Source organism: uncultured Clostridium sp. (assembly GCF_910588715.1).
Lineage (GTDB): Bacteria > Bacillota > Clostridia > Clostridiales > Clostridiaceae > Clostridium.
The window spans coordinates 230,686-318,272 of record NZ_CAJURG010000003.1 but is presented as its reverse complement, the minus strand read 5'-3'; the positions used below and the strand labels follow the sequence as shown (position 1 = coordinate 318,272).

Below are 87,587 nucleotides of genomic sequence, written 5' to 3'. Positions count from 1 at the left end.
GAGGACTGAAAATCCTCGTGTCCCTGGTTCGATTCCTGGTCGAGCCACCAGGAAAATCACTAACGTAAGTTAGTGATTTTTTTATTGTATAAAATGATAATTATTGATATGTAATGTAAGATTAATTTAGAGGTTAATATACAAAAAGGCTTCCTTCATCTATTTAAATTTACTATAAAACTTTAAATGGATGAAGAAAGCAATTAAAATAATTAAAATATATTAATTTTTTTAATTATTTTAATGTTTATTATAATTTATTTAAATCGTCAAGAAGTGTATTTATATGTTCTTTAACTTTAACTTTTCTATATTCTTTAACAAGAATACCTTCTTCATTTATTATAAAGGTACTTCTTTCTATTCCCATGACCTTTTTACCATACATATTTTTTTCTTTTATAACGTTAAATAAGTTACAAACTTCTTCATTTTCATCACTTAAAAGTATAAAAGGAAGATTAAATTTTTCAGTAAATTTAGCATGAGATTTTAATGAATCTCTACTTATACCAATAATAATAGCATTTTTATCATTAAAGCTTACATTATTATCTCTAAAGTCACATGCTTCGGTTGAACATCCTGGAGTATTATCTCGTGGATAAAAATAAAGTATGACTTTTTTACCTCTATATTGACTTAATTTATGCTCATTATTATCAGAACCCATTAATGAAAAATCAGGAACTAAGGAATTAATTTCTACCATATTGACCCTCCTAAAGCTATATAATAATAATTATTATATAATAGTTAAAAAATATAATCAATAAGATAATTGGAACTGTATACATTGGTAAAAATCTGTTATAATTATATATATTATATATATTATATATAAAAAAGGAGAAATTTATATGGAAAATAAAGTTTTAGCAACAGTGTCAGGAATTGAAATAACAGAAAATGATTTAAATGCAATAATAATGAGATATCCAGCAGATAAAAGAGGAATGTTTAATTCTGAAATGGGAAGAAAGCAACTATTAGAGCAAATGATTTCATTTGATTTAATGTATAAATTAGGAACTGAAATGAAAATAAATGAGACAGAAGAATATAAAGCTAATTTAGCTCAAGTTGAAAAAGATTTACTTACTCAATTAACAATTAATAAAGTATTAGCTGAAGTAACAGTTACAGACGATGATGCTAAAAAGTATTATGATGAACATAAAAATGAATTTGATCAGCCAGCTACAGTATCTGCAAAGCATATATTAGTTGATAATGAAGAATTATGTAATGATGTTAAAAATAAGATTGTAAATGGTGAGTTAACTTTTGAAGAGGCTGCAAAACAATATTCAACATGTCCTTCTAAGGAACAAGGAGGAAATCTTGGAGTGTTTGGTAGAGGAATGATGGTTCCAGAATTTGAAGAAGCTGCTTTTGGATTGGAATTAGAAAAGGTAAGTGAACCAGTTCAAACTCAATTTGGATATCATTTAATTAAAGTTGATGCAAAAAATGAACAAAAACCTTCAGAATTTAATGAGGTTAAAGGACAAATTGTTCAAAGATTAATTCAAGAAAACCAGGAGAAGAAATATTTAGATTTAATGAAAGAACTTGAAGCTAAATATGACGTTAAAAGATTTTAATTTAAACATATAGATACTTATAATTTAAAAATCACATGTACAAATAATTTATTTGTACATGTGATTTTTTGGCTAGCATAAAATCTAAATTATAGTAATTCTTCATAACTATATATGTAATTATCGCATTCTTTTTTTAATATATCTACTTGATGTTTAGAATGTTCATCATAAACACCAGTAACTTTCATGCCTGCTAGTTTTACACCTTTAACAGCAGCTATTATGTCTTCATATACCATGCATTCAGAAGGCCTAACACCAAGTTTTTTCGCTGCTAATAAATATATATCTGGATTGCTTTTACTTTTTTTTACTTCATCAGTTACTGTTATAGCGTCAAATAAATCAAAAGCATTATTATTTATTAATGTTGCAGTTAATAATGAAGTAGAACTACTAGTAGCTAGTCCTAATTTTATTCTAGAGTTTTTTAGTTTTTTTAAGTAATTAAGAGCATTTGGTTTTAGTTTTACATTATTTTTGTAATGATTATATGCCATGGTATCCCAAGTATTCATTATATCTTCAATTGAATCTTCTATTGAGAATCTTTTTTTAAAATATTCTGCTGTTTGAGAAAAGCTTAAATGTGTAATTTCATCATTTAAGTTATTTGGAACATCATGTCCCTTTGATGATAAATAATCAATGTCTATTTGTTTCCATACCCACATTGAATCAACAAGAGTTCCATCTAAATCAAATATAGCAGCTTTTATGTTATTCAAATAATCATCTCCTAAATTATATTTTGCATAACAAAAAAGAGATAGATAATAACCTATCTCTTTGGTCGGGGTGACAGGGATCGAACCTGCGACCTCATGGTCCCAAACCACGCGCGCTCCCATCTGCGCCACACCCCGAAGTACATTTAATATTATATTAATAACTTAAGGATATGTCAATACTTTTATTTAAATATATTTTATTTATTTGTTGTATAAGATACTTTTTTAATTATTGTGTTATAATTTTGTTGTTATAAATATTTTGTGAGGTGATTCTATATGAATATTACATTTTTAATAATGTTTCTAGGAAGTTTAGGGTTTATATTATTGGGAACATTTTTATTAAATAATAAGTATATAAAAAATATTGATACTAATGACAAGGAGTTATACAGAGAGGTTAAAGCAATGAAAATTAGTGGATACACTAATATAGCAATTGGCGCAGTAGGATTAATTTGTTCTATTATTGCTTTTGTTTTAGGAGCACTTAGCAAAACTATAGTTATTGTATTTGTTATGTGTATAGCTATATTATCTACAACTCAGTACATATTAAATAAGAAAATTAGAAAGTAAATTTTGAAACAAAATATTTAAATTATAAAAGTAAACTATAAATTTATATTAAAAAATTAATTTTTTAATATAAATTTATAGTTTTTTTAATTGCATAGAATTTTACTATATGTATAAAAAGTGATTATTTATAAATAAACGTATAATAAATATAGGTTTAATTTTAATGAAGTAGTGGTTTTTAAAATTTACCATTGTCCAAACTTTCCATAAGTGTTATAATGTTAAGGAATACAAAGGAGAGGGGGAAGGTCAAAAGACCTTACGGATAACATGAAGAAAAGTATGATATCAGCTGTATTAGCTGCAACTCTAGTTGTTACTTCAGCAATGCCTGCCTTTGCTACACCAAATCAAGAAGTAATAGAAAATCAGCAGAAATACGATGAATTAACACAAAAGATAGAGGATATAAATAATCAGATATACGTTTTAAATGGAGAAATAGAACCTTTAGTTCAAACAATTGAATCAAACAATGCTCAAATGGAACAAATAAAGGTTGAAGTAGAAAATACACAAAAGGAAATACAAACAGCTAAAGAAGAAATTGAAAAGACTGAAGAAGTTTTAGGAAAAAGAATTAGAGAATTATACAAGTCAGGTGGACAAAGTAGTTACATAATGTTATTATTTAGTGCTGATAGTTTTAATGATTTAATTAGCAAAATTGAATCAACTAATAGATTAGTAAGCATAGATAAAAAAATAGTTAAAGAATTAGAAGACAAGCAGCAGTCCCTTAATGAAAAAATCGAATCTTTAGATGAAAAGGAAAAAGAACTTACAAGAGTTAATGAAGAAACTAAAAAATCTTTAGATGAATTTGAATCTAAGAAGGCTCAACAAGAAAGTTTGGTTGCTGAGGTTAAAGCTGAACAAGCTAAATTTGAAGTTGAATTTTTAGCAGTTTCAGAAAGAAAATTAGTTGAACCACAGTTTTCTGTTATAGGAAATTCTTCAAGTTCAATTGATGAATTAAATAGTGCTATTAGTCAATTAAGAAATATAAGAGATAACCAAATTAAGAGTGGAATAGTTAAGGAAGAGATAAATAATAAAATTGAAGCTGCGAAAGAAAAAGTTTCTCAACTTCAAGCAGCAATAGAAGCAGCGAATTCTGCTAGTAAACCAAATAGAGGAGATGCAGTAGTATCTGTAACTGGCAATGCAATTGTGGATTATGCATATAAATTCCTTGGAACTCCTTATGTATGGGGTGGAACAAGCCCTTCGGGATTTGATTGTTCTGGATTCACTCAATATGTATTTAGAAATGCAGCAGGAGTAAATTTACCAAGAACAACATATGATCAAATAAATGTGGGAGTACCTGTATCTTACAATAATTTGCAACCAGGAGACTTAGTTTTCCCTCATACTGGACATGTTGGAATATATGTTGGTAATGGACAAATGATACATGCACCAAGCACTGGTGATGTAATTAAGGTTTCAAGTGTATATAAATTCTATACAGCAAGAAGAGTAGTATAGTTTATAATTAAAGACTAGGATTTTATTAATCCTAGTCTTTTTTGTATATAATATGTATAATGAAATTACTTAATTTATAATTTAGTGAGGAGTGTTTTATGAACGTTAATATAAATATTGATGAAGGTATTGATGACCTACAATTAAATGAATTAAAATTAATCCAAAAGAAACAAGGATTTAGGTTTGGAGTAGATGCAGTTTTATTATCTCATTTTGCAAATATAAAAAATAAGCATAGAGTTATTGATTTATGTACAGGTACAGGTATAATTCCATTTTTAGCTTATGGAAAATATTCACCTAAGGAAATTATAGGACTTGAGATACAAGAGGATATGGTTGAAATGGCTAATAGAAGTTCCATACTTAATAATACTATTGATATAGTAAAATTTGTTCATGGTGATTTAAAGAATATAGAATTGTTAGATTCTTTAGGTAAGTTTGATGTACTTACAGTTAATCCACCATATAAATTAAATAATGCTGGAATAGTTAATCCTAATGATAAATTAGCAATAGCTAGACATGAAGTTATGTGTACATTAGAGGATGTAATTTTAGCTGCTAGAAGATTACTTAAAGATAATGGAAGAATGTTTATAGTACATAGACCAGAGAGATTGGCCGATATTTTTGGGCTTATGAGAAAATATAAGATAGAGCCTAAGAGAGTTAGAATGGTTCAACCTAATACTAAAAAAGCACCTAATATAGTTTTAGTAGAAGGTCAAAGAGATGGTGGAGCGTTTTTAAAATGGGAAGAAACACTATATGTATATGATGATAATGGAAATTATAGTGAAGAAATAGATCGTATTTATGGAAGGAAGTAATTATATGGAATATGGAAAGATATATTTAGTGCCTACACCAATAGGTAATTTAAAGGATATAACTTTAAGAGCATTAGAAGTATTAGAAAATGTAGATGAAATTGCAGCTGAAGATACAAGACAAAGTTTAAAATTATTAAATCATTTTAATATAAAAAAGCCTCTTTTTAGTTATCATCAACATAATGAGCAAGGGAAAAGTGATGAAATATTATCTAAAGTGGAAGCGGGAAAGAATATAGCAATAGTTACTGATGCAGGTACACCAGGAATATCAGATCCGGGAAGTGTAGTTGTTAGAAAGTGTATAGAAAATAATATACAATTTGAAGTTTTACCAGGAGCAACAGCTATTACAACAGCTTTAGTTTATTCCGGATTAGATACTACAAAATTTATTTTTAGAGGATTTATTCCAAGAGAAACTAAAGAAAGAAAAATATTAGCTGAGGAAATTAAGGATAAAAAAGAAACACTAATTTTTTATGAATCACCACATAGGCTTATAGATACTTTAGATTACTTAAAACAAACATTAGGGGATAGGAATATAGCTGTTTGTAGAGAATTAACAAAGTTACATGAAGATATTTATAGGGGAACTATTAAAGAAGCTTATAATTGGTTTTTAGATAATAAACCAAGAGGTGAGTTTGTATTAGTTATTTCAGGTAAGAGTGAAGAGGAGTTTAGAGCTGAAAAGGAGCAAGAACTTAGCGGAATAACAATTGAGCAACACTTAATTAATTTAATAAATAATGGAATTGATAAGAAAGAAGCAATAAAGATAGTTGCTAAGGAAAGAGATCTTCCTAAAAAGGAAGTTTATAAAATAGCGATTAATTTATAAATTAAAGTAATTTATTTATAAAATATATAAATAAAAGGAGTTGTACTCATATTAGACTAAAAGTTTTAGATATGATACAGCTCCTTATTTATTTAATAAAATTATGTATAGTAATAATTAACTACTTACCAACTTTTAATTCTTCCATACAGTTTTTGCAGATGTTTTTACCTTTGTAATTAACAACATCTCTAGCATCACCGCAGAATATACAAGCTGGTTCATATTTCTTTAGTATGATTTGTTCACCATCTACATATATTTCTAAAGCATCTTTTTCAGCAATATCTAAAGTTCTTCTTAATTCTATTGGAATAACTATTCTTCCTAGTTCATCTACTCTTCTTACAACTCCAGTTGATTTCATTTTAAATTCCTCCTTAAAACAAGTTTCGACATTTAGCAGATTAATATTACCAGATATGTAATTAAAAGTCAATAATAAACTTTAAAAAAAAGTTTTAATTACAAAATTCTCGTTAAATTAATTCATAATTAAACTATACTACCATATTTTTGAAAAGTCAATAAAATTTTATAAAATAAATGACAAAATAAACATAATAAGACACGGCTTGTGCACTTATATTGTAGAATTGCAATGGACAAGTTTAAAAAAATTAAATATATAAAAATAAAATAAGAAAAAAAAGTAAAAAACTATATTTTGAAGAATAGTTTTTATAATATATGTTAAGAATTAGGGTTATAATAAAAAAATAACGTATAAAATAGAAAAAAGTAACTTGTAACGAGTTTATAGTTACTATATAATATAACTATTGAATTATACAAGAATGAGGTGAAATAATATGGTTAATAAGATTGATAATAATTATATAAAAAAAATTGAAGAAGAAATATCAAATACATCAATGATACCTTATGAAGATTTACCTAAATATGATCTTTTTTTATCTCAAGTAATAGATTTTTTAAATGATAAGTTTGTTGAAGATAAATATACTAATAATATAGTTCAAAATTATATAAAAAGTGAAGTTATTAGTAAGCCAGAGGATGGTAAAAAGAGAGGGTATACAAAGATACATTTAGTTCAACTTGTATTATTAAGTTATATGAGGCCAATACTTACAACAGAAGAAATTAAAAAGGTTTTTAGTTTAGCTTTTAATGAAATAAATGATAGATCAGATGATATCATAGATTGGGAAACAGCATATAAGTTATTTTTTGAAACTCAAGAAGAAAGTTTAGATAAAAATTTAAATGCTACATTGATAAATGATGAAAAGTTGGATTCTATAATTAAAGAATTAGAGTTAGATGAAAAAGATGAAAATAGTATTAGAACTTTTGTTATAGTATTGTCATTAATAGCTCAAGCTAGTGCTATTAAAAAATTAGTTCAAAAAATAGTAAAGGAATATCATTCTTAGTTTTAAGCTACCGATTTAATTGGTAGCTTTTTTGTTATAATAAAATAATATAAGAGAGGAAAGATTTATGAATGAAAAATTAATGTTTAAAGAATCAGTTAGGGGAATAATAGAATATGTTTTAAAATCAGGAAGTTTGGATGATAGATTTTTATCTAAGGGGAGAGCTATAGAAGGAACAGTTGCACATGGAAAACTTCAAAAAAATAATGAGCTAATATATGAATTTTATGAAAAAGAAGTAAAGATGCAGCATGAGTTTAAAAAAGATAATATAACATTATTAGTTGAAGGAAGAGCTGATGGAATTATAAAAGAAAAAGAAAATATAATTATAGAAGAAATAAAATCAACACATACTGACTTAAGCTATTTATATGAAGATTATAATTTATTACATTGGGCACAGGTAAAGTTTTATGGATATATTTATTGTGTAGATAATGATTTAAAGGACATAACTATAAGACTTAGCTACTTTAATATAAATACAGATGAGGTTAGGTCATTTGATAAAGTATATGATTTAAATGAATTAGAGAGTTTTGTAAACGAAATAGTTAATAAATACTTAAGTATATTAATATTAAATAAAGAACTTAAAATAGAGATAAATAAAAGTATAAAAGAATTACAATTTCCATTTAAGTCATATAGAAAGGGACAAAGAAATTTTGCTATAAGTTGCTATAGTAATATAAGAAAAAAAGGTGTATTATTTGCACAAGCTCCTACAGGGATAGGAAAGACAATTTCAACTATTTTCCCAGCAATAAAGGCATTAGGAGAAGGAATGGGAGAAAAAGTAATATACTTAACTGCTAAAACAATAACTAGAACTGTAGTAGAAGAGGCATATACAATATTATTAAAAAATAACTTAAAGTTTAAGGTAGTAACTATAACTGCAAAAGAAAAAATATGCCTTAATAATGAAGTAAAATGTAATCCTGATGATTGTATTTATGCAAAAGACTATTTTACAAAAATAAATGCTGTAATAATAAAATTGATAAAGAGTAATAGTATATTTTTAAGAAATGAAATAATTAAATATGCTAATAAATATAAAGTATGTCCATTTGAACTTTCATTGGATTTAAGCAATTGGTGCGATGGCATTATTTGTGATTATAACTATGTATTTGATCCAAGAGTTAGTTTAAAAAGGATATTTGAAGATAGAAATGAAGATAATATATTGCTGATAGATGAGGCACATAATCTTGTTAATAGAGCAAGAGAAATGTATAGTTGTACTTTACAAAAAAGTAAAGTAATGTCTGTTAATAAGATTATAAAAGGAAGGGTTCCTAACTTGTATAAGATTTCTAATTCTATAAATAAAGAGATGATACATATAAGACGAGAATTAGAAGAGATAAATAAAAATTTTAAATATGATAATGAAAAGTATAAAGATTTAATAAAGTTATTAAGGAGTTTTATTAGAGAAGCAGATAGTTATTTATTAAAAAGTAAGGGAACAGAGGGATACGAAGAAGTATTGGATTTTTATTATGAAGTAAGAAATTTTATTTCAGCAAGTGAATTATATAATGAAGGATATACAACTATATTAAAAAAAGATAAAAATGAATTTATTATAAAAATATTTTGTATTAATCCTGCTGAAAATTTAAGGAAGGTTATTAAAAGCTCTTATTCAAGTATTATATTTTCGGCAACGTTGTCTCCTGTAAAATATTATGTGGATTTAATAGGGGGAGATGATGAAAGCGTAAAATTGAAATTTGATTCACCATTTAATAAGGAAAATTTATTAACATATTTATATCCATTAGATATGAGATATGTTAATAGAGAAAATAATATTGATATATTGTGTAATGTTATAAATAAATTTATTAATGAAGCAAAAGGTAATTATATGGCATTTTTACCTTCATTTGATTACTTATATAAGGTGTATTTAAGATACATAGAGCTATACGGAAAAGAAAAAACTATAATACAAGAAGAAAACTTATCAGAAGATAGGAAAGAGGAATTTTTAAAATATTTTAATGATCATAATAACATTATTGGTTTTACAGTTGTAGGTGGAATGTTTTCAGAAGGTATAGATTTACCGGGAAATAAATTAATAGGAGCTATTATAGTGGGAGTAGGTTTTCCAATGGTTTCTATTGAAAATAATATAATAGCAGAATATTTTAGTTCAAATGGATTTGATTATTCATATACTTATCCTGGAATAAATAAAGTCATTCAATCAGCAGGAAGAGTAATAAGAACGGAGAATGATAAAGGTAGGATATTATTAGTGGATAAAAGGTATGATAATTTAAAATATAAATATCTTTTACCTAGTGAATGGAATATAAAAAAATTTATATTTAATATTAATAAAGAATAATTATAATGTTAGTGGTTTATATGTTAATAAACCGGAAAGGAAATATGGTGATATAATGTCTAAAAAAGAGACTAATATTAAAAAAAGTTTCTTTAAGTTTATAATATATTTTATAGTTAAAATAAAAAATGATGATATTTTTGCATTAGCCGCACAGCTAGCATATTATTTAATATTATCATTTTTTCCTTTTTTAATTTTTTTATTAACTTTAATTGGATTTAGTAATTTAGATTCTATGGAGGTATTAGGTGCATTAAGGGCTATGTTACCTACTAGTGCATTTGAACTTATTTATAATGTAATTATAGAAGTTATTGAAAAACAAAATACTGGATTATTAGGAGCTTCTTTGTTATTAGTGGTTTGGTCTGCTTCTTCAGCTTTTAGAGCAGTAATTAAGGGGATAAATAAGGCTTATGGATTAAATGAAAATAGATCTTTTATAAAGAGAGCTTTTATAGCTATAATTTGTACTTTTTCATTAGCATTTGTAATATTGTTGACTTTAATATTATTAGTATTTGGAGGTTTAATAGGAAATTTAATAGCATCCTATCTACCACATCCTATAATTGTATATAGGATATGGAATTTTTTAAGATATATATTAGTCATATTTATGATGATATTAATTTTTGCAAGTATATATAGATATACTCCATCAAAAAGACTTAAATGGAAAGAAGTTTTTCCAGGAGCTATTGCTTGTACAGTAGGTTGGCTAGTTGTTTCTTTAGGATTTTCATTTTATATAAATAATTTTAGTAATTATTCCAAAATATATGGAGGATTAGGAGCTGTTATTATACTAATAACATGGTTATATTTAACTTCCATAATTTTAATTACAGGTGGGGAAATTAATTCTATTATTGTTATAAGAAAAATTGAGTCAGTAAAATAATTTTAAATAAATATTGAATCTAATAATATTTTAGAAATATCATTATAATTATAAATTTCCAATGAATAGAAAAAAATGAAGTGGTTATACTCAAAGATGAAGTATTCAGGAGGTGTAATTAAATGAATAAAATAGTATTATTAGGAAAACTTATAAAGGACCCTGAACTAAAAACTATAGATAATGGTGAAAAAGTTTTTACAAGGTTCATAATTGCGGTAGATAGAAATTTTAAATCTGCTGATGGAACTAGAAAAGCTGATTTAATTCCTGTAACTATATGGGGAAGAAAAGCTGAAGTAGTATGTAAATACATGACTAAAGGAAGCTATATTAGTTTAAGTGGAAGACTAAAAACAGGAAGTTATGAAGATAAACAAGGAAATAAAAAATATATAGCAGAAGTTGTTGCCGAAGATTTTAAATTTGTTGGAAACAAAAGAGAAGTTAGAGAAAATAATGAAGTTATTGGTGAAGAATAAATTATAAAAATAAAGATTGCTTTTAGCAATCTTTATTTTTATATTATATAATAAGTTTTTTTCTGCGATTATAGTTTTCGACAATTATTTTAACCTTTTAAATAACATGATTAATAAGTAAATTTATAATATTCAATAAAAAAAGTGTAATAAATTACAATTATGTTGAATAGTAAGGAAAATTTTATTTTTAGCGACTCCACCATTTGACATAATTTTAATTTAATTTATGTTATTGTTTAATTATTAATTAATTATTAATAATATGTGGAGGGATAAGGCAGTATGAAGATAAATAAAACATTAAGCGAGATTGTTAATATTGATGAGAGAGAAGTTAAATATATTTATAGAATGACTGAAAAAATGATAAGAAATAGACAAGCTTTTGGTATAGAAATTGAAAGACAAGACTTTAATGATGGGGAAGTAATTAACTTAGAAAGAGATTATGTAAGTTTAGTTGCTATTGAAGAAAAAAAAGCAAACGATATATTAGTATTATTATTTAATAATTTAGTTTCTCCTATTCACTTAGTTGATATAGTTGGTGAATATTCGGATTTATGTGCGGCTGAATTTTAATTTCTAAGATTATATTTACATAAGGTAACAATACAAAAGATAATTAAATTATCCTTATGGATGTATAGTTTAACAAAAGAGGTGATTTAATGATATTGGGAATTGGAACAGACATAATAGAAATAGACAGAATAGAGAAGGCGATAAACAATACACCAATGTTTTTAGAAAAAATATTTACTAAGAGAGAACTTAAAGAATTAGCTAAAATAAATTTTAGAGCAGAGAGTATTGCAGGTAATTTTGCAGTAAAAGAATCAGTGAGCAAGGCTATAGGAACTGGTGTAAGGGGATTTTCTTTAAGTGATATAGAAGTATTTAGAGATGAATTAGGTAAACCTTTTGTAGAGGTATCTAATAAGGTAAAAGAATTAATAAAATCTAATAATTATAAATTTAATGTTTCTATTTCTCATAATAGAAGTTGTGCAATTGCATTTGTAGTACTAGAGTCACATCAACCTACATAATATTTATATAGTAAAAATTAACATAAATAATATTTTTTTAAGCAGCTTAATGATAAATTAAGAATAAAATATATAGTTATTTAATATTAGTAATAATGAAATAGTGGTTATTGGAGGATCTATGAAGAAAAAAATTATTATAACATTATTACTAATCATACCTTTTATATCTATTTTTCTTGTTGTTATATTTAGAGGAATGGTTTCGCCAAACAATGAGGATATAATTAGAGATTTAAAAAATATTAAATGTTATGAAACAAAAGTTGAGTACATAGTTAAGAATAGCAAAGGAGAAGAGAGAGAAGATACATTTCAATATTATTCAAAAGATAAAGGGGTAAGGGTTGAGTTTAATGATAAAGTTAAAATTTATAAAGCTGATGGAATTTATGTAAAAGATAATTCATCTACTGGTGAATATGTAATTGAAAGCAACATGGACATACTTCACTCGATAGCATTTATGAATAACATATTATCTTATCCATTAATAAGTGACTCAGTAAAAGAGGGACAAGAAGAGTGGGGAGATAAAATATATATACAAGTAGATACAGAATTGTTTTTAAATAATGAGCATTTTAATAGTGCAAGAATTTTTATTAATAAAAAGCTTAGAACTCCTATTGGAATTATAATTTATGATAAAGATGGAAATGATTCTGTAAGAATAGTTTATGAAGATTTTAAAATAGTTAAAGATATTGATGAAAATTTATTTAACTAGTTTTTTTAAAAATAAAATATGGATACTGAATATAAATTCAGTATTCGTTATACAAAGTTTAAATAAGATAAGAACATAAGAAACAAATGATTAAATAGAGATAAATAGTACAAAGAAAATTTAGCCAGTGTAGTATTTAGTTAAATCAAGTTGTATTAATTGTGGTGATAATCTAAGTACATATTAATTATTTTAGAAATAATAATTAAAAATATACTCATAAAAGATTAGTTTTTTGTAAAAAAATATAAATTTTATACAGATAGTGACATTTCTATTTGCAAAATGACATATTTTGAAATATAATTTTCTTATTACATTCCAAATAGAACTCCTAGGAGGTCAAATATGTCAAAAAAAATAGATAATACAATAATCTGTAAATTTAAAAATGATTTTGAAAAAAGTAGTAAATTTATTAAAGATAGTTTAATAGTATATAGTGAGGAGAATGAAGCAAGTAAGTTTTTTGAATTAATGAAAAATGGCTATAAAGAAATGTCGAAAATTAATTTAGAACTTTCATACGATGCTAATTCATCACAAAGGTCACTTAAATACAAATTTGATGATATAAATGAATATGAGAAATGGCTTTGCGGAGTGTGATATTTTTAATGACGACTATGGTTGTAAAAAGAGGGGATATTTTTTATGCAGATTTAAGTCCTGTTATAGGCTCTGAGCAAGGTGGAATTAGGCCAGTAATTATTATACAAAATGATATAGGGAATAAGTATAGTCCTACAGTAATAGTAGCTGCTATAACTTCTCAAATTAATAAAGCCAAGCTTCCAACACATGTAGAGATTTCATCAGAGGAATATGGGTTAAATAGAGATTCTGTTGTTTTATTAGAGCAAATAAGAACTCTAGATAAAAAAAGACTTAAAGAAAAAATAGGTCATATGACAGAAGCGGATATGAAAAAAGTAGATAAATCATTACTTATAAGTATAAGTCTAGCTTAAATATTGTATTTAATAGATGAAAAGACAAAGTAGAATTGCTTTGTCTTTTTATTTTTTATTTGATACTTATAATAATCATAAATGTGATATACAATTAAAAATAAATAAAGTATACTTTAATAAAAAATAGTGTATACAAATGAAATCTATTATGTTAAAATGGAGTTGGTTAATTTACATATTAAAATAAATTTGATTAATTTACATAATTCAAGAGTATAATAGAATATATTAATATAAATTATTAAAATGGAGGCTTTTAAATGATTAATAATATAGAAGAATTAAAATCAATATCTAAATTAATAAGAAAAGATATAGTTTCAATGTTAACAGAATCAGCATCAGGACATCCAGGTGGATCTTTATCAGCAACTGATATTGTAACTACTCTTTTCTTTAAAGAAATGAATATAGATGCAAGCAATCCAAAAAATCCGGATAGAGATAGATTTGTATTATCAAAAGGTCATGCTGCCCCAGTTTTATATAGTGCATTAGCAAGAAAAGGATTTTTTCCAGTAGAAGAGCTAAATACTTTAAGAAAGCTTGGATCAAGATTACAAGGTCATCCAAGTATGAAATGTTTACCTGGAATAGATATGTCAACTGGTTCTTTAGGTCAGGGGATTTCTTCAGCTGTAGGAATGGCATTAGCAGGAAAAATAGATAATAAGTCATATAGAGTTTATACTATTTTAGGTGATGGTGAATTAGAAGAAGGTCAAGTATGGGAAGCTTCTATGTGCGCAGCTCATTATAAATTAGATAATTTAACTGCCTTTGTAGATTTTAATGGATTACAAATAGATGGAAATATAGAAGAGGTTATGAATCCATCACCAATAGATAAAAAGTTTGAAGCATTTGGATGGAATACTTTGGTTATTGATGGACATAATTATGATGAAATAATAGATGCTATAGAAAAGGCAAAATCATGTAAGGGTATGCCAACGGTTATTATATGTAAAACTGTTAAAGGAAAAGGTGTATCATTTATGGAAAATGAAGCAGGATGGCATGGTACAGCACCAAGTAAAGAGCAATGTGAAAAAGCTTTAGCTGAGATTGGAGGAGACAGATAATGAGTAAGAAAATCGCTACAAGAGAAGCATATGGAAAAGCATTAGCAGAATTAGCAAGAGAAAATGAAAATGTAGTAGTATTAGATGCAGATTTATCTAAATCTACTAAAACAGCAGATTTTAAAGCAGTTTCTCCAGAAAGATTCTTTAACATGGGTATTGCTGAAGGAAATATGATGGGAGTTGCAGCAGGATTATCAACTTGTGGAAAAATTCCTTTTGTAAGTACATTTGCAATGTTTGCTGCAGGTAGAGCATTTGAGCAAATAAGAAATTCAATTTGTTATCCAAAATTAAATGTTAAAGTTTGTGCCACTCATGCAGGTTTAACAGTTGGAGAAGATGGTGCATCTCATCAAACTGTTGAAGATTTATCATTAATGAGAAGCATACCAAACATGGTAGTTATTTCACCAGCAGATGCAGTTGAAACTATGGCTGCAATCAAGGCTATAGCTAAGTATGATGGACCTTGCTATGTAAGATTAGGAAGAGCTGCTGTTAATGTTATAAATGATGAAAGCACTTACAAATTCGAATTAGGAAAAGGTGTTGTAGTATCAGAAGGTAGAGACGTTACTATAATTGCAACAGGAATAATGGTTGATGCTGCAATAGAAGCAAAAGATATTTTAGCAAAAGAAGGAATTGATGCTAAGATTGTAAATATACATACAATAAAGCCTTTAGACACTGAATTAATTATAAAGTCTGCTAAAGAAACAGGTGTTATAGTAACTGCTGAAGAGCATAGCATTATTGGTGGATTAGGTTCAGCAGTTTCAGAAGTTATTACTGAAAATTATCCAGTACCAGTTTTAAAGGTTGGAATTAACGATACTTTTGGTGAAAGTGGAAAGCCAGATGAATTATTAAAGGCATATAACTTAACATCAAAAGATATAGTAAATAAAGTTAAACAAGCAATTACCCTAAAAAAATAGATTATTATATACCACAAAACAGCTATTTACCACTAAAACTGCGATTTTAAGTCGCAGTTTTTTTATGCTAAAAAATCATACTTGATTAAAGTTGAATATAATGATTAAGGATATTAAATCAACTAGGATAAAAAATATGGAGTGAGGAAAAATAATACAAGTAGTTTAAAATTGTAAGGAGTATTTTTATGAATAAAAATTTAAAAGATTTTTTATTAATAACTATTGGAATACTTTTAGTTGCAATATCCGTAGTGTATTTTTTTGATCCTAATAATATTGCAGCAGGAGGAATAACAGGATTAGCAATTGTTATAAATCATTACATACCATTTATATCAATTGGACCGCTTGTTTTAATTATGGATGCTGTTTTATTTGTAATTGCATTAATAGTAATAGGAGCTAAGTTTGGGGCTAAGAGTATATATTGTAGTCTTTTATTATCAACATCTATGTGGATAATGCAAACTTTTTTTCACTTTACAGTAACAAGTGATTTAATGCTTGCAACTATATTTGGAACTCTAATATCAGCTGGAGGAATGGCGATAGTATTTAATGCTAATGCTTCAAGTGGTGGAACAGATATAATAGCTAAGATTTTAAATAAATTTTTCCATGTTGATATAGGTAAATCATTGCTTATGGTTGATTTTTTAGTTACTCTATTAGGAGCTATAACTTTTGGTATTGATATTGGATTATATGGATTATTAGCTGTTATAATAAATGGAGTTGTTATAGACAAAATAATAGCTGGATTTAAGGTTAAAAGTGAAATTACAATAATAAGCCCTAAAAATAAAGAAATAAGTAATTATATATTAAATGATTTGGAAAGGGGGTGTACTTTTATAAAAGGAGTTGGTGCTTTTACTGGAAATGATACATCTTTATTATATACAGTTTTAGATAGAAGTGAATTTATAAAATTAAAAAACCACATTAGTGGTATTGATAAAAATGCTTTTATAACGGTTGGAGAAGTTCATGAAGTTATGGGAGAAGGATTCAAGGGTATAGATGATGATTAAAATTAAAAAACGATAGGAGATAATTATGCAAAAGATTAAAGAATATTTACTTACAACTATAGGAATAGCATTAACTGCCTTAGCATTAGAATATTTTTTCTTTCCTAGTGATATAGCAGCAGGTGGAGTGTCAGGTATAGGATTAGTAATAAATAAATTAGTAGGTTTAGATACTAGTATAGTTGTATTTGTGCTTAATATTTTTCTTTTTATTTTAGCTTTTCTTGTTTTGGGAAAATCTTTTGGAGGAAAGAGTATTTATGCAACAGTAATGCTTTCGGTATTTATGTGGGTAATTGAGAAATTTTTTACTCCAGGAATTTTAACTGAAAATATGTTTTTAGCTAGTTTTTTTGGATCAATAATTTTAGGAATGGGTGCAGCAATTGTTTTTCATCAAGGAGCATCTACTGGTGGAACTAGTATTATAGCTGCAATTATTAGTAAGTTTACACCTATTGGTATAGGGATATCTGTACTTATTACAGATTCACTTGTTTGTATAATGGCTATTAGTGTATTTGGTGTAGATAAAGGATTGTTTGGATTTTTTAGTGTAATATTAATTGGATTAGTTATAGATAAATTTATAGATGGATTTAATAGATGTAAGCAAGTATTTATAATAACATCAAAAGAAAAGGCCATAGTTAATCATATAATTAAAAAAATTGATAGAGGATGTACAGTTCTTAATGGAAATGGTGGATATACAGGAAGTGATGTAAAAATAATATACACAGTTTTAAGCTCAAATGAATTTATATCTTTAAAAAAGGATGTCAAAGAAATAGATCCAGAAGCCTTTTTAACTGTTAATGAATCAATAGAAGTTTTAGGAAAAGGATTTGCAGATTTTCAATAAAAATGTAGCAAAATTAGGAAAATAGGCCTTTAATGTTGGTATTATGACTTTTTGTATGATATAATGTCTGTATAGTTTTTAAAGTTAAAGTTGTAAGAGGTGTTATTTATGATAGAATTTAAGGACGTGTCCAAGATATATGAGAATAATGTTAAAGCATTATCAAATGTAAATATAAAAATAAATTCAGGAGATTTTGTTTTCTTAGTTGGACCATCTGGTGCTGGTAAATCTACTTTTATAAAAATGTTATTAAAAGAAGTAGATCCAACAATGGGAGAAATTATAGTTTCTGGTAAAGATTTATCTACTGTTACTAGAAAACAAATACCATATTATAGAAGAAAAATAGGAATGGTGTTTCAAGATTTTAGATTAATACCTACTTTAAATGTATATGAAAATGTTGCATTTGCAATGAGAGTAGTAGAAGCTTCACAAAAGGAAATTAGAAGAAGAGTACCAATGGTGCTATCTTTAGTTGGATTATCTCATAAATATAAAATGTTTCCTAATGAATTATCTGGAGGAGAACAACAAAGAGTATCTTTAGCAAGAGCAATAGTTAATAATCCAGATGTTTTAATAGCTGACGAACCTACAGGTAACTTAGACCCAGAAACAGCAAATGAAATAATGGGATTATTAGAAGATATAAATAAATCTGGAACAACTATACTAATGGCAACTCACGCAAAAGACATAGTAGATAATATGAAAAAGAGAGTTATAGCTATTGACAGAGGAATTGTTGTAAGAGATGATAGGAAGGGGATGTACGAAAATGAAAATTAGCACGTTAAATTACTTTATAGTTGATGCCTTAAAAAGCATAAAAAGAAATAGGACAATCAGTATTGCTGCTATGATAACTGTATTAATAACTTTTTTTGTTTTTGGTACATTTACTTTATTAGCATTAAATTTTAATAAAAGTATAGAAGATGTAGCATCTAAAATTCAAATCCAAGTATATTTAAAAGATGATATAAAATTAGTTGATCAAAAAGAAATAGAAATTAAGTTAATGGAAAACCCACAGGTTAGTGAAGTTAAATATGAATCTAAAGATGAAGCATTTTTAAGCTTAAAAGAAAATTTAGGTAATAATGCTGGATTATTAGAAGGATATGATTTAACTAATAATCCATTACCAAGTTCGTTTGTTGTTAATTTAAATGATCCTTCATTTGCAGAAGAGGTTGCTAAATCAGTTGAAAGTATGACTGGTGTTGAAGGAATAGGAAATCAACAAGATGTAATTAATACAATAAGTAAGTTTGTTGATGTAGTACAAATAGTAGGTATAGGATTATTTATAGTATTTGTTGGAGTATCAGTATTCTTAATAATGAATACAATAAAACTTACAGTATACTCAAGAAGAAGAGAAGTTGGAATAATGAAGTTTGTTGGTGCAACAGACTGGTTTATTAGATGGCCTTTTGTTATTGAAGGTATAATAATTGGTGCAATAGGTTCTTTAGCATCAAGCTTAGTATTATACTTTGCATATAATGGTGTATTTAAGTGGATTGTTTCATCTATGTTTATAGTAAACTTAGTACAGCCACAATTTGTTTTAACAACTTTATTAGCATCTTTTGTTGGTGGTGGTATAGTAGTTGGAGCAATAGGAAGTATATTTGCATTAAGAAAATTCTTAGTTGTTTAGTATATAGAATTTGTTAATTAGGTAAAAATAAATAAATATAGAAATTATTTTAAAACTACAACTCATTACTTAGGTTATGGGTTGTAGTTTTAAGTGAATAAGGGGGAATTTATAATAATATAAATTTTATTTTATGCAGAAAGGAAAGAGAATTTATGCAGAATTATAAAATGCAAGAGGAAAATTCGAACAATAGAAAAAGAGGAGTAGTTAAATATTTAGTTCTGATAGTTATAATACTTGTAACCTATGTAGGGGTATTTTACTTAGGAAATATTCTAGCTACTAAAGGGATTGTTATTGGTTCTATACCATCAAAGGCAGTCAGTGATTTAGAGGATATTAAAGATACAGAAAAGTATTCAAATTTATTTAATTTGAGAAGTATGTTATTTTCAATGTATAATGGTGAAATTGATGATGAGAAACTTTTAGAAGGTGCTATGAAGGGAATGGCTGATGCTATAGGAGATCCATATACTGTTTATATGGATAGAGATGAATTTAAATCATTTATGGAATCAAGCCAAGGAAGCTTTTATGGAATAGGAGCTCAATTAGGTGTTAGAGATAATAATGTAAAAATAATATCTCCAATTAAAGGTTCACCAGCAGAAAAAGCAGGATTAAAAGATGGAGACATAATACTAAAAGTTGATGATTATGAAGTAAAGGATTTAAATGTAGAAGCAGTTGTTTCTAGAGTAAGAGGAGAAAAAGGTGAGCCAGTTACATTAAAGGTTAAACGTGAAGGTATAGAAGAACCTTTTGATATTAATATAGTCAGAGATGAGATTAAAACAGAGTCAGTAAAGGGAGAAATTTTAGAAGATGGAATTGGTTATATGCAAATAACAACCTTTAGTGATGAGGAATTAAGTGATAAGTTTAATGAAAAATTAAATGAATTAAAACAACAAGGAATGAAAAAACTAATATTAGATTTAAGAGGAAATCCAGGTGGATACTTAAATGAGTGTGTTGAGATGGTTTCTAATTTTATTCCAAGTGGGGAAGTAATTACTTACACAATTGATAAGTATGATAAGAAAGTAACATCAAACTCAATAGGAGGAAATGCTATTGGAATGCCGTTAGTTGTACTTGTAAATGGTGGAAGTGCTAGTGCTTCAGAAGTTGTAACTGGGGCTTTAAGAGATTATAAAGCTGCAACAATTATAGGTACAAAAACATTTGGTAAGGGTATAGTTCAACAACTTAAAGTTTTACCTAATGATATGGGAGGACTTAAAGTTACAGTATCAAAGTATTACACACCAAATGGTGAAAATATCCATGGCATAGGAATAGAACCAGATATATTAGTAGAAATACCACAAGAGGTATTAAAAATGGATTATGATAGAAATATTGATCCACAATTTCAAAAAGCATTAGAGGTAATAAGAGAGAAGAATTAGTTTAGGAGGCTTGAATGGATTTAGTAATTCATAGTTTAAAGTCTATAGCAGTAGCAATAATTGAGCCAGTACATTTAATTATGCTTGTAGTATTTGGGATAATATTTTATTTAAAAAATATTAAGATAGTATCCATTCAAAAGATGACATTAGGAGAGGGGTTAAATACCCCTCTAGAACTTACATTGTCTCAAATTGTATTAGGAATATTAGCAGGTACAATTGGAAGTGTAGTATTATCTGTTCTTGGCGTTACATTTAGTGAAAATTCAGGAATAGAATTTATATTTATGATATCTATATTATTTTTATTTTATAAAAAGAGGTATATATCATATGCATATTCGAGTGCCATATTAGGTATTGTAGGAGTTTTATTAAATATTTTTAGTAATCTTACAGGAATGAAGCTGCTTTTAAATGTAGATATAGTATCATTAATGACATTTATAGGTATAATTTATATTTTGGAAGGTTTGCTAATTATAATTGATGGAAATAGAGGAGCAATACCTGTATTTACAAAAAGAGATGATAAAATAGCGGGAGGATTTTCGTTTAGTAGATATTGGCCAATACCAATTGCTATACTTATGATTTTTAATGATAGTGTAGCAAACCATGATTCAATTTATTCAAACTTAGCAAGTTGGTGGCCAATTATAAATAATAAAGTTTTAACTTCTTTAGTAACTACTGTAATGATAGCTAGTATTCCTTTATACGGAATAGTAGGATATAGTAATGTTACATTTACTCAAGAAAAGAAAAAAAAATCACTAAGATGCGGTATTACTATTTTAATATACGGATTAACAGTTAGTTTAGTGGCCCAATTAGGTAGCATTAATATATTAGGAGAAATAATAGCTATAATATATGCTCCATTAGTTCTTGAATTAATTATGAAATATGAGTATAGAGTAGAGAAAAATGGAAAATGTTTATATGTAAGTGATGATGAAGGAATAATGATTCTTGAAGTTACCCCTAATTCACCGGCTTATGAAGTTGGGTTAAAGCGTGGAGATAAAATAATAGAAGTTAATGGACAAAATATAAAATCAGAAGGAGATATTTTTAAGGCAGCTAGAGAAAACTTATTTAAAGTTTCACTTAAAATTAAAAATAATTCGGGACAAGTTTTCAAATATGATATAAAACCTAGAAATAAAAGATTAGGACTTTTATTAGTTCCTAAAATGGTTAAAAAAGAAGAGATGTTTGAAATAAGGCCAGATGAGATAAAGAATATAATAAATGAACTTAAAAATAAGAAATAAAACTTAAATTGGAGGTGAATATATGGGAGAATTTAAGATTCATTCTAAATTTAACCCCACAGGAGATCAACCAACAGCAATTGAAAGTTTAGCAAATGGTATAAAAAACAATGAGAAGTATCAAACTCTTTTAGGTGTAACTGGTTCAGGAAAAACTTATACCATGGCAAATATAATTGAAAAGGTCCAAAAGCCAACTATAGTTTTAGCACATAATAAAACTTTAGCCGCACAGTTATGTTCAGAATTTAGAGAGTTTTTTCCTAATAATATAGTTGAATATTTTGTTTCATATTATGATTACTATCAACCAGAAGCATATGTACCTCAAACAGATACATTTATTGAAAAAGATGCAGCAATAAATGATGAAATAGATAAGTTAAGACACTCAGCTACATCGGCATTATTTGAAAGAAAAGATGTAATAATAGTAGCTTCTGTTTCTTGTATATATGGTTTAGGAAATCCAGATGAATACAAGAAGCTTACAATTTCTTTAAGGGTTGGAATGGAAAAAGAAAGAGATGAAATAATAAAGAATCTAATAGAAATTCAATATGAAAGAAATGATATTGACTTTTCAAGAGGTACTTTTAGAGTAAGAGGAGATTCCTTAGATATTATTCCAGCCTCTTCTTCTACAAAAGGAATTAGAATTGAGTTTTTTGGTGATGAGATAGAAAGAATAAGAGAATTTGATGTTTTAACAGGAAAAATATTAGGTGAAAGAGAGCATGTTGCTATATTCCCAGCATCTCACTTTGCTGCATCACAAGAAGTTTTAGATAAAGCAATAAAAGAAATAGAAGATGAACTTGAAGATAGATTAAAAGAATTAATCTCTCAAGATAAATTACTAGAGGCACAAAGATTAAGGCAAAGAACTAATTACGATATAGAAATGATTAAAGAAATGGGATATTGTAGCGGAATAGAAAATTATTCAAGGATATTAGATGGAAGAAAGGCTGGTACTCCACCAAAAACATTATTAGATTATTTTCCAGATGATTATTTAATGTTTATAGATGAAAGTCATGTTACTTTACCACAATGTAGAGCAATGTATGCTGGTGATAAATCAAGAAAAGATACACTAGTTGAATATGGATTTAGGCTTCCATGTGCTTATGATAATAGACCATTAAAATTTACCGAGTTTGAAAGTAAAATTAATCAAATCATATTTGTATCTGCAACACCTGCCCAATATGAATTAGATCATTCAACTAATATAGCTGAACAAATAATTAGACCTACAGGATTATTAGACCCTGTGGTTGAAATAAGACCAGTAACAGGGCAAATAGATGACCTTTATGCTGAAATTTTAAAAACTACTGAAAGAGGATTTAGAACATTAGTAACAACTTTAACTAAAAAAATGGCTGAAGATTTAACTAAGTATTTAAGTGAACTTGGAATTAAAACTACTTATATGCATTCAGATATAAAAACTATTGAAAGAATGGAGATAATAAGAGATTTAAGATTAGGAAAGTTCGATGTTCTTGTTGGAATAAATTTACTTAGAGAGGGATTAGATATTCCAGAGGTTGCACTTGTTGCAATTTTAGATGCAGATAAGGAAGGATTTTTACGTTCTGAAACTTCAATGATTCAAACTATAGGTAGGGCAGCTAGAAATTCAGAAAGTAAAGTTATAATGTATGCAGATAAAATTACAGGTTCTATGGATAGAGCAATTAAAGAAACTAATAGAAGAAGGGAAATTCAAATGCAATACAATGAAGAACATGGAATTATACCTAAAACTATTATTAAAGATGTGAGGGCTGTAATTGAAGCAACAAAAGTTGCTGAAGAGGAAGCTGACTATATTGTAGACGAAGCAGTTGAATTAACTCCTAAGGAGAAAAATAAGTTAATTAAACAATATACAGAAGAAATGAAAGATGCAGCTAAAAATCTTCAATTTGAGAGAGCGGCAGAACTTAGAGATATGATTAATAAACTTAAAGAAGAATAATTTCCTTGGAAATGATATTAAATATTTTTATATATATCATTTATAACTCTCATAATTAAATTGTAATTAGTTATGTTATAATAAAGGCGAATAGTTTTGAAATCTATATAAAAATTAAATATCGAAAATTTTACTCTCATATATAAAAACTGATTCCTATATTAAATTATAGGAATCAGTTTTTTTTATAAAATTTTAAATTAAAGTATCTAATGTTTGGTATAATTTACATAATACTTTGTTTTTGAGGTGAATGTTAACATGATATTAAATAAAAAAATATTAGTAGTTGAAGATGATTCAGATATTAACGGACTTTTATGTAAAATATTAATTCAAAATGGATATGATGTTAGAGGAACTTATTCTGGTTCTGAGGCAAAGATGTGTATAGAACAATTTGAATATGATCTTATAATTTTGGATTTGATGTTACCGGGAGTATCAGGAGAAGAGTTAATAAAAGAAATAAGAAAAAATTATTTTATGCCAATAATAGTTTCTTCAGCTAAAACAAGCACTGAGGATAAAATATCCGTACTTAAATTAGGAGCAGATGATTTTATAATAAAGCCATTTGATATCAACGAATTATTAGCTAGAGTTGAAGCTCAGTTAAGAAGATATACAAAATTTTTTACTAAAAATAATATTAATAATAAGATAATTCATAAAAATTTGGAGTTAGATATTGATAGCAGACAAGTTTTTGTTAATAAAAAAGAAGTAAATTTAACAGTTATAGAATTTGATATACTAAATTTATTGATTACCAATCCTAATAAGGTTTTTACTAGATCAAATCTCTTTGAGTCTGTTTGGAATGATGAGTTTATGGGATATGATAATACTGTCAATGTTCATGTAAGTAATTTAAGAAATAAGCTTTCAAAGTTTGATAAAGATAATGAATACATACAAACAGTATGGGGAATTGGATTTAAGCTTAAAGATTAATTAAACTTAATACTTTCTTAATATTTGCTTTAAGTTATCTTATAACTATAAATATAAAATAAAGTTAATCAATTAAACAATAATAATTAGGTTTATTAGGAGAGCAAATAAAATGAAAGATGTTATATTAAAAACTTATAATATTACTAAAAAATATGGAAATCAAATAGCAGTAAATAATGTTAATATGACAATTAAAAAAGGTGAGATATATGGCTTTATAGGTCAAAATGGTGCAGGTAAAACAACATTAATAAGACTTATTACAGGGCTAATTCACAAAACTAATGGAGATATTGAACTCTTAGGTGCAAGTTCAGAAAATGAATTAAATAAAGCAAGAACAATGGTTGGAAGTTTAATTGAAACACCTTCATTTTATAATAATATGACAGCACGAGAAAACTTAGAGGTGTCTAGAAGAATAAGAAATATTCCGGGAAATAAATGTGTTGATGAAGTATTAGAGTTAGTTGGATTAAAGAATATTGAAAAGAAAAAGGTTAAAAATTTTTCTTTAGGAATGAAACAAAGGTTAGGTATTGCAAATGCTATAATGGGAAATCCAAGGATTCTTATTTTAGATGAGCCTATAAATGGACTTGACCCTATGGGGATAATTGAAATAAGAGAGTTATTAAAGAAAATAAATAAGGAAAAAGATATGACAATACTAATATCAAGTCATATATTAAGTGAATTATCAGAACTTGCAACAACTTATGGAATAATATCAAATGGAAAATTGATTGAAGAAATAACATCGCAAGAATTAAAAGAAAAGTGTAGAAAGTATATAGATTTAAAAGTTGATGATACATCTAGAACAGTAATTATTCTTGAAAGAAAGTTAGGAATAAATGATTATCAAGTTTTATCTAATAAAAAGATAAAAGTATTTTCTAATTTAGATAACGTTGGAGAAGTTAATTCAATTCTTTCGAATTCAGGCATAATTGTTGAAAGTATAGGGGTAAAGGGTGAGAATTTAGAAGAATACTTTATGAATGTAATTGGAGGTGTATTAAATGATTAAGTCTATACAAGCAGAGCTATATAAATTATTTAAGAATAGAGCATTTAAAGTATTAATGATTATTGCAATTTTATTAGCAGTATTAACAATATTTATGGGTTCAAAATTTTTCAATCAAATTATTATGGATAGTTTAGGAAGTTTGCCAGAAGCTCAAAAGGAAATGATTATGAAACAAATGACATCATTATCAAATAATGATGAAGTAGTAATGTTAAATCAAATAGGTATCCATTTACAAGCTAAGGATATAATGAATCCAACTGCAATAGAGATATTTCATGCTTCTTTTGGGTCAGGAGTAATAGAAATATTAATAGGAATATTAGTAGGTGCATTATTGGCAAAGGAATATTCACAAGGAACAATTAAAAATTTTTTAGCTTACGGTAAAAGAAGAGAAGAATTTTATTTGTCAAAGTTTATATCCATTGTTATAGCAATTACTATAATTTTAATGATTATAACTATAACACCAACAATAATATTTACTTTATTTAATGGATGGGGTCAAAGTTTTGAGATTTCTCAAGTTTTAGGAATGATAAAAACATTTATAGTATCGCTTATGGCTAGTTCAGCTGTAGCTTCTTTAATTATGGTTATAGCAATATTAGTAAAAAGTAATGGAGCGACAATTGGAATATCAGTAGCAATATTTACGGTTATACCATTATTAGTGGGATTTTTATATGGAATATATCCTTGGTTTGATAGAATTTATGAAGTTTTACCATTTTATAATTCTGCATTAGCGACTTCTATTAAAGCAGGTAATGTAGATTTAATTAAATCTACAGTAATTTCCTTGATAACAATAATAATTTCATTATTTACAGGAATAAAGTTATTTAAGTTTCAAGATATTAAATAGTTTTATAATTAACTAAATATTATATTAAAATTAAGCTTTAATATTTAAAGTGGGGGTTTTTATGTTATATATAAAAAATTTTTCAAAAGAATATTCAAAAGGTAAAAGAGTTGTAGACAATATATCATTAAAAGTAAACAAGGGAGAAATATTTGGATTTATAGGTCATAATGGAGCAGGTAAAACAACTACTATTAAATCTATAATTGGAATTTTAGAATTTAATGAGGGTGATATTTTAATAGATAATAAATCTATTAAAAAGAATCCAATAGAATGCAAAAAGGTAATGGCATATATTCCAGATAATCCTGATCTTTATGATGCTTTAACAGGAATACAATATTTAAGTTTTATAGCTGATATTTATAAAGTAAGCAAAGAGCAAAGGGAAAACTTAATTAGATATTATGGAGATAAATTTGAACTAACCAAATATTTAGGAGATTTAATATCATCATATTCTCATGGAATGAAACAAAAATTAGCAATTATTTCAGCATTAATTCATAAGCCTAAACTATTAATATTAGATGAGCCATTTGTTGGATTAGACCCTAAAGCATCACATACTCTTAAAGAAATAATGAGAGAAGTTTGTAATGAAGGTAGTGCAATATTCTTTTCAACTCATGTTTTAGAGGTTGCAGAAAAACTATGTGACAAAATTGCAATTATTAAGGATGGAAGGATAGTTACAGTAGGAACTATGGAAGAGGTTAAAGGAAATAATTCATTAGAAGATGTATTTATGGAGTTGATTGATAATGAGTAACTTATTTGTTTTATTGAAAAATTCATTTATAAATAGTACAGGTATTAATTCTTTAACTAAAAATATAGATAGCTCTAAAGAAAAAAAGAAATTAACTATTACAAGTCTAACTTTAATATTAATAGCTATAGTAATTTGGTTTATGTCTACATCATATTCAATTGCATTAGCAACAGTATTAAAACCAATGGGATATTTAGATTTAATATTAATAATTGCTGTATTAGTTTCTAGCATTTTAAGTTTTATTACATCAATTTATAAGGCACAAGGTACATTATTTAGTTCTAAGGATTATGATTTGTTAATGTCTCTTCCTATAAAAAATAGTACAATATTAACTAGCAAAATATTAAGCTTAATGAGTATAAATTATATAGAAACAGCACTTATAATAATACCAGCATCAATAGTATATTTTATTTATAATGGAAATTTATCTTGGAGCTTTTTTTGTGTATTATTGATTGGTTTAATTTTTGTACCAATGATTCCAATAATAGCATCAGCAATAATAGCAGTAATTATAACTTTTATTTCATCAAGATTTAAACATAAAAATACGCTAACTATAGTGGTCGGAATGATAGCTACTTTATTAATTATGGTAGTTTTAATTAATATGCAAAATTATATTAATAAATTTATTGCAAACAGTGAATTTATAGTAAATGGATTATCTAATATATATCTGCCGGCTTTATATTTAAAAAATGCTTTGGTAAACTTTGATTTAGTTAGTTTAGCAAAACTTATAGCAGTTTCAATAATTCCATTTATAATATTTATTTTTGTGTTTAGTAAAACATTTAAAGTAATAAATGGAAAACTTTCAGAAAGCTATAAAAGAGCAAATTATAAAATTAAAAAATTAGAAACAAGTAGTATAACTAAATCTTTAGTTAATCAAGAAATAAAAAGATATTTTGCAACACCTATTTATGTAATGAATACTGCAATTGGTATGGTATTATTAGTTGCAGGTTCAATAGCCACTTTATTTATAAGTAAAGAAACATTGGCAGAATTATTTAAATATACTGAAATAGTAAATATAATTCCAATAGCAATATTAGTTGTTTTAATATTTACTATTGGTTTATCTTGTACAACTAATTCGTCTATATCATTAGAAGGAAATAGACTATGGATATTAAAGGTTTTGCCAATAGAACCTAAAGAAATATTTAAGGGAAAGATAATAACTAACTTAATAATAACAATACCAGCTGTAATTATAGCGAATATTATATTTTATATAGGTTTAAAATATAATTTTAAATATTTAATGTTAAATTTATCAATAAGTATAGTATTTTGTGTCTTATCATCAGTAATAGGATTAATAGTTAATTTATATTTTCCTAAAATGGAATGGACAAATCCTACAACAGTAGTAAAGCAAAGTGCAAGTGTAATGATTACTATTTTAAGTATATTCTTATTAATATTAGGGGTAGTGGGGATAACAATTTTATTAACTTATGTATTTAATATTAATAACATGGATATTATTTTAATTATAGTATTAGCAGTATTTTTAATTATGTTATTTATTTCAATTAAAACATTAAATAATATTGGAAGTGAAAAATTTAATAAATTATAAATAAAATATCTCTGAGGTTTATAAAGTATTAAATTAAATCTCAGAGATATTTTTTATATAATTTAGTCTTTAGATATGTTTAATTTATAATAAAAAGAAAAAGAGAGGAATTAAATTATAAAAATATGATAGTAATATTTTTAATAGTTATAATAGGAATTTTAAGTGCTATTATTTTAGGATATAAAAGAGAGTTTAGAAGAATAAATAAAGAAATTATTAATAATTTAGATGAATATATAAACTTAAAAACAACATCTATAGATAAAGATGTTGAAAATCTAATTCAAAGTATAAATTTAATTTTTGATTCAAAACAAAAGATAGTAGCAGAAAAGAAGGAAAATGAAGAAAAACTAAGAGCAAGTATAACAAATATGTCTCACGATTTAAGAACACCATTAACATCTATAATTGGTTATTTGCAAATGATAAAATCAGAAAAACAATCTGAAGGTGATAAAAAAGAATATATAGAAATTGTAGAGAGAAGAACAAAATCTCTGCAACAACTTATAAATAGTTTTTATGATTTATCAAGAATAGAAGGAAATGAATATAAGTTTAATTATAAAAAAGTTAATTTAAGTAATGTATTATGTGAAAACATTGCTGTATTTTATAATGATTTTATAAATAACAATATTGAACCAATTATTGAAGTTGAAGAAAACATTAAAGAAATTATATCTGATAATGTAGCTATTTCTAGGATTTTTTCAAACTTAATAGGAAATATGATTAAGCATGGTGGAAATTTTGTAAAGATAACTTTAAAGCAAGAAGATAATTTAATAGTTACAGAGTTTATTAATAATGTAACAGAAGTAACAGAAGAAAATTTAGATAAATTATTTGATAGATTTTATACTGTAGGTAATTCTAGGAGCGATAAAAATACTGGATTAGGATTATATATAACAAAGATATTAGTAGAAAGATTAGGATACTTTATAGATGCAAAAATAGAAGAAGAAAACTTAATAATAAGAATAGTGTGGGAATAAGGAAGTAATTGAATAAATATTTTCATTTTAAATAATTAATTTCAGGAGAATATCCGGATTTGTTAATTAAGCAAGTCTGGATATTTTTTTATTTTTATAAGATTATTTCTAAATTATTATATATAAAATTATAAAGTTTACTTTTTGAATATTATTTACTTTATATATTATGAAGGGGGAATGATTTAAGTGGATACTGAATTATTTAAAATTTTAACAACAGAGGGAATTTTCACTTTATTATTTGTATATCTTCTATTTTATACTTTAAAACAAAATCAAATTAGAGAAGAAAATTATCAAAAAATAATTCAACAGGTAAATGAAATTCTTTTAACAATAAAAGATGATTTAGAAGATATAAAAAATGGATTACACAAGGATAATGCTTAAATTATTTTAATAAAAAAATATTTTAGGTGTTTACAAATCAACTATGGTTTTCTTTTAAATATATGACTAGTCAATTAAGAGAATTTAAATTAATAAGGGATTAACTTTTAAAATATTACGTTAATGAAAAGGAGAAGTTATTATGTTATTACAATTAGGGGATATAGGAGATAATGTTAAATATCTTCAATATGGCTTACATATTTTATGTTGTTCACCAAATGGATTTGATGGAGAGTTTGGAGAAGGAACACGAATTGCTGTAACAAAATTTCAAACAAAGTATGGATTAGTTAGTGATGGAATAGTAGGTGATTTTACTTGGGATACATTAAGAAATGAAATATCTACAATTCAATCTCAATTAAATAAAAAAGGATATAATGTTGGAGTTGTTGATGGATTAGCTGGAGAGGCTACATATAATGCTATTATTTCATTTCAAACAAAACATGGATTAACTGCTGATGGTCAAGTTGGACCTACTACTTGGGATGTATTATTTGATAGTGTATCTGGTGGAAATAGTTATAGTAGAATACTAAAACTTACTTCACCTTTGATGTATGGAGAAGATGTTAGAGCAGTTCAAAATAAATTAAACTCTTTAGGTTATGTTGCAGGTACTGCTGATGGTTACTTTGGCAATATGATTAGAGAAGCAGTTATTAACTTTCAATTAGCTAAGGGACTTAGCGCTGATGGAGAAGTGGGGCCTAATACTTGGAATATTTTATTTAATACATCTACTTCTGGTGGTAGTGGATATAATAGAATATTAAAGCTTACAGCACCTTTAATGTATGGTGAAGATATTATAAATGTTCAAAACAAACTAAATTCTTTAGGTTATAATGTGGGCATAGCTGATGGTTATTATGGTGAAGCCACTAGAATTGCTGTTATGAATTTTCAATCTGCAAGGGGACTTGATGTTGATGGAGAAGTAGGCCCTACAACATGGAATACTTTATTTAGTACTTCAAGCTCAGGGGGAAATGGAGTAACAAGTAATATGAAGAAAATATTTATTGATCCAGGTCATGGTGGAAGTGACCCCGGAGCATCTGGAAATGGATTAGATGAAAAAAATGTTGTATTATCAATATCTAAAAAGATTGGAAATATATTAGTTTCAAAAGGATTTGAAGTTAGATTTAGTAGAAGTACAGATATAGCAGTATCTTTATCAGATAGATCTGCACAGGCTAACGCTTGGGGTGCTGACCTTTTTGTATCTATACATTGTAATTCAGCAACTGCTTCTTCAGCTAATGGAACTGAATGTTATACACATCCAACTGCTAATTCATCAACAAAATTATTATCAAAGAACATGGCATCAGCATTAGCAAACAGGTTAGGACTTACTAATAGAGGTCATAAAGAAGCAAATTTTGCAGTTTTAAGATTATCTAATATGCCATCTATTCTTATAGAAACTGCATTTATTAATAATTCTGGTGATGCAAATAAATTAAAAACTAGAGAAGATGAATTTGCTTCTGTAATAGCAAATCAAATTGCTAATACTTCTATAGATGGTTCTACAGGTGGATCATCTAATGGTAATACTAGCTCTGAATATAGTAGAGATTTAGAAGTTACATCGCCTTTAATGTATGGTGAGGATGTTAGAGCTGTTCAAAATAAATTAAATTCTTTAGGATTTAATTGTGGAACTCCTGACGGTTATTATGGAAATGATACAAAAAATGCAGTAATAAAGTTACAAATGGCATTTGGAATTACTGCTGATGGAATTGTTGGGCCTACAACTTGGAAGTTTATTTTTAATTCATCACCAATAAATGAAATAATTAAAGAAGTCAATAAAATTGGATTATTTGAAGGGGCTAATTTAGAAATTGAAGCTTTTAATACAAAAACGCCACCACAAATAATAAATTTTGATCCAATAGTAAGGGTACAATTTGAAGCTTCATTTACAAACAAATTAGGAAATAGTCCAAATAATTTTATAAACATAGCTTATTCTAAAGACACTATTGCAACAAACTTATTCAATAGTTTAAATACAGCTGGTGTTGAGCATTCTCTTACTAAAGGAATGATAGCTTCATCAATTTCTAAATTAGTAGCAGCTCGTAATATAAATGATATTATAAAATATTATATTGCTTTAGAAAATGATGGAACCTTAATGATTATTCTTGAAGGCTCTGTAACCTCAAAAACATATTCAAATTTAAAATTAGCTTCAACTCTTTACCAAAGAGTTATTATTACAGTAACTCCTAGCTTGTTTAAGAGACCGGGGCTTAGACCACAAGCAGTATTAACTACGCCAGTTGGAATGAAATTATCAGATGTACCAGCTGGATCAAATATAGATTATTCAAAAGTATTTGACTTAGGTGCTTCAATAGCATTTACTGCTTTGATAGTAGCATCATATTATTTAGGAGTTGCAGAAATAGCTGGTGGTTATAAAATAGTTCAGTCTGTATTAAAATTTATAATTTGGGCAATTGCTTAATTAAAAAAAGAGGATTAGTTAAAGTAATCCTCTTTTCTTATTTATAATTATAATATATTTTATTATTTTAAAAAGTATGTTTAAATAGAATTATAATTGTATTTATGGAGAAAAATTATGAAATTAAGCTATACAAATACTTCTAAAGAGTATGACGAATTGCTAAAGTTTAATCTTTTAGCAACAGAAAGAAGAAAATATATTTTTTTATACATATGTGCCCCAATTGCCATAGTTGCTTTATATTTTTGGAGTAGATATTTCTTAACAACCAAAGAATTACTAATACTTTTTTCTTATATGATTGTTTTATCGATTTTATTTATATTTATTCCAACGTTTTTTTTCTTAGTAAATAAAAAACTTGTTAAAGTGTTCTCAAAGATTTTTAATTTATCTGATAAAAAAGAAGTTTTAATTGATGAAGAGAAAGAAGAAATTATTTATATTCAATTTGGTAAACTACCACCTTGCAATTTTAAGTTTAAAGATATAAAAAAGATTATACAAGGTGAAAATAGTATATTTATATTTAGAAAAGATGAAACAATTCCTAATTTTACTTTAATTATACCTAATTATGTATTTGAAGATGAAAAAGAAAGAATTGAATTTATAAATATGCTTTCTAAAGGTAAGGGTAATAAGAAGAAACAAAAATAGAATTCAAAATTTGAATCTTATTCTAGTTAATATCATCTTTATTAAGATGTGTAGAAATGTTATTACTATTTATTTTTATTTAGTGATATAAAAGGTCTTATAAAAAATGATAAGTATATTTATATTTTTATAAAATATAGATTAGTATCTATATTAGCTTTAATTATGCCAAATAGTGCATTTAAAAGTGAAAATTTAAATTACCCTTAATAAATAAAAGTAAACATATATAAACTTAATATATTGAGATTATTACAAATTGATTAAAATAGATCATTGGAAATATTTAATATTATAATTATTGTAAAAAATATGTTTAAATAAAATTATAATGATATTTGTATGGGGGAGATAAATTATGAAATTAAGTTATACAAATACTTCTAAAGAGTATGATGAATTACTAAAGTTTAATCTTTTAACAACAGAAAAAAGAAAATATATTTTTTTATACGTATGTGCTCCAATTGCAATATTTGTTTTATATTTTTGGAGCAAATATTTCTTAACAAGCAAAAAAGTATTAATACTTTTTTCTTATATGATTGTTTTATCAATTTTAGGCATACTTGCTCCAAAGATTTTTTTCTTAATAAATAGAAAAGTCTTTAAAAGATTAGGAAAGTTATTTAAGTTATCAGATAAAAAAGAAGTTTTAATTGACAAAGATAAAGAAGAAATTATTTATAATCAATTTTGTAAAATGCCACCATGTAATTTTAAGTTTAAGGATATTAAAAGAATTGTACAAAATGAAGATAATATATTTATATTTAGGAAGGATATGCAAGCTTCTAATTTTACTTTAATTATACCTAATTATGTATTTGAAGATGAAAAAGAAAGAATTGAATTTATAAATATGCTTTCTAAAGGTAAGGGTAATAAGAAGAAACAAAAATAGAATTCAAAATTTGAATCTTATTCTAGTTAATATCATCTTTATTAAGATGTGTAGAAATGTTATTACTATTTATTTTTATTTAGTGATATAAAAGGTACTATAAAAAATGATAAGTATATTTATATGGGGGAGATAAATTATGAAATTAAGTTATACAAATACTTCTAAAGAGTATGACGAATTATTGAAGTTTAACATTTTAAGAGTAGAAAAAGCAAAATATATTTTTTTGTATATTTTTGCTCCGATGTTAATACTTTTTATATATTTTTGGAGTAGATATTTGTTAACTACTAATGAATTAATAAAGCTTTTTTCTTACATGATTATTCCATCAATTTTAGGGATATTTGCTCCAAAGCTTTTTTTATTAATAAATAGAAAGATGTTTAATTGGATTGCAAATGCTTATAATTTATCGGATAAAAAAGAAGTTTTAATTGAGGAAGATAAAGAAGAAATTAAGTATAATCAATTTAGTAAGATGCCACCATGCAATTTTAAGTTTAAAGATATAACAAAGATTATACAAAATGATGATAATATATTTATATTTAGAAGGGATGAAAAACTTCCTAATTTTACTTTAATTATACCTAATTATGTATTTGAAAATGAGGAAGCAAAAATTGAATTTATAAATATGCTTTCTAAAGTTAAGAGTGATAAGAAGAAACAAAAATAGGATTCAAAATTTGAATCCTATTTTTATTAAGTTAGATAAAATTTTTTAACTTATTTAATGCTCTAATTTTTGCTTGATTTATTGCCTGCCTTGATTTCCCCATTTTTTTAGCAATTTCTGCGGGACTATAGCCGTTAATTATAATTAGTTTTATTATATTCTTTTCATAATCGTTTAAGGTATCAATAATATCTAAAGTTTCTATATTACTTTCTATAAGATTAAATCCTAATTCTTTATCTTCACAATTGTAATATTCATTATTTTTTTGCTTATCATTTTTCTTTGATAACCTTATATATTCATTTTTTAAAGATTTAGATAAATAGGATAACAATTGTTTATCTTCATAAGTATTTAAGATTTCTAGTATATCTTTGCTATTCTTATTATTTTGTATATTCCTAATTTTAAAAATTAAATCTTTACTCATTGCATTCCATCCTTCTTTTTAAAAAGAAAGAAGTTTTGCAAACGTAAACGTAAACTTTATTAAATATATAAAAAGTAATTATATTAAAATTCGTTTAAAATAAAAAATTGTAAAAAAATATAAAAACATCTTTTGATTATCTCTCTATATTTGTAAAAATTTACAAATATAGAGAAGAGAGTGTATTTACATATATAAGATGAAAAAATGAAAAGTATTTTTAAATGTATTAAATTTATTTAAAATTAAATATAATTGACAATTAAAATTAACAAATCTAAAATTAAATAAAGAATGTTTGTTCGAGAGTAAAAGATAATATTTCTGACAAAAATAAAATAATCAAGTTTATTAAAGAGGTAATAAATATGAAAGATAAGATTATAGTAAAAGGTGCTAGAGTACATAATTTAAAGAATGTATCATTAGAAATACCAAGAGATAAATTAATAGTATTTACAGGATTATCAGGTTCAGGTAAATCCTCATTAGCTTTTGATACATTATATGCAGAAGGTCAAAGAAGATATGTTGAATCTTTATCATCATATGCAAGACAATTTTTAGGGCAAATGAATAAGCCCGATGTTGATTATATTGAAGGTTTATCACCAGCAATATCAATAGACCAAAAAACAACTAGTAAAAATCCAAGGTCTACAGTAGGAACAATAACTGAAATATATGATTATTTAAGATTATTGTATGCAAGAGTTGGAATTCCACATTGTCCTAAGTGTGGCAAAGTAATAAGTAAGCAATCTGTGGATCAAATTGTGGATCAAATAATGAGTATTGGGGATAAAACTAAAATTCAGGTTTTAGCACCAATTATAAGAGGAAAAAAGGGAACTCACGAAAAGGTATTAGATGGAATTAAAAAGAATGGATATGTAAGAGCTAGGATTGATGGTGAAATATATGAACTAGCAGAAGAGGAAGTAAAGTTAGAAAAAAATAAAAAGCACAATATAGAAGCTGTTGTAGACAGACTTGTTATCAAAGAAGGAATTGAAAGAAGATTAAGTGATTCTTTAGAATCTGCATTAAAATTGGGTGAAGGTCTAGTAATAATAAATGTAATTGGAGATAAGGATATTTTATTTAGTGAAAATTTTGCCTGTCCGGATTGCGGAATTAATATACAAGAATTTGAACCAAGAATGTTTTCTTTTAATGCTCCTTTTGGAAAGTGTGAAAAATGTGATGGCTTAGGAACATTAATGGAAATAGATGAGGACTTAGTTATTCCAAATAAAAACCTAAGTGTAATGGAAGGAGCTATTGCAACTTGGGGTGAAGGAAGATTAAAGGAGGATTCATGGACTTATGCTATCTTAAAGGCATTAAGTGAGGAATATGATTTAGATTTAAATAGACCTATAAAAGAATTATCAAAGGAGCATTTAGACTTATTATTATATGGAACAAATGGTCATAAGTTAATAGTTACTTATACTAAAGATGGAGTTGAAGGAAAGTATTCTTATGCATATGATGGAGAGATAAATTCACTTGTAAGAAGATATAAAGAAACAAATTCTGATTTTATTAAAGGTGAAATTGAACAATACATGAGTAATAAGTATTGTCCAAAATGTAAAGGTGCTAGGCTTAATAAAGAAGTTTTAGCAGTTACAGTTGGAGATAAAAACATATATGAGTTTACACAACTGCCTATTAAGGAAGAATTAGATTTTATTAATTCATTAAGCTTTACTGAAAAGGAACAAATAATAAGTGATCAAATAGTTAAAGAAATAAAAAATAGATTGAAATTTTTAGTAGACGTTGGATTGGATTATTTAAATTTATCAAGAAGTTCAGGAACGCTTTCTGGGGGAGAGGCTCAAAGAATTAGACTTGCAACTCAAATTGGTTCTGCATTAATGGGTGTTTTATATATTTTAGATGAACCTAGTATTGGATTACATCAAAGAGATAATGATAAGTTAATTCAAACTTTAAAAAATTTAAGAGATGTTGGTAATACTGTTATAGTTGTTGAACATGATGAAGATACCATGAGAGAAGCAGATTTTATAGTAGATATTGGTCCAAGAGCAGGAGAACATGGAGGACAAATTGTTGCAGCAGGAACTGTAGATGAAATTAAGCAATGCAAAGAATCTATAACAGGTCAATATTTAACAGGAGAAAAAGAAGTTAAGGTTCCAGAAGAAAGAAGAGAAGGTAATGGACAGTTTATTACAGTTGTTGGGGCTAAGGAAAATAATCTTAAAAATTTAACAGTTAAATTCCCCTTAGGTGTATTAACAATGGTTACTGGTGTTTCTGGTTCTGGTAAAAGTACATTAGTAAATGAAATTCTTTATAAAGGATTAAACAAAACAATAAATAAGAGTAAAAATCCAACAGGAACTTATAAAGAAATAACTGGATATGAAAGTATAGATAAAATTATTGATATAGATCAAAGTCCTATAGGAAGAACACCACGTTCAAATCCAGCAACTTATACAGGAACTTTTGATATAATAAGAGAATTATTTGCACAAACACCAGAAGCTAAAATGAGAGGTTATAAACCGGGAAGATTTAGTTTTAATGTAAAAGGCGGAAGATGCGAAGCTTGTTCAGGTGATGGAATTATAAAAATAGAAATGCAATTTTTATCTGATGTTTATGTTCCTTGTGAAGTTTGTAAGGGTAAGAGATATAATAGAGAAACTCTTGAGGTTAAATATAAGGGAAAAAATATTGATGATATTTTAAATATGACTGTAGAAGAGGCTTTAGAATTCTTTGAGAATATACCAAGAATAAAAAATAAAATTCAAACACTAAAGGATGTAGGATTAGGATATATAAGATTAGGGCAACCATCAACTCAATTATCAGGAGGGGAAGCTCAAAGAATTAAACTTGCTTTTGAATTATCAAAGAGAAGCACAGGAAAGACATTATATATTTTAGATGAACCAACAACAGGGCTTCATGTTGATGATGTTAATAGATTAGTATATATATTACAAAGGTTAGTGGATGCAGGAAATACTGTTATAGTTATTGAGCATAATTTAGATATGATTAAGTGTGCTGATTATATAATAGACTTAGGACCTGAAGGTGGAGATAAGGGTGGTACTTTAGTAGCTCAAGGTAAACCAGAAGAAATAGTAAAAAAAGATGAATCATATACGGGAAAATATCTTAAAAAGTTATTAAGATAATATTAGATGACTTGTTATTTTTTACAATAACATTTAATATATAATGGTAAACATACATTAATTTGAGGTGAAAATATGAGTTTTAGGAATGCAACCACATTTATAGCTGGAATATTTTTTGTGATTTTACTATATGTCATTATATATTATGCGTTAAAAATAATGTATAAGGATGTTAAGACTGGTAAAAGAAAAAATAACAATTCAGGTATAAGATATGGTATAGAGCTTATTCAAACGGGTGTTAACTCTAGCTTAGAACAAGGTTCAGTAATACCTATAAGGGGAGTAACAACATTAGGAAGAAAGCAAGAAAATACAATTGTATTAACTGAACCTTTTGTCTCTGGCAATCATGCAAAGATATATACTAAAAATAATAATTTATATGTTGAGGATTTAAACAGTACAAATGGTGTATATGTTAATGGGGAAAAGGTAGAAGAAAAGTTTAAACTTATTTCAGGAGATGAAATTAAAATAGGAAGTGCTATTTTTAAAGTGTTAAAGTCAGGTAATTAAAATTAAAAATCTAAGATTTAAGTTTATTTGATTTTACACATGTTTAATATAGGGAAAATGTTTTATTTAAAGAGTAGGGGTGGATTTATGAAATCATTAAAGCGTGAAAAAAGATTACTTAGGTTAGTGTATCTTTTATGCTTACTACTTTTTACAACCTTAGGTTTTTTACAAAAACCTTTTGATACATTTGCAGTAGTAATAGGAGTAGTTTTATGTGTTTTAATAGGCTATTCCCACTTTGTAATTAGAAGATTTTATCCAGATGGAGATAAGTTTATACTAATTTTTTCAAGTGTATTATCGGTAGTAGGAGTAGCAACATTATATAGAATAGATAGATTAACTTCCATTAAGCAATTGGTTTGGATTGCTATTGGTATTGTTGCATATATTTTAATTGTGGTAATTTTACCTGATTTAAGAAGTTTTGCAAAATATAAAAATGTATATCTGATAATAACGTTAATATTAATGCCATTAGCATTAATTTTTGGTACAGAACAATATGGAGCAAAAAACTGGATTATAATAGGAAATGTTATTTCTTTTCAACCATCTGAGTTTGGTAAGATAGCGCTTGTATTGTATTTAGCATCAGCTTTAGCTAATTATCAAGTTAAGGATAGATTTATAGATGAATTTAAACAACTTTGGCAACCTGCATTAGTAGCAGGATTTTCTATGGGATGTATGGTGCTTCAAAGAGATTTAGGAAGTGCTCTTATATTCTTTGGTATTTCTATAACATTATTATATGTTTCAACGTCTAGAAAAAGATATGTCTTTACAGCACTAGGATTAGCTGCTGTTGGATCAGTTGCGGGATATTCTATGTTTGGACATGTAAGGGAAAGAGTTAAGATTTGGCTTGATCCTTGGAAGTATGCTTTAAATGAATCATACCAAATAGTTGAAGGAATGTATTCAATTGCAGCTGGTGGATTATTTGGAGTTGGTTTAGGTGAAGGTCATTTTCAAAACTTACCAGTTAAAGAAAGTGATATGATTTATGCAATTATCTGTGAAGAGTTTGGAATAATATTTGCAATTGGACTTATGATAGTATATTTCTTATTATTTTATAGAGGAATAAGAGCTGCATTTGTTACAGACGATAAATACTCGCAATTAATAGCTGTTGGATTTAGTACAATGATAGCATGTCAAACCTTAGTTATAATCGGTGGAATTTTTTCTGTTATACCATTAACAGGAATAACTTTACCTATTATAAGCTATGGTGGGTCGTCAGTATTGACAATATTCTTTGCTTTAGGAATATTGCAAAAAATATCAGAGGAGGCATAAAAGGATATGAATGATTTAGCAAAAAGCGTTAAAAATGTAATGACAGTATTTTTAGTATTCTTTATAGCATTAATATCCTATATTGCTTATTTCCAATTGATTAAAAGTCCTAAGATTAATGAGATGCCAGGAAATACAAGGGTTATTGCTACTAAAAATGAAGTTTTAATAGGAACTATATATGATAGAAATGGTACTCCTTTAACAACTAGTGAAAAACTAAATCAAACTTCTCAAAAGAGAAATTATTTATATGATGATTTATTTGTTCATGCATTAGGGTATACTAGCGTTGTTTATGGTACTACTGGCTTAGAAGAGGAGTATGAAAAAGAATTAACTACTTATAGTCCTATTGGAAATAATTTTAGAGAGTTTTTAGATACTATTCATTTAAAAGAGCTTATAGAAAATATAAAAACTGATAAAGAAGATACAGGAAGTTTTAACTTTTCAGAAAATATTAAAAAGTTTATAGATGATATTGATTTTGAAGGATTAACAAAAGAAGCTGATAAAGTTGGTAATGGTGTTATAACAAGTTTAGATATGACTCTGCAAAAATTAGCTTCAGATGAATTAGGATATAATAAGGGTGCTGTTGTTGCATTAAATCCTAAAACAGGAGAGATACTAGCTATGGTTTCAAAACCTACTTTTAATCCTAATAATTTAGCAGAGGAAATGAATAAAGCTAATAGTGGTAGTGCAGATTATTCTCCATTAATTAATAGAGCTTTAAATGGTCTTTATCCTCCAGGTTCTGTATTTAAAACTGTTACATTAACAAGTGCTTTAGAAAATATGCCATCAGTAACAAGTAGAATATTTAATGATAATGGTAAGATAAAATTTAAAGATGGAAGAACAATGAGTAATTTTGCAAATATTGCAAATGGTTCAATAAACTTAAAAGATGCATTTAGGTTATCTAGTAATGTTGTATTTGGTACATTAGCAATGGAATTAGGAAATGAAACTTTAAAGTCTACAGCTGAAAAATTTGGATTTAATTCGGTAATAACTGGACCAGGAGTTTCTGTAACAGCAAGTAATTTCCCAACATTAAATAGTTCAGAGCTTGGTAATATAGCTCAAAGTGGAATAGGTCAAGGAAGTGTTTTATCTACACCTATGCAAATGGCTCTAGTAGCAGCTACAGTTGCTAATGATGGAGTTATGATGCAGCCTAAGCTGGTTAATTCAATTGTTGACAAAGATCAAAATACAATAAAATCTATAGATAGTAAGGAATTAAGACAAGTTATGTCTTCAGATGTTGCAGGAACAGTACAGGATTACATGACTAATTTAATTAATAAAAATTTAAATAGATGGCCAGAATTTAAGGGAACTAATGCTGGTGGAAAAACTGGTACAGCAGATTATACTTTACCAGATGGAACAGAAGCTATACCACATAGTTGGTTTATTGCAGCAGCTCCAATGGATGACCCACAAATTGCAGTAGCAGTAATTGTTGAGAATGGTGGTAGTGGTTCAGGGGTAGCTGCAAAGATAGCTGGTAAAATTGTTAGACAATCAGTTTTAGGTTATTAGTTTTAATATTTAAAAACAAGAAAATTATATACTAAATAATTTTAAAGAGTTAATAGTTAAGAGTGAAAATTTAAGGGATTAATTTAGCAAAGGTTAAATTTAAAATAAGGTGTAGAAACTTTATCCTTAAACTAGTAGCTCTTAATTTTTAACTCTTAATTTTTTACAAAGGAAGCGAGAAGGATATGTTTGATTTTGAATACCATTTAAAAAACTTACCTGATAAACCAGGGGTTTATTTAATGAAAAACTCATTAGGGGAAGTTATTTATGTTGGAAAAGCAAAAATTTTAAAAAATAGGGTAAAGAGTTATTTTCAAAATTCAAAGAACCATTCTGAAAAAGTAAAAGTTTTGGTGAAAAATATTGCTGAATTTGAATATATAGTTACAGATTCAGAAATGGAAGCTCTTATTTTAGAATGTAATTTAATAAAAAAATATAGTCCTAAATATAATATCTTGTTAAAAGATGATAAGTTTTATCCTTTTATAAAAATAACTATTAAAGATGATTTTCCTAGAGTTTTTGTAACAAGAAATTTCTCAAGAGATGGGAGTAAATATTTTGGACCATATACTAATGGAACAGCAGTATATGAAACTATAGATTTAATATATAAAATATTTCCTTTAAGAACATGTAAATTATCAATAAAAGAAAATGGAGAGTCAATAAGACCTTGTTTAAATTATCATATAAAAAAATGTCTTGGACCTTGTGGCGGACATATCAGTAAAGATGAATATGGAAAAATGATAAATGAAATAATTGATATTTTAAGTGGAAAAGATACTTATGTTACTAAAATGCTTAAAACTGAAATGGAAAATGCAGCAGAAAATTTGGAGTTTGAAAAAGCCGCGTCATTAAGAGATAAGATATTATCAATAGAAGCTATAGTTGAAAAGCAAAAGATATTTAAAACTATGGAGGGTGATGAAGATTTTATTAATATAGATCAAGATGAAAAGGATAGTTGTATTCAAGTATTTTTCTCTAGGGATGGAAAGATACTTGGACGAGAACATTTTATATTTGAAAATACTGCAAATGAAAGTATAGCAGAGATTTTAGAAGAATTTATAGCTTCTTTTTATGGAGGAACAGCTAAAATTCCGAAAACAATATTTGTGCCTGAAATTAATGAAGTTGACTTAATGGAAGAATATTTAACTATAAAAAGAGGTTCTAAGGTATGGATTAAGGTCCCTAAGAAGGGACAAAAGAAAGATATGTTAGAAATGGTTAAAAATAATGCCAGAATTACTTTAGAAAAATTCAAAGATAAATATTTAAAGGATAAAGAAATAAATAAAATATCATTACAAGAACTTCAAAACTTATTAGAGCTTGATGAATGCCCAAGTAGAATAGAATCTTATGATATATCAAATATTCAAGGGGTTGATTCTGTTGGTACTATGGTTGTATTTGAAGAAGGCAGGGCAAAAAATAGTGATTATAGGAGATTTAAAATAAAAACTGTAAAGGGTGCTAATGATTATGATAGCATGAGAGAAATATTAACTAGGAGATTTAACCATGGATTAGAAGAAATAAAAGCAATACAAGAAAGAAATCTTAAGCTATCAGCAGGAAAGTTCTCTAATTTTCCAGATTTGATAATGATGGATGGTGGCAAGGGCCAAGTAAATGTTGCTTTAGAAGTATTAGAAAGTTTAAATATAAATATTCCAGTATGTGGGTTAGTTAAAGATGATAAACACCAAACTAGAGGTATAGTTTATAATAATGATGAATTGATTATTAATAGAAGCTCAAATTTAATGCAACTAATAAGAAGAATACAAGATGAAGTTCATAGATTTGCAATAACGTATCATAGAAGTTTAAGAGATAAAAGGACATTACATTCTATTTTAGATGACATACCTAATATAGGGGAAAAAAGGAGAAGAGCTTTATTAATGAAGTTTGTTAGTGTGGAAAATATTAAAAAAGCAAAAATAGAAGAGCTATTAGAAGTTCCATCTATTGATAAAAAATCAGCAGAAAGTATTTATAGTTACTTTAATGGCAATAATTAATTGGAAATTACTTGTTTAATTTTACAATATACTTTATACTATTGAAATGTAAATATTTTATATTTTAAAGGAGCTTATCATGAACAAATACGGTAAATTTGTAGGGCTATTTAGAGAATTTTACAATGAAGAGAATGTTAAGATTGATGAAAATTTAAGCAGTTATGTTAATTTTAAAGTTGGAGGACCTGCTGATATATTATTAATTCCAGAATCAAAAGAACAAATAAAAAAGAGTATTTGCCTTTGTAAGGAAAATAATATTCCAGTATATGTTATAGGAAATGGTTCTAACATATTAGTTAGGGATGGTGGCTTTAGAGGGGTTGTTATATCTTTAAAAGCTGTTAATAACATATCTGTAAATGATGAAAGAATTGAAGCTGAGTGTGGAGCAATGTTAAAGGCAGTTTCTGATAAGGCTATGGAAAATTCATTAACTGGATTTGAATTTGCATGTGGAATACCAGGAACTATTGGTGGAGCAGTATTTATGAATGCTGGTGCTTATGATGGAGAAATTGCACATGTTATTGAAAGTGCAGATGTAATTGATGAAAATTGTAATGTAATAACTCTTACAAATGATGAGTTAGATTTCGGATATAGGTCTTCTTTAGTTATGAAAAAAGGGTATACAGTATTATCAGCTGTATTTAAGTTAGAAAAAGGTCATGTAAAGACTATTAAAGAATTAGTTGATGATTTAACTAATAAAAGGGAATCTAAACAACCCCTTGAATATCCATCTGCTGGAAGTACATTTAAGAGACCAACAGGTTATTTTGCTGGTAAATTAATTCAAGATGCAGGTTTAAAGGGATATTCTATAGGTGGAGCAGCAGTTTCAGAAAAGCATTCTGGATTTGTAATTAATAAGGGAAATGCTACAGCTAAGGATATTACTGATTTAATAAAACATATTCAAAATGAGGTTAAAAAACAATTTGGAGTTGATCTTCATACAGAAGTAAGAATAATAGGTGAAGAGTAAGGATATTTATGGAAGTAATTCCTTGAATATATTTTTAATAAAAATTTTATATAATAAAAGAGAGATGTACTTATGTTAAATTAAATATTTTAATGTAAGTACATTTTTTAGTTTTTAAATTATAATTAAATAATTTTTAACTTTATATTGTCATAGTTAAAGTTTTCTTATATGTGATATAATAAAAATATGTCAAATTAGAAAAAAATTATAAAATTTAATTTTATGAATTTACTTTTTACATTTGAAATGAAAATAAAATATATTTATTATATAAAGCAAAGATTTTAGGAGGTATATTATAATGAGATTTATTATAGTTACAGGATTATCAGGAGCAGGTAAATCAGAAGCAACAAAAAGCTTAGAAGACATGGGATATTTTTGTGTAGATAATCTTCCACCAACATTAATAACAAAGTTTGCAGAAGCTTGCAAACAAAGTGATGGAAAAATAGATAAAGTCGCATTAGTTATAGATATAAGAGGTGGAATATTCTTTAATGATTTATTTCAAAGTTTAAAGGATTTAGAAAAAGAACAATTTAAGTATGAGATATTATTCCTAGATGCAGCTGATGAAGTTCTTGTAAAAAGATTTAAAGAAAAAAGAAGAAGCCATCCATTATCAGGAGGTGGTAGAGTTATAACTGGAATAACACTAGAAAGAAAAAAACTAAGAGAAGTTAAAGACAAGGCTGATATTATAATAGATACTTCAAAGTATAAAATTGGTGATTTAAGAGAGGAGATGAATAAGTATTTTGGTGATGAAACATTACCTGAAAAGCAATTATCAATTACGATATTAAGCTTTGGATTTAAGTATGGTATACCAGTAGATTCTGATTTGGTGTTTGATGTTAGATTTATACCAAATCCATTTTATATACCAGAATTAAAGCCATTTTCAGGTTTAGATACTCCAGTTAAGGATTATGTGTTAAAGCAATATGAGACTAAATCATTTTTGGAAAAAATAAACGATATGCTAGAGTTTTTAATTCCTAATTATCAAAAGGAAGGTAAAAGACAGCTTATTATTTCAATAGGATGTACTGGTGGAAGACACAGATCAGTAGCAATAGCAAATGAAATTTATGAGAATTTATATAATAAAAATTATAATGTGTATAGTGAGCATAGAGATATAAAAGAGGATGTTCATAAAGGGGATAAGAAACTATGATAATGGAATTTTTAATGAAACCAGGAGTAAAAATGAAGAGATGGATATTTACTGGTTTTGTTGGGATGGTTATATTGGTATTAGGAATTGTAGAGATTTTTTCAAATAAGAATTATAATGATTCTATAAAAATTTTATATTTTATTTTAAGTTTAATTGGGATTGGAATTATGTATTTTGCATTTTCAGGCTTTATTAAATCTTTTAGTACTTTAATAAATTCTGAAAAGGTTAAAATAACGATAGATGATAAAAGCATACAACAACTTGTAGATGAGGAAAGAGTTAAATTAGGAGGTCCTAAGGTAGTTGTAATTGGTGGGGGAACTGGATTATCTACAATGCTTAGGGGATTAAAGTTATATACAAATAATATAACTGCAATTGTAACTGTAGCAGATGATGGGGGAGGTTCAGGTAAGCTTAGAGCTGACCTTGGAATGCTTCCACCTGGGGATATACGTAATTGTATTTTAGCATTAGCAGATACTGAACCAATTATGGAAGAATTACTTCAATATAGGTTTACAGAAGGTTCATTGAAGGGACAAAATTTTGGTAATTTATTTTTAGCAGCAATGACTGGAATAAGTGGTAATTTTGAAGAAGCAGTACAAAAAATGAGTTCAGTACTTGCAGTAACAGGAAAAGTATTACCAGTTACACTTGATGATATAAAGCTTGTAGCTGAGCTTGAAAATGGAAATTTAATAAATGGTGAATCTATTATTCCAGAAGAAGTTATAAATCAAAAAAGTAAAATAAAGCAATTAAAAATTAATCCAAAGAAGGCCAAGCCTTTAAATGATGCGCTTATAGCTATTAAGGAAGCTGATGCTATTATTATGGGTCCAGGAAGTCTTTACACTAGCATAATTCCTAATTTATTAGTTGAAAATATAGTTGAATCAATAAATAAGAGTAATGCAATAAAAATATATATATCTAATGTAATGACTCAACCAGGTGAAACTGATAACTTTCATGTATCAGACCATATTGAAACTTTAATGAAGTATTGTGGTAAAAATAGTATTCAATATGTTATTGCAAATAATGGGATAATTCCTGATGATGTAGAAGAAAGATATTCAAAGGAAGGCTCTAAATTAGTAAAATTAGATTATGAAAATATAGAAAAATTAAATGTAGAAGTTATTGAGACTGACTTAGTTAAAATATCAAAGGGATATGTAAAGCATGATGCAGAAAATTTAGCTCAAGTTTTAATGGCAACTATTTTAGATAAAAAGTTGCTTTATGATAAAAAGAAAATTATAGAGTATATGTATTTATCAAAAAAGATACAAAATAAAAAATAAAGTTATTATAGACTATATCTAAATTTTGATATGGTCTTTTATTTTCCAATATTATATTATGACACATACGGAACAGTTTATGATATAATGAAGCATATATTTATAGTTAGTTAGGAGAATAATTTATGTCGTTTTCAGCGAAAGTAAAGGGAGAAATATGTAGGTATATAGATATATCTAAAGAGGAAGCATTAGCAGAGCTTTCGGCAATAATGAAAGGGAGTGGAACAATAGGATTTAGTGGAAAAGGTCTTAGCTTTAGAATTACAACAGAAAATCCAGCTTCAGCAAGGCATATATTCACTATACTAAAGGAACACTTTAATATACATTCTAAATTAATGGTTAAAAAAAGTAATTCTTTAAAGAAAAACAATATATATATGGTTTTAATTGAAGAAGATATGGGGGTTAGGGATTTACTTCAAGAGACAGGTATTTTTAGGGAAATAGATGGGGTACTAACTATTGATTACAAAATAGATCCTGAAATGGTAAAGACTGAAGAATATAAAAAAGCATATATAAGAGGAGCTTTTATTGGTGGGGGAAGTGTAACTAATCCTGAAAAGACATATCATTTAGAATTTGTAACTCATAGTGAAGAATATGCAATAGATTTATCTAAGCTTATTAATTCTTTTGGATTAAACTCAAAGGTTATTCAAAGAAAAAATAGTTTTATAATATATATAAAAGAGGGTGAACAAATAGTTGACCTTTTAAATATTGTTGGGGCTCATACTTCATTGCTTGAACTTGAAAATATAAGAATAATGAAGGAAATGAGAAACAATGTAAATAGGCTTGTTAATTGTGAAACAGCTAATTTAAGCAAAACAGTAAATGCAGCAGTAAGACAAGTTGAAAGTATAAAGCTTATACAAAATAGTATAGGACTTAAAAGATTACCTAAGAACCTTCAAGAGGTTGCAGAGCTTAGATTAAGTTATCCTGATGAATCTCTTAAAGAGTTAGGTGAAATGTTAGATCCACCGGTTGGTAAGTCAGGAATAAATCATAGATTAAGAAAAATAGAAAAAATAGCTGAAGAAATTAGAAGTGGAAATTATTAATTTGTTTAATAATTATAATATAATATTTTAAGAAAAAGTCTGCTGTTAAGGCAGACTTTAAAGTTATATAATCAATATTGTTATTGTTTATATGTTAGTTTAAAATTTTGTGTAAATAATTATAATGAGGAGGTGCTTTAAATGGAAAACAAAAAGTTTTGCCATCTCCACTTACATACTGAATATAGTTTACTTGATAGTTCTGCAAAAATTAAAAAAGTTATTAATAAAGCAAAAGAACTTGGAATGGAAAGTATAGCTATAACAGACCATGGGGTTATGTATGGATGTGTTGCATTTTACAAAGAAGCTATAGCACAAGGCATTAAACCTATACTTGGTTGCGAAGTATATGTTGCAAGTAAGTCTATGAATATTAAAATTAATGATAAGGATAATAGTACTAATCATTTAGTTTTGTTAGTAAAAAATGAAGTTGGTTATGAAAATTTAATGGAAATAGTATCAGCAGCATCTATTGATGGATTTTACTATAAGCCAAGAGTTGACCATGATTTTTTAAAAAAACATAGCGAGGGATTAATTGCATTAAGTGCTTGTCTTGGTGGAGAAGTACAAAAAAATTTATTAAGGGAAAATTATGAAAAGGCAAAAGAAGTTGCATTAATCTATAAGGATATATTTAATGATGGATTTTATTTAGAAATTCAAGATCATGGAATGGAAGAACAAAGAAAAGTTATAGAATATAATATTAAGTTATCTAAAGAAACTGGAATTCCATTAGTTGCAACTAATGATGTTCATTATATTAATAAAGAGGATTCAAAAGCACATGATATTTTAATGTGTATTCAAACTGGAAAAACTTTAGAGGATAAAAATAGAAGAAGATATCCTTCGGATGAGTTTTATTTAAAATCCCCTCAAGAAATGTGGGATATGTTCTCTTATATTCCTGAAGCATTAGAAAATACATTAAAAATTGCGGAGGAATGTAATTTTGATTATGAGTTCCATGTTTCTAAATTACCTAATTTCCCAGTTCCACAAGGATATAAAACACATTTTGATTATCTTGAGGAAGTATGTTTTGAAGGACTTGTAGAAAGATATGATGTGTTTGAGGAATTTAGAAATAAGTTAATTAATGTTCAAGATATAAAAAGCTTTGCAGAAGATAATGAAGAGGCAAGGGAATATGTTGATAGATTAAGTTATGAGCTTGATGTAATTAATCAAATGGGATATGTTGATTACTTCCTCATTACTTGGGATTTTATTAAGTATTCAAATGATAATGGAATACCAACTGGACCAGGAAGGGGTTCGGCAGCAGGTTCAATTGTTGCATATACTCTTGGAATAACAAAAATAAACCCAATAAAATATAACTTACTGTTCGAGAGATTTTTAAATCCTGAAAGAGTAAGTATGCCAGATTATAAATAAGTTTGTTGTAATATTTTTTTAGATAGAAAATACTAAAAGTATAAATCGTTAAAATAATACGCTTTAAATTTAATAGTCGTGTATATTAGAAATAATGTGCTTAAAGAGCCTCGAATTGCTTGAAAGCCCTTAGAGATATTAATGCTACAACGTAAAGATGAAATAGACTTAGGCGTGAATGCTAAAAAATTAATATATTGGGTAATAAGCAGCGAAGTCCTGAATAGGGAAACGTTCAACGACTAGTCCAAAGGGACGTAGCTATCTTTAAGTGAAATTCCAAATCTTAATTTGGTAAATTAAACTTACTCAGTGACTGAAATGAGTTGAGTTTCATTATAAATGGTAGCGAAGTGGGGCAGCCCAAACCGTATAAAGGTCGGTGGGTGAAGATATAGTCTATACCCACTACTAAAGTAGTGTTTAAGTATCTCGAAAGAGAGGGTAGTAATAGATAGATTCTGATTTTTGTTATGAAAGAAGACAGGAAGTAATTGATTATGTTGTTGAGAAATATGGAGCTAAAAATGTATCGCAAATAATTACATTTGGTACTATGGCAGCAAGATTGTGCTTGAGAGACGTAGGAAGAGCTATGAATTATTCATATGCAGAAGTTGATAGAATAGCTAAAATGATTCCTACGATGCTTGGGATAACCATAGAAAAGGCGTTAGAACTAAATCCAGAGCTTAAATTAGCATATGATAGTGAAGATAGGGTAAAGACATTAATAGATGTTAGTAAAACATTAGAAGGTTTACCAAGGCATTCATCAACCCATGCCGCTGGTGTAGTTATTGCATCAAAACCATTAGTTGAGTATGTACCACTTCAAAAAAATGAAGATATGATAGTAACTCAATTTGATATGACAACATTAGAAGAACTTGGTCTATTAAAAATGGATTTCCTTGGATTAAGAACTTTAACAGTTATGAGTGAGGCTGTTAAGATGATTAAGGAAAATAGAAATATAGACCTTGATTTAGATAAAATAGATTTTGAAGATAAAAATGTTTATAACATGATTGGTGAAGGAAAAACAGCAGGTGTATTTCAACTAGAATCTCCTGGAATGACATCATTTATGAAAGAACTTAAGCCAGATTGTTTAGAAGATATTATAGCCGGAATATCGTTATATAGACCAGGTCCAATGGCAGAAATTCCAAGATATATAGAAGGAAAGAGAAATAAAGATAGTGTACATTATGAAACACCAGAGCTTGAAAGTATATTAGATGTTACTTATGGAGTAATGGTGTATCAAGAGCAAGTTATGCAAATAGTTAGAGATCTAGGGGGATACTCTTTAGGTAGAAGTGATATGGTTAGAAGAGCTATGTCAAAGAAAAAGCATAGCGTTATGGAACAAGAGAGAAAAAACTTTATATATGGAATAGTAGATGAAAGTGGCAATGTAGAAGTGCCAGGCTGTTTGAGAAATGGTATAAGCGAAAAAGCAGCAAATGAAATTTTCGATCAGATGATGGATTTTGCTTCGTATGCTTTTAATAAATCTCATGCAGCAGCCTATGCAGTAATAGGCTATCAAACAGCATATTTAATGCATTACTATCCAGTAGAAACCATAGCAGCTATGGTAAACTCTGTTATGGGAATAAGTGAAAAAGTAGCACACTATATTAAATTTGCAGAAGGATTAGGTATACAGGTTTTACCGCCTAATATAAATGAAAGTTACTCAAAGTTTACTGTTAAAGGAAATAGTATAAGATTTGGTTTAGCAGCAATAAAAAATGTTGGATTGAATGTTGTTGAAGGAATAGTTAGTGCTAGAGAAAGCAAAGGAAGGTTTGAGTCATTAATTGATTTTATAAATAAAATTGAATTATCAACAATAAACAAAAGAGCAGTAGAAAGCTTAATAAAAGCAGGGGCATTTGATGAATTTAAAACATTTAGGTCAAAGCTTTTAAATGTTTATGAAAAATTAATGGAAAGTGTTTTTTACGATAAAAAAAGAAATATAGATGGTCAACTTAATCTTTTTAATCTTTCAGATGAAGAAATAAAAGTACCAGAAATAAAATATCCAGATATAAATGAATTTTCAAAAAATAACTTATTATCAATGGAAAAAGAAATGACTGGACTTTATATATCAGGTCATCCTTTAGATGAGTATGAAAAAAGTTTAAAAATGATGACTTCAACTACAATAGAAAAGATATTCCAATCTTATGAAAGTATTATGGATGGATTAAATGAGGATGAAAATTTAATTCAAGATAATCAAAGAGTAATAATTGGTGGGATATTAGCAGAAGTAAACCAAAAAGTAACTAGAAATAATTCAATAATGGCATTTTTAAAGTTAGAAGATTTAACAGGGGTCATTGAAGTAGTAGTTTTTCCTAAGACATTAGACAAAGTAAGAAATTTAATAAACTTAGATTCAATGGTTATTATTAAAGGAAGAGTTAATATAAAAGAAGATGAGGAACCAAAGCTTATTTGTGAAAGCATTGAGCCATTAGAAAAGATAAATAGCAATAAGTTATATATAAGAGTTGATGATTTGCAAAAGGCTAAAGAAATGAAACCTAAATTAATACAGATTGCAAATGAATATAAAGGTGATTCTGCAATTTATATATTTACTTCAAATGATAGAAAAAGTTATAGAGTGCCAAGGGAAATATGGGTAGATTTAAACACAGATATTGTTTTTGAATTAAAAAATATTTTTGGAGAAAATAATGTAAAAATAGTGGATTAAAATTAAATAAAATGTTTAAATATCTTCACAAATTATTCTTTTGTGAAGATATTTTTCTTCTAAAAAAATTTTTATAAGATTTCACAAAAAAAGTAAATTGAATAACTCGAATTTAAAATAAAGATATTTTTAAAATAAAAAAAATAATTAATATCAATGTTAATTAAATAACAATAAGGTAAAAAAATATTGAAATTTACATATTTTTCATATAAAATATAATAGAATAATAAATGTAAAAAAATGCAAGGAAATAAAATTATAATTAAAATACACCTATATTTTCGATAAAATTAGGGTAAAATAGTCATGTAAACCTATAAGAAAACGATAATTTTAGACATAAGCACATTTATTTTTAGTTGCATTACAATCATTTTACAAGTAAAATATATAAGGTGGTAAAAAGTTTAACAATAAACAAAATAGTGATATGATGACAAATATTTCAGAGTGAGTGGACAGGCAGAGTCGTTAGTAGTATCGAGGAGGAATATTTATATGAAGAAAATAGCTGTTTTAACAAGTGGTGGAGATGCTCCAGGAATGAATGCTGCAATAAGAGCAGTAGTAAGAACTGCAATACACAATGGTATTGAAGTTATGGGAGTTCAAAGAGGATATGCTGGATTAATTAATGGTGAATTATTCCCAATGAATAGATCATCAGTTTCAGATATAATTCAAAGAGGCGGTACAATTTTAAGAACTGCTAGATGTTTAGAATTCAAACAAGAAGAAGTAAGAAAAGAAGCTGCACAAATTCTTGCAGATAATGGTGTAGATGCTTTAGTAGTTATTGGTGGAGATGGATCTTTCACTGGTGCTAAATTATTATCTAAGTTAGGAGTAAAAACAATAGGTTTACCAGGAACTATCGATAATGATTTAACTTACACTGATTACACAATAGGATTTGATACAGCATTAAATACTGTAGTTGATGCTATAGATAAAATTAGAGATACTTCAACTTCACACGAAAGAGTATCTATTGTAGAAGTTATGGGTAGAAATTGTGGAGATATTGCTCTTCATACTGGTATAGCTTGTGGAGCTGAATATATAATTGCACCAGAAAAAGGTTACGATAAAGAAGAATTATGTAAAGTTATTTTAGAAGGTAAGAAAGCTGGAAAAATGCATAATTTAGTATTACTTGCTGAAGGTGTTGGTGGAGCTTCAGAATTAGCTAAGTATATAGAAGCTCAAACAGGAATCGAAACTAGAGCAACAGTTTTAGGACACATTCAAAGAGGTGGAGCTCCAAGTGCTTTTGATAGAGTATTAGCTTCAAGAATGGGTGCAAAAGCAATTGAACTATTAATGGAAGGTAAAACTTCAAGAGTAATTGGTATAAAAGATAATGAAATATTTGACCAAGATATAGATGAAGCTTTAGCTTTACCTAGAACTTTTGATGAAAAATTATACGAAATTTCAGAGCAAATTTCTAAATAATATGATGCGCTAATAATTTATTTTAAATACATTAAATCTAGAGATTAAAGGAGAGTTTTAGATGAGAAAGACTAAAATCATTTGCACTATCGGTCCAGCTAGTGAAAATCCAGAAATATTATCACAAATAATTGAAGCAGGAATGAATGTTTCAAGACACAACTTCTCTCATGGAGATCATGAAGAACATGCAGCAAGAATCAACTTAGTTAAAGAATTAGCTAAGAAGCACAATAAAGAAATCGCTGTTATGTTAGATACAAAAGGACCAGAAATCAGAACTGGTAAATTTGATCCAAAGAAAGTTGAATTACAAGAGGGTGCTAAATTCACAGTACACGCTGGTGGAGATGTTGTAGGTAATACTGAAGAATGTTCAGTAACTTATGCTGGATTAGCTAACGATGTTAAGCCAGGAGACACTATCCTTATAGATGATGGTTTAGTAGGATTAACTGTTGAATCAATTGAAGGAAACAAAATCCACTGTAAAGTTCAAAACACAGGATTTGTTGCAACTCACAAAGGAGTTAACGTTCCAGGAGTTTCAATCCAATTACCAGCTTTAACTGAAAAAGATATAGCTGACTTAAAATTTGGTTGTGAAATTGGAGTTAATGCTGTAGCTGCTTCATTTATAAGAAAAGCTTCAGACGTTGAAGCAATCAGAGAAATATTAAATGCAAATGGTGGAGAACACATCCAAATAATTTCTAAAATCGAAAATCAAGAAGGTGTTGATAACATAGATTCAATATTAGCAGCTTCTGATGGTTTAATGGTTGCTAGAGGAGATCTAGGAGTTGAAATTCCATTTGAAAAATTACCAGCTGTTCAAAAGATGATGATTGAAAAATGTAATGCTGCTGGAAAGCCAGTTGTAACTGCAACTCAAATGTTAGACTCAATGATGAGAAATCCAAGACCAACAAGAGCAGAAGTTTCTGACGTAGCTAATGCTATATTAGATGGTACAGATGCAATCATGTTATCAGGAGAATCAGCTAATGGAGATTGGCCAGTAGAATCAGTTCAAACAATGGCTAGAATAGCTATTGAAACTGAAAAGAAATTAAATTATGAAACTGCAGTTTCTAAGGCTAAATCTCATACTCCAGCTGTATCAGGAGTTATATCAAGAGCTGCTTGTAATGCTGCCAATGAATTAAAAGCTGCTGCTATAGTTTCTTCAACTAAGAGTGGATCAACTGCAAGAAGAATTTCTCAATGCAGACCAGACTGTGCAATAGTAGCTGTAACTCCATGTGAAAAAGTTGCTAAGAGCTTAGCGTTCTGCTTTGGAGTATATCCAGTAGTTGCTGAAGACCAAAATTCAACAGACGCTATGATGGCAAATGCTACTAAGTTAGCTGTTGAAAATGGATTTGCTAAATCTGGAGATACAGTTATAATAGCTGCTGGATTAGATCAAGTTGGATCAACTAACCTTTTAAAAGTAAGTGTAGTAGAATAATTTGAGATAAAAAAAGAAGTGTAATTTTTACACTTCTTTTTTTATACTCATAAAAGTTTCTTAAAATAAGTAAGATATTAGCTTTAATAAATTATGACTAATATACGTTTATATTTATGGCTAATATACTTTAAGAAAAGAACTAATATATTTTTAACAAATTTTAAGACATATAAATGAATAAAATTATTCATTAGTACTTTAAAATTTGTTTAAAAATGAAGGATAAACCATCAAAAAATAATAAAAAACAAAAAGTTAACAAAAAGTTAACAATTTAAATTAAAAAATTAGGTTATAATTGATATTATCATAAAAGTTCGAAAGAATTAAGATGGTACAGTATGGCAACTGATTCTATTAAAAAATACACCGTAAGGTGTATTTTTTTTTTGAAAAAAGTGTTAACTACCTCTATGATAAAGACTAATATAAGAATAATTTTTCTATTTCACTTATATCTAATCCTGTTATACTAGAAATAGTATTTATATCTAATCCTGCTTCTAAAGATTTTCTAGCCACTTCTATAGCCTTGTTTTTTCCCCCTTCCTTTTTCCAATTTCTTTGCCTTTTTCTTCTGCATTTTCTAAGGCACTTATCTTATCCAATAATGCTGCTCTTCTATCTTCATACTTCATTCTCTCTTTATCATTGGCACTTAGTCTAAATAATTCATCTTTTGCTTCTTTTATTTCTTGTATTGTCATTTCTGCTTTTTCAAGCTTATTGCTAATAGGATTTTCTATAAATTCCATCCATGCATCAAAAACATCTTTTATTTCTTCATTCTTAGGTAATTTAGGTAGCTCTATAAAGTGTAATTCTTGAATATCTGTTAATTCCTCATTTGTATTAATTTCTTTTAATCTATAAACCGAATGAGCTTCTTTAGTATTTAAGCATTTAAAGTTTAATATATTTATACAAATAGTTTTAGTTAATTTATCATATTTTTGTCCTTCTGTGAGCTGACTTTCAAACATTTTATTCCAATAATAAAGGCTTCTTTTAACCATATTATGTTCATCTTTTATTTTTATTTCAATATTAATTAATTCACCTTTATTGGTTTTTGCCTTTATATCTAATCTACTAAATTTATCTTCTATAGATTCTTTTTCTATATCAGTATTCATTATTTGAACTGATTTTATTGGGTCTTTTGGCTTTATTACTGCATTTAAAAATGAAATTAGTATCTTAGGATTTCTTTCATTTCCAAAGATTCTTTTGAAAACAAAATCTACTTTAGGACTTAATATCTCTAATCTAGTCAAATATCTCAACTCCTTCCATGTTATTAAACATCTTATCTTAATTATACTATAGAAAAAATAATTAAATAAATAATTTATTAAATTAGTATACTTGTAAATGAATATTCCTTATAATTTAATAATCATAATTTCCATATTCACTTTAAAATATTTCAATACTTATACTATGTTTATAAACAAGTTGAAATAATATATAATATTATTAGTTTATCATATTAAAAACTAGGTACATAATAATTAATATAAGTATAATAATACAATAATGATTGATAGGTGATAATTTTGGTAGAAAAAAATAAAGAGTACATATTAGATATAATTTCTCAAGGATATGAGGGAGAAGGGATAGCAAAGATTAATGATACTTTTCCTATATTTATAGAAGGTGCATTAAAAGGTGAAAAAGTTAATGCAAAAATAGTTAAATCTAAAAAGAATTTTGCTTATGCTAAGTTAATTAATGTTATAGAGCCATCAAAAGAAAGATGCGAACCAATATGCAAAATAAATAAAAGATGTGGGGGATGTAAATTACAACATTCTAATTATAGTGAACAATTAAACTTTAAATTTGAAAGGGTAAAGGACTGTATAAGCAAGATAGGTAAGTTAGATGATAGTATAGTTAAATTTCCGTTAGGAATGAAAGAACCTTGGAGATATAGAAATAAAGTTCAATTACCTATAGGTATGGTAAATGGAGAATTAAAAATAGGATTTTTTGCACCAAGAAGCCACGAAATAATAGATATGGAAAGTTGTTTAATTCAAGATGAAATAGCTGATAAGATAGTTGAATTAACAAGAGAATGGATAAAAAGGAATAATATAAAACCTTATAATGTTGATGGAAAATATGATGAAGCTGGAATTATTAGGCATATAATGATTAGACGTGGATTTACAACTAATGAGGTAATGATTGTTTTAGTTACTAATGGAAAGAAGTTGCCTCATAAAGATGAATTTATAAAAGTAATGGCTGATAATATAGTTGGATTGAAGAGTATAGTACAAAATATTAATTCTAAACCTACAAATGTAATATTAGGTGATGAATGTATAACATTATGGGGGGAGTCTACTATAAGTGATTATATAGGTAATTTTAAATTTAATATATCTCCATTATCTTTTTTTCAAGTTAATCCTATTCAAACAGAAGTATTATATGGTAAGGCTTTAGAATATGCCAAATTAACAGGTAATGAAACTGTGTTTGATGCTTATTGTGGAACTGGAACAATAACATTATTTTTATCGCAAAAGGCAAAGAAAGTTTATGGAGTTGAAATAATTCCACAAGCTATTGAAAACGCAAATATAAATGCTAAAGAAAATAATGTTGATAATGTTGAATTTTTTGTTGGAGAGTCAGAAGTTATTATACCAGATTTAATAAATAAAGGTGTAAAAGCTGATGTAGTTGTTGTTGATCCACCAAGAAAGGGCTGTGATGTTAAATTATTAAATGCTATAACTAATATAAATGCTGAAAGAATAGTATATGTAAGCTGTGATCCAAGTACATTAGCTAGAGATTTAGCTATTTTAGAGAAAAATGGATATAAAACAATTGAAGTTCAGCCAGTAGATATGTTCCCGCAAACTACACACATTGAAAATGTAGCTATGATTGTTAAGTTATAGAACTACAAAGTGGATAAAAATTAAGTATATGTATTATTGAATAAATTTTATTAAAAGTGGAATAATTTAATATATAGCTAAGAAGCTTTTAAACCATTGTTATTATAATGTATTTATATTTATTAAATTCTCATATAGCGCCATAAATATATTTTTAATAACAATGGTTAATTTATTTTAAAATTGATGAGAGGTGCTTATTTAGATGGACATAGAGAAAAGCTTTTTTAAAGCCTTCTTAAAAAATTTTGATGAAATTTCTTTTAAGTTAAGGTTTGGGGATGGCGAAGAAATTAAAGTAGGTTTTGATGATCCTAAGTTTAAAATAATTTTAAAAACACCTTTAAAAAGAAAGGATTTATTAGCAAGTACTTCATTAGCATTTGGTGAAGCTTATATGAATGGAGACTTAGAAATAGAAGGAGACATATTTACTGTATTTAATGAATTATTAAAATGTATAGATAAGTTTTCTACTAACTTTAAAAGTTTAAATAAGATATTTTGTGGATCGACTTGTATGAAGAAACAAAAAGAAGAAGTTTCATCACACTATGATATAGGTAATGATTTTTATAAAATATGGTTAGATGATACTTTAAGTTATTCCTGTGCATATTTTAAAGATGAAAATGATTCGTTGCATGATGCACAAATTAATAAGATTAATCACATATTAAAAAAACTTAATTTAAGTGAAGGATTAAATTTACTTGATATTGGTTGTGGATGGGGTGGATTATTAATAGAAGCAGCTAAAAAATATAAAGTAAAAGGACTAGGTATAACATTAAGCAATGAACAGTATAAAAAGTTTAAAGAAAGAATAAAAGAAAATAATCTTGAAGATTTATTAGATGTAAGACTAATGGATTATAGAGAACTTAAAAAAAGCGGACTTTCATTTGATAGAGTTGTAAGTGTTGGGATGTTAGAACATGTAGGTAGACCAAATTATGATTTGTTCTTTGAAAATGTTAATGCGGTATTGAAAAAAGGCGGATTATTTTTATTACATTACATAAGTGGACTGAAAGAATCTGAAGGTGATGCATGGATAAAAAAATACATATTTCCAGGTGGTGTAATACCTAGTTTTAGAGAGATAATAGAAATATCAGCTGATTATAATTACCATACTATAGATGTAGAAAGTTTAAGATTACATTATACAAAAACATTGTTAGAATGGGCGAAGAATTTTGATAATAATATAGACGAAGTTAGAAAAATGTTTGATGAGAAATTTATAAGAATGTGGAGAATGTATTTATATTCTTGTGCAGCTTCTTTTAATAATGGAGTAATAGATTTACACCAAATATTATTTGTAAAAGGTGTTAATAATAATTTACCAATGACAAGAGAATATATATATAAATAAATTTAAACTAAAAAAAGTGGCATAAAAGCCACTTTTTTTAACTCTAATATTTTAAATACATCAAATTTTTGTTTTAAGATTATTCACCAAGAATTTCGTTTATAGCATTTTTATAAGCATCAGCTTTTGCTCCGAATATTGCTTGAACTCCGTTACCAACTTCAACAACACCAGCAGCACCAAGATTTTTTAATTCTTCTTTGTTTACATTTGCTTTGCTCTTTACTTCAACTCTTAATCTTGTGATACAAGCATCAACAGATACTATGTTTTCTTCTCCACCTAAAGCAGCTAATACTAAAGGTGCTTTTTCAGCTATTTCACCTTTACCAGCTGTCTTTGGAGCAGCAGTTTCTGTAGCTCCACCCTTAGAGTTTTGGAAATCAGCTTTAGTGTAAAGTTTAGTTTCACCTTCGTTTTCATCTCTACCTGGAGTTTTTAAGTTCATCTTAGTGATTAAGAAGTAGAATACTAAGTAATAAACTACTGCATAAACGGCACCAACTATTAATACCCAGTACCAATTAGTTGGAACTCCTGCACCAGCTGGAAGTAAACCGAATAATGAGAAGTCAATTACACCACCAGAGAATGTCATTCCGATAAATACATTGAATATATCCATTAACATGAATGATAAACCTGCAAGTACACAGTGAACAACATATAAAACTGGAGCAACAAATAAGAATGTGAATTCTAATGGTTCAGTTATACCAGTTAAGAATGAAGTTACACCAGCAGCTAATAATAATGATCCAACAACTTTTTTCTTGCTTGGAAGAGCAGCTTTATACATTGCAAATGCAGCAGCTGGAAGACCAAACATCATGAATGGGAATTTACCAGCCATGAATCTTGTTGTTCCACTAACGATATCGCTCATAGTTGAGGCAGATGCACCAACTAAGTCAGTCATGCTTGATAATTGAACGAAGTAAGCTGTATTAGCACCAGCAACAGTTTGAACAGATCCGTTAACTAAAACGTTAGCTTCAACGAATGATCCAAACCAGAATGGAGTGTAGAATACATGATGTAATCCAAATGGAATTAATGCTCTTTCAATTAATCCATAGAAGAAAGTACCGATTGTACCAGCTTCTCTAACTAAGTTAGCTATAACAGAAATACCATCTTGTACAACTGGCCATGCAAATGCAAGTACTGCACCAACTAAAGCCATTGTAAGTGAAGTTATTATTGGAACAAATCTAGCGCCTGAGAAGAATCCAATAACTGGTGGTAATTGGATTGTGCAGAATCTGTTGTGTAATAATGCAGTAACTATACCAGTTATAATACCACCAAATACAGACATATTTAATGTAAATATACCTAAGTTTGTAGTTACATATGTTCCGTATTCACCAACTGAATCTGGAGTAAGAACTCCTAATTGAGTTACACCTAAAGCTAAAAGTGTAGAAACAACTTGGTTCATTACGATAAATCCAAATACTGAAGCTAAAGCAGCAGTACCTTTATCTTTTTTAGCTAAACCAACAGCAACACCAACTGTAAATAATAAAGGTAAGTTACCAAATACTATATCACCTATATTTTTCATAACAGTTAAAACAGCTGTAACAGCTGGAATGTTAACAAATGCTATTAATGGTTCGTAAACAGCAGGTGGATTACTTAACCCAGATATACCTAGTAATGCTCCACCAACTCCTAGTAATATACCAGCGATTGGAAGTGCAGCAATTGGAAGCATAATAGCTTTACCAATTCTTTGTAAAAATTGCATCATTTTATTATTCCTCCTAAAATTAATAATTTAAAATTATAAGATAATAACATGAGCCTTAATGAATTACAAAAAAATAAAAAGGCCCAAATATCTATAAATTATAAATCTATCTTTTATTATTATTTCAGATAAAAAAATAATTTATACATATTTAAGCCTTGCCTGCATCACCAGTAACACGCTTATTTATTATTAACTAGTAATATAATAACACAATATAAAAAATATGTAAAGGTTTTTTAAAATAATTTTTTTATAAATTTCATAAATTGAAATTTATTTTAACATAATAATAAAATTTCATTTTTTTAAGTTGAGATTTTAACTTTTGTTATATAAAATAAGAATTATAAAATAATAGGGGGTTGGCCAAATGGCATACATAGTTTCATATGGATTATTAATAATATCAGTATTTTGCTCATATAACCTAGCAAAGGAAAATGTTCAAAATAAATTGATATGGCCTATATTGACAGTTATTTTAGGGCCTGCAATATTTATAATACAGTATTTAGTAACAATATTTATGAAAAAGAAATTAGTTTAAATTAATTAAGCTGTAATTTTAGTTAGATAATAATTCTCTAATTAATTACAGCTTATTTTTAAATTTAAATAGCTAAAAATAAATTTAAGTTGTTAAACCAAATATGAATATAATTTATATATATAAGGTTTATTAGTTTTAGAATTATATATGTGGATAAATATATTTATCCACATTAAAAGTTATCCACAGAATGTGGATAACTTTTAAAAACTGTTGAAAACTTTTAAAAAGTTATTGACACAATATATTAGGTATATATATAAATCAATAACAATATAGGGTGTATTGTAGAAAAAAGTCATAGAATGTTGAAGAAAAAATATAGAACAGATATTCTTATAGTTAAGTTATCAACAATATTAACATAGCTGTGGATAAAATCTGTGGATAATATTTATTTTTCATAAAAATGGAAATAAAATGTCTGTTTAATAGTTAAGGGTTGTGGATAACTATTATTAATAGATGTAATTTTATGTAAATAATTTATGTAATGTTAAGTATAATTTTTAAGGAGAAATATGAAATATAATAAAAAAATATTTAAAGCAGAATTTATAAGTAGGCCAAATAGATTTAATGCAATAGTTAAACTTAATGAGGAAGAAATAAAAGTTCATGTGCCTAATACGGGGAGATGTAGAGAAATTTTAGTGCCGGGATGTGAGGTGTTTTTAAGAGAAGAATCTAATCCTACAAGAAAGACTAAATTTGATTTAATATCAGTATATAAGGAAGAAAAATTGATAAGCATAGATTCACAAATGCCTAATAAGGTAGTTGATGAAGCATTAAGGAATAAAAAAATATATGGCTTAGAAGATTATAATAATATTTTAAGAGAAAAGACATTTGGAAAAAGTAGATTTGATTTTAAACTATCTACAAGTGAGGGAAATGAGTATTATTTAGAAGTAAAGGGAGTTACATTAGAAGAAAATAAATATGCTAAATTTCCTGATGCAAAAACAGAAAGAGGAACTAAACATTTATTAGAATTAGTTGAAGCAAAAAAGAAAGGTTATGGAGCAGGGATATTTTTTTTAATACAATTAGAAGATGTAAATAAGTTTTCTCCAAATGATATTAGGGATAAAGAATTTGGTGAAGCTTTAAGATTTGCTAAAGAAAATGGCGTAGATATATTTGCATACAATTGTTTAGTAAATGAAAATGAAATAAAAATAAATAATCCAGTTGAAATTATTCTTTAAATTATTTTAAAGAATGTAAGCTTAAAATTAAGTGAAATTAGAAAATTTTTATTTTCTAATTTCACTATAAATTAATATTTTAGTTTTCTTCACGGATTATACTAATTTTTAAAATACCATCTTTAAAATAAACTTTAGCTGAATTTATCATCATTCCTACTAATGTAAGTTCTGAATCAAATTCACATTCTCCACCAAGGCTCCAGTAATAGTGTTCTATTTCATGTTGTCTTGGCGTGTTTAAGATATAGGTTAAATATTCTAATTCTTCTTTTGAAATATTATCAATATGTCCATAGACGCTAAAATAAGAATTTTCATTGTCAGAAGTTAAGTCAATATGGACATCAGTTGTTCCTAATTTGTAAAAATAAGCTATTAATTCATTGATAATCTTAATGTTTTTTTCAATTTTAAATTTCATAGGTTAAATCTCCTTTTTGAAGGTAGTTATTAATGGAATTAATATCATTGCAACGAATCCTCCAGCTAGGCCATTGTTATAAAGATTAAGTCCACCATGTAAATAGCCTATATTTGCAACTATATTAACATGAATTATACCAGCTAGTATACCATATTTCCACCCAAATTTACCACAAATAGGAGCTAATGTGGTTGAAAATAATATTGATAATAATAAAGATGGTGATGTAACTTCATTTACATTAAATATAGCAGCGATGGTAGCTCCTATAATTATAGGAATAGTATTTTTTATATTTTTACCAAAGCAACCAAATCCTATTATAGTAAAAATTCCACATATAGTAGCACCATTTAAATCTCCGCCAATTAAGATAACATAACAAGTGGATAAAATTCCTAATATACCCATATTGATATATGTAGATTCTTTAAATAGAATATAAAAATCACTTATTAATCTACCCGTTTGTCTATTGATATTTTTAAAATTAATTTTATTATTATTGCCTTTCATAATTCCAATAGTTATCAAAAACATGCAGCACATAAGAAGTAAAATAAATAAAATTTTATTTGATCCACTATGCCAAATAAGTCTAGAATCTAAATTTATACCGAATCCTCTCATAATTGACATTAATAATGTAGCAAGTAATCCACTAGCAAATCCAATATTATATAAATTATATCCATTATGTGATTTTATGCTATGAGATGCTATTGGAGGTAATACAAATCCAACCGCTATACCAACTAATATTCCTAGTATTATTGAAAGTACACTATATTCAGAGTTAAAAAAACTAATTTGACTTACTACAGGAGATAGGGAGGTACCTAATAAAGCAACTAATATATAATTTAGAAATGGTTCTTTTTGATATCTAGAAAATAAATAAACACCAAATATTATAGGCCAAATGTTAAATATATTTTTACCTAAAAAAGAAAATCCAGTCATTAACCATAAAGACATTATTGTTGAACCATTAGGCTTAACTCCTATAATAACTAAAAGTAATAGTGATAATAAGCTTGTTAGAGCAGCATTTACTAAAGCAGCACCAATTCCTCCTACTTCCATATAGTCAGTAATTAATATATCTGATGAAAATATTATAGATTTTAATCCATTGAAAATTTCTGATGGTGAATCTAATAAAAATGCAAATATAATAAAAAATAAGTATAAAATAGATAGGATTATATATGGCGGATAATAATTTTTTAATAGTTTCATTTAAAACCTCCGTTTAAAAATTTTTTTAACTTTAATCTTTAATAAAGGATTATTTAAAAATTAAATAATCCTTTATTTTTAGTTATATGTAGAAACATTTTATCAAATAACTTTTTAAATTTATAGACTAATTATTAAATTTATGGCAATTTATTATAAACTTCTTTAAAAATTTATTCAAAATAGTATAATAGAATTTATAAATTTAGTACATAGGGGTGTTTTAATGGAGATAAAAAAAAATAAAACTGTACCTGAAATTAAGGGGCTTTTAAGAAGTCATGTAGTAGAAGTACCTTCTTGTATTAGGGATTGTTCAGGGATAAAGATATTTGGAAAAAGAATAAAGTCATTATTATTTACAACAGATGTTGCAATTATAAGAAACACTAATGCAGATGCAATAATAGCTGTTTATCCATTTACTCCTCAACCTTTAATAACAGCAGCATTGGTTATGGCAGCAGATGTTCCAGTTTTTTGTGGTGTTGGAGGAGGAATAACTCAAGGTAAAAGAGTAGTTAATTTAGCTTTAGACGCAGAGTTTAAAGGTGCTATGGGTGTAGTTGTAAATTCTCCTACATCTAATGAAGTAGTTTCAAGAATAAGAGAAACAATTGATATTCCATTAATAGTTACTGTAGTTTCAATTGATGAAAATATAAGAGAAAGAATAGAGGCGGGAGCTACTATACTAAATGTATCTGGTGGAAAAAATACTCCAGAAATAGTAAGGAGAATTAAAGATGAATTTCCTGATTTTCCTGTTATAGCAACTGGTGGACCAAATGAGGAAACTATTAGAATGACTATAGAAGCAGGAGCTAATGCTATTACTTATACCCCACCATCGAATGGTGATACTATGAGCAGTCTTATGGATAAGTATAGAAATTTGTAATTTAAATGGAATAAATTTAAAAATATGGTTGAATAATTATTGCGATATGGTATCATATTATTGAATGTAAACATAAAATATATAAGCTAATAAAACCTATGTTAGAGGTGCTGTTTATAAATAGTAGTAAATAGGAGTCGACGGGCAGAGATTATTTATGAAAGGTATAACAGCCGAAGGAATAATTTATGTAAAGGGTTATTTCTGGGTATGTATATAACATATACATAACTGTCACGAAAGTGGAGTGCTAAAAAGGTGCGATTATTAAAATTCAATTTTTAAAATTGAATTTATTTTAGGTAGAAATTGCATTTTAATATAAAGCTACCACTATAGGTTTTTATAGTGGTAGTTTTTTGTGTTATTAATTTTTAAATTAATTGGAGGCAATATCGATGAAATTATTTGGGGCAATGGAAGTTAAAGACAATGAACTATTTATTGGAGGGGTTAGTTCAACAGATTTAATTAATAAGTTTGGTTCACCGTTATATGTAATGGATGAAAAACTTTTAATTGATACTTGTAAAAATTATTATAAAAATTTTAAGTGTTTAGAAAATAATAATAGAGTAGCTTATGCTGGTAAGGCCTTTTTAACAAAAGAAATGTGTAGACTAATAGATGAACAAGGACTTTATTTAGACGTAGTATCCGGAGGAGAATTGTATACTGCTTATAAGGCAGGATTTCCATTAGAAAAAATATATTTTCATGGTAATAATAAAAGTGTAAATGAAGTTGAATTAGGTGTTAAGTTAGGTGTTGGAGTATTTGTTGTTGATAATTTAGATGAAATGAAGAGATTAAATGAAATATCTAAAAGATATAATAAAAGACAAAATATATATTTAAGGTTAACACCAGGAATAGAAGCTCATACTCATCAATATATAAAAACAGGTCAAATAGATTCAAAGTTTGGATTTGCACCAGTTGGTGAAATAATAATGAATGCTGTAAAACTTGCAATAGATTGCGAAAACTTAAATTTAACAGGTCTACATTGTCATATAGGTTCACAAATTTTTGAAATAAAACCTTATGAAGATGCAGTTGAGGTTATGCTTGGATTTATAAAATCTATTAAAGAAGAAACAGGACATATAATACCTGAATTAGATTTAGGTGGTGGATTTGGTATACATTATACCGATGATGATAAACCAAAAGAAACAAAAGATTATTGTTCTGCTATATTAAATAAAGTAGATGAAGTTTGTGAGAAATTAAATATACAAATACCTATTTTAACTATTGAACCTGGTAGATCAATAGTTGGAAATGCAGGAGTTACTCTTTATACAATTGGAGCAATTAAGGAAATTGAAGGTGTTAGGACTTATGTTTCAGTTGATGGTGGAATGACAGATAATATTAGACCTGCATTATATGGAGCTAAGTATGATATGACAATAGCAAATAAAATTAATAATAAGTGTAATGAAAGAGTTGCAATAGCAGGTAAGTGTTGTGAGTCTGGAGATATTTTTATTAATGATATTTGTATTCAAAAACCAGAGATAGGAGATATATTAGCTGTTTTTTCTACAGGTGCTTATGGATTTTCAATGTCTAGTAATTATAATAAAAATCCAAGGCCAGCAGTTGTATTTGTAAAAGATGGAATAGCTAGGGTGGTATCAAAAAGACAAAGTTATGAGGAGCTTTTAGCTTTAGAGGTTTAAAGCTATTATTAAGTTTTATAAGCTTTAATCAAAATAATATTTTATTATAGTATATTAACAAAAATTATATATAGTTTAAAGGAGCTATATTATATTGAATTAAAAATTTTCAATATAATATAGCTCTCTTTTGTAACGAAACTGACATAATAATTATATATAATGAAGAGTAATACTATTAGTTATTAATTAATTATGATATACTTATAAGCATCCATTAAATTTTAGTCATTAATTAACATAAATAACTAGATTTAAGGTTGACTATTTATATTAATTATTGTATATAAAATATTTATTTTATATTTAATTTATAGCAAATAGTTTGTTTTATACTATTACAAAATGGACATAATCATAATAGGATAATTTTATGAATTATAGAAGTGAAGGTAATTGTATATTATAAGTATTTATAGTTTTGTTTTAGAAGTTAATGTATAAATTTTTGTTGCTTAGAAAGTTTAGTTAAATGTTCATTTAATATGAGTGTTAGAATTAAAAATTAATAGTTTGAAAGGTATGTGGGAATAGTGAGTAAGGAAATAAAAAAATCGAATTTCTTTAATGAATGGATTGTACCTATAGTAGTAGCTGTAATATTAGCTATCTTAATAAATAGATTTTTAATATTTAAGGTTAAGATTCCATCAGAATCTATGGTACCTACATTGAATGTTGGGGATAGATTATTTGTTACTAGAGTTTATAATCCTGAAAAATTAAAAAGAGGAGATATAGTAGTTTTTCATTCAGACGAGAAAGATGAGGATATGATCAAAAGGTTAATTGGATTACCTGGGGATAAGGTTATTATTAATAATGGAATAGTAACTGTAAATGGTGAAACTTTAGAAGAAGATTATTTAGGTACAATTGATACTTATAATGGAGAGTTTGAAGTCCCAGAAGGTAAATACTTCTTTTTAGGTGATAATAGATATTGGTCTTTAGACTCTAGGTATTGGGAAAATCCATATATTGATGGAAGTGATATAAAGGGTAAGGCTCAAATAAAGGTATATCCTTGGAAGGACTTTGGAAAAGTAGAGTAAATTATTTTATAAGCGTTTTAGAATTTAATAGGAGATTTTAAAGGTATGAATAATAATGTGAATGATAGAAAAAATCCAGAAAAAAAGAATAACAATAATAAGAAGTTTTTAATTATTTATGCAGTTATAGCTTGTTTATTTTTATATTCATTTTCAACAGCAAAGGAAATGTTAACAACAAAAGAAATTTCATATAATGAATTTGTTGAAATGGTTAAAAATAAGGAAGTTAAAGAAGTTTCTGTTGATGGAACAGCACTTGTGATTAAGCCACAAGATACAAGTGATATGAAGGGAAAAGTTCTTTATACTGGTAATGCTGATAATCCAGACTTAATAAATTTACTTATAGAGAATAATGTAAAATATTATCCGCAAATAACAAAGCAACAATCTGTATTTATGGATTTTATAATACTTAATATATTACCATTAGTATTAATGTTCTTTTTCATTAAATTTATTTTTGGAAAAATGGCTAAAAAAATGGGTGGTGGCCCAATGGGAATGGGCATGGGAAAAAGTAATGCTAAAGTATATGTAGAAAAGGATATTAAGGTAAGTTTTGAAAATGTTGCAGGACAAGATGAAGCAAAAGAATCGTTAACTGAAATAATAGATTTTCTACATAACCCTAAAAGATATACCGAAATAGGAGCTAAATTACCTAAGGGGGCACTTTTAGTTGGGCCTCCTGGAACTGGTAAAACTTTAATAGCAAAAGCTGTTGCTGGTGAAGCAAAAGTACCCTTTCTTTCTGTTTCAGGTTCAACATTTGTTGAGATGTTTGTTGGAATGGGTGCTGCCAAAGTAAGAGATTTATTTAAAGAAGCAGAAAAAATGGCACCATGTATCATATTTATAGATGAAATTGATTCTATAGGTAAAAGTAGAGATAGCCAAATGCAAAGTAATGATGAAAGGGAGCAAACTTTAAATCAATTGCTTACTGAAATGGATGGATTTGATACATCTAAGGGAATTGTTATTTTAGGTGCTACAAATAGACCAGAAATATTAGATAAGGCACTTTTAAGACCAGGTAGATTTGATAGACGGGTTATTGTTGATAGGCCAGATTTAAAAGGAAGAATTGCCATATTAAATGTTCATTCTAAGGATGTTAAGATGTCTTTAGATGTAGATTTAGAAGCAATTGCAAAGGGAACTCCAGGTGCAGTAGGTGCTGACCTTGCCAATATAGTAAATGAAGCTGCATTAAGAGCAGTAAGAAATGGAAGAGAATTAGTTATTCAAGAAGATTTAGAAGAAGCTGTTGAAGTGATAATAGCTGGTAAGGAAAAGAAAGATAGAATACTTTCTAAAAAAGAAAGAGAAGTTGTTGCATTCCATGAGGTTGGGCATGCATTAGTAGCAGGTTTATTAGAAGGTACTGATCCAGTTCATAAAATTACTATAGTTCCAAGAACAATGGGAGCTTTAGGTTACACAATGCAATTACCAGAGGAAGAAAAATACCTTGTTTCAAAGGAAGAATTAATGAATCAAATTATGGTTATGCTTGGTGGTAGAGCAGCAGAGGAAGAGGTATTTAATTTAGTATCTACTGGAGCTTCTAATGACATAGAAAGAGCAACTCAAACAGCAAGAAATATGGTTACTATTTATGGTATGACTGATAATTTTGATATGATGGCTTTAGAATCAATTCAAAATAGATATTTAGATGGTAGAGCTGTTAGAAATTGCAGTGAAGAAACATCAACTTTAGTAGATAAAGAGGTATTAGCTATAATTAGAGAATGCCACAAAAGAGCAAGAGAGATATTAAGAGAGAATAGAGATTTATTAGATAAAATATCTGAATACTTATTAGAAAAGGAAACTATATTTGGAGATGAGTTCTTTAAGTTTGTTTATGAAAAATATCCAGAATTAAAGATAAAAAGAGAAGAGGAAAAGAAAAGTAGGGAACTTGAAAAGGATAGAAATGATTCTAAAGAAGTGGCTACCGAAATAGAAGAGGACTTAATTGATAAAAAGGTTGCTCAAGAAGTAATTGAAGCCGTTGAAAGAGAAGAAGAGAGTATTATAAATGAAAATAAATCTACAAATATAGAAATAAATTTAGATATTGATAAAGATAAATCTAATAGTTAGTCAAAAGATAAATAGAAAATTTAAAAATAAGGGGTTAAGCTAATATATTTAATAGCTTAACTCCTTAAATATATTATATAATAATTAATAAATTTAAAATTAAGCTTTAAGTAAATTAAATGAAAGGTGTGAAATTTTGAATAAATTTGAATTTTTACAAGAGGAACAAAATCTAGATTTAACATTAAATCTATTAAGTAAAGAAATATTAAACTACATACAAAAAAGAAAAGGTGTATCTGATTACATATTAGAATATAGAAAAAAATTTATTGAAGAATATAGAGATGATGAAGATAAAGTAATGGAGTACTTTGATCATGAAAGATATGTAAAAGAAGAAATGTATAGAACCATAGATAAAAAATTATCTGAATTTACTAAGTTGAAAGAATCTCCATACTTTGGAAAGGTTAACTTTGAGGATAATGGATATGCGGAGCAAATATATGTTGGTAGATATGGATTAACTCCAGAGGGAAGTTTTGAATCTGCCATAATTGATTGGAGAGCTCCAGTTGCATCATTATTTTATAAGGGAACATTAGGTGAAACTACTTATAAGTCACCTGATGGAGAGATTCCAGTTGATATATTATCTAGAAGGCAGTTAATGATTAAGAAAGGAAAGTTAGAAGGATTTTTTGATTCTGATATTGATGTAAAAGATGATATTCTTCAAATGATTTTATCTTCAAATGCTGGTGAAAAGCTTAAAGATATAGTTATGACAATTCAAAAGGAGCAAGATGAAATTATAAGAGAAGAAAGAATGAAGGTTGTAGTTGTTAATGGAGTTGCAGGTTCTGGAAAAACAACAATTGCTCTTCATAGAGTTGCATATCTTTTATATAATTTTAGAGAACAGTTAGGAGATAAAGTATTAATATTAGGACCTAATGATATATTTATTGATTATATTGGAGATGTACTTCCTACATTAGGAGAAAGTGATGTTAAACAACAAACTTTTGTACATTTTGCAATTAATGAAATAGGATTACGTGAACCAGTAGTTGATTTTACTGCATATTTAGAAGAAGTTTTAAAAGGTAATGAAAAAATTATAAATGAAATTAAATATAAAGCTGGTGAAGAATTTATCTTAATTTTAGATAAAAAATGTGAAGAACTTGAAAAAAGTTATTTTAACTTTAAACCAGTTAACTTTTTTGATGAAGAAGTTGTTGGAATAGAAGAAATAAATGAATTATTTGAAAAGCATTATAAATATATGCCTTTATTTAGAAGAAGTCAAAAAATAAAAAGAATTATTATTTCAAAACTTAAAGATAAAAGAGATGAACTTGTAAGAAATTTAAATGCTGAAGTTAAGGCTAAATTAGCTAATCTTTCAGAAGAGGATTTAGTTATCGAACAAAATAATATAGAGTTTCAAAGAAGAATAAGAGTTAGAGAAATAGTTAAAGAACTAATGATTCAAAAAGATAATTTATCAAAGTGGATAGATAATGAAAGCATAGTTAATATTTATAAGGAATTTACTAGTACTTCTCAATTATCCTATTTAGATTTACCAGCAATTTTGTATTTAATGATTAAATTAGATGGTAAAAAAACAAAGAATGATATTAAGCATATAGTAATTGATGAATCTCAAGATTATAGTATGTTACAATTTATTGTTTTAAAAGAATTAACAGGATGCAGAAGCTTTACTATTGTTGGAGATTCAAATCAAAGATTAGTAAAGGTAGAAGAAGAGCCTGCAATGCTTAAATTAAAAGCCTTATTTGGTGGTTTTGTTAAGAATTATAATTTAAATAAAAGCTATAGATCAACACTTCAAATTATGGAGTATGCAAGTAAATTATTAGATGAAAATGCAGTTGTACCTTTTGTTAGAAAAGGTAAATATGATGTTGAAGAAGTTGAAGTAAAAAATGAAGAGGATTTAATAGATGCTATTTTAGAAGCTTTAGAAGAGTATGATGATGAAAATTATGATAATATTGCAATAATAACTAAAGACAAAGAGGACCTTAGAAAAGTTGCTCCTGAAATTAAAAAGTTTACTAAAATTTTAGCTTTTGATAAAGAAGATGTTATTTACAGAGGTGGAAAGGTTATAGTTCCATCATATTATGCAAAAGGATTAGAATTTGATGGTGTTATAGTTGTTAATTTTGATGAAAATACAGATGATTTAGTTAAATATATAATGTGTACTAGAGCTCTTCATAGATTGAAAATAATAAATTTTAAATAAATAAAAAACCTTAGTTAATATTTACTTACATAGATGTTAGCTAAGGTTTTTTTATTATTAATAAATTTTAAAATTAATTAAACTATACATTTAAATGAATAAATGTATAGTTGTTGACAAACTTATAAATATTAAAAAATAAATATTTATAAAAGAAATATTTATTTTTTAATGTCTTAAAACCATAGTTTTACTAAGGTTTAAGAATATTATTTATAAATTATGAGAAGAATATATGTAAATGTTTAAAAAAATTAAAAAAAAGACTTGAAATGTATAGACTATAGGTATACAATGTATACATAAGGTACAGAAAACGAATACAATAAATAAAATTTTTGGAGGTATATATTATGATAAAAATTATGTTAGCTTGCTCAGCAGGTATGTCAACAAGTTTATTAGTAACAAAAATGCAAGAGGCTGCAAAGGAAAAAGGAGTAGAATGTGAAATTTGGGCTATATCAGAAGTGAATCTACAAACTGAAATTGAAAAATGTAATGTTTTATTATTAGGGCCACAAGTAAGATATGTTTTAAATAAGGCAAAAGCTTTAGCAGAACCTTATGGAATCCCAGTAGAAGTTATAAATATGATGGATTATGGAAGATGTAATGGTAAGGCTGTCTTAGAAAGAGCTTTAGAATTGAATAAATAATTAATTATGGTTTGGGTATTGAGAATTTAAAATTAAAAGAGATATGAAAAATAAAGGTGGGAAAAGATAATGGAAAAGTTTATGGCTTTCATGGATAAGTATATTACTCCATATGCAGCTAAAATGGGTGCACAAAGGCACTTAGTTGCAGTAAGAGATGCTTTCGTTGCAATGATACCGTTAACAATAATAGGTTCGTTAGCGACACTTATAAATAATGCACCAATAAAGGCATTAAACAATTTTTTATTAGAAAATACATTTGGACAACAGATAAAAAATTTAAATGGTGATATTTGGTTTGGTACATTAGCTATTATGGCATTACTTCTAGTAATAGGTGTTTCTTATAATCTTGCAAAATCATATGAAGAAAATGGTTTACAAGCATCAATGATAGCAACATCAATATTTATTCTTTTAATTCCTCAAGTTGCAAAAATTGCAATAGATGGACAACCAACAATCGAGGGATGGGGATTTATAGGAGTTTCTTATTTAGGTACAGGAGCATTATTTACTGCAATTATAATTGGGATATTATCAACAGAATTATTTATAAGATTAGGAAAGGTAAAGCAATTAGTAGTTAAAATGCCTGATGGTGTTCCGCCCGCAGTATCAAGATCATTTGCTAAGTTAATTCCAGGTATGCTAACAGTAGTTATATTCGCAGTAGCTGGATTATTAATAAGACTAGCAGCAGACGGACAATTTTTAACAGATTTAATAAATAAATATTTAGGAATTCCATTAAGTAATATAACAGATACATTACCATCAGCTATATTAATAGCATTTTTTATTCATGGATTATGGTTTGTTGGTTTACATGGTGCAAATATTGCATTGCCTTTTACTGGAACAATGTTAACTAACTTAGGTGCACAAAATGCAGAAATGATTCAAAATGGGGCGTCAACAGATCAATTACATGTATTAGCAGGACCATTCTTTGATGCATTCATATTTATGGGTGGATCAGGAGTAATAATAGCTTTATTAATAGCTATAGCAATTGCAGGTAAAAGAAGAAGAGATATGTTAACTTTAGGATTAGCACCAGCAATATTTAATATAAGTGAACCAGTAATATTTGGATTGCCAATTGTGTTAAACCCTATATTTGGAATACCATTTGTAATTGCACCAATTATTACAACAATAATTTCATATCTTTCAATTTCATTTGGGTTAGTTCATCCAATAATAATGGCAACTATGCCTTGGACTACACCTCCAATACTTGGTGGATTTATGGCAACTGGACATTGGTCAGGAGCAGTTTTATGTATAGTTAATATATTAGTTTCTATATTAGTATACTTACCATTTGTAGTTATGGCTGAAAAAATGGATGCTAAAAGAATGAGCAACTAAAGTATTATTAAAAAAAATATCATTAAACACCTAAGCATTTTAAATTGAAATTTGGAGAAAGGAAGTATAGTTTGTTTAAAGCTTCCTTTGCTCCATAATATTTATAGAATTTGTATTTTGATTTTTATCAATTTGTAAAGTTAATAAAAATCAGCATATAAATGCTATGTTAAAGGAAATTTAAAATAAATAATAGATTAAAAAGAATTGATTACATACAACTTAATTATATAAAAATTATAAATATTAAAATTAGGATGGTGGATAATATGAAAAAGGGAATAAAAATAGTTACTATAGGTGGAGGGTCAAGTTATACTCCAGAATTAGTGGAAGGATTCATAAAAAGACATAAAGAATTACCAGTAAGAGAATTATGGTTAGTTGATATAGAAGAAGGAAAATATAAACTAGAGATTGTGGGTAATCTTGCAAAAAGAATGGTAAAAAAAGCAGGAATAGACATGGAAATTCATCTAACATTAGATAGAAGAAAAGCTTTAAAGGATGCTGATTTTGTAACTACTCAATTAAGGGTTGGGTTATTAGATGCTAGAATTAAAGATGAAAGAATTCCACTTTCTCATGGAGTAATAGGTCAAGAAACTAATGGAGCAGGAGGATTATTTAAGGCATTAAGAACAGTACCAGTAGTACTTGACATAATAAAGGATATTGAGGAACTTTGTCCAAATGCATGGTTAGTAAACTTTACTAATCCAACAGGAGTAATTTCAGAAGCTGTATTTAAATATACAAATTTTAAAAGATATATTGGATTATGTAATGTTCCAATTGGTGTTAAAAATGGAATGGCAGATATTTTAGGTGTAGAAAAAAATAGAATAGAAATGGATTTTGCTGGACTTAACCATATGGTTTATGCACTTAATGTAAGATTAGATGGAAAAGATATAACTAAAGAAGCAATTGAAAAGTTCGTTACATCATCTTTAACAATGCAAAATATAAAGGATATTCCTTTAAATGCTGATTTCGTTAGAGCTTTAGGAGTTATTCCTTGTCCATATCATAAATATTACTATAAACATAAAGAAATGTTAGAGGAAGAGCTAGAAGGATTTAAGGATGGAAAAACTAGAGGTGAAACAGTTAAAGCTTTAGAAGATGATTTATTTGAATTATATAAGGATGAAAATTTAGCAGTTAAGCCACCGCAATTAGAAAAAAGAGGTGGAGCATATTATAGTGATGCGGCTTGTAACTTAATAAACTCAATCTATAATGATAAAGGGGATATTCAAGTTGTAAATACATTAAACAATGGTTCTATAAGAGATTTTAAGGAAGATTCAGCTGCTGAAATGAGTTGTGTAATAACTAAAGAAGGACCGAAGCCTCTATCAATTGGATATTTACCGGTTGCAGTTAGTGGATTAGTAGCTGAAATAAAGGCTTTTGAAATATTAGCTGCAAAGGCAGCAGTAGAGGGAGATTATAATGCAGCTTTACAAGCATTATGTATAAATCCATTGATACCATCAGATGATTTAGCTAAAACTATTTTAGATGAAATGATGGAAGCTCACAAAGCATATTTACCACAATTTTAAAATTATCTAAATGAAGGGAGATAAATCTCCTTTCATTACAGGATAATTAAATAGGAGAGGAATTTTATGACTAAATTAATAGTAAATGCAGATGATTTTGGATTAAGTGAAGCTGTTAATTATGGTATTATATCAGCATATAAAAATGGAATAGTAACATCGACAACTATAATGGCTGGTATGCCATTCTTTGATCATGCTGTTGAATTATTAAATGAAAATAGGGGATTAGGTTGTGGTGTGCATATGACATTAAGCTTAAATAAACCAGTTTTTAATTATCATAAAACAATAGTAGATGAAAACGGTAATTTTTATAAAAGGATAACTAATGAATTAGTAGAAGAAAAGTTTGATTTAGATGAAGTGTATGAAGAGTTTTGTGCACAAATTAATAAAGTAATTAATAGTGGTGTAAAGGTAGATCATTTAGATTCACATCATCATGTTCATACATTATCAAGTTTAAAGCCTGTTATAGAAAAAATAGTTAAAAAATATAATCTTCCTATAAGAGGTGGTTTTGAGTCAGAAATTGATTATGATAATATTATTCCTATGACAGAAAGCTTTTATAATGAAAATGTAACTGATGATTATTTTGAAAAATTTATAAATGAATTAAAAAACCATGACGTAATAGATGTTATGTGCCATCCGGCATTTATAGATGAGCAATTAGTTAATTCTACATCTTATGCAATGCAAAGAATGAAGGAATACAGTATTCTAACATCTAAAAAAGTAAAGGAATTTTTAAGAGAAAATAATATAGAGCTTATTAATTATAGTAAATTATAGGGGGAATTAAAAATGAACGAAGAATTAATGGGAATATCATTTGGACTTATAGCTAATGCTGGAGAAGCTAAAGGATTAGCGTATGATGCATTAAGTAAGGCAAAGGAAGGTAAATTTGAGGAAGCTAGAGATTTAATAAATAAATCTAGAGAAGAAATGCACAAAGCTCATGCATTTCAAACCCAACTTATAACTAAGGAAGCTTCAGGAGAAAAAATGGAAGTTGGGGTATTATTAATACATGCTCAAGATCACTTAATGAATGCTATGAACTTTCAACAATTAGCTGAAGAGTTTATAGAAGTATATGAAAGATTAACAAAATTAGAAAATAAATAGTATTCAATAATTATTGACGATATTGTGTATAAGATATTTCTTGTACATATATCGTCAATTTTTATATTTTAATATTTTAAATATAATGTAGCAGTATGATAAAATAAATATAAATAATATATATGCAGAAGTATAATAAGAGTATAAATTGCTAGTTAAATGTTAAAATATAAAAGGAGTTTTTTAAATGAGAGAACCAATTTATATAAAGATAGAGAAGTATTTAAAGGATTTAATAGATTCTGGAGAAATAAAGCAAGGTGAGTTATTACCGTCAGAAAATAAATTATGTGAAAAATTTAATGTAACAAGAATGACGGTTAGATCAGCTTTTAATAATTTAGTAAAAGAAGGTTATATAACTAGAAAAAGAGGTATTGGTAGCATAGTATTGGCAAATAGAATTTCTGATAATATAGGTACTATAGAGGGATATACAAAAGAAATGGTCAATAAGGGATATAATGTAACTACTAAATTGATTAATTTATCTATAGTTGAAGCAGACAGAAATATGAAAGGTAATTTAAGAGTAGAATTAGGAGAAAATTTATGGGAAGTTAAAAGAGTAAGATATGCAGATGGATCAGCAGTTTCTTATATGATAACTTATATGCCAGTAAAATTGTTCCCAAATTTAAAAAGGTCAGATTGTGATTCGTTATATAAATATTTAGAAAAATGCGGATATAAAATTTCTACAGCACAACGTGTAGTGGAAGCAGTAATATCAAATTATGAATTAATGGAGTTATTAGAACTTGAGTGTGAAGCTCCAATACTTCATATAGAACAAGTTGGGATTTTAGAGAGTGGAGAACCATTTGAATATTCACATACATATCATTATGGATACAAATTAACACTAAATGCAGTTTCAGATAAGTATTAAGATTAAATAAAATAATATTATTAATTATTCAAAATATTTTTGTATAAAAATATTTTGAATAGAAAATAGTTCTAAGTAGTGCTAAAATTAACTATATAAAGTATAACTGGAGGAGATTTATATGTCACATATAGTTGGAAAATCAGCATACAAAAGCTTAGAAGAAAGATTAAATAGGTTTCCACAAGGGGCACCCGCATCAGAGACACTTTATAAAATATTAGAAACACTATTTGATGAAAAAGAGGCTGAGTTAGTAGCTCAATTGCCAATAAAAGCATTTAGTATAGAAAAAGCAGCTAAAATATGGGGACTGAAACCTATAGAAGCTGAGAAGATTTTAGATAAACTTGCAAGTAGAGCAATTTTATTAGATATTGAACATGAAGGAAAAAGAACATTTATGTTACCACCTCCAATGGCTGGATTTTTAGAATTTAGCATGATGAGAACTAGAGGAGATGTAGATCAAAAATTATTAGCAGAACTATATTATCAATATTTAAATGTGGAAGAGGATTTCATAAAAGATTTATTTTATAGTGCAGAAACTAAATTAGGAAGAGTATATGTTCAAGAAAAAGTTCTTACAAATGATAACTCTGTAGAAGTATTAGATTATGAAAGAGCTTCACATATAATAAAAACTGCTAGTGATATAGGAATTAGTATGTGTTATTGTAGACATAAAATGCATCATGTAGGAAAAGCATGTGATGCGCCAATGGATATATGTATGACTTTTAATACAACTGCATCATCACTAATTAAACATGGTCATGCTAGAAAGGTTGATGCTTCAGAATGTTTAGACTTATTAAATTTAGCTTATGAAAGTGATTTAGTTCAATGTGGTGAAAATGTTAGAAAGGGAGTAAACTTTATTTGTAATTGCTGTGGATGTTGTTGTGAGGCAATGCTTGCAGCTAAAAGGTTTGGAGTTATGCACCCTGTTGAAACTACAAATTTTATTGCAGAAGTAAATAAAGATACTTGTGTTAAATGTGGAAAGTGTATTAAAAAGTGTCCTGTTGGAGCAATTAAAAATGTTGTTATAAATAAAGGTACACCTATGGAAAAGACAGTAGCAGAAGTTGATAAAGATTTATGCTTAGGTTGTGGAGTATGTGTAAGAAATTGTTTTAATAATAGCTTAATGTTAAAAGCAAGGGAAAAGAGAGTAATAACTCCATCAACTTCAGTTCACAGAGTTGTGCTTATGGCAATAGAAAAGGGGCAATTATCAAATTTAATTTTCGATAATAGAGCATTAACAAGTCATAGAGCAATGGCAGCAATATTATCATCAATATTAAAACTTTCACCAGTAAAAAAGGCAATGGCAAGTAAGCAGATGAAATCTGTATATTTAGATAAATTATTAGATATTAAATAATAAAAAACAGTAAATGGAAAAATTAATTATAAATTTTTCTATTTACTGTTTTATTAAATTTTATTCGTATTTTTCTAATTTTTTAATTACTTTATCATAAATATCATCTGCTACAGAGAAGTCCATTGCTTTAATATAATAAGCTTCTAATTCGTCATGTAAAAGGTGTGCATTATGAATCAAGGAAATACCCTTATTAACTAAATTGTAAAATAAATCGCTATTATATTTTATATCATTACTTTTTGATGCAGGTAAACTAGACTTAGTATAATCAAATAAATTATAGTCTATTCCAGTATAGTTAGCTTGATTAATTTCATTATTAGTTATAATGCAGGTAGATATTTCAGGAATAAAAATGTGTTCAATACGTTCAGGAACAAATGGATCATGCATATATTCAATAAAATAACCTTTCTTTTGGCCACAACTTCCGATGAATTTTAAAATATCTGTTTTCCCAAACCCTGGTCCACCAGTTAATACATATTTTTTCTTAAAATCATTGCTTAAGGAATCTGCATAGGTAATCATTCCATCTGGAGTAAATGCAGTTGCAAATAGGTGACGTTCATTACCATAACCTAATTTATCAGCTTTAAAAATATTATTTTTTAGGTTTTCTATTAAATTAGAAATTTTATTAGAATCTAAGGATTCATAATTTAAACTGCTCCAATCATCATGAATAGATTTAGCTGAACCTAAAAATCTATAAGCTCTTTTGAAATTTTTACCTATTTCTTTATTTAAAGATATTATTTCTTTTTTATTTTTAGATAACATGTCAATGTCAAGTGCATCACCCATATTAAGTATTTCATCAACAGCACCGGGATTGATAGGATCTACTATATGAGGTGAAGTACCATCTAATAAAGCTATGTTTAATTCTTTTACTAGAACTCCATCTAATGAATTTGGGTCTGAAGAACAGTGATGATATTCAATTGTATAGCCCTTTTTACTAAAATGAGCTCCAACTTTTTTCATTAATTGGGATTTACCTGTTCCAGGGCCACCTTTTATACAAAGTATTCTTCTAGCGTCATCTTGTGGAAGTACATATCTATAAAATGAATAAAATCCTTTTGAAGTATTTCCACCTGGGAATAGATGTCTTTCTTTTAATGTAGACATTGAATCACTCCTAAATAAATATAACTTGTTCATAATATTTTATTCAGCTTAAACTAAAAAATGGACAAAATAAAATAAATAATTTTTAAAGAATTAAATTAGATATTTTTTATCAAAAATAGTGAATAAATTTAAAGTGTATCTATATAAATATAGGAGTTATATCCATAAAAAATATAATTTATCCTCGAAAAATTGTATAAAATATAATATTTATGCATAAATATTTATAAATTTCGAGTAATATAAAAAAGTATTGCATAAAATTGGTTTATAGGTGTATAATTATACCGTAGCTTAGGAGGCATTAGGCATTAAATATTTAAGGGGGATTTAATAAATATGAAAAAGGGATTAATAAAAAAGGTATTAGTAAGTGCATTATTAGGAATCATGACTATGGGATTAGTTGGATGTGGATCAGCTGATAATAAAGAAATATCAGAAAATAAAAATGACTTATTAAAAACAATACAAGAAAAGGGAAAAGTAGTTGTAGGAATGAGTGCAGATTATGCACCATATGAATTTCACTATATAGATGAAAGTGGAAAAGATGTTATTGGAGGATTTGATGTAGATATAGCTAATGAAATAGCTAAAAAAATAGGTGTTGAGTTAGCAATTCAAGAAATGGATTTTGATGCTTTAGTAGCAGCATTACCTGCAGGTAAAATAGATTTAGTAATTTCAGGGATGAATCCTACAGAGGAAAGAGCTAAAGTAGTAGATTTTTCTGAAATTTATTATAACTCAAAACATGGAGTATTAGTTAGAGCTGAGGATGTGGACAAGTATAAGACATTTGCAGACCTAGAAGGGGCTAAGGTTGGTGCTCAATTAGGTTCAACTCAAGAACAAATAGCAAAGAGTGAAATTCCAAATGCAGATTTACAATTATTAGCTAATGTTAATAACTTAATATTAGAATTAAAATCAGGAAAAGTTGATGCAATAGTTATGGAAAAACCAGTTGCAGAGATGGCAGTTAAGACTAATCCTGAATTAGCAGTAGGTGAGCCAACATATGAAGAGAAAACAGGTGGAAATGCAGTTGGTATTGCTAAGGGAAATGAAGAGTTATTAGCTAAAGTAAATGAAGTTATTAAGGAATTAAATGAAACGGGAAAAATGGATGATTATATATTAAAAGCTAATGAATTAGCAGCAAGTGTTAATATAGAGGAATAGTATTTAATTGTAAGATTTTTATAAATTATAAAAATTATTAAAATACTTTAAAAATAAAATTTAGTTATAGCAGAGCTGTGGGGCAAGCTCTGCTAAATAGTAAATTTTATAAGAAAAAATTAGGGGGATAATAAAGTGAATTTTGATTTTAGTTTTGTACCACAATATATACCTTATTATTTAGAAGGTGTTAAGTATACGTTATTAATTTCTTTAATTACGGTACTTTTTGGAGCATTATTTGGTTCCTTATTGTTTTTTATGAAAAGTTCAAATTTTCATATTTGGAAGGTGAAGCCTTTAAAAATAATTGCTGTAATTTATATTGAAATTATTAGAGGAACACCAATGTTATTACAAATATTAATTATGTATGCTGGTTCTAAAATGTTTTTTGGGATAGATTTAAGTCCATTTACATCAGCTGTAATAGCAATTGCGTTAAACTCAGCAGCATATGTATCTGAAATAGTAAGAGCAGGTATAGAAGCAGTTGATAAGGGACAAATGGAAGCTGCAAGAAGTTTGGGAATGAAAAAGGGTACAGCAATGAGATTAATTGTAATACCACAAGCGATTAAAAATATATTACCTGCAATAGGTAATGAATTTGTGGCTATAATTAAAGAGTCATCAATGGCTTCAATAATTGGTGTTAATGAATTGATGTTTGCATCAAAGGTTGTAGTAGGTTCGACTTATAGAGGATTAGAGCCTTATATAGTGGCTGCAGGATTTTATTTTATTATTACATTTACATTAGGTAGAATTATATCTCTTATAGAAAGGAGAATGAAAAAAAGTGATTCGCGTTAGTAATCTTCATAAAAGCTTTGGAAAAAATAATGTTTTAAAAGGAATAGACGAGCATATAGAAAAAGGTGAGGTTGTAGTTGTTATAGGGCCATCGGGTTCTGGTAAGAGTACTTTTTTAAGATGTTTAAATTTATTAGAAAGTCCTACATCAGGCAAAATAGTATTTGAAGGTAATGATATTACTGACAAGGGAACAGATATAAATAAAATTAGAGAAAAGATGGGAATGGTTTTTCAGCAGTTTAATCTTTTTCCACATAAAACTGTATTACAAAACTTAACAATAGCTCCTATTAAAGTTAAGGGGCTTAGCAAGCAAGAAGCAGAAAAAAAGGCAATGGAACTTTTAAATAGGGTTGGTTTAGCTGATAAAGCCGAGGCATATCCTTCATCACTTTCAGGTGGTCAAAAACAAAGAATTGCAATAGCAAGGGCATTAGCTATGGAACCAGATGTTATGTTATTTGATGAACCAACTTCTGCATTAGACCCAGAAATGGTTGGAGAAGTTTTAAGTGTTATGAATGATCTTGCAAAGGAAGGAATGACGATGGTAGTTGTTACTCATGAAATGGGCTTTGCAAGAGAAGTTGGAGATAGAATTTTATTTATGGATAATGGAGGTATTGTGGAAGAAGGAAGTCCTGAAGAAATATTTACAAATCCTAAAAATCCAAGAACAATAGATTTCTTATCAAAGGTTTTATAGAATTTATAGTATTTTTTATTTATTTAAGATTAACAAAGTCATATAGAAATAGTTTAATATTATTTTATAATGAAAACTTTATAAAATGATAAGGAGATGTATCATATTAAATTTAATAGTGAATACATCTCTTTTTTATTATTTTCATTTAATATATTAAATAAATGGTGGAGTAATTTATTTAATGTATTTTTTATATATAAAATCTGCGAAAAGTGAATTTGACCAAGCAAACCATTCTCTAGTAAATTCGGTAGAATCATTACAGTAGAATCCTTCGTGCATGTATCCTGTGTTTCCGTCAGAGTTTACTAACGTGTTAATCAAAGAGTTTATTTCAGATTCATTTTTAGTAGTTAATCCTTGCATAGATAGGGAAATATGCCAAATATACTCTGGTGGAGTATGTGGGCTTCCTATCCCTTTTGCTACAGAGCCTTCATAATAATAAGGATTATTTTTGCTTAAAATAAACTTTCTTGTATTTTGATATATTTTATCATCAATGTCCTTATATCCGATATAAGGAATAGATAAAAGGCTTGGAACGTTTGCATCATCCATAAGGTTAAAATTACCTAATCCATCAACTTCATAAGCATATACATCACCAAACTCTTCTGTGTGTATAATACCAAATTTATTAATTCCTTCTTCAATTTGATACTTTAACTCATCAGCAATATTTTTTAATTTAATATCATTAAATATAGTTTCAGATATTTCTGAAATATATCCAAGAACAACAGCTGCAAACATATTTGATGGAATTAAATAATTATATTTACAAGCATCATCACTAGGTCTAAAACCTGACCAAGTCATTCCAGTATAAGATACCAAATCTCCTAATCCTTTGTTGGAAAGTGTATCTGTGGGTGAACAGTTTAATCTTTGAAATGAATAATCAGAGTTTTCAAAGTGATTTTGTTCAATTTTCCAAGTTTCTATTATTTTATAAAACATATTTTTAATTTCATCATTAAAGAAAGATGAATCATTGGATTTTTTCCAGTATTTATAAATAAGTCTTACTGGAAAACAAAGTGAATCAATTTCGTACTTTCTTTCCCATACCCATGGACTATCTTTTGTTATGTCATTGTCCCACTTTTGACCATTTGCAGTTTTATTAAAGGCGTTAGCATATGGTTCATGTAAAATACAAAATACTTGTCTATTAATAAGTCCTATAAAAAGTTTTTTTAAATCTTCATGTTCATTAATAAATAGTAAGTAATGCTCTATTTGAGATGTGGAATCTCTAAGCCACATAGCTGGAATATCTCCAGTAATTATAAATGTATCTATATTTTCTTCATTATATTCAACAGTTGTTTCCATTGTATTAATAAAGCAATTATAAAATATTTTCTTTAATTTAATATTATCAATTTTATTTGATAAATCAGCACCTATTTTACGAATAAGATCTTTTATTTCTGAAGTCTTACTAGTTTCTTTTATTGTATTCATAACATTAACCATATTTTTCCTCCAAGTGAAGCTTTCTCAATAATTTTAGTTAAAATATATATACTACTGCCTTAAACATAGATATATAATAATAAGAATGTATTTATATGGGGTATAAGATTAAGGGCTTAAAGCAGTAGCAGGTATATTTGATAATAATAATTTTATATCTAGATATAATTATTTTAAATAGTGTTATGGTATATTTCTTTAAAAAAACAAGTATATTAATAATTTATCCATTAAAAATGGATATAAAATTTAAGAATTAATTACTACGTGAAGCCTTATTTTCAAGTTCGGATAATAAGAATTTATTACAATAACTAATTAAAAACGCAAGTATGCTTCCTATAAATAAAAATGTTGTTCCAGGTGATATTTCAAATAAAATTAAAGTGAAAATTATTGAAAGTATATTAGCAATTGATATTATTGGCCTAGTAAAAGTTAATATAATAGAATTCTTAATAATATCTTTAGTATTCATTGAAAATCTACTTATAAGTACATAAATATAAGGGCTTATAAATAATATCATTAATGATATTAATAAAAATATTCCTGATAATATTACACTGTATTTTGAGAAAAATTTTATATTTACATTTAAAATAAATATTATCAGTAATTCTAAGCTCCACACAAAAAAAGCTTGTCTAAAATTTAATTTAAGGCTAAGCTTAATATCAGACACAAGGTCTAAATCTTTATTTTTAATTAATTTTCCCATGCAGTAAATAAGCATTGTAATTGATGGACCAAATGGAATTAGTGTTATTAAAAATAATGGTAAGCAGGTTTCAATATTACTTATACCTATTAAAAATATAAATGAGAGTAAAGGAATATTGAAAAATAAGAATACTAAATTAAGCACAAAAAAATAAAATACATAGTTAAAAAAATTAAGTATTTTTTGGATATTAAAAATATTATTCATAAAGTCTCCTCCTTTTATCAATTTTATAGTAAAATTAAGTATAAATAAAAACGTTTACTTTGTCAATTAATGAATTAATGATAAAATATATGAAGTATTGATAAATTATGGAGGAAAAAATGTGAAGAGGCATAACGAAGTATATAAAAGATTATTTATAATTTATATAGTTATATTAGTGACTTGTGTTTTAGCTCTAGATGTTTATTTTATATACTGTTCTAAAGAAAATATCAAAGAACAAAAACTATATTTAAATAAAAAGATGATTG

At 27.0% G+C, this 87,587-nt stretch carries 76 protein-coding genes, 1 tRNA gene, 2 pseudogenes and 1 riboswitch (1 of these 80 running past the window's edge); of the genes and pseudogenes, 67 read left to right on the top strand and 12 right to left on the bottom strand.

All coding sequences use genetic code 11. The features are described 5' to 3' along the window. Positions 1 to 250: 250 nt before the first annotated feature. Entirely contained in the window at positions 251 to 712 is a 462-nt protein-coding gene (locus QZ321_RS07875; RefSeq protein ID WP_291750409.1) for a peroxiredoxin, read from the bottom strand. Between the two features lie 148 nt (positions 713 to 860). On the opposite strand from QZ321_RS07875, the gene QZ321_RS07870 reads away from it, so the two are divergent. Next, positions 861 to 1,607, top strand: a complete 747-nt coding sequence (locus QZ321_RS07870) for a peptidylprolyl isomerase (RefSeq protein ID WP_291750411.1) — start codon at positions 861 to 863, stop codon at positions 1,605 to 1,607. An 89-nt stretch (positions 1,608 to 1,696) separates the two neighbouring features. Here the strand turns inward: QZ321_RS07870 and QZ321_RS07865 are convergent, their stop codons facing one another. Together QZ321_RS07865 and QZ321_RS07860 are read right to left on the bottom strand one after the other, a co-directional pair. Then, positions 1,697 to 2,338: an HAD family phosphatase gene (locus QZ321_RS07865; RefSeq protein WP_291750413.1), complete on the bottom strand. Its 642-nt coding sequence runs from the start codon at positions 2,336 to 2,338 to the stop codon at positions 1,697 to 1,699. 62 nt (positions 2,339 to 2,400) lie between these two features. After that, positions 2,401 to 2,476, bottom strand: a tRNA-Pro gene (locus tag QZ321_RS07860). 144 nt (positions 2,477 to 2,620) lie between these two features. Between QZ321_RS07860 and QZ321_RS07855 the strand changes: the two genes are divergently transcribed. From QZ321_RS07855 to rsmI, 4 genes are all read left to right on the top strand, one after another. Then, a complete protein-coding gene (locus tag QZ321_RS07855) occupies positions 2,621 to 2,923 on the top strand; it encodes a hypothetical protein (RefSeq protein ID WP_294196544.1) in 303 nt (100 codons plus the stop codon). Positions 2,924 to 3,208: 285 nt separating this feature from the next. Further along, positions 3,209 to 4,420 carry an NlpC/P60 family protein gene (locus tag QZ321_RS07850; RefSeq protein WP_294196542.1) on the top strand — a complete coding sequence of 404 codons (1,212 nt, stop codon included), beginning with the start codon at positions 3,209 to 3,211 and terminating at the stop codon, positions 4,418 to 4,420. A 98-nt stretch (positions 4,421 to 4,518) separates the two neighbouring features. Next, positions 4,519 to 5,259 (top strand): tRNA1(Val) (adenine(37)-N6)-methyltransferase, encoded by a 741-nt coding sequence (locus QZ321_RS07845; protein WP_291742631.1) that lies wholly within the window; start codon positions 4,519 to 4,521, stop codon positions 5,257 to 5,259. 4 nt (positions 5,260 to 5,263) lie between these two features. Beyond that, positions 5,264 to 6,109: a 16S rRNA (cytidine(1402)-2'-O)-methyltransferase gene (rsmI, locus tag QZ321_RS07840; RefSeq protein WP_291748629.1), complete on the top strand. Its 846-nt coding sequence runs from the start codon at positions 5,264 to 5,266 to the stop codon at positions 6,107 to 6,109. Positions 6,110 to 6,230: 121 nt separating this feature from the next. Here the strand turns inward: rsmI and QZ321_RS07835 are convergent, their stop codons facing one another. After that, positions 6,231 to 6,476, bottom strand: coding sequence for an AbrB/MazE/SpoVT family DNA-binding domain-containing protein (locus tag QZ321_RS07835; RefSeq protein ID WP_133015918.1), 246 nt, complete (start codon positions 6,474 to 6,476; stop codon positions 6,231 to 6,233). Positions 6,477 to 6,921: 445 nt separating this feature from the next. Between QZ321_RS07835 and QZ321_RS07830 the strand changes: the two genes are divergently transcribed. The 29 genes from QZ321_RS07830 (at position 6,922) to QZ321_RS07690 (ending at position 35,743) form a co-directional block, all read left to right on the top strand. Next, a complete protein-coding gene (locus QZ321_RS07830; protein WP_291742636.1) occupies positions 6,922 to 7,509 on the top strand; it encodes a DUF1836 domain-containing protein in 588 nt (195 codons plus the stop codon). Between the two features lie 67 nt (positions 7,510 to 7,576). Further along, entirely contained in the window at positions 7,577 to 9,889 is a 2,313-nt protein-coding gene (locus tag QZ321_RS07825) for an ATP-dependent DNA helicase (protein ID WP_291748627.1), read from the top strand. A 55-nt stretch (positions 9,890 to 9,944) separates the two neighbouring features. Then, positions 9,945 to 10,796: a YihY/virulence factor BrkB family protein gene (locus QZ321_RS07820; protein ID WP_291742642.1), complete on the top strand. Its 852-nt coding sequence runs from the start codon at positions 9,945 to 9,947 to the stop codon at positions 10,794 to 10,796. A 122-nt stretch (positions 10,797 to 10,918) separates the two neighbouring features. Beyond that, positions 10,919 to 11,278 (top strand): single-stranded DNA-binding protein, encoded by a 360-nt coding sequence (locus QZ321_RS07815; protein WP_291742645.1) that lies wholly within the window; start codon positions 10,919 to 10,921, stop codon positions 11,276 to 11,278. 285 nt (positions 11,279 to 11,563) lie between these two features. Next, positions 11,564 to 11,863, top strand: a complete 300-nt coding sequence (locus QZ321_RS07810; protein ID WP_291742649.1) for a DUF6514 family protein — start codon at positions 11,564 to 11,566, stop codon at positions 11,861 to 11,863. A gap of 89 nt (positions 11,864 to 11,952) precedes the next feature. Further along, positions 11,953 to 12,333, top strand: coding sequence for a holo-ACP synthase (acpS, locus tag QZ321_RS07805; protein WP_291748623.1), 381 nt, complete (start codon positions 11,953 to 11,955; stop codon positions 12,331 to 12,333). 121 nt (positions 12,334 to 12,454) lie between these two features. Then, positions 12,455 to 13,063, top strand: coding sequence for a germination lipoprotein GerS-related protein (locus QZ321_RS07800; RefSeq protein ID WP_291748620.1), 609 nt, complete (start codon positions 12,455 to 12,457; stop codon positions 13,061 to 13,063). A 348-nt stretch (positions 13,064 to 13,411) separates the two neighbouring features. Further along, positions 13,412 to 13,672 carry a hypothetical protein gene (locus tag QZ321_RS07795; RefSeq protein WP_291741467.1) on the top strand — a complete coding sequence of 87 codons (261 nt, stop codon included), beginning with the start codon at positions 13,412 to 13,414 and terminating at the stop codon, positions 13,670 to 13,672. Positions 13,673 to 13,680: 8 nt separating this feature from the next. Beyond that, on the top strand, positions 13,681 to 14,034 hold the full coding sequence (locus QZ321_RS07790; protein ID WP_005212255.1) for a type II toxin-antitoxin system PemK/MazF family toxin: 354 nt from the start codon (positions 13,681 to 13,683) through the stop codon (positions 14,032 to 14,034). Positions 14,035 to 14,297: 263 nt separating this feature from the next. Continuing rightward, positions 14,298 to 15,122: a transketolase gene (locus tag QZ321_RS07785; protein ID WP_291741470.1), complete on the top strand. Its 825-nt coding sequence runs from the start codon at positions 14,298 to 14,300 to the stop codon at positions 15,120 to 15,122. Continuing rightward, the gene (locus QZ321_RS07780; RefSeq protein WP_291741473.1) at positions 15,122 to 16,066 is read left to right on the top strand and encodes a transketolase family protein; all 945 of its coding nucleotides are present in this window, start codon (positions 15,122 to 15,124) and stop codon (positions 16,064 to 16,066) included. Before QZ321_RS07785 ends, QZ321_RS07780 begins: the two co-directional genes overlap by 1 nt. A 188-nt stretch (positions 16,067 to 16,254) precedes the next feature. Continuing rightward, positions 16,255 to 17,103, top strand: a complete 849-nt coding sequence (locus QZ321_RS07775; protein WP_291741475.1) for a YitT family protein — start codon at positions 16,255 to 16,257, stop codon at positions 17,101 to 17,103. Between the two features lie 25 nt (positions 17,104 to 17,128). Beyond that, positions 17,129 to 17,968, top strand: a complete 840-nt coding sequence (locus tag QZ321_RS07770; protein ID WP_291741477.1) for a YitT family protein — start codon at positions 17,129 to 17,131, stop codon at positions 17,966 to 17,968. Between the two features lie 108 nt (positions 17,969 to 18,076). Continuing rightward, positions 18,077 to 18,763, top strand: coding sequence for a cell division ATP-binding protein FtsE (gene ftsE / locus QZ321_RS07765; protein WP_291741479.1), 687 nt, complete (start codon positions 18,077 to 18,079; stop codon positions 18,761 to 18,763). After that, positions 18,753 to 19,643 (top strand): permease-like cell division protein FtsX, encoded by an 891-nt coding sequence (gene ftsX / locus QZ321_RS07760; RefSeq protein WP_291741481.1) that lies wholly within the window; start codon positions 18,753 to 18,755, stop codon positions 19,641 to 19,643. Before ftsE ends, ftsX begins: the two co-directional genes overlap by 11 nt. Before the next feature lie 155 nt (positions 19,644 to 19,798). Next, on the top strand, positions 19,799 to 21,064 hold the full coding sequence (locus QZ321_RS07755; RefSeq protein ID WP_291748617.1) for a S41 family peptidase: 1,266 nt from the start codon (positions 19,799 to 19,801) through the stop codon (positions 21,062 to 21,064). Positions 21,065 to 21,078: 14 nt separating this feature from the next. Then, positions 21,079 to 22,347, top strand: a complete 1,269-nt coding sequence (locus QZ321_RS07750; RefSeq protein ID WP_291748614.1) for a PDZ domain-containing protein — start codon at positions 21,079 to 21,081, stop codon at positions 22,345 to 22,347. Positions 22,348 to 22,369: 22 nt separating this feature from the next. Continuing rightward, on the top strand, positions 22,370 to 24,340 hold the full coding sequence (uvrB, locus tag QZ321_RS07745) for an excinuclease ABC subunit UvrB (protein WP_291748611.1): 1,971 nt from the start codon (positions 22,370 to 22,372) through the stop codon (positions 24,338 to 24,340). A 261-nt stretch (positions 24,341 to 24,601) separates the two neighbouring features. After that, the gene (locus QZ321_RS07740; RefSeq protein WP_291748609.1) at positions 24,602 to 25,297 is read left to right on the top strand and encodes a response regulator transcription factor; all 696 of its coding nucleotides are present in this window, start codon (positions 24,602 to 24,604) and stop codon (positions 25,295 to 25,297) included. 112 nt (positions 25,298 to 25,409) lie between these two features. Continuing rightward, positions 25,410 to 26,333, top strand: a complete 924-nt coding sequence (locus QZ321_RS07735) for an ATP-binding cassette domain-containing protein (protein WP_291748606.1) — start codon at positions 25,410 to 25,412, stop codon at positions 26,331 to 26,333. After that, on the top strand, positions 26,326 to 27,207 hold the full coding sequence (locus tag QZ321_RS07730; RefSeq protein ID WP_291748603.1) for an ABC transporter permease subunit: 882 nt from the start codon (positions 26,326 to 26,328) through the stop codon (positions 27,205 to 27,207). Before QZ321_RS07735 ends, QZ321_RS07730 begins: the two co-directional genes overlap by 8 nt. Before the next feature lie 61 nt (positions 27,208 to 27,268). Next, positions 27,269 to 27,982 (top strand): ABC transporter ATP-binding protein, encoded by a 714-nt coding sequence (locus tag QZ321_RS07725; protein ID WP_291748599.1) that lies wholly within the window; start codon positions 27,269 to 27,271, stop codon positions 27,980 to 27,982. Continuing rightward, positions 27,975 to 29,591, top strand: coding sequence for an ABC transporter permease (locus QZ321_RS07720; RefSeq protein ID WP_291748596.1), 1,617 nt, complete (start codon positions 27,975 to 27,977; stop codon positions 29,589 to 29,591). Before QZ321_RS07725 ends, QZ321_RS07720 begins: the two co-directional genes overlap by 8 nt. A 125-nt stretch (positions 29,592 to 29,716) precedes the next feature. Beyond that, entirely contained in the window at positions 29,717 to 30,598 is an 882-nt protein-coding gene (locus QZ321_RS07715) for a HAMP domain-containing sensor histidine kinase (RefSeq protein ID WP_291748592.1), read from the top strand. Between the two features lie 189 nt (positions 30,599 to 30,787). Further along, positions 30,788 to 30,991, top strand: coding sequence for a BhlA/UviB family holin-like peptide (locus tag QZ321_RS07710; RefSeq protein WP_291743785.1), 204 nt, complete (start codon positions 30,788 to 30,790; stop codon positions 30,989 to 30,991). Between the two features lie 142 nt (positions 30,992 to 31,133). Then, positions 31,134 to 33,491: a peptidoglycan-binding protein gene (locus tag QZ321_RS07705; protein WP_291748589.1), complete on the top strand. Its 2,358-nt coding sequence runs from the start codon at positions 31,134 to 31,136 to the stop codon at positions 33,489 to 33,491. A 117-nt stretch (positions 33,492 to 33,608) separates the two neighbouring features. Then, positions 33,609 to 34,154, top strand: a complete 546-nt coding sequence (locus QZ321_RS07700) for a hypothetical protein (RefSeq protein ID WP_291748586.1) — start codon at positions 33,609 to 33,611, stop codon at positions 34,152 to 34,154. A gap of 358 nt (positions 34,155 to 34,512) precedes the next feature. Continuing rightward, positions 34,513 to 35,058, top strand: coding sequence for a hypothetical protein (locus QZ321_RS07695; RefSeq protein WP_294196525.1), 546 nt, complete (start codon positions 34,513 to 34,515; stop codon positions 35,056 to 35,058). 139 nt (positions 35,059 to 35,197) lie between these two features. After that, complete coding sequence (locus QZ321_RS07690) at positions 35,198 to 35,743, top strand: hypothetical protein (protein ID WP_291748583.1); 546 nt, start codon at positions 35,198 to 35,200, stop codon at positions 35,741 to 35,743. A gap of 31 nt (positions 35,744 to 35,774) precedes the next feature. Here QZ321_RS07690 and QZ321_RS07685 read toward each other — a convergent pair whose 3' ends face one another. Further along, entirely contained in the window at positions 35,775 to 36,176 is a 402-nt protein-coding gene (locus QZ321_RS07685) for a sigma factor-like helix-turn-helix DNA-binding protein (RefSeq protein WP_291748581.1), read from the bottom strand. A 368-nt stretch (positions 36,177 to 36,544) separates the two neighbouring features. On the opposite strand from QZ321_RS07685, the gene uvrA reads away from it, so the two are divergent. The 13 genes and pseudogenes from uvrA (at position 36,545) to pyk (ending at position 56,489) form a co-directional block, all read left to right on the top strand. Further along, the gene (uvrA, locus tag QZ321_RS07680) at positions 36,545 to 39,370 is read left to right on the top strand and encodes an excinuclease ABC subunit UvrA (RefSeq protein WP_291748578.1); all 2,826 of its coding nucleotides are present in this window, start codon (positions 36,545 to 36,547) and stop codon (positions 39,368 to 39,370) included. A 75-nt stretch (positions 39,371 to 39,445) separates the two neighbouring features. Then, entirely contained in the window at positions 39,446 to 39,892 is a 447-nt protein-coding gene (locus tag QZ321_RS07675; RefSeq protein ID WP_291742751.1) for an FHA domain-containing protein, read from the top strand. Positions 39,893 to 39,979: 87 nt separating this feature from the next. Next, positions 39,980 to 41,203, top strand: coding sequence for an FtsW/RodA/SpoVE family cell cycle protein (locus QZ321_RS07670; RefSeq protein WP_291748572.1), 1,224 nt, complete (start codon positions 39,980 to 39,982; stop codon positions 41,201 to 41,203). 6 nt (positions 41,204 to 41,209) lie between these two features. Continuing rightward, on the top strand, positions 41,210 to 42,763 hold the full coding sequence (locus QZ321_RS07665) for a penicillin-binding protein 2 (RefSeq protein WP_294196521.1): 1,554 nt from the start codon (positions 41,210 to 41,212) through the stop codon (positions 42,761 to 42,763). A gap of 185 nt (positions 42,764 to 42,948) precedes the next feature. Next, the gene (uvrC, locus tag QZ321_RS07660; RefSeq protein ID WP_291748570.1) at positions 42,949 to 44,814 is read left to right on the top strand and encodes an excinuclease ABC subunit UvrC; all 1,866 of its coding nucleotides are present in this window, start codon (positions 42,949 to 42,951) and stop codon (positions 44,812 to 44,814) included. A 79-nt stretch (positions 44,815 to 44,893) separates the two neighbouring features. Further along, entirely contained in the window at positions 44,894 to 45,808 is a 915-nt protein-coding gene (gene murB, locus QZ321_RS07655; protein WP_291748567.1) for a UDP-N-acetylmuramate dehydrogenase, read from the top strand. Between the two features lie 304 nt (positions 45,809 to 46,112). Beyond that, entirely contained in the window at positions 46,113 to 46,997 is an 885-nt protein-coding gene (rapZ, locus tag QZ321_RS07650; protein ID WP_291748565.1) for an RNase adapter RapZ, read from the top strand. Next, positions 46,994 to 48,319 (top strand): YvcK family protein, encoded by a 1,326-nt coding sequence (locus QZ321_RS07645; RefSeq protein ID WP_291748563.1) that lies wholly within the window; start codon positions 46,994 to 46,996, stop codon positions 48,317 to 48,319. Before rapZ ends, QZ321_RS07645 begins: the two co-directional genes overlap by 4 nt. Before the next feature lie 125 nt (positions 48,320 to 48,444). Beyond that, a complete protein-coding gene (gene whiA / locus QZ321_RS07640) occupies positions 48,445 to 49,395 on the top strand; it encodes a DNA-binding protein WhiA (RefSeq protein ID WP_291741194.1) in 951 nt (316 codons plus the stop codon). 141 nt (positions 49,396 to 49,536) lie between these two features. Then, positions 49,537 to 50,799: pseudogene (dnaE, locus tag QZ321_RS07635) on the top strand (DNA polymerase III subunit alpha); the annotation flags it as partial. Positions 50,800 to 51,262: 463 nt separating this feature from the next. After that, positions 51,263 to 53,554: pseudogene (dnaE, locus tag QZ321_RS07630) on the top strand (DNA polymerase III subunit alpha); the annotation flags it as partial. Between the two features lie 501 nt (positions 53,555 to 54,055). Next, on the top strand, positions 54,056 to 55,015 hold the full coding sequence (gene pfkA, locus QZ321_RS07625; RefSeq protein ID WP_291741195.1) for a 6-phosphofructokinase: 960 nt from the start codon (positions 54,056 to 54,058) through the stop codon (positions 55,013 to 55,015). Between the two features lie 61 nt (positions 55,016 to 55,076). Further along, on the top strand, positions 55,077 to 56,489 hold the full coding sequence (pyk, locus tag QZ321_RS07620) for a pyruvate kinase (RefSeq protein ID WP_291741197.1): 1,413 nt from the start codon (positions 55,077 to 55,079) through the stop codon (positions 56,487 to 56,489). A gap of 527 nt (positions 56,490 to 57,016) precedes the next feature. Here the strand turns inward: pyk and QZ321_RS07615 are convergent. Next, positions 57,017 to 57,769, bottom strand: a complete 753-nt coding sequence (locus QZ321_RS07615) for an Rpn family recombination-promoting nuclease/putative transposase (protein WP_366665121.1) — start codon at positions 57,767 to 57,769, stop codon at positions 57,017 to 57,019. A 282-nt stretch (positions 57,770 to 58,051) separates the two neighbouring features. On the opposite strand from QZ321_RS07615, the gene rlmD reads away from it, so the two are divergent. Both rlmD and QZ321_RS07605 read left to right on the top strand, forming a co-directional pair. Beyond that, complete coding sequence (gene rlmD, locus QZ321_RS07610) at positions 58,052 to 59,419, top strand: 23S rRNA (uracil(1939)-C(5))-methyltransferase RlmD (protein WP_291749423.1); 1,368 nt, start codon at positions 58,052 to 58,054, stop codon at positions 59,417 to 59,419. A gap of 205 nt (positions 59,420 to 59,624) precedes the next feature. Next, positions 59,625 to 60,803, top strand: a complete 1,179-nt coding sequence (locus tag QZ321_RS07605; RefSeq protein WP_291749419.1) for a class I SAM-dependent methyltransferase — start codon at positions 59,625 to 59,627, stop codon at positions 60,801 to 60,803. 79 nt (positions 60,804 to 60,882) lie between these two features. Here the strand turns inward: QZ321_RS07605 and QZ321_RS07600 are convergent, their stop codons facing one another. Beyond that, complete coding sequence (locus tag QZ321_RS07600) at positions 60,883 to 62,562, bottom strand: PTS transporter subunit EIIC (RefSeq protein WP_291749416.1); 1,680 nt, start codon at positions 62,560 to 62,562, stop codon at positions 60,883 to 60,885. A 373-nt stretch (positions 62,563 to 62,935) separates the two neighbouring features. Here QZ321_RS07600 and QZ321_RS07595 point away from each other — a divergent pair, with 373 nt between their 5' ends. Further along, positions 62,936 to 63,112: a hypothetical protein gene (locus tag QZ321_RS07595; RefSeq protein WP_291743930.1), complete on the top strand. Its 177-nt coding sequence runs from the start codon at positions 62,936 to 62,938 to the stop codon at positions 63,110 to 63,112. A 524-nt stretch (positions 63,113 to 63,636) separates the two neighbouring features. Beyond that, positions 63,637 to 64,329, top strand: coding sequence for a DNA/RNA nuclease SfsA (gene sfsA, locus QZ321_RS07590; RefSeq protein ID WP_291747287.1), 693 nt, complete (start codon positions 63,637 to 63,639; stop codon positions 64,327 to 64,329). A gap of 79 nt (positions 64,330 to 64,408) precedes the next feature. Here the strand turns inward: sfsA and QZ321_RS07585 are convergent, their stop codons facing one another. After that, complete coding sequence (locus QZ321_RS07585; protein ID WP_291747285.1) at positions 64,409 to 64,753, bottom strand: hypothetical protein; 345 nt, start codon at positions 64,751 to 64,753, stop codon at positions 64,409 to 64,411. A 3-nt stretch (positions 64,754 to 64,756) separates the two neighbouring features. Further along, complete coding sequence (locus QZ321_RS07580) at positions 64,757 to 65,998, bottom strand: DUF1576 domain-containing protein (protein WP_291747282.1); 1,242 nt, start codon at positions 65,996 to 65,998, stop codon at positions 64,757 to 64,759. 226 nt (positions 65,999 to 66,224) lie between these two features. Between QZ321_RS07580 and QZ321_RS07575 the strand changes: the two genes are divergently transcribed. The 12 genes from QZ321_RS07575 to QZ321_RS07520 all read left to right on the top strand — a co-directional run bounded on the left by QZ321_RS07575 (position 66,225) and on the right by QZ321_RS07520 (position 81,037). Further along, on the top strand, positions 66,225 to 66,899 hold the full coding sequence (locus QZ321_RS07575) for a hydrolase (RefSeq protein WP_291739808.1): 675 nt from the start codon (positions 66,225 to 66,227) through the stop codon (positions 66,897 to 66,899). Between the two features lie 94 nt (positions 66,900 to 66,993). Further along, positions 66,994 to 67,160, top strand: a riboswitch (Lysine riboswitch). A 137-nt stretch (positions 67,161 to 67,297) separates the two neighbouring features. Then, positions 67,298 to 68,590: a diaminopimelate decarboxylase gene (gene lysA / locus QZ321_RS07570; RefSeq protein ID WP_291747279.1), complete on the top strand. Its 1,293-nt coding sequence runs from the start codon at positions 67,298 to 67,300 to the stop codon at positions 68,588 to 68,590. Between the two features lie 533 nt (positions 68,591 to 69,123). After that, a complete protein-coding gene (gene lepB / locus QZ321_RS07565; protein WP_291739803.1) occupies positions 69,124 to 69,645 on the top strand; it encodes a signal peptidase I in 522 nt (173 codons plus the stop codon). Between the two features lie 45 nt (positions 69,646 to 69,690). Continuing rightward, complete coding sequence (ftsH, locus tag QZ321_RS07560; protein WP_291747276.1) at positions 69,691 to 71,766, top strand: ATP-dependent zinc metalloprotease FtsH; 2,076 nt, start codon at positions 69,691 to 69,693, stop codon at positions 71,764 to 71,766. Between the two features lie 136 nt (positions 71,767 to 71,902). After that, positions 71,903 to 73,996, top strand: coding sequence for a UvrD-helicase domain-containing protein (locus tag QZ321_RS07555; RefSeq protein WP_291747273.1), 2,094 nt, complete (start codon positions 71,903 to 71,905; stop codon positions 73,994 to 73,996). A 353-nt stretch (positions 73,997 to 74,349) separates the two neighbouring features. Further along, the gene (locus tag QZ321_RS07550) at positions 74,350 to 74,655 is read left to right on the top strand and encodes a PTS sugar transporter subunit IIB (protein WP_291739797.1); all 306 of its coding nucleotides are present in this window, start codon (positions 74,350 to 74,352) and stop codon (positions 74,653 to 74,655) included. Positions 74,656 to 74,724: 69 nt separating this feature from the next. Next, on the top strand, positions 74,725 to 76,035 hold the full coding sequence (locus QZ321_RS07545) for a PTS transporter subunit EIIC (RefSeq protein WP_291747270.1): 1,311 nt from the start codon (positions 74,725 to 74,727) through the stop codon (positions 76,033 to 76,035). A gap of 269 nt (positions 76,036 to 76,304) precedes the next feature. Beyond that, entirely contained in the window at positions 76,305 to 77,609 is a 1,305-nt protein-coding gene (locus QZ321_RS07540) for a 6-phospho-beta-glucosidase (RefSeq protein ID WP_291747267.1), read from the top strand. Positions 77,610 to 77,675: 66 nt separating this feature from the next. Then, positions 77,676 to 78,410 carry a chitin disaccharide deacetylase gene (gene chbG, locus QZ321_RS07535; protein WP_291747264.1) on the top strand — a complete coding sequence of 245 codons (735 nt, stop codon included), beginning with the start codon at positions 77,676 to 77,678 and terminating at the stop codon, positions 78,408 to 78,410. A 12-nt stretch (positions 78,411 to 78,422) separates the two neighbouring features. Beyond that, on the top strand, positions 78,423 to 78,749 hold the full coding sequence (locus QZ321_RS07530; RefSeq protein ID WP_291747260.1) for a PTS lactose/cellobiose transporter subunit IIA: 327 nt from the start codon (positions 78,423 to 78,425) through the stop codon (positions 78,747 to 78,749). 187 nt (positions 78,750 to 78,936) lie between these two features. Then, complete coding sequence (locus QZ321_RS07525; RefSeq protein WP_291739785.1) at positions 78,937 to 79,641, top strand: GntR family transcriptional regulator; 705 nt, start codon at positions 78,937 to 78,939, stop codon at positions 79,639 to 79,641. A gap of 121 nt (positions 79,642 to 79,762) precedes the next feature. Beyond that, positions 79,763 to 81,037, top strand: a complete 1,275-nt coding sequence (locus tag QZ321_RS07520; RefSeq protein WP_291747257.1) for a 4Fe-4S binding protein — start codon at positions 79,763 to 79,765, stop codon at positions 81,035 to 81,037. Between the two features lie 60 nt (positions 81,038 to 81,097). On the opposite strand, the gene QZ321_RS07515 is transcribed toward QZ321_RS07520, so the two are convergent. After that, on the bottom strand, positions 81,098 to 82,180 hold the full coding sequence (locus QZ321_RS07515) for a PRK06851 family protein (protein ID WP_291739781.1): 1,083 nt from the start codon (positions 82,178 to 82,180) through the stop codon (positions 81,098 to 81,100). A gap of 342 nt (positions 82,181 to 82,522) precedes the next feature. Here QZ321_RS07515 and QZ321_RS07510 point away from each other — a divergent pair, with 342 nt between their 5' ends. The 3 genes from QZ321_RS07510 to QZ321_RS07500 all read left to right on the top strand — a co-directional run bounded on the left by QZ321_RS07510 (position 82,523) and on the right by QZ321_RS07500 (position 84,896). Further along, positions 82,523 to 83,371, top strand: a complete 849-nt coding sequence (locus QZ321_RS07510; RefSeq protein WP_291739779.1) for a transporter substrate-binding domain-containing protein — start codon at positions 82,523 to 82,525, stop codon at positions 83,369 to 83,371. 135 nt (positions 83,372 to 83,506) lie between these two features. Further along, positions 83,507 to 84,187, top strand: a complete 681-nt coding sequence (locus tag QZ321_RS07505; protein ID WP_291739777.1) for an amino acid ABC transporter permease — start codon at positions 83,507 to 83,509, stop codon at positions 84,185 to 84,187. Then, the gene (locus QZ321_RS07500) at positions 84,174 to 84,896 is read left to right on the top strand and encodes an amino acid ABC transporter ATP-binding protein (protein WP_291739775.1); all 723 of its coding nucleotides are present in this window, start codon (positions 84,174 to 84,176) and stop codon (positions 84,894 to 84,896) included. The genes QZ321_RS07505 and QZ321_RS07500 overlap by 14 nt, the downstream gene beginning before the upstream one ends. A gap of 177 nt (positions 84,897 to 85,073) precedes the next feature. On the opposite strand, the gene QZ321_RS07495 is transcribed toward QZ321_RS07500, so the two are convergent. Both QZ321_RS07495 and QZ321_RS07490 read right to left on the bottom strand, forming a co-directional pair. Then, positions 85,074 to 86,372, bottom strand: a complete 1,299-nt coding sequence (locus tag QZ321_RS07495) for a glycoside hydrolase family 125 protein (protein ID WP_366512920.1) — start codon at positions 86,370 to 86,372, stop codon at positions 85,074 to 85,076. Positions 86,373 to 86,640: 268 nt separating this feature from the next. After that, a complete protein-coding gene (locus QZ321_RS07490; protein WP_291747251.1) occupies positions 86,641 to 87,315 on the bottom strand; it encodes a DUF624 domain-containing protein in 675 nt (224 codons plus the stop codon). Positions 87,316 to 87,436: 121 nt separating this feature from the next. Here QZ321_RS07490 and QZ321_RS07485 point away from each other — a divergent pair, with 121 nt between their 5' ends. After that, positions 87,437 to 87,587 carry the start of a histidine kinase gene (locus QZ321_RS07485; RefSeq protein ID WP_291747248.1) on the top strand. 1,592 nt of this gene lie beyond the right edge of the window, so the window shows 151 of its 1,743 coding nt (coding positions 1-151); the start codon lies at positions 87,437 to 87,439; its stop codon lies off the right edge, out of view.

Excerpts from the sequence above, each read along its gene's own strand:
- QZ321_RS07540 (WP_291747267.1), top strand. The coding sequence starts at position 76,305 with ATGAAAAAGGGAATAAAAATAGTTACTATAGGTGGAGGGTCAAGTTAT.
- QZ321_RS07675 (WP_291742751.1), top strand. The coding sequence starts at position 39,446 with ATGAGTTTTAGGAATGCAACCACATTTATAGCTGGAATATTTTTTGTG.
- ftsH (WP_291747276.1), top strand. The coding sequence starts at position 69,691 with ATGAATAATAATGTGAATGATAGAAAAAATCCAGAAAAAAAGAATAAC.
- QZ321_RS07790 (WP_005212255.1), top strand. The coding sequence starts at position 13,681 with ATGACGACTATGGTTGTAAAAAGAGGGGATATTTTTTATGCAGATTTA.
- QZ321_RS07800 (WP_291748620.1), top strand. The coding sequence starts at position 12,455 with ATGAAGAAAAAAATTATTATAACATTATTACTAATCATACCTTTTATA.
- QZ321_RS07775 (WP_291741475.1), top strand. The coding sequence starts at position 16,255 with ATGAATAAAAATTTAAAAGATTTTTTATTAATAACTATTGGAATACTT.
- rsmI (WP_291748629.1), top strand. The coding sequence starts at position 5,264 with ATGGAATATGGAAAGATATATTTAGTGCCTACACCAATAGGTAATTTA.
- QZ321_RS07825 (WP_291748627.1), top strand. The coding sequence starts at position 7,577 with ATGAATGAAAAATTAATGTTTAAAGAATCAGTTAGGGGAATAATAGAA.
- QZ321_RS07780 (WP_291741473.1), top strand. The coding sequence starts at position 15,122 with ATGAGTAAGAAAATCGCTACAAGAGAAGCATATGGAAAAGCATTAGCA.
- QZ321_RS07665 (WP_294196521.1), top strand. The coding sequence starts at position 41,210 with ATGAATGATTTAGCAAAAAGCGTTAAAAATGTAATGACAGTATTTTTA.
- uvrB (WP_291748611.1), top strand. The coding sequence starts at position 22,370 with ATGGGAGAATTTAAGATTCATTCTAAATTTAACCCCACAGGAGATCAA.
- QZ321_RS07525 (WP_291739785.1), top strand. The coding sequence starts at position 78,937 with ATGAGAGAACCAATTTATATAAAGATAGAGAAGTATTTAAAGGATTTA.
- ftsE (WP_291741479.1), top strand. The coding sequence starts at position 18,077 with ATGATAGAATTTAAGGACGTGTCCAAGATATATGAGAATAATGTTAAA.
- QZ321_RS07730 (WP_291748603.1), top strand. The coding sequence starts at position 26,326 with ATGATTAAGTCTATACAAGCAGAGCTATATAAATTATTTAAGAATAGA.
- whiA (WP_291741194.1), top strand. The coding sequence starts at position 48,445 with ATGTCGTTTTCAGCGAAAGTAAAGGGAGAAATATGTAGGTATATAGAT.
- QZ321_RS07670 (WP_291748572.1), top strand. The coding sequence starts at position 39,980 with ATGAAATCATTAAAGCGTGAAAAAAGATTACTTAGGTTAGTGTATCTT.
- pfkA (WP_291741195.1), top strand. The coding sequence starts at position 54,056 with ATGAAGAAAATAGCTGTTTTAACAAGTGGTGGAGATGCTCCAGGAATG.
- QZ321_RS07845 (WP_291742631.1), top strand. The coding sequence starts at position 4,519 with ATGAACGTTAATATAAATATTGATGAAGGTATTGATGACCTACAATTA.
- QZ321_RS07580 (WP_291747282.1), bottom strand. The coding sequence starts at position 65,998 with ATGAAACTATTAAAAAATTATTATCCGCCATATATAATCCTATCTATT.
- ftsX (WP_291741481.1), top strand. The coding sequence starts at position 18,753 with ATGAAAATTAGCACGTTAAATTACTTTATAGTTGATGCCTTAAAAAGC.
- QZ321_RS07530 (WP_291747260.1), top strand. The coding sequence starts at position 78,423 with ATGAACGAAGAATTAATGGGAATATCATTTGGACTTATAGCTAATGCT.
- QZ321_RS07820 (WP_291742642.1), top strand. The coding sequence starts at position 9,945 with ATGTCTAAAAAAGAGACTAATATTAAAAAAAGTTTCTTTAAGTTTATA.
- lysA (WP_291747279.1), top strand. The coding sequence starts at position 67,298 with ATGAAATTATTTGGGGCAATGGAAGTTAAAGACAATGAACTATTTATT.
- QZ321_RS07600 (WP_291749416.1), bottom strand. The coding sequence starts at position 62,562 with ATGATGCAATTTTTACAAAGAATTGGTAAAGCTATTATGCTTCCAATT.
- QZ321_RS07870 (WP_291750411.1), top strand. The coding sequence starts at position 861 with ATGGAAAATAAAGTTTTAGCAACAGTGTCAGGAATTGAAATAACAGAA.
- QZ321_RS07700 (WP_291748586.1), top strand. The coding sequence starts at position 33,609 with ATGAAATTAAGCTATACAAATACTTCTAAAGAGTATGACGAATTGCTA.
- QZ321_RS07875 (WP_291750409.1), bottom strand. The coding sequence starts at position 712 with ATGGTAGAAATTAATTCCTTAGTTCCTGATTTTTCATTAATGGGTTCT.
- QZ321_RS07725 (WP_291748599.1), top strand. The coding sequence starts at position 27,269 with ATGTTATATATAAAAAATTTTTCAAAAGAATATTCAAAAGGTAAAAGA.
- QZ321_RS07740 (WP_291748609.1), top strand. The coding sequence starts at position 24,602 with ATGATATTAAATAAAAAAATATTAGTAGTTGAAGATGATTCAGATATT.
- QZ321_RS07645 (WP_291748563.1), top strand. The coding sequence starts at position 46,994 with ATGATAATGGAATTTTTAATGAAACCAGGAGTAAAAATGAAGAGATGG.
- chbG (WP_291747264.1), top strand. The coding sequence starts at position 77,676 with ATGACTAAATTAATAGTAAATGCAGATGATTTTGGATTAAGTGAAGCT.
- QZ321_RS07495 (WP_366512920.1), bottom strand. The coding sequence starts at position 86,372 with ATGAATACAATAAAAGAAACTAGTAAGACTTCAGAAATAAAAGATCTT.
- acpS (WP_291748623.1), top strand. The coding sequence starts at position 11,953 with ATGATATTGGGAATTGGAACAGACATAATAGAAATAGACAGAATAGAG.
- sfsA (WP_291747287.1), top strand. The coding sequence starts at position 63,637 with ATGAAATATAATAAAAAAATATTTAAAGCAGAATTTATAAGTAGGCCA.
- QZ321_RS07690 (WP_291748583.1), top strand. The coding sequence starts at position 35,198 with ATGAAATTAAGTTATACAAATACTTCTAAAGAGTATGACGAATTATTG.
- QZ321_RS07770 (WP_291741477.1), top strand. The coding sequence starts at position 17,129 with ATGCAAAAGATTAAAGAATATTTACTTACAACTATAGGAATAGCATTA.
- QZ321_RS07720 (WP_291748596.1), top strand. The coding sequence starts at position 27,975 with ATGAGTAACTTATTTGTTTTATTGAAAAATTCATTTATAAATAGTACA.
- QZ321_RS07810 (WP_291742649.1), top strand. The coding sequence starts at position 11,564 with ATGAAGATAAATAAAACATTAAGCGAGATTGTTAATATTGATGAGAGA.
- QZ321_RS07755 (WP_291748617.1), top strand. The coding sequence starts at position 19,799 with ATGCAGAATTATAAAATGCAAGAGGAAAATTCGAACAATAGAAAAAGA.
- QZ321_RS07855 (WP_294196544.1), top strand. The coding sequence starts at position 2,621 with ATGAATATTACATTTTTAATAATGTTTCTAGGAAGTTTAGGGTTTATA.
- QZ321_RS07490 (WP_291747251.1), bottom strand. The coding sequence starts at position 87,315 with ATGAATAATATTTTTAATATCCAAAAAATACTTAATTTTTTTAACTAT.
- QZ321_RS07830 (WP_291742636.1), top strand. The coding sequence starts at position 6,922 with ATGGTTAATAAGATTGATAATAATTATATAAAAAAAATTGAAGAAGAA.
- QZ321_RS07595 (WP_291743930.1), top strand. The coding sequence starts at position 62,936 with ATGGCATACATAGTTTCATATGGATTATTAATAATATCAGTATTTTGC.
- QZ321_RS07850 (WP_294196542.1), top strand. The coding sequence starts at position 3,209 with ATGATATCAGCTGTATTAGCTGCAACTCTAGTTGTTACTTCAGCAATG.
- QZ321_RS07695 (WP_294196525.1), top strand. The coding sequence starts at position 34,513 with ATGAAATTAAGTTATACAAATACTTCTAAAGAGTATGATGAATTACTA.
- QZ321_RS07510 (WP_291739779.1), top strand. The coding sequence starts at position 82,523 with ATGAAAAAGGGATTAATAAAAAAGGTATTAGTAAGTGCATTATTAGGA.
- QZ321_RS07545 (WP_291747270.1), top strand. The coding sequence starts at position 74,725 with ATGGAAAAGTTTATGGCTTTCATGGATAAGTATATTACTCCATATGCA.
- QZ321_RS07685 (WP_291748581.1), bottom strand. The coding sequence starts at position 36,176 with ATGAGTAAAGATTTAATTTTTAAAATTAGGAATATACAAAATAATAAG.
- uvrC (WP_291748570.1), top strand. The coding sequence starts at position 42,949 with ATGTTTGATTTTGAATACCATTTAAAAAACTTACCTGATAAACCAGGG.
- QZ321_RS07520 (WP_291747257.1), top strand. The coding sequence starts at position 79,763 with ATGTCACATATAGTTGGAAAATCAGCATACAAAAGCTTAGAAGAAAGA.
- murB (WP_291748567.1), top strand. The coding sequence starts at position 44,894 with ATGAACAAATACGGTAAATTTGTAGGGCTATTTAGAGAATTTTACAAT.
- QZ321_RS07515 (WP_291739781.1), bottom strand. The coding sequence starts at position 82,180 with ATGTCTACATTAAAAGAAAGACATCTATTCCCAGGTGGAAATACTTCA.
- rapZ (WP_291748565.1), top strand. The coding sequence starts at position 46,113 with ATGAGATTTATTATAGTTACAGGATTATCAGGAGCAGGTAAATCAGAA.
- QZ321_RS07750 (WP_291748614.1), top strand. The coding sequence starts at position 21,079 with ATGGATTTAGTAATTCATAGTTTAAAGTCTATAGCAGTAGCAATAATT.
- QZ321_RS07785 (WP_291741470.1), top strand. The coding sequence starts at position 14,298 with ATGATTAATAATATAGAAGAATTAAAATCAATATCTAAATTAATAAGA.
- QZ321_RS07705 (WP_291748589.1), top strand. The coding sequence starts at position 31,134 with ATGTTATTACAATTAGGGGATATAGGAGATAATGTTAAATATCTTCAA.
- QZ321_RS07835 (WP_133015918.1), bottom strand. The coding sequence starts at position 6,476 with ATGAAATCAACTGGAGTTGTAAGAAGAGTAGATGAACTAGGAAGAATA.
- pyk (WP_291741197.1), top strand. The coding sequence starts at position 55,077 with ATGAGAAAGACTAAAATCATTTGCACTATCGGTCCAGCTAGTGAAAAT.
- QZ321_RS07605 (WP_291749419.1), top strand. The coding sequence starts at position 59,625 with ATGGACATAGAGAAAAGCTTTTTTAAAGCCTTCTTAAAAAATTTTGAT.
- QZ321_RS07815 (WP_291742645.1), top strand. The coding sequence starts at position 10,919 with ATGAATAAAATAGTATTATTAGGAAAACTTATAAAGGACCCTGAACTA.
- QZ321_RS07575 (WP_291739808.1), top strand. The coding sequence starts at position 66,225 with ATGGAGATAAAAAAAAATAAAACTGTACCTGAAATTAAGGGGCTTTTA.
- QZ321_RS07795 (WP_291741467.1), top strand. The coding sequence starts at position 13,412 with ATGTCAAAAAAAATAGATAATACAATAATCTGTAAATTTAAAAATGAT.
- QZ321_RS07715 (WP_291748592.1), top strand. The coding sequence starts at position 29,717 with ATGATAGTAATATTTTTAATAGTTATAATAGGAATTTTAAGTGCTATT.
- QZ321_RS07585 (WP_291747285.1), bottom strand. The coding sequence starts at position 64,753 with ATGAAATTTAAAATTGAAAAAAACATTAAGATTATCAATGAATTAATA.
- QZ321_RS07735 (WP_291748606.1), top strand. The coding sequence starts at position 25,410 with ATGAAAGATGTTATATTAAAAACTTATAATATTACTAAAAAATATGGA.
- uvrA (WP_291748578.1), top strand. The coding sequence starts at position 36,545 with ATGAAAGATAAGATTATAGTAAAAGGTGCTAGAGTACATAATTTAAAG.
- QZ321_RS07550 (WP_291739797.1), top strand. The coding sequence starts at position 74,350 with ATGATAAAAATTATGTTAGCTTGCTCAGCAGGTATGTCAACAAGTTTA.